The 115,343-nt window shown below is 42.0% G+C and carries 94 protein-coding genes, 1 pseudogene and 1 other annotated feature; of the genes and pseudogenes, 48 read left to right on the forward strand and 47 right to left on the reverse strand.

The window, feature by feature from the left end:
- The first annotated feature begins 178 nt into the window (after positions 1 to 178).
- From LDO73_RS05400 to asmA, 5 genes are all read left to right on the forward strand, one after another.
- On the forward strand, positions 179 to 739 hold the full coding sequence (locus LDO73_RS05400; protein ID WP_224060525.1) for a LemA family protein: 561 nt from the start codon (positions 179 to 181) through the stop codon (positions 737 to 739).
- Between the two features lie 29 nt (positions 740 to 768).
- The gene (htpX, locus tag LDO73_RS05405) at positions 769 to 1,725 is read left to right on the forward strand and encodes a zinc metalloprotease HtpX (RefSeq protein WP_224060526.1); all 957 of its coding nucleotides are present in this window, start codon (positions 769 to 771) and stop codon (positions 1,723 to 1,725) included.
- A gap of 171 nt (positions 1,726 to 1,896) precedes the next feature.
- Positions 1,897 to 2,541, forward strand: coding sequence for a uridine kinase (udk, locus tag LDO73_RS05410; protein WP_006660135.1), 645 nt, complete (start codon positions 1,897 to 1,899; stop codon positions 2,539 to 2,541).
- Positions 2,542 to 2,606: 65 nt separating this feature from the next.
- The gene (gene dcd, locus LDO73_RS05415; protein WP_224060527.1) at positions 2,607 to 3,188 is read left to right on the forward strand and encodes a dCTP deaminase; all 582 of its coding nucleotides are present in this window, start codon (positions 2,607 to 2,609) and stop codon (positions 3,186 to 3,188) included.
- 112 nt (positions 3,189 to 3,300) lie between these two features.
- Positions 3,301 to 5,163: an outer membrane assembly protein AsmA gene (gene asmA, locus LDO73_RS05420; RefSeq protein WP_224060528.1), complete on the forward strand. Its 1,863-nt coding sequence runs from the start codon at positions 3,301 to 3,303 to the stop codon at positions 5,161 to 5,163.
- 62 nt (positions 5,164 to 5,225) lie between these two features.
- Here the strand turns inward: asmA and LDO73_RS05425 are convergent, their stop codons facing one another.
- Complete coding sequence (locus LDO73_RS05425) at positions 5,226 to 5,771, reverse strand: hypothetical protein (protein ID WP_224060529.1); 546 nt, start codon at positions 5,769 to 5,771, stop codon at positions 5,226 to 5,228.
- Between the two features lie 230 nt (positions 5,772 to 6,001).
- Entirely contained in the window at positions 6,002 to 7,585 is a 1,584-nt protein-coding gene (locus LDO73_RS05430; protein WP_224060530.1) for a TerC family protein, read from the reverse strand.
- A gap of 242 nt (positions 7,586 to 7,827) precedes the next feature.
- On the opposite strand from LDO73_RS05430, the gene gndA reads away from it, so the two are divergent.
- From gndA to LDO73_RS05455, 5 genes are all read left to right on the forward strand, one after another.
- Positions 7,828 to 9,234: an NADP-dependent phosphogluconate dehydrogenase gene (gene gndA, locus LDO73_RS05435; protein ID WP_108478980.1), complete on the forward strand. Its 1,407-nt coding sequence runs from the start codon at positions 7,828 to 7,830 to the stop codon at positions 9,232 to 9,234.
- A 172-nt stretch (positions 9,235 to 9,406) separates the two neighbouring features.
- The gene (locus LDO73_RS05440; RefSeq protein ID WP_224060531.1) at positions 9,407 to 10,783 is read left to right on the forward strand and encodes a DKNYY domain-containing protein; all 1,377 of its coding nucleotides are present in this window, start codon (positions 9,407 to 9,409) and stop codon (positions 10,781 to 10,783) included.
- Between the two features lie 87 nt (positions 10,784 to 10,870).
- Positions 10,871 to 12,064: a multidrug effflux MFS transporter gene (locus LDO73_RS05445; RefSeq protein ID WP_224060532.1), complete on the forward strand. Its 1,194-nt coding sequence runs from the start codon at positions 10,871 to 10,873 to the stop codon at positions 12,062 to 12,064.
- A 128-nt stretch (positions 12,065 to 12,192) separates the two neighbouring features.
- Positions 12,193 to 12,828, forward strand: coding sequence for a CatB-related O-acetyltransferase (locus LDO73_RS05450; RefSeq protein WP_224060533.1), 636 nt, complete (start codon positions 12,193 to 12,195; stop codon positions 12,826 to 12,828).
- Between the two features lie 200 nt (positions 12,829 to 13,028).
- Complete coding sequence (locus LDO73_RS05455) at positions 13,029 to 13,451, forward strand: FxLYD domain-containing protein (protein WP_224060534.1); 423 nt, start codon at positions 13,029 to 13,031, stop codon at positions 13,449 to 13,451.
- A gap of 55 nt (positions 13,452 to 13,506) precedes the next feature.
- On the opposite strand, the gene LDO73_RS05460 is transcribed toward LDO73_RS05455, so the two are convergent.
- The 11 genes from LDO73_RS05460 to hisG all read right to left on the reverse strand — a co-directional run bounded on the left by LDO73_RS05460 (position 13,507) and on the right by hisG (position 22,756).
- Positions 13,507 to 13,935, reverse strand: a complete 429-nt coding sequence (locus LDO73_RS05460; RefSeq protein ID WP_224061138.1) for a YbaK/prolyl-tRNA synthetase associated domain-containing protein — start codon at positions 13,933 to 13,935, stop codon at positions 13,507 to 13,509.
- Positions 13,936 to 14,126: 191 nt separating this feature from the next.
- Positions 14,127 to 14,567: a hypothetical protein gene (locus tag LDO73_RS05465; protein ID WP_224060535.1), complete on the reverse strand. Its 441-nt coding sequence runs from the start codon at positions 14,565 to 14,567 to the stop codon at positions 14,127 to 14,129.
- The gene (locus tag LDO73_RS05470) at positions 14,560 to 15,453 is read right to left on the reverse strand and encodes an endonuclease/exonuclease/phosphatase family protein (protein WP_224060536.1); all 894 of its coding nucleotides are present in this window, start codon (positions 15,451 to 15,453) and stop codon (positions 14,560 to 14,562) included. Before LDO73_RS05470 ends, LDO73_RS05465 begins: the two co-directional genes overlap by 8 nt.
- Before the next feature lie 226 nt (positions 15,454 to 15,679).
- Positions 15,680 to 16,291: a bifunctional phosphoribosyl-AMP cyclohydrolase/phosphoribosyl-ATP diphosphatase HisIE gene (gene hisIE, locus LDO73_RS05475; RefSeq protein WP_224060537.1), complete on the reverse strand. Its 612-nt coding sequence runs from the start codon at positions 16,289 to 16,291 to the stop codon at positions 15,680 to 15,682.
- Entirely contained in the window at positions 16,285 to 17,061 is a 777-nt protein-coding gene (hisF, locus tag LDO73_RS05480) for an imidazole glycerol phosphate synthase subunit HisF (protein ID WP_224060538.1), read from the reverse strand. The genes hisIE and hisF overlap by 7 nt, the downstream gene beginning before the upstream one ends.
- The gene (gene hisA, locus LDO73_RS05485) at positions 17,043 to 17,780 is read right to left on the reverse strand and encodes a 1-(5-phosphoribosyl)-5-[(5-phosphoribosylamino)methylideneamino]imidazole-4-carboxamide isomerase (protein ID WP_224060539.1); all 738 of its coding nucleotides are present in this window, start codon (positions 17,778 to 17,780) and stop codon (positions 17,043 to 17,045) included. The genes hisF and hisA overlap by 19 nt, the downstream gene beginning before the upstream one ends.
- Positions 17,781 to 17,785: 5 nt before the next feature.
- Positions 17,786 to 18,379, reverse strand: coding sequence for an imidazole glycerol phosphate synthase subunit HisH (gene hisH, locus LDO73_RS05490; RefSeq protein WP_224060540.1), 594 nt, complete (start codon positions 18,377 to 18,379; stop codon positions 17,786 to 17,788).
- The gene (gene hisB, locus LDO73_RS05495) at positions 18,379 to 19,446 is read right to left on the reverse strand and encodes a bifunctional histidinol-phosphatase/imidazoleglycerol-phosphate dehydratase HisB (protein WP_224060541.1); all 1,068 of its coding nucleotides are present in this window, start codon (positions 19,444 to 19,446) and stop codon (positions 18,379 to 18,381) included. The genes hisH and hisB overlap by 1 nt, the downstream gene beginning before the upstream one ends.
- Positions 19,447 to 19,459: 13 nt before the next feature.
- Positions 19,460 to 20,530 (reverse strand): histidinol-phosphate transaminase, encoded by a 1,071-nt coding sequence (hisC, locus tag LDO73_RS05500; RefSeq protein WP_224060542.1) that lies wholly within the window; start codon positions 20,528 to 20,530, stop codon positions 19,460 to 19,462.
- A gap of 3 nt (positions 20,531 to 20,533) precedes the next feature.
- The gene (gene hisD, locus LDO73_RS05505) at positions 20,534 to 21,850 is read right to left on the reverse strand and encodes a histidinol dehydrogenase (RefSeq protein ID WP_224060543.1); all 1,317 of its coding nucleotides are present in this window, start codon (positions 21,848 to 21,850) and stop codon (positions 20,534 to 20,536) included.
- 6 nt (positions 21,851 to 21,856) lie between these two features.
- Positions 21,857 to 22,756, reverse strand: coding sequence for an ATP phosphoribosyltransferase (gene hisG / locus LDO73_RS05510; RefSeq protein WP_036952018.1), 900 nt, complete (start codon positions 22,754 to 22,756; stop codon positions 21,857 to 21,859).
- A gap of 40 nt (positions 22,757 to 22,796) precedes the next feature.
- Positions 22,797 to 22,924, reverse strand: a sequence feature (His leader region).
- A gap of 252 nt (positions 22,925 to 23,176) precedes the next feature.
- Here hisG and LDO73_RS05515 point away from each other — a divergent pair.
- Positions 23,177 to 24,001, forward strand: a complete 825-nt coding sequence (locus LDO73_RS05515; RefSeq protein ID WP_224060544.1) for an SDR family oxidoreductase — start codon at positions 23,177 to 23,179, stop codon at positions 23,999 to 24,001.
- Between the two features lie 41 nt (positions 24,002 to 24,042).
- On the opposite strand, the gene LDO73_RS05520 is transcribed toward LDO73_RS05515, so the two are convergent.
- Positions 24,043 to 24,666 (reverse strand): glutathione S-transferase family protein, encoded by a 624-nt coding sequence (locus tag LDO73_RS05520; RefSeq protein ID WP_224060545.1) that lies wholly within the window; start codon positions 24,664 to 24,666, stop codon positions 24,043 to 24,045.
- Between the two features lie 278 nt (positions 24,667 to 24,944).
- Here LDO73_RS05520 and LDO73_RS05525 point away from each other — a divergent pair, with 278 nt between their 5' ends.
- Both LDO73_RS05525 and LDO73_RS05530 read left to right on the forward strand, forming a co-directional pair.
- Positions 24,945 to 26,150, forward strand: a complete 1,206-nt coding sequence (locus LDO73_RS05525; protein ID WP_224060546.1) for a serine hydrolase — start codon at positions 24,945 to 24,947, stop codon at positions 26,148 to 26,150.
- 263 nt (positions 26,151 to 26,413) lie between these two features.
- Positions 26,414 to 27,982: a hypothetical protein gene (locus LDO73_RS05530; RefSeq protein ID WP_224060547.1), complete on the forward strand. Its 1,569-nt coding sequence runs from the start codon at positions 26,414 to 26,416 to the stop codon at positions 27,980 to 27,982.
- Positions 27,983 to 28,044: 62 nt separating this feature from the next.
- Here the strand turns inward: LDO73_RS05530 and LDO73_RS05535 are convergent, their stop codons facing one another.
- The 4 genes from LDO73_RS05535 to LDO73_RS05550 all read right to left on the reverse strand — a co-directional run bounded on the left by LDO73_RS05535 (position 28,045) and on the right by LDO73_RS05550 (position 33,078).
- On the reverse strand, positions 28,045 to 29,412 hold the full coding sequence (locus LDO73_RS05535; protein WP_224060548.1) for an L-serine ammonia-lyase: 1,368 nt from the start codon (positions 29,410 to 29,412) through the stop codon (positions 28,045 to 28,047).
- A 154-nt stretch (positions 29,413 to 29,566) separates the two neighbouring features.
- Positions 29,567 to 30,883, reverse strand: coding sequence for a serine/threonine transporter (locus LDO73_RS05540; RefSeq protein ID WP_224060549.1), 1,317 nt, complete (start codon positions 30,881 to 30,883; stop codon positions 29,567 to 29,569).
- Between the two features lie 903 nt (positions 30,884 to 31,786).
- Positions 31,787 to 32,395, reverse strand: coding sequence for an undecaprenyl-diphosphate phosphatase (gene ybjG, locus LDO73_RS05545; protein WP_224060550.1), 609 nt, complete (start codon positions 32,393 to 32,395; stop codon positions 31,787 to 31,789).
- 419 nt (positions 32,396 to 32,814) lie between these two features.
- Positions 32,815 to 33,078 (reverse strand): GrxA family glutaredoxin, encoded by a 264-nt coding sequence (locus tag LDO73_RS05550; protein ID WP_006812644.1) that lies wholly within the window; start codon positions 33,076 to 33,078, stop codon positions 32,815 to 32,817.
- Between the two features lie 192 nt (positions 33,079 to 33,270).
- On the opposite strand from LDO73_RS05550, the gene LDO73_RS05555 reads away from it, so the two are divergent.
- The 3 genes from LDO73_RS05555 (at position 33,271) to rlmC (ending at position 35,440) form a co-directional block, all read left to right on the forward strand.
- Positions 33,271 to 33,627, forward strand: coding sequence for a YbjC family protein (locus LDO73_RS05555; protein ID WP_036951889.1), 357 nt, complete (start codon positions 33,271 to 33,273; stop codon positions 33,625 to 33,627).
- Positions 33,628 to 33,786: 159 nt separating this feature from the next.
- Positions 33,787 to 34,305 carry a YbjN domain-containing protein gene (locus LDO73_RS05560; RefSeq protein ID WP_224060551.1) on the forward strand — a complete coding sequence of 173 codons (519 nt, stop codon included), beginning with the start codon at positions 33,787 to 33,789 and terminating at the stop codon, positions 34,303 to 34,305.
- Positions 34,306 to 34,312: 7 nt separating this feature from the next.
- The gene (gene rlmC, locus LDO73_RS05565; protein ID WP_224060552.1) at positions 34,313 to 35,440 is read left to right on the forward strand and encodes a 23S rRNA (uracil(747)-C(5))-methyltransferase RlmC; all 1,128 of its coding nucleotides are present in this window, start codon (positions 34,313 to 34,315) and stop codon (positions 35,438 to 35,440) included.
- A gap of 24 nt (positions 35,441 to 35,464) precedes the next feature.
- On the opposite strand, the gene LDO73_RS05570 is transcribed toward rlmC, so the two are convergent.
- The 7 genes from LDO73_RS05570 to LDO73_RS05600 form a co-directional block, all read right to left on the reverse strand.
- The gene (locus tag LDO73_RS05570) at positions 35,465 to 36,865 is read right to left on the reverse strand and encodes a hypothetical protein (RefSeq protein ID WP_224060553.1); all 1,401 of its coding nucleotides are present in this window, start codon (positions 36,863 to 36,865) and stop codon (positions 35,465 to 35,467) included.
- 170 nt (positions 36,866 to 37,035) lie between these two features.
- Positions 37,036 to 37,704: an arginine ABC transporter permease ArtM gene (artM, locus tag LDO73_RS05575; protein ID WP_224060554.1), complete on the reverse strand. Its 669-nt coding sequence runs from the start codon at positions 37,702 to 37,704 to the stop codon at positions 37,036 to 37,038.
- On the reverse strand, positions 37,701 to 38,441 hold the full coding sequence (gene artQ / locus LDO73_RS05580) for an arginine ABC transporter permease ArtQ (protein WP_224060555.1): 741 nt from the start codon (positions 38,439 to 38,441) through the stop codon (positions 37,701 to 37,703). The genes artM and artQ overlap by 4 nt, the downstream gene beginning before the upstream one ends.
- Positions 38,442 to 38,453: 12 nt before the next feature.
- A complete protein-coding gene (gene artJ, locus LDO73_RS05585; protein ID WP_036951873.1) occupies positions 38,454 to 39,197 on the reverse strand; it encodes an arginine ABC transporter substrate-binding protein in 744 nt (247 codons plus the stop codon).
- Positions 39,198 to 39,233: 36 nt separating this feature from the next.
- Positions 39,234 to 39,962, reverse strand: coding sequence for an arginine ABC transporter ATP-binding protein ArtP (artP, locus tag LDO73_RS05590; RefSeq protein WP_224060556.1), 729 nt, complete (start codon positions 39,960 to 39,962; stop codon positions 39,234 to 39,236).
- A gap of 99 nt (positions 39,963 to 40,061) precedes the next feature.
- The gene (locus tag LDO73_RS05595) at positions 40,062 to 41,543 is read right to left on the reverse strand and encodes a DUF2867 domain-containing protein (protein ID WP_224060557.1); all 1,482 of its coding nucleotides are present in this window, start codon (positions 41,541 to 41,543) and stop codon (positions 40,062 to 40,064) included.
- Between the two features lie 51 nt (positions 41,544 to 41,594).
- Complete coding sequence (locus LDO73_RS05600; protein ID WP_224060558.1) at positions 41,595 to 42,494, reverse strand: lysine exporter LysO family protein; 900 nt, start codon at positions 42,492 to 42,494, stop codon at positions 41,595 to 41,597.
- A 433-nt stretch (positions 42,495 to 42,927) separates the two neighbouring features.
- Between LDO73_RS05600 and LDO73_RS05605 the strand changes: the two genes are divergently transcribed.
- From LDO73_RS05605 to LDO73_RS05635, 7 genes are all read left to right on the forward strand, one after another.
- The gene (locus LDO73_RS05605) at positions 42,928 to 44,592 is read left to right on the forward strand and encodes an ATP-dependent nuclease (RefSeq protein ID WP_224060559.1); all 1,665 of its coding nucleotides are present in this window, start codon (positions 42,928 to 42,930) and stop codon (positions 44,590 to 44,592) included.
- Between the two features lie 108 nt (positions 44,593 to 44,700).
- Positions 44,701 to 45,810: a macrolide transporter subunit MacA gene (gene macA / locus LDO73_RS05610; protein ID WP_423810876.1), complete on the forward strand. Its 1,110-nt coding sequence runs from the start codon at positions 44,701 to 44,703 to the stop codon at positions 45,808 to 45,810.
- A gap of 2 nt (positions 45,811 to 45,812) precedes the next feature.
- Positions 45,813 to 47,756, forward strand: a complete 1,944-nt coding sequence (macB, locus tag LDO73_RS05615) for a macrolide ABC transporter ATP-binding protein/permease MacB (protein WP_224061140.1) — start codon at positions 45,813 to 45,815, stop codon at positions 47,754 to 47,756.
- Positions 47,757 to 48,219: 463 nt separating this feature from the next.
- On the forward strand, positions 48,220 to 49,566 hold the full coding sequence (locus LDO73_RS05620) for a purine-cytosine permease family protein (protein WP_224060560.1): 1,347 nt from the start codon (positions 48,220 to 48,222) through the stop codon (positions 49,564 to 49,566).
- Positions 49,567 to 49,576: 10 nt separating this feature from the next.
- Positions 49,577 to 50,410 (forward strand): nitrilase-related carbon-nitrogen hydrolase, encoded by an 834-nt coding sequence (locus LDO73_RS05625; protein WP_224060561.1) that lies wholly within the window; start codon positions 49,577 to 49,579, stop codon positions 50,408 to 50,410.
- Complete coding sequence (locus tag LDO73_RS05630; protein ID WP_224060562.1) at positions 50,407 to 51,153, forward strand: IclR family transcriptional regulator; 747 nt, start codon at positions 50,407 to 50,409, stop codon at positions 51,151 to 51,153. The genes LDO73_RS05625 and LDO73_RS05630 overlap by 4 nt, the downstream gene beginning before the upstream one ends.
- 221 nt (positions 51,154 to 51,374) lie before the next feature.
- Positions 51,375 to 52,310, forward strand: a complete 936-nt coding sequence (locus LDO73_RS05635) for a DUF1177 domain-containing protein (RefSeq protein ID WP_224060563.1) — start codon at positions 51,375 to 51,377, stop codon at positions 52,308 to 52,310.
- A 118-nt stretch (positions 52,311 to 52,428) separates the two neighbouring features.
- Here the strand turns inward: LDO73_RS05635 and cspD are convergent, their stop codons facing one another.
- Positions 52,429 to 52,662, reverse strand: coding sequence for a cold shock domain-containing protein CspD (cspD, locus tag LDO73_RS05640; RefSeq protein WP_224060564.1), 234 nt, complete (start codon positions 52,660 to 52,662; stop codon positions 52,429 to 52,431).
- A gap of 409 nt (positions 52,663 to 53,071) precedes the next feature.
- Here cspD and clpS point away from each other — a divergent pair, with 409 nt between their 5' ends.
- Together clpS and clpA are read left to right on the forward strand one after the other, a co-directional pair.
- Positions 53,072 to 53,392, forward strand: a complete 321-nt coding sequence (gene clpS / locus LDO73_RS05645; protein WP_224060565.1) for an ATP-dependent Clp protease adapter ClpS — start codon at positions 53,072 to 53,074, stop codon at positions 53,390 to 53,392.
- Between the two features lie 31 nt (positions 53,393 to 53,423).
- The gene (gene clpA, locus LDO73_RS05650) at positions 53,424 to 55,709 is read left to right on the forward strand and encodes an ATP-dependent Clp protease ATP-binding subunit ClpA (protein WP_224060566.1); all 2,286 of its coding nucleotides are present in this window, start codon (positions 53,424 to 53,426) and stop codon (positions 55,707 to 55,709) included.
- Positions 55,710 to 55,776: 67 nt separating this feature from the next.
- Here the strand turns inward: clpA and infA are convergent, their stop codons facing one another.
- From infA to trxB, 6 genes are all read right to left on the reverse strand, one after another.
- Entirely contained in the window at positions 55,777 to 55,995 is a 219-nt protein-coding gene (gene infA / locus LDO73_RS05655) for a translation initiation factor IF-1 (protein ID WP_004244560.1), read from the reverse strand.
- Between the two features lie 139 nt (positions 55,996 to 56,134).
- Positions 56,135 to 56,857, reverse strand: coding sequence for a leucyl/phenylalanyl-tRNA--protein transferase (aat, locus tag LDO73_RS05660; protein ID WP_224060567.1), 723 nt, complete (start codon positions 56,855 to 56,857; stop codon positions 56,135 to 56,137).
- A gap of 8 nt (positions 56,858 to 56,865) precedes the next feature.
- Positions 56,866 to 58,608, reverse strand: coding sequence for a heme ABC transporter ATP-binding protein/permease CydC (gene cydC, locus LDO73_RS05665; RefSeq protein WP_224060568.1), 1,743 nt, complete (start codon positions 58,606 to 58,608; stop codon positions 56,866 to 56,868).
- A gap of 2 nt (positions 58,609 to 58,610) precedes the next feature.
- Positions 58,611 to 60,377, reverse strand: coding sequence for a heme ABC transporter permease/ATP-binding protein CydD (cydD, locus tag LDO73_RS05670; RefSeq protein WP_224060569.1), 1,767 nt, complete (start codon positions 60,375 to 60,377; stop codon positions 58,611 to 58,613).
- A 321-nt stretch (positions 60,378 to 60,698) separates the two neighbouring features.
- The gene (locus LDO73_RS05675; protein ID WP_224060570.1) at positions 60,699 to 62,372 is read right to left on the reverse strand and encodes a DUF7057 domain-containing protein; all 1,674 of its coding nucleotides are present in this window, start codon (positions 62,370 to 62,372) and stop codon (positions 60,699 to 60,701) included.
- A gap of 220 nt (positions 62,373 to 62,592) precedes the next feature.
- On the reverse strand, positions 62,593 to 63,555 hold the full coding sequence (trxB, locus tag LDO73_RS05680; protein ID WP_224060571.1) for a thioredoxin-disulfide reductase: 963 nt from the start codon (positions 63,553 to 63,555) through the stop codon (positions 62,593 to 62,595).
- Positions 63,556 to 64,108: 553 nt separating this feature from the next.
- Here trxB and lrp point away from each other — a divergent pair.
- From lrp to serS, 5 genes are all read left to right on the forward strand, one after another.
- Entirely contained in the window at positions 64,109 to 64,603 is a 495-nt protein-coding gene (gene lrp / locus LDO73_RS05685; protein WP_004918089.1) for a leucine-responsive transcriptional regulator Lrp, read from the forward strand.
- Positions 64,604 to 65,015: 412 nt separating this feature from the next.
- On the forward strand, positions 65,016 to 68,705 hold the full coding sequence (locus LDO73_RS05690; protein WP_224060572.1) for a DNA translocase FtsK 4TM domain-containing protein: 3,690 nt from the start codon (positions 65,016 to 65,018) through the stop codon (positions 68,703 to 68,705).
- A gap of 86 nt (positions 68,706 to 68,791) precedes the next feature.
- Positions 68,792 to 69,412: an outer membrane lipoprotein chaperone LolA gene (lolA, locus tag LDO73_RS05695; protein ID WP_224060573.1), complete on the forward strand. Its 621-nt coding sequence runs from the start codon at positions 68,792 to 68,794 to the stop codon at positions 69,410 to 69,412.
- A 24-nt stretch (positions 69,413 to 69,436) separates the two neighbouring features.
- A complete protein-coding gene (locus LDO73_RS05700; RefSeq protein ID WP_224060574.1) occupies positions 69,437 to 70,780 on the forward strand; it encodes a replication-associated recombination protein A in 1,344 nt (447 codons plus the stop codon).
- 105 nt (positions 70,781 to 70,885) lie between these two features.
- Positions 70,886 to 72,178 carry a serine--tRNA ligase gene (serS, locus tag LDO73_RS05705; protein WP_224060575.1) on the forward strand — a complete coding sequence of 431 codons (1,293 nt, stop codon included), beginning with the start codon at positions 70,886 to 70,888 and terminating at the stop codon, positions 72,176 to 72,178.
- Positions 72,179 to 72,257: 79 nt separating this feature from the next.
- Here the strand turns inward: serS and LDO73_RS05710 are convergent, their stop codons facing one another.
- The 6 genes from LDO73_RS05710 to ycaO form a co-directional block, all read right to left on the reverse strand.
- The gene (locus LDO73_RS05710) at positions 72,258 to 73,220 is read right to left on the reverse strand and encodes an Rpn family recombination-promoting nuclease/putative transposase (RefSeq protein WP_224060576.1); all 963 of its coding nucleotides are present in this window, start codon (positions 73,218 to 73,220) and stop codon (positions 72,258 to 72,260) included.
- A gap of 259 nt (positions 73,221 to 73,479) precedes the next feature.
- Positions 73,480 to 74,331: a BPSS1780 family membrane protein gene (locus tag LDO73_RS05715; protein ID WP_224060577.1), complete on the reverse strand. Its 852-nt coding sequence runs from the start codon at positions 74,329 to 74,331 to the stop codon at positions 73,480 to 73,482.
- Positions 74,332 to 74,537: 206 nt separating this feature from the next.
- A complete protein-coding gene (gene pflA / locus LDO73_RS05720; protein ID WP_224061141.1) occupies positions 74,538 to 75,305 on the reverse strand; it encodes a pyruvate formate lyase 1-activating protein in 768 nt (255 codons plus the stop codon).
- 139 nt (positions 75,306 to 75,444) lie between these two features.
- Positions 75,445 to 77,727, reverse strand: a complete 2,283-nt coding sequence (gene pflB / locus LDO73_RS05725) for a formate C-acetyltransferase (protein ID WP_224060578.1) — start codon at positions 77,725 to 77,727, stop codon at positions 75,445 to 75,447.
- Positions 77,728 to 77,815: 88 nt separating this feature from the next.
- Entirely contained in the window at positions 77,816 to 78,673 is an 858-nt protein-coding gene (gene focA / locus LDO73_RS05730) for a formate transporter FocA (RefSeq protein ID WP_154604262.1), read from the reverse strand.
- Between the two features lie 331 nt (positions 78,674 to 79,004).
- Positions 79,005 to 80,759, reverse strand: a complete 1,755-nt coding sequence (gene ycaO, locus LDO73_RS05735) for a 30S ribosomal protein S12 methylthiotransferase accessory factor YcaO (RefSeq protein WP_224060579.1) — start codon at positions 80,757 to 80,759, stop codon at positions 79,005 to 79,007.
- A gap of 235 nt (positions 80,760 to 80,994) precedes the next feature.
- Between ycaO and ansB the strand changes: the two genes are divergently transcribed.
- Complete coding sequence (ansB, locus tag LDO73_RS05740; protein ID WP_224060580.1) at positions 80,995 to 82,038, forward strand: L-asparaginase 2; 1,044 nt, start codon at positions 80,995 to 80,997, stop codon at positions 82,036 to 82,038.
- Positions 82,039 to 82,216: 178 nt separating this feature from the next.
- On the opposite strand, the gene LDO73_RS05745 is transcribed toward ansB, so the two are convergent.
- From LDO73_RS05745 to ybfF, 8 genes and pseudogenes are all read right to left on the reverse strand, one after another.
- The gene (locus LDO73_RS05745; RefSeq protein ID WP_224060581.1) at positions 82,217 to 82,738 is read right to left on the reverse strand and encodes a bactofilin family protein; all 522 of its coding nucleotides are present in this window, start codon (positions 82,736 to 82,738) and stop codon (positions 82,217 to 82,219) included.
- Positions 82,739 to 83,171: 433 nt separating this feature from the next.
- Positions 83,172 to 83,618, reverse strand: a complete 447-nt coding sequence (gene fur / locus LDO73_RS05750) for a ferric iron uptake transcriptional regulator (RefSeq protein ID WP_224060582.1) — start codon at positions 83,616 to 83,618, stop codon at positions 83,172 to 83,174.
- Positions 83,619 to 83,847: 229 nt separating this feature from the next.
- Positions 83,848 to 84,375 carry a flavodoxin FldA gene (fldA, locus tag LDO73_RS05755; protein ID WP_036951795.1) on the reverse strand — a complete coding sequence of 176 codons (528 nt, stop codon included), beginning with the start codon at positions 84,373 to 84,375 and terminating at the stop codon, positions 83,848 to 83,850.
- 153 nt (positions 84,376 to 84,528) lie between these two features.
- The gene (gene ybfE, locus LDO73_RS05760; RefSeq protein ID WP_224060583.1) at positions 84,529 to 84,822 is read right to left on the reverse strand and encodes a LexA regulated protein; all 294 of its coding nucleotides are present in this window, start codon (positions 84,820 to 84,822) and stop codon (positions 84,529 to 84,531) included.
- A 173-nt stretch (positions 84,823 to 84,995) separates the two neighbouring features.
- Positions 84,996 to 87,085 (reverse strand): annotated as a pseudogene (locus LDO73_RS05765) (type I secretion system permease/ATPase).
- Between the two features lie 3 nt (positions 87,086 to 87,088).
- A complete protein-coding gene (locus LDO73_RS05770; protein ID WP_224060584.1) occupies positions 87,089 to 88,417 on the reverse strand; it encodes an HlyD family type I secretion periplasmic adaptor subunit in 1,329 nt (442 codons plus the stop codon).
- Positions 88,418 to 88,434: 17 nt separating this feature from the next.
- On the reverse strand, positions 88,435 to 90,522 hold the full coding sequence (locus LDO73_RS05775) for a peptidase domain-containing ABC transporter (protein WP_224060585.1): 2,088 nt from the start codon (positions 90,520 to 90,522) through the stop codon (positions 88,435 to 88,437).
- Positions 90,523 to 90,742: 220 nt separating this feature from the next.
- Positions 90,743 to 91,519, reverse strand: a complete 777-nt coding sequence (ybfF, locus tag LDO73_RS05780; RefSeq protein WP_224060586.1) for an esterase — start codon at positions 91,517 to 91,519, stop codon at positions 90,743 to 90,745.
- A gap of 222 nt (positions 91,520 to 91,741) precedes the next feature.
- Here ybfF and seqA point away from each other — a divergent pair, with 222 nt between their 5' ends.
- From seqA to kdsB, 13 genes are all read left to right on the forward strand, one after another.
- On the forward strand, positions 91,742 to 92,290 hold the full coding sequence (gene seqA, locus LDO73_RS05785; protein ID WP_224060587.1) for a replication initiation negative regulator SeqA: 549 nt from the start codon (positions 91,742 to 91,744) through the stop codon (positions 92,288 to 92,290).
- 92 nt (positions 92,291 to 92,382) lie between these two features.
- The gene (gene pgm / locus LDO73_RS05790) at positions 92,383 to 94,017 is read left to right on the forward strand and encodes a phosphoglucomutase (alpha-D-glucose-1,6-bisphosphate-dependent) (RefSeq protein ID WP_224060588.1); all 1,635 of its coding nucleotides are present in this window, start codon (positions 92,383 to 92,385) and stop codon (positions 94,015 to 94,017) included.
- Between the two features lie 292 nt (positions 94,018 to 94,309).
- Positions 94,310 to 95,398: a 3-phosphoserine/phosphohydroxythreonine transaminase gene (serC, locus tag LDO73_RS05795; RefSeq protein WP_224060589.1), complete on the forward strand. Its 1,089-nt coding sequence runs from the start codon at positions 94,310 to 94,312 to the stop codon at positions 95,396 to 95,398.
- 108 nt (positions 95,399 to 95,506) lie between these two features.
- The gene (aroA, locus tag LDO73_RS05800; protein WP_224060590.1) at positions 95,507 to 96,784 is read left to right on the forward strand and encodes a 3-phosphoshikimate 1-carboxyvinyltransferase; all 1,278 of its coding nucleotides are present in this window, start codon (positions 95,507 to 95,509) and stop codon (positions 96,782 to 96,784) included.
- Between the two features lie 190 nt (positions 96,785 to 96,974).
- A complete protein-coding gene (gene cmk / locus LDO73_RS05805) occupies positions 96,975 to 97,658 on the forward strand; it encodes a (d)CMP kinase (RefSeq protein ID WP_036951769.1) in 684 nt (227 codons plus the stop codon).
- 173 nt (positions 97,659 to 97,831) lie between these two features.
- The gene (gene rpsA / locus LDO73_RS05810; RefSeq protein WP_224060591.1) at positions 97,832 to 99,505 is read left to right on the forward strand and encodes a 30S ribosomal protein S1; all 1,674 of its coding nucleotides are present in this window, start codon (positions 97,832 to 97,834) and stop codon (positions 99,503 to 99,505) included.
- Between the two features lie 54 nt (positions 99,506 to 99,559).
- Complete coding sequence (gene ihfB / locus LDO73_RS05815) at positions 99,560 to 99,847, forward strand: integration host factor subunit beta (RefSeq protein WP_006657810.1); 288 nt, start codon at positions 99,560 to 99,562, stop codon at positions 99,845 to 99,847.
- A gap of 292 nt (positions 99,848 to 100,139) precedes the next feature.
- Positions 100,140 to 102,452: a DNA internalization-related competence protein ComEC/Rec2 gene (locus tag LDO73_RS05820; protein WP_224060592.1), complete on the forward strand. Its 2,313-nt coding sequence runs from the start codon at positions 100,140 to 100,142 to the stop codon at positions 102,450 to 102,452.
- 35 nt (positions 102,453 to 102,487) lie between these two features.
- Positions 102,488 to 104,236, forward strand: a complete 1,749-nt coding sequence (msbA, locus tag LDO73_RS05825; RefSeq protein ID WP_224060593.1) for a lipid A ABC transporter ATP-binding protein/permease MsbA — start codon at positions 102,488 to 102,490, stop codon at positions 104,234 to 104,236.
- Positions 104,229 to 105,203, forward strand: a complete 975-nt coding sequence (gene lpxK / locus LDO73_RS05830; RefSeq protein WP_224060594.1) for a tetraacyldisaccharide 4'-kinase — start codon at positions 104,229 to 104,231, stop codon at positions 105,201 to 105,203. Before msbA ends, lpxK begins: the two co-directional genes overlap by 8 nt.
- Positions 105,204 to 105,659: 456 nt before the next feature.
- Positions 105,660 to 105,875, forward strand: a complete 216-nt coding sequence (locus LDO73_RS05835) for a cold-shock protein (RefSeq protein WP_036951758.1) — start codon at positions 105,660 to 105,662, stop codon at positions 105,873 to 105,875.
- Positions 105,876 to 106,017: 142 nt separating this feature from the next.
- Positions 106,018 to 106,197 (forward strand): Trm112 family protein, encoded by a 180-nt coding sequence (locus tag LDO73_RS05840; protein ID WP_224060595.1) that lies wholly within the window; start codon positions 106,018 to 106,020, stop codon positions 106,195 to 106,197.
- Positions 106,198 to 106,201: 4 nt separating this feature from the next.
- Positions 106,202 to 106,948 (forward strand): 3-deoxy-manno-octulosonate cytidylyltransferase, encoded by a 747-nt coding sequence (gene kdsB / locus LDO73_RS05845; protein ID WP_224060596.1) that lies wholly within the window; start codon positions 106,202 to 106,204, stop codon positions 106,946 to 106,948.
- 79 nt (positions 106,949 to 107,027) lie between these two features.
- Here the strand turns inward: kdsB and elyC are convergent, their stop codons facing one another.
- Positions 107,028 to 107,834: an envelope biogenesis factor ElyC gene (gene elyC, locus LDO73_RS05850; protein WP_224060597.1), complete on the reverse strand. Its 807-nt coding sequence runs from the start codon at positions 107,832 to 107,834 to the stop codon at positions 107,028 to 107,030.
- Between the two features lie 183 nt (positions 107,835 to 108,017).
- On the opposite strand from elyC, the gene cmoM reads away from it, so the two are divergent.
- Genes cmoM through mukB form a run of 4 tightly spaced genes read left to right on the forward strand, consistent with a single transcriptional unit; the run spans position 108,018 to position 115,273 of the window.
- Positions 108,018 to 108,806, forward strand: a complete 789-nt coding sequence (cmoM, locus tag LDO73_RS05855) for a tRNA uridine 5-oxyacetic acid(34) methyltransferase CmoM (RefSeq protein WP_224060598.1) — start codon at positions 108,018 to 108,020, stop codon at positions 108,804 to 108,806.
- Positions 108,803 to 110,128 (forward strand): chromosome partition protein MukF, encoded by a 1,326-nt coding sequence (mukF, locus tag LDO73_RS05860; RefSeq protein WP_132494492.1) that lies wholly within the window; start codon positions 108,803 to 108,805, stop codon positions 110,126 to 110,128. The genes cmoM and mukF overlap by 4 nt, the downstream gene beginning before the upstream one ends.
- Entirely contained in the window at positions 110,109 to 110,837 is a 729-nt protein-coding gene (gene mukE, locus LDO73_RS05865; RefSeq protein ID WP_224060599.1) for a chromosome partition protein MukE, read from the forward strand. The genes mukF and mukE overlap by 20 nt, the downstream gene beginning before the upstream one ends.
- Complete coding sequence (gene mukB / locus LDO73_RS05870; protein WP_224060600.1) at positions 110,834 to 115,273, forward strand: chromosome partition protein MukB; 4,440 nt, start codon at positions 110,834 to 110,836, stop codon at positions 115,271 to 115,273. The genes mukE and mukB overlap by 4 nt, the downstream gene beginning before the upstream one ends.
- Positions 115,274 to 115,343: the final 70 nt, after the last annotated feature.

Here is a 115,343-nt window from a genome sequence, read left to right on the forward strand (position 1 = left end):
AAGTAGCCTTTTTTATTGGCATAAAATCCGATTCTTTGATTGTTCTGATTTATTCTCAAACTGTTCCTTTATTGTTGCAGGCTGCGTAGAATGTCGCATAAGTGAATTTCCTAGCCTGAAAATTAACGATATAGAAAATTCAGTCTTTATTCCGTTGGCGAATGCCTAAAAGGTGATTATGAAATTTTTAATTTTTATTGTCGTATTAGTGCTGATTGTTATTTATTTTTATAACCGCATCGTTGCACTACGCGAAGCTGTCGTTTCTAGCGAAACTGAGATCTCTGTTCAATTAGATCGCCGCGGTAAAGTGTTTGATAGCTTACTGGCGACGGTCAAAAAATATTTAAGCCATGAAACAGAAGTCTTCACTAAAATTACCGAGCTTAGAAGCCAAGCACAAAATGCGACAGGGGATAAAGCCCGTGAAGCGGAAGATGCACTGTCTAAAATGGTCAGTAGCGGTGCCATCAATGTGGCAGTTGAAGCGTATCCAGAGTTAAAATCTGATGCGATCATGGCAAATTTACAAGAAGAAATCGTCTCTTCTGAAAACAAACTCTCTTTTGCTAAACGTGGTTATAACCGTTCATTAGAAACTTATAACGCGTATATCGCTTCTATGCCTGCGGCATTAATTGTCGGCATTATTCCTAGCCTGAAAATCAAAAAAGAATATTGGCGTTTAGAAGAAGCGGATATTAAAGCGGAAGAGTCTCGCCGTATTAACTTCGATTAAATGGATGTTGCCACTGGCAGGGTTTTATTATGGATTTTAGAAACGTTATACGTAAAAACAATATCCGTACTCGGTTAGTTGTGTTGAGTTATATTGTGCTGATGCTAGTAATTGGTTTGCTGGCGGATACCGCAACCCATCCAGATGAGAGAATGGATTTTGCTTCGAACCTGATAGCATTTGCGACATTACAACAACTGCCTGTGGCAACTTTTATTATTCTAGGGCTGACATTTTTAGGCCTACTTTATATTCATTTCTTTGGGCATAAATTGATGCTTGCAGGAATGAATGCGAAGGAAATAACCCAAGAAGGGGCTTCAACCCCGGAAGAAAGACAGCTATTCAATATTTTAGAAGAGCTGAGTTTAAGCGCGACATTACGTTATGTGCCGCGCCTCTATATTTTGGATACTGACGAACCCAATGCATTTGCGGCTGGCTGGAATTCTCGTAATGCTTTAGTCGGCGTCACGCGTGGTTTATTACAAACGCTAAATCGCCAAGAAGTTCAAGCGGTAATGGCTCATGAAGTCGGGCATATTATCCACGGTGATTCTAAATTAACGTTGTATGTGGGTATTTTAGCCAATGTTATTTTGACGGTAACGAACGTTTTTGCTCAAGTGTTTATTCGTTCAGCAGGGCGTAGCCGCAATAATTCAGCGAATAAAGCACAAACCATTTTATTATTGATGAATATCGTGTTGCCAATCATTACCAAAGTTCTCTATTTTTATTTATCGCGTACCCGCGAATATATGGCGGATGCGGCAGCAGTGGACTTAACCTCTGATAACCAAGCGATGATCAGCGCTTTGAAGAAAATTTCAGGGGATCATCAGCAGCATGATTATGATGCTGAAAGTACCGGACAGGCGTACAGGCAGGCGGCATATATTTTTAATAAGGGTGATTCTGTATTTTCAACGCATCCTTCTATAGAGAACCGAATTGAGGCTTTAGAAGGGCGTAAACAGTTTTAAGTTTAGTGCTAAGCTTGCGCTTTGAAGAATAAAAAATTGGGTGCGTTTTTTTATCAGTCTTTGACGAGATAGACTGGTACAGCGCACCATTACACCCTATAATTCCCGCCAACCATAACACTATGATGTTATGCACTTCATTTCTAAAATTTTTAACCAGGTTACCATTTTATGACTGACACATCGCATCACTGTACCATTGTAGGTATATCGGGCGCTTCTGCATCTGGCAAAAGCCTAATTGCAAGCACCTTATATCGGGAGTTAAGAGAAAAGGTTGGTGATCATAATATCGGTGTTATTCCAGAAGACTGTTACTATAAAGATCAAACAGATATTCCGATGGAAGAGCGACTCAAAGTGAATTATGACCATCCAAATTCAATGGATCACAGTTTACTTTATGAACACCTCAAATCACTGAAAAGTGGTCAAGCCGTCGAAATTCCTCAGTATGACTATGTCGCTCATACTCGCAAACAGCAAACCGTCAGTTTTAAACCAAAAAAGGTCATTATTATTGAAGGTATCCTATTATTAACAGACAAGCGTTTACGTGAAGAGATGGATTTCTCTATTTTTGTGGATACGCCACTGGATATCTGTTTAATGCGCCGTATTAAACGTGATGTTAATGAAAGAGGAAGAACATTAGACTCAGTTATTGAACAGTACAATAAAACAGTTCGTCCAATGTTCTTACAATTTATTGAACCATCGAAACAATATGCCGATATTATCGTACCTCGTGGCGGTAAAAACCGTGTGGCGATTGATATTTTGAAAGCGAAAATTGGTGAGTTCTGTCAGGACTGACAGCATCAAATATCATCAGCGATAAGCTGCCATGAATATATAAATAATGAAGGGGGAAAGTGATCATGCGTCTTTGTGACCGCGATATAATTCAGTGGATGGATGAAGGTCGACTTGTTATTAGCCCGCGCCCACCGATTGAACGGATCAACGGTGCGACTGCGGATGTTCGTCTTGGGAACCAATTTCGTGTTTTTTGTGGACATACTGCGGCATTTATCGATCTAAGTGGACCAAAAGATGAAGTCAATGCGGCGTTAGACCGTGTGATGAGCGATGAAATTGTTCTTAAAGATGACGAGCCTTTCTTCCTTCACCCTGGTGAGTTGGCTCTGGCGGTTACGCTAGAATCCGTCACGCTACCCGATAATTTAGTTGGTTGGTTAGATGGCCGTTCTTCACTAGCAAGACTTGGATTAATGGTTCACGTCACAGCCCACCGGATTGATCCAGGTTGGCGCGGCCAAATTGTGTTAGAGTTTTATAACTCAGGTAAGCTACCTTTAGCATTACGTCCAGGCATGGTGATTGGCGCACTGAGCTTTGAACCGCTATCAGGCAGTGCAGACAGACCTTATAACAGCCGACAAGATGCAAAATATAAAAACCAACAAGGTGCTGTTGGTAGCCGTATTAGTCAAGACTAATATAGCAAGATAGCGAGCGGCCTCTTCTATGGAGTTTGAAGAGGTCAGCAATCGCTAGCGTCAAGGAATGACAGGCGAAAGGTGTGACAAATAAAGTAAAAGAGAGGGATGCATGAAACGGTTTTTAACGACGCTGATTATTTTACTTGTGGTGGTAGTAGCGGGGCTAACAGCTTTAGTGATGTTAGTGAACCCGAATGATTTTAGAGGCTACCTCGTTCAACAAGTTGAGAAAAAAAGTGGTTACCAACTTGAGTTCAAAGGTGATATGCGTTGGCATGTATGGCCAACACTGAGCATCATTACCGGCCCCGTCTCAGTCACTGCACCTAACGCCAGCCAGCCTGTTTTAAGTGCTGAAAATATGCGCTTAGATGTGGATTTATGGCCGTTAATATCCCATCGACTGTCTGTCGAACAAATTGTCATTGATGGTGCGGTAATTCGCAAAACACCTGAAAGTGAACCGATTACGACGGTTAGCACGCCAGTTGCCCCTGGTGGCAGCCAAGTACCTACTGACACTACAGATAAAAGCCAATGGTTACTCGATATCAGTAAAATTGATATCACTAACAGCTTAGTGATCTGGCAAACATCAAAAGATGAATACAACCTACGCAATATTAATCTGTCACTGAAAAAAAGTGATGATAAACAAGTTGCGATGAAATTCAGCGGTAATTTAAATAAAAACCAACAAGAATTTAATTTTGATATTAAATCCGATATTGATTTATCTAAATTATCTCAGCAAGTAAGTGGAAAAATTACGCAGTTTGATTATCAACTTAGTGGTGTTGATTTACCTGAAAATGGTATTAATGGGAAAATGACCTCAGATTTCCTGTATACAAAAGCCAACTCAGGGACGGTTAGTCTTGAAAATCTCGCCATTCAGGCAAATGACAGTCAATTAGCAGGGATAATCAGTATCAATTTAACCGATATTCCAGATGTGACGGTCAATTTATCCTCGCCTTCTTTGAATCTCGATACGTTAATTGGGCAGGCACCCGCTGCGGGTAAATCAAATACAGTCAGTGCAGCCTCTGAAAATACGGCCAGTAATAATGAGCGTGTTGGTGTGAAGCCTGTGATTTCTGGTTCCAACATGCAGAAGTATGATTTAACGGGGCTGAAAGGGTTTACCGCTCAATTTAATGTCTCGATGGATACACTGATTTATCGCGGTATGTCGATGACCGGGGTAAAAATTAAGGGTGATAACCAAACGCCACGTTTAACGATTTCTCAGTTAGAGGGTAATGCGTTCGGTGGGCAATTCTCACTACCCGTGACCATTAACTACAGCGCTATTCCTGCGCAGGTTTCGGCAAAACCTGTATTTAATAATATTAATCTTACCCCAGTATTAAAGGCATTTAGTATGCCTGAAAAACTAAGCGGGATTATCTCGCTAAATGCTTCGTTATCAGGTATTGGCTATGACGATTATGCGGTTAAAAATCAGTGGCAAGGACCGGTTAATTTTGAACTGCGCAGTGCTAAATTGGCGGATTTAAACATTCCGCAATTGATCCAACAATCGGTATCCCGTTTCACTAATAAAATCAATATGCCAACAGATACCAACAGCTTCACTGAAGTGGATCTATTCACCGTGTCGGGATATCTCAACAAAGGCAATATGAATATTTCCTCTCTTAAAGCGACGTCTTCACTGCTGAATATTACTGGACAGGGACGCGTGAATATTCCAAAAGAAACCATTGATGTAAATTTAAGCGTGAATATTCTAGGTGGCTGGGCAGGAGATTCTCGATTAGTACAACAGCTGCGTAGTATGAGTATTCCACTGCGTATTTACGGTGGTTGGAATAACTTACAGTACCAATTGGATGTGGAAAAATTACTGCGTAATGAGCTACGAACTCAAGCTAAAGAAGCTATTGGTAGCTTCTTGAAAAAAGAAGAAAATAAAGGGCTAAATGATTTATTGAATGCGTTGTAATTTGGATGATATAGAGCCGCTCGAAAATGAGCGGTTCTATATTTATAGACGTAATAATAGAATTATTTATGTCCGTACTCTTCGTAATCTTTCGCTCTGATTACCGTGATATCTCTATCTATTTTAGTATTGTTACTGCGATGTTCGTTATGAGATACATCCTTGTGCAATACTTCACTTTCAATGGTATTAATTTTATTTTTACTTACTGAAATTGCATCATTCAGTTTTGTGAGCGTTTCTTGTTTTGAATGATGATGCTTATATGAAGAGCTATCTAATTTGTCTTGATATGCTTGGATTGAACTTGCAAGTTTTGTTAGCTGTTTTTTGATGCTTGCAGGGTCTTTTTTCCATGATGGCGTACGGCTATCCATCAAGTTATCAACTTGTGACTTAATAGATGTTAAAGCGTTTGAAATATTACTCTTCAGGATTTTAATGTCTTTCAGATGAACGGTTTTTTTGTCCGTAGTTACCTGTGGATGTTGGGTTGAATCATTATTGACGCTCTTAGTTGAACGTGCAAATTCAGTGACATTGCCTTTATGGTCAGTCGTACTCATACGGCGAAGTTGGACTGATGGGGTATTATTAATTGTATTCATAGGTAGAGTCTCATTAAAGATTGATTATTAAACAATTTGAATTATTCAACACGCAAATAATTATTTCTTTAAAAAAACGCTACTACTTTTTATTAATGGTTATACGGCTGTAATTCCTTCGACAAAAAAATACCGGCTCAATATTAAGATAAAAGCCGGTATTTAGATTGCATTAATCGTGACTTGTCTTAGACACACATTGTCTTAATCACACATTGCATTAATCCAGATTAGTCATCCACATAATCGTAGCCATCACCCGTAGGTGCTGGTGGTGTAATCAAGACTTTATTAACGCGATGGCTATTGACTTCAATAGGTTGGAAAATACAGCCATTAATTTCGACTTGCTCACCCACTTCAGGAACGCGTTGTAAATGTTCCATTAAAAGACCGGCAATAGTTTCATACTCACGCTTATCATCCAGCTCCATTGGGATATACATAATTAAATCTTCCAGTGGCATAAAGCCATTGGCAATCCATGTACCATCTTCCAATTTTTGAATGTCATGGCGGGAGTCATTTTCTTCATCGCCAACTGGTAAATTACCTGCGATAGTTTCCATCACGTCAGTTAATGTCACGATACCTTCGACTGAGCCAAATTCATCCACAACAAATGCAAAGTGTGTATGGGCTTTTCGGAACTGTTCTAACGCTTTTAACAATGATAAACCTTCAGGGAAAATAAGTGGCTGAGTGACCAGCGCGCGTAAATTCAGCTGTTCACCACTAAGTTGCTGTTTGACGAGATCTAAGACATACACGACACCAATCGGGTCATCGCTGATGGTTTCATCAACAACAACAAAACGTGAATGTGGATTTTTTTCCATTAACTCAATTAGTTCTGCTGAGGATTTATTAATATCCAAATAATCCACATCATGGCGGGACGTCATAATACTTTCGACGTTACGCTGCGCCATGCCCAACACGCGCGCAATCATTAAGCGCTCTTGTGGGTCAAAAACAGATTGGTTATCGGAAATCAAATCAGACGTCCTTGCGTCTAATTCGCCGCGTTCATTTTTACCACTTAAAATACGCAACACCGCTTCCGCAGTACGTTCGCGCAGAGGACGAGTCCCTTTTAGGAACTTCCGGCGGTTAAATTGTGCGAATTGGTTGAGCATCTCTATCATGATAGAGAAACCAATTGCCGCATACAGATAACCTTTTGGAATGGCGTAACCAAAACCTTCAGCGACAAGGCTGAAACCAATCATCAGTAAGAAGCTTAAACATAAAATGACGATGGTTGGGTGCGCATTAACGAAGCTGGTCAGTGGTTTACTCGCCCAGATCATTAACATCATGGCGATAGTGACCGCAGCAACCATGACGCCGATATGGTCAACCATACCGACCGCAGTAATTACGGAGTCTAATGAAAACACCGCATCTAATACGATAATTTGCGCGACAACCGCCCAGAAATTGGAGGTTTTACGTTGGTTGTTGGTATGCTCGTCCTTTCCTTCTAACCGCTCGTTTAGCTCCATGGTGGCTTTAAACAAGAGGAATATCCCCCCGATAAGCATTATCAGGTCTCTGGCGCTAAATGGATGCTCAAATAGAGTTAGAATAGGTTGGGTCAGCGTGATCAACCATGAAAGGCTGAATAATAGAATGACACGCATTACTAGGGCACAAGTTAACCCTGTGATACGAGCTTTATCACGCAGTTTAGCTGGGAGTTTATCGGCCAGAATGGCGATAAAAACGAGGTTATCAATACCAAGAACGATTTCAAGAACGATTAGGGTAGCTAAGCCTGCCCAAATCGAAGGATCTGCGATCCATTCCATACAGTTTGTTTTGCCTTCTGATATGACGGCTTATACCGACTGGTGAATAATGAGGTTTGTTGGCTTAAATATCAATAAAAATTAATTCAAGTGGCATGATATTTGGCAAAAAATGATTCGATTAGTTTATCGATTGCATCAATAACTACCATGGAGCAGCATCCTGAGTTAACATGTGATCCCGTTAACAGAATGTCAGCACAATCGAGGCTGACTTGGTCCTAATCAGACAGGAGTTTTTCATGTCAAAGCAGCAGATTGGTGTTGTCGGAATGGCGGTCATGGGTCGCAACTTAGCCCTGAACATCGAAAGTCGCGGTTATTCAGTGTCTATTTTTAACCGTTCAAAAGATAAAACTGATGAAGTCATTGCCGAAAATCCAGGGAAAAAATTAGTTCCCAACTACACGATTGAAGAGTTTGTCGACTCTCTGGAAAAACCACGCCGCATCCTGTTGATGGTTAAAGCGGGTGAAGCAACGGACAAAACCATTGCTGCATTAACGCCACATTTAGACAAGGGCGACATTTTAATCGATGGTGGTAACACTCTGTACAAAGACACTATCCGTCGTAATCGCGAACTGTCAGAACAAGGATTCAACTTCATCGGTACAGGTGTTTCCGGTGGTGAAGAAGGTGCACTGAAAGGCCCTTCAATCATGCCTGGTGGGCAAAAAGAAGCTTACGAATTAGTTGCCCCAATCTTAAAAGAGATTGCAGCGAAAGCGGAAGGCGAGCCGTGTGTGACTTATATTGGTCCAGACGGAGCAGGTCATTATGTGAAAATGGTTCACAACGGTATCGAATACGGTGACATGCAATTAATCGCTGAAGCTTACTCTTTATTAAAAGGTTCTCTGAACCTGAGTAATGAAGAGCTAGCGGAAACATTCTCTGAGTGGAACCAAGGCGAGCTAAGCAGCTACCTGATTGAAATTACAGCGGATATCTTCAAGAAAAAAGATGAAGAAGGTAAATATCTGGTTGATGTAATTTTAGATGAAGCGGCTAACAAAGGTACGGGTAAATGGACTAGCCAAAGCGCTTTAGATCTTGGCATCCCACTGACTTTGATCACTGAATCTGTATTTGCGCGTTATATTTCTTTCCTGAAAGACCAACGTGTTGCTGCATCTAAAGTTTTAACCGGTCCAGTACTGAAAACGGTTGAAGGCGATAAAAAAGTCTTTATCGAGAAAGTACGCCGTGCACTTTACTTAGGCAAAATCGTTTCTTACGCTCAGGGCTTCCAGCAATTGAAAGCAGCGTCAGATGAGTACAACTGGGATCTGAACTACGGCGAAATCGCAAAAATCTTCCGTGCTGGCTGTATCATCCGTGCACAGTTCCTGCAAAAAATCACTGATGCATACAATGACAACGCGCAGATCGCAAACTTACTGTTAGCACCTTACTTCAAGCAAATCGCAGATGAGTACCAACAAGCTCTGCGTGATGTTGTCTGCTACGGCGTTCAAAACGGTATCCCAACACCAACATTCTCAGCGGCTATCTCTTACTACGATAGCTACCGCTCAGCGGTACTGCCTGCGAACTTAATTCAAGCACAGCGTGACTACTTTGGTGCTCATACTTATAAACGTACTGATAAAGAAGGCGTTTTCCACACTGAGTGGATGGAATAAGGATAAACCGTTAGGTTATCTTCCGTAAGTGAAAAAAGGTGCTCAACTGAGCGCCTTTTTTATTTCTAACTTTTTATACACTTTCAGACTTCGAGTATTTCTTTCCTCACGCTTTTCCCGTTGAATACCCTGACAAAAAATAGGCTAAAAAACAAAGTAGGTATTCCACAGCATGAAAGCCAAAATAATTATTTTTACAGTATTCAGCATTATTTTTATTTTATCTTGTGCCTTTATATCTGGCATCGTGCTTTCTATGAACAAAGAACCTAGTTCTGAACTCCGCCATAAAGGCGAGAAACTCGGCTACAGTATTTACACTATTTATAATGATAAAGTATATGCGAGTGTTCCAAGTAATGGCGATTATCTGATAGAGAATGCAGATTCTTCCAGCTTTAGGTTATTACCTGAAAGTTCGCGTTATGAACAGCAAGTGGCGATAGATAAAAATCATGTTTATTGTGGAAACTTGGCAATCCCTGCATTTAATCCGAACAGTGTGAAATCGCTGGGAAATAGCTATTTTACCGATGGAAATCAGACCGTATATTGCTCAATGGGCTCAGTAAGGAATTATGAGCTTTCAACAATGGATGAATTATTTCAGTCTTGGTTATATGGCTGGGATTTAGGGAATAAACCGCAAACCTATATTTACCCGATGAAACCACTTCCTGCATCATCGACGCCGTATCAATCATTATTGTCACGTTATTTGGCAACTGACGGGCAGCGCATTTTTTATAAAGGCGAATATATGCCAGATGCGGATCCTGCAACCCTACAAGATATTGGCTCCCTTCAGGATGATGGTTCCGTGAGAGATAGCCTTCATTTTTATCGTGATAATCTTAACGTCTATTATGACCAATATAAATTACCAATAAAGAGTCATTCTGATTTATACAGCTTGATATTGGATGGGTTATTTCAAGAGGGTTATTTGATTGACCCGCAATCTGGCAATGTGGCAATGAATGATATTTTATTTCCTGAGCAATACGCGCCTTATCAGCTAATAAGCCGTAATAGCCAGCATGTGAATCAAGCGCTATTTCTCTCTAAAGATGGCGTATTTTTCTATCATAGAGAAAAAGAAATTATTGTTCGGGCGGGGGATAACACATTTATTGACGGTGAATTAAAGGAAATAGCTCCCTTAGTATTCACTTATAATAACCAAACGTATTATCTACAGGATTCTGAGATTTGGGGAACCAATAAAAATCCGGGGTTAATTTCACGGAGTACAAAAATTTATCGTTTCAATGAGACGAATAGCGCACCTTGGGAAAAGGTGGGGGATTTAGATCATCGCAGGTTTGGTCAGGTATGGAAAAAAGGGAATGAATATTATTATTTTGATAATTTAGGTTCTACTCAATTAATTCGATATACCATTTATCGAATCGATAACCAGCGTACCGTGAACCGTTTGTTAAATGAACCGTTATTACCAAAAGATATTCGCGTCTTGATTGATAATGATGATTTGCAGCCGATAAGGGGCACCGAAGTGGTTCATGCTATTACCAAGTATCGATAAGATTCGATATCTATACAGAAATTCTGATATTATCGATAGCCATTTTCGAAATCGCTATCGATAACTCACCTGTTCAGAATCGGTCATATGCATAAATTTCTCGCTTTATTATTACTTTTAGTCCTATTGGGCCCTCTTGGGATAGACCTGTATTTACCGACTATTCCTGCTATCGCTAAAGATTTAGGGAGTAGCGAGTCCATAATTCAATCGACCATTGGATTATTTATTTTAGTCTTAGGGATTGGGCAGCTAATTTCAGGGCCATTAGTCGATAGATTTGGTCGTAAGCCTATCGCTATCATTGGGTTAGCTATTTATCTGGCGGGCTCAATTGTCGCCGCATTCTCAACGACGGCTGGGTTATTTATTGCTTCCCGACTGTTACAAGGGGTGGCTGTATGCTGCACTTCTGTGGTGGCATTTAGCTGTGTCCGCGACCGTATGAATGGCACTGAAGCTGCACGAGCATTTGGTTTTTTAAATGGAACACTCAATATTGTGCCTGCCTTGGCTCCCTTATTAGGGGGATTGCTGGCGGAGGCTTGGGGATGGCGAGCGCCATTTTGGTTTTTGGCGATTTACGCTGTGGCAATTTTCTTGCTGATTCTATTTTTCCTACCAGAAACACGCCCAGCCAGTTTACAGCAGGTTAAAAAGCTTCAGTTTAAGAGCTATTTTCGAATTTTAACCAGCGAGCATTTTTTGATTTTCGCGTTAGTCAATGCTGGCGCAATGGGTATGGCACTGACGTATGTCTCTCTAGCCCCTAGCGTATTAATGGGGGATGCTAAGCTATCGCCTCTCGCATTTTCGATTGTCTTTGGTGTTAATGGTTTCTGGATCATGCTGGCGAGTTATATCGCGAATTACTGCATTCGAAAAATGGGGCGTCCAGCGTGTTTATCTATCGGTAGTGTCATGATGGCACTCGGTTGTATCGGATTATTATTCGGTTTGATGGTGCTTTCACCTGAAATACAAACTCATTGGTCAGTGTATATGTTGCCAGTTGCCTGCGCGTGTACAGGGCTTGCTTTTATGATGGGTACGGCGACCAGCTATGCGTTAGAGCCATTTGGCAATGAAGCAGGGGCGGCATCAGCCCTCGTGGGGTTTGTGCAAATGGCGGGTGGCGCAGTATTAGGGTTATGTGCAATTGCGTTACCAATAGCACCGAAATTGTCTCTTGCGCTAGTGATGCTAGCGGGATGTATTTTCGGGTTAGTTGCAAGAAAAACCAGTATAAAACGCGCCGCCGTAATAGAAAAAATAGAGTAATCGATATGATTAATAATCCATTATTAAAGCAGCCGAGGATCGGTTAGCGGTGATGTAGTGTGAACGCAATTACATCACCATAGAATGCGTTCTATGGTAATTAAATACGGATTTAAAGGTTATTTACCATGAAAAATAAACATTGGTCGAAAACGCAGTTATTACATGAAGTTGTTCAAAATCCCAATATCCATATTAAAGGATGCCACAGTTATTATAGTGATTGTTGGGATGAGGGTTTTGAACCGTCCGTAGTGCGTTATTTACAAGGCGATGAACAGAGCCGAGATTGGCAGTTAGCTTGGAATGTAGACCAACTCTATATTGGCGATTATGTGTGTATTGGGGCTGAAGCCGTTATTTTGATGGGGGGAAATCATACCCATCGACTAGATTGGTTCTGTTTGTACCCTTTTCTTGAACATATTGAAGAAGCCTATATTGGTAAAGGCGATACCACTATTGGTGACGGCGCTTGGATTGGGATGCGGGCATTTATCATGCCAGGCGTTCAAATAGGCGAAGGCGCGGTGATAGCGGCAAACAGTGTCGTGGTTAAAGATGTGGCACCTTACACCATTGTTGGTGGTAACCCTGCAAAGCCAATTAATACTCGTTTTTCCCCTGATGTAATAGAGCAATTATTAGCGTTGAAGATCTATGAATGGCATGAAGATAAGTTCGATGCGTTAAAAATGTTTATTTGCAGTTCGGATTTTCTGGCCTTAAAAGAGGCTAGCGAACAGTATGACCAAACTCATTAATGGGTCATAGTACTTAAAATTTATTTTTTCAATTTGAAGGGTTATCACTAGATAGCCCTTTTTTAGGATTAATCACTCATCATTTTGTGATTACCTTGGCTTATTTATTACCATAATACGAGTATGTTAATTAGGCAGTCAGGTGTTAGGTTTACTCATGCAGTATCAAACTCATGCAGTTTTAATTTGAGTCAACGCCTATGAAAAAATTAACTTGTCGTATTTTTCATTTATTGGCTTATTATCGTTGTATTTTGTTGCTTCCCATTATTAGTAGCTGTTTTCCCTCTTTTCTTTATGCCTCATCTGAAAAAGCAGTCGCATATCCCGCACCGATTAATATCAGTCAGATTGAAATCAAATATAACGATCAACTGGATTACCCTGAGATAATTGGCAACATTACGAATGTTTCAAATGTTGTTTTATATCAGACCTATATTAGATTTGAGTTACTGAAGGATGGCGTGTTTATTGGGGAAACAAACTATAGGGTGACGAGCTCAATTAAACCAAAACAAACGGTAAATTTCATTGTTACTATTCCAGATTATGATGTTGTACCCAATGAGCAGATTGTTGTTGAAACCATCGCAGCCTATTATTTGGATAAACCACGTTAAGTGTCATTTAGGAGCCAGCTGATGATGGTGGCTCCTAATCAATCAGTATGATGAGTTATTCATCATTTGTGCGAATAAACTCGACTAAAGTGGGTGAAGCGATACGCTGGTAATCTTGGGTATTGAGAATAATTGAGCGTTCTAGGCTTCCCGCATTAAACGCGAGTTCATCAAATCGGGCAAACAGGTAGGGGTCAGCGATAAGCTTCAGTGATGGATGAAAGCTAAATGGCGGGATAGCGCCGAAAACACAGTGGGTGAGTTCATCGACCTCTTTCGGGCTAGCTAATGAGGCACGAGTACCGCCAATGGCTTTGGCAATTTTACCTAAATCCGCTTGTTGATCAGCAGGTAAGATGGCTAAAACATGTTGGCGAATACTATTTCCTTTCACATGACAGACTAACCCTTTGGCACCTTGACCTAGCTGCGTTCCGCGGATTTTTGCCACTTCCTCAGACTTTCCCGCCGTTGGGTGTTCCATCACGCGATATTTTGCATTTTGGCTATTCAGTAATTGGGTTAATTGTGTAAAAACGTCATTGTCAGACACAACGAGCTCCTTCAAAAGTCCACATCAAATGAGGGGAATGATAGCAAGTTTATCCTGTTGGAACTAGGCGCACTCTGGATGTTAAATGGAACCATACTTCGATTTTTAGATGAATATGTGTATCAATAGCATGCATCTCGACCTTTAAATATATTGGCAATCATCATGGATGACTTAGGGTGAGTAATGATATTTTTAAGCGTTATTTTTAGTGCACTGATGTCATTACATGAAAACTCTTCATCATCATATTTTATTAAAACAGGAAATCCTAACTCCCTATTGATGGTGTAAGCGCATAACGTATTTTTGATGGAATCATTTTCGCTGTTATTCAATATGACAGCTTTATCATAGCTAGAGACTGAATTGCTTAACCGTGAAAGCGCATCTGCTTTTGGTTGATTTTTAATCTTAATACAAACAATATTATTTGTTGATTTTTCTATTAGTTTAAAAATGGAAATAATTTCACTCTCAATATTTTCTTTTAACACGATAACATTAAGTGATTTCTCTAGGGCTGTTTTTAATAGTGCCAAAATATCATCATGGTTATTCATAATTTAATCCGCAAAAAATAGGGTAGTGATCGAAATGATTTAAATAAATATTATCTATGGTTTTATTATTAATATCATTAATTGTTCTGTGACAGTCAATACTATCAATGTCAAGTTTAATTCCAGTTGACTCTGTTGAAACAAAGGTAGAAGAAAAAAGCATTTGGTCGAAGACATACCAGCGATTTAATGAAGGGCTGCTATGAAGGTAGGTACCTATGTTATTATATCGCCCATTAGCTAGTATTTTCCAAAATGGATTGAATAGTAACCTCTTTTTTTTATTAATGATGTGAAAATCTCTTGTGGCAAAGAGTTTTTTTCTTAATGCAACGGAGTAAGGCTGAGTATTGTAGTCACCCATACAAATAATTTTAGTATTAATATCCAAACTTAACATATTATCGATATCTTGGCGTATATAAGTAGCAATATTCTCACGGATAGACTCATTATTTCTTAGTTTTGATGGCCAATGAGATAAATAAAAGATAATAATATCATCATTTTTTACTTCTTTAAAAATAGCTTTAACACCAGCTCTTAATGATTTTCCATCAGGTTGTGTTGTTGTCAAATAACTGCGATTAATATAATCTAATTTCTCTAAATTATAAATAATGGCAATGTCAATAATAACGTTGTTGACTTTACTGCTTAAATTAATAAACATGCGATTTGTCTTTTTTGCAATATTAGACAGAAAAATGGATTCATTTTCTGAAACTTCGCATAATGCAAAAAAATCTAAGTCTCGTTGATTTAAAAATTGAGAAATATAATTTTCTGCTAACGTAATGACACCATTTATTTTTTCATTTCTCTGTTTGATAGGCGGGGAAATACCAATGTTCCACCATCCCAAGTTAAGCGTTTTTATATCCATGTTGAATAATCACCATTAATCCAATGTGAGCTCATATTTAAATGAGTAATGTATTGATATTAAATGAATTTAAACTTAGCAGTGATGGATGATATTCAATACAACGCTATGGTCAATGCGGTTTTCATAAGGTAGTGGTGAGGGAGGATCGAAAAGAAAGGTTTTACTTTATATTTCAGTGATTAAAAAATAAAAGGCGCTTAATACTCTCAGCGCCTTAAACAAATTACTGATGACGTTCTTTCAAACGTTTGATAATGGCGGTTAAATCAAGGTCTTGATCTTGCAGTAAAACCATTAAGTGGTACATCAAATCAGCGGCTTCGTTAGTTAGCTCTTCGCGGTCATTCACAGTTGCGGCGAGTGCGGTTTCAACGCCTTCCTCACCCACTTTCTGTGCAATACGCTTGGTGCCGCTAGCATACAGGCGGGCAGTATATGAACTTTCTGGCGAGGCATTTTTGCGCTCTTTCAGTATGGTTTCTAATTCATATAAAAAGCCCCACTCGCTTTGAGCTGGCGCAAAGCAGCTGGTGGTACCGTTATGGCAGGTAGGGCCGTCAGGCAGAGCCATAGCAAGCAGCGTATCGTTATCGCAGTCAGCAACAATATCCACCAAATTCAGAAAATTGTTGGAGGTTTCCCCTTTGGTCCACAAACGTTGTTTGGTGCGAGAGAAAAAGGTGACTTTACGGCATTCTAAGGTGACTTTCAGCGCTTCTTGGTTCATATAACCCAACATCAGAACATCACCAGAAATAGCGTGCTGAACGATGACGGGCATCAGGTTATCGACTTTTTGCCATGCAAGCTGATTACATTGTTCTGTGGTTAACATACTCTAATTTGAACTCCATTTTCTGCTAAATACTGCTTTAAGTCACCGATGTTAATAATCTGCTTGTGGAACACCGAAGCGGCTAAAGCGCCATCGACACCTGCGTCAGTAAAGGCGTCTAGGAAGTGAATTTTTTCCCCTGCACCACCGGAGGCGATCAGTGGAACTTGGCACACTTCACGAACTTTTTTCAGTTGTACCAGATCGTAACCTTGGCGTACACCGTCTTGGTTCATCATATTGAGAACAATTTCTCCGGCACCACGCCGCTGAACTTCTTTCACCCAATCAAGGGTTTTCCAGTGGGTTTGGGTTGTGCGTTTTTCATCGCCAGTGAATTGATAAACCAAATATTCGTTTGTTTGGGCATCAAACCATGTGTCTATACCGACCACAATACACTGGACGCCAAAGCGGTCAGCCAGACGGCTAATTAGAGTCGGGTCGGACAGTGCAGGGGAGTTGATAGAAATTTTATCGGCACCAAAAGAGAGGATTTGTACAGCGTCTTCGACGCTTTTGATCCCGCCCGCAACGCAGAATGGAATATCAATCACTTCAGCCACTTTGGCGACCCAGCTTTTATCGACAACACGTCCGTCAGACGAGGCGGTAATATCATAGAAAACTAACTCATCAGCACCTTCTTGGGCATAGCGTTGAGCCAGTGGGACAATATCACCGATGATTTCATGGTTGCGAAATTGCACCCCTTTAACCACTTGTCCGTCACGGACATCCAAACAAGGAATTATGCGTTTTGCCAGCATTGGATTGCCTCCGTTACGGTAAATTTGCCTTCTAATAATGCACGACCAACAATCACACCTGCTGCGCCAGAGGCTGGCAGTGCGGCGATATCGTTTAAATTACCAATTCCGCCAGAGGCTTGTACTTCGATATCAGGGAATTTTTGGCTAATTTCGCGGTATAAATCTACATTGGAACCCGCCAGCGTGCCATCTTTGGAAATATCGGTACACAGCACATGTTTTAAGCCATAAGGGCGATACATTTCAATCGCTTGCTCAAGGGATAAGTTTGAGTTTTCTTGCCAACCACTAATGGCAATTCCTTTGATGCCTTGAGCGTTAATGCGCACATCCAGCGCCAGCACGATAGCGTCGCCACCATAACGTAGGAACCATGTTTTGACTAACTCTGGTTGGGTCACTGCCGTTGAGCCAATCACCACGCGAGTTGCACCTGCATCTAACAGTGCTTTGACATCTTCCTCAGTACGGATTCCACCCCCAACTTGTACAGGAACGGTCACGCCTGCCAACAGTTTTTTCAGCAAAGGAATTTGGCGTTTCTGTGGATCTTTAGCGCCAGTTAAATCCACTAAGTGCAGCAATTTTGCCCCTTGCTTTTCATAATCTTGTAAGCGAGGGAGTGGGTCAGTGCCATAGTCTGTTTGTTTGGCGTAATCCCCTTGATGTAAACGCACCACGGTGCCATCAATTAAGTCTAAAGCGGGAATAATCATGGTTTTTACATCTCCAAGAAGTTTTGGATCAAGCGAGCACCCGCAGCACCCGAACGTTCTGGGTGGAACTGCACGCCATAGAAATTATCTTTATTCACGGCACTACTAAACAGGTTGCCATATTGTGTTTGCGCGATGGTGTTGGCGGAAATAGGCATTGAATAGCTGTGTACGAAATAAAAATAGGCATCGTCGCTTATCCCCTTAAACAGAGGATTGCCCGCGAGTGCTTTCACTTGATTCCAGCCACTGTGAGGGACAGGTAAGCCGTTTGCATCCATTTTGCGAACGGGGCTGTCGATCAATCCTAACAATGGAATTTCTGTTTGACCTTCTTCACTGATACTGCCGAGTAATTGCATTCCAAGGCAGATACCTAAAACGGGTTGGGTTAGCGCTTTAATTAACGGAATGAGTTCACGCTCTGCCAGTTTTTCCATCGCGGCGCTGGCGGTGCCAACACCCGGTAGAAAGACTTTGTCTGCTTGTAAAATGGTGTTGGTGTCGCGGCTCACTATCGGGTCATAACCTAGGCGCTTAACGGCATAGGCGACGGACGCTAAGTTTGCGCAGCCAGTATCGAGGATCACAACCTTCATCACAGAACTCCTTTCGAACTTGGCAAGGTATCCCCTTCAACACGGATAGCTTGGCGTAAGGTACGACCAAAGACTTTAAACAGACTTTCCGCTTTGTGGTGATCGTTTTTCCCTTTCGTTTTCAGGTGTAGCGTGCAGCCCATCGCATAGGATAACGAACTGAAAAAGTGTTCGATCATCTCGGTACTCAGGTCGCCAACGCGCTGATATTTAAATTCTGCTTTATATTCAAGGTGCGGACGTCCAGAAATATCTAGCGCACAGCGTGCTTGGCACTCATCCATCGGTAAGACGAAACCAAAACGGGCAATGCCGCGTTTATCACCAAGCGCGATGCGCAGTGCTTCGCCTAATGCCAAACCGGTATCTTCGACGCTGTGGTGATCGTCAATAAACAGGTCACCATTAACTTCAATGCGTAAGCGGAAACCGCCGTGGGTGGCGATTTGGTCTAGCATGTGGTCAAAGAAACCAACGCCAGTGCTGATTTTGCTACCGCCTTCTTGGTCAAGCCACACTTCCACTTGGATATTGGTTTCTTTGGTGACGCGTTCGACTAAGGCATAGCGGTTACGTTTAGTGAGTTGATTGGTGATGGTATTCCAATCCAGCTCTTTGGCACTATAGCGTAGCCCTTTAATCCCCATATTTTGGGCCAGTTGAATATCTGTCTCGCGGTCGCCAATGACATAGCTGTTTTCGATATCGAGAACGCCGTCGTTGAGGTAGCTTTCCACCAGCTTAGTTTTTGGTTTGCGACAGTCGCAATTGTCCGCAGGCATGTGTGGACAAATCAGCACATCATCAAAACGGATACCTTGAGATTCAAATACCTGCATCATTAAATTGTGTGGCGGATCGAAATCTTCCGTGGGGAAGCTCTTGGTGCCTAAACCGTCTTGGTTGGTAATCATCACTAAGCGATAATTGGCTTTTTGCAGTGCTAATAGGCTTGGAATGACATCATTTTCAAAGGCGAGCTTACTGAGGCTATCCACTTGATAATCTGTCGGTGGTTCGGTAATTAATGTTCCATCACGGTCGATAAAAAGAATTTTCTGGCTCATGACTATTTCCTAATTAGCAAAGTGCTTTAATCGCTTCAATAACACGGACGTTTTCAATTTCGGTACCAATGGTGATACGCAGGCAGTTGATTAGCCCCGGTTGCTTGCTTTGGTCGCGTAAAATAATGCCTTGATCCCACAGAGCTTTAAACACTTTAGCGCCATCGGTAAAACGCACCAGAATATAGTTTGTTTCACTTGGGTAGACAGTTTCAACGACAGACAATTCACGCAAAGCCTCTGAAAGCGCAATACGATTCTCGCGAATTTCTAACACGCGTTTTTTCATGGTGGCGATGCCATCCGTGTTTAGGGCTTTTTCTGCTATCAGCGCCACTGGGGTAGAGAGCGGATAAGGGGCGATAACTTTTAATAAAACGTCAATCACTTCAGGGGATGCCAAGGTAAATCCACACCGTAAGCCGGCCAGTGCAAAAGCCTTTGATAAGGTTCTTAAAATCACTAAGTTTGGGTATTTGGCAAGCCAGCTAGTGACGCTGAACTCAGGGCAAAACTCAATGTAAGCTTCATCGACTACCACCAGTGCACGATCTGCCACCATTTCTAATACTTCCAGCAGCGCTTTATTATCGATAATGTTGCCCGTTGGGTTATTTGGGCTACAGATGTAAATCAGTTTGGTATTCGATAAGTTTTCGCGGATAGCGGCGACATTCAGTGACCAATCGGGTAACGATAGGATTTTTTTCTGTTCTACGCCAAAGGTTTCCGCACTGACACTGTACATTCCATAGGTTGGTGGGCAGAACATCACTGCGTCTTTACCGGGTTCGCAAAATGCACGGATCAGTAATTCGATAGATTCATCAGCGCCACGGCACACTAATACTTGCTCAGGAGATAACCCAGCGTAAGCCGCATAATTGTTAATCACGCCAGCAGGTTGTGCTTCTGGGTAACGGTTAAGATTACGCTCAATAAATTGGTAATCTGGCGCTGTTGGGTATTCGTTGGCATTGAGCCATACATCTCCATTCCCCCCAAGGCGACGAGCGGACATATACGGGGTCATCACTTTTACATTTTCGCGTGCAAGGCTGGCTGCGTTAAACGTCTGGCTCATGGTTCACTCCTGATTTTGTTTTTTTAGTTCGGTGACTCGTAAGGTAACGGCGTTTTTGTGGGCAGTCAGCTGCTCCGCTTGTGCCAAAGTTTCTATGGTGTTGGCTAATCCTAATAACCCTTGCGCTGAGAGTTTTTGTACTGTCATTCGCTTCATAAAGTCAGCTAAGCCAAGGCTTGAGTAGGTTGATGTGTAACCATAAGTCGGTAATACGTGGTTGGTACCAGAAGCGTAATCCCCTGCGGATTCTGGCGACCAATCTCCCACAAACACCGATCCTGCACTGGTGATGGATTCCACCAAATCATCGGCATTACGAGTTTGTAGGATTAAGTGTTCAGGCCCGTAGCGGTTACTGATCTCAACACATTGGTTGATTGAGTCCGCGATGATCACTCGGCTTGCACTGAGTGCTTCACGCGCAATAGATGCGCGAGATAACACGGCTAGTTGCTTTTCGGTCTCTTCAATAACGCGCTGTGCAAAATTCGCGTTGTCGGTGAGTAAAATCACCTGAGAATCCGGCCCGTGTTCTGCTTGGGAAAGTAAATCCGATGCCGTAAATGCAGGGTTTGCCTGGCTATCCGCAATCACTAATACTTCGGATGGTCCCGCTGGCATATCAATGGCTGCACCTTGGTAGCTTTGGCTAACTTGGCGTTTGGCTTCCGTCACATAGGCATTGCCCGGTCCAAAAATTTTATCAACACTCGGAATGCTTTGGGTACCAAATGCCATCGCAGCAATGGCTTGGGCTCCACCGACTTGGAAAATGTCAGTAATACCACACAGTTTGGCTGCATATAAAATTTCGTCTGCAATTGGTGGCGGCGAGCAGAGAATAATTTTGCGGCATCCGGCGATATTCGCAGGCGTTCCCAGCATCATGACAGTCGATAGCAACGGTGCGGAGCCACCCGGAATATACAGCCCGACAGAATCAATCGGGCGGGTCACTTGTTGGCAAACCACGCCCGCTTGAGTTTCAACGGTGATCGGCGCAGGTTTTTGGGCTTCATGGAAACGGCGAATATTGCCAATCGCCGTGTTCATTGCCGCTTTAATGTCATCGCCAAGGCGAGCTTGGGCTTCATCAACGGCTTCTTGTGAAACACGAACAGAGGTAATGTCTGTTTTATCAAAACGTTGGCTCAGGGCGATGAGGGCAGCATCTCCCTCTGTACGCACTTGGTCAATAATTTGACTGACTGCGGCGCTAATGTTGCCAGAGGCGGCAATAGCGGGGCGCATCAGTAAAGCTTCTTTCTGCTCTTCAAGGCAGTCTGACCAGCGAATTGGTTGATTGAATCCCAGTTCCATGGCGAATTACTCCATCATTTTTTCAATTGGTAAAACAAGAATTGAACTTGCGCCCAAGGATTTCAGTTTTTCCATGGTTTCCCAGAATAGAGTTTCTGAGCTGACCATGTGCATTGCAACACGACTTTGATCGCCTGCTAATGGCAAAATTGTTGGACGTTCAGCTCCCGGTAACAGTGCGATGATCTCTTCGAGTTTTTCACCTGGAGCATGCAACATAATGTATTTTGATTCGCGCGCTTGAATAACCCCTTGAATACGCGTCATCATGCGGTCAATTAACTGTTGCTTATCGGCTGACATTTCGCCATCACGCTGGATTAAGCACGCTTTTGAGCGGTAGATGACTTCCACTTCTTTTAAGCCGTTTGCTTCAAGAGTAGCGCCTGTAGAAACGAGGTCACAAATGGCATCGGCTAAACCAGCGCGTGGCGCGACTTCGACTGAACCATTCAGTAAGCAAGATTTAAATGTCACGCCTTTTTCATCAAAATAGCGTTTCAGTAAGTATGGGTAAGAGGTCGCAACGCGGGATCCATTCAAGCATTCTGCGCCCGTATAGTTGAAGTCTAATGGCGCAGCTAAAGAGAGTCGGCAACCACCAAAATCAAGGCGACGTAATGTTGTAAATTGTGGGTTTTCACCGCGAGCTTGGCGGCTTAATACTTCTTCCTCCAGTACGTTTTCGCCAATAATACCGAGGTCAACCACACCGTCCATTACCAGCCCCGGGATATCGTCATCACGTACACGAAGTAAATCAATAGGCATATTTTCTGCATAAGCAATCAGTCGCTGCTGTTGTAAATTGATTTTAATGCCGCAGCGAGCTAGTAGCTCTCGTGATTCTTCGCTTAGACGTCCTGATTTCTGTATTGCGATACGTAAACGTGATTTGTCTAACATAATTTTGCTCCACATCCCTAAAATATCTTTTTGATTAATAATAAAAAAACCCTCGGAAGATAATCTTCCGAGGGTTTTCTCAATTCGCATTTCAGCCACCGGAAGAGTCGTTGATCGTCTTCCAGCACACATCGCCCAAAAGACTAATCAGGATGATGGTGATGATGATGGTTGCGTGAAATACGAGTCATAATAGCTTCCGTTTAGTTATTTGGATAATTGCTTAAACATTCAATACTAATCAAGCTATCCGATTTCATACTATGAATGCAACCCTTTTTTTCAAAATAACTCATAATAATTAGTTCCCGGTTTTTTATAGTGATTAATCCCTTGGAAAATAGCTTCGGAAGTTGAATGATTTTCAGCTAATCTATGAGGTAATGATGTAATCACTTTCTCAGTATGCGGGACAGTAATATGAAAAAAATCGCCATTATTGGTTTAGGTTGGTTAGGTGTTCCTTTAGCGAGTCGCTTGATGGCACAGGGAATGACGGTCGCGGGAACGAAAACGAGTTTGGATGGTGTTGGAGCTGCCAAAAGGATTGGTATTGACTGTTATCAACTGCAACTGACGCCAGAATTACAATGTGATACCGATGATTTGAGTGAATTAATGGAGGAAGCGGATGTGATGGTGATTTTATTACCACCATCGAAAGTCAGCCTTTCTGAGTATATTGTGGCGATTGAGCAATTGGTTGATAGCGCAATTAGCTATCAAATTCCGCGAGTCATCTTTACATCATCAACTTCTGTCTATGGTGATGTGGATGGTGTTATTGATGAAGATGCGCCATTACTTGGCGAAACCGCCTCAGCACAAGCGTTAATCGCTGTTGAGCAATGGCTGCATGACTTACCCAATATTCAAGTAGACGTGTTGCGATTAGCTGGTTTAGTGGGTGAAAAGCGTCATGCAGGGCGCTTCTTAGCAGGAAAACAGCAAGTCAAAGGGGCTAATCAGCCAGTTAATATGGTGCATCAAGATGATGTCATTGCCGCAATTCTGCTGTTGATCCAGCAATCCAATGGTGGACATACCTATAATTTATGTGCACCTGACCACCCGACTCGTCAGCAGTTTTATGCCCAATCTGCAACGACTTTAGGCTTAATTCCACCTGAGTTTGCGGTTGAAGAGCATGAAGCCGCGGGAAAAACAATCGATGGAAATCGAATTTGCCAAGAAATGGGGTTTGAGTATGAGTTTACCCACCCGCTTTATATGCCGATGAGTTAAATGAAAACCGTGGCGCTCAATACGAACGCCACGCTAAATGCTTATTTGATAGGTAACATCACAATTTCTTGGAATGCAGGGCGTTTGGTCAGTGTTTGATACCAGCGCTCTAAATGAGGAAATTCAGGGCGTTCTGTCACAATTTCATGCCATGGGTAGAACAGTGGCGCAATGGCGATATCCGCAATACCAAATTTATCCCCGCTAAAATAAGCTTGAGTCGCTAGAGCATCATCCGCAATTTTCAGCAGTTTTTCGATATTTTGATAAATGATTTTGGCTTGGGCTGGGTCTCTATCCGCTTCAGGAACGCGAACGATTTTGTTCATCATCTGCTTGATATGGTCAAATAAATTAGCACTGCTCCAATCCATCCATTTATCGGCAGCGGCTTTTTCTTGCAGATCAGTCGCTAATAATAGGTGAGAATGATCATACTTTTCCGTAAGGTAACGTAAAATTGCATTGGATTCCCACAGGGTAAAGCTTTCATCCTGTAAAGTTGGAATTGTACTGTTTGGATTCATTTTCTTATATTCAGGTGTATCAACACCACCGAATGGGCCACCAACATCTTTTTGATTATAAGGAATATTCAGCTCTTTCAAGCACCACAGTACTTTTTTGACGTTTGAAGAGTTAGTGCGTCCCCAGACAGTTAACATTGGAATCTCCCATGACTATGTTTTAACTTAAAGACAGTATTTTTGACCTAAATAAGATAGATGAAATTAATGAATTGAGAAACTTTATTATTTATTAATTGCGGGTGGTCATCATTACTTATTTTGTTTAGGGTATGGGGGTATTTTAATAAGCGTAATATTTTGCAGTATCTCGATGAATTTGACTGCATTTTTGGTTTCTAGTGAATTTTTTATTAAAAATGGTTTGATTGTGATGAACGCTTTGAATGGTAATACTAATAGTAAAGGAGTAACCAATGAATAAAACAACATTGTCCTCAGCGATTCGAGGAACAAGTATCGGGTTCAGCCTATTCGTTGTGATGAGCGCAAGTAGTTATGCGACTCAGACACCAGTTGCTCCACAAGTTGACGCAAAAGCGTTTGTATTGATGGATTATAACAGCGGTAAAATTTTAGCTTCGGGTAACCCTGATGAGCGTTTGGACCCTGCAAGCTTAACTAAGATCATGACCAGCTATGTGGTCGGGCAAGCGGTCAAAGCGGGAAAAATTACGCCGCAAGATATGGTGACCGTCAGTGAAGCCGCATGGGCAACCGGAAACCCAATTTTAAAAGGCTCTTCCTTGATGTTCTTGAAACCGAAAGACCGCGTTTCGGTGTTGGATTTAAATAAAGGCGTGGTAATTCAATCTGGGAATGATGCCAGTATCGCCTTGGCGGAACACGTTGCAGGAAGCCAAGAATCTTTTGTTGACCTGATGAATGGCTACGTCCAAAAAATTGGCTTAACCAATACCCATTTTAAAACCGTACACGGTTTAGATTCACAAGGGCAATACAGTACCGCTCGAGATATGGCGGTATTAGCGCAAGCGCTGATCCGCGATGTGCCAGATGAATATGTATTGCACAAAGAGAAAGAGTTTACGTTCAATAATATCCGTCAACCTAACCGTAACCGTCTATTGTGGAGCCAAAATCTCCATGTTGATGGCGTGAAAACAGGGCATACTAGCGGTGCTGGTCATAACCTAGTCGCATCAGCAACCGACGGTCCTATGCGCTTGATTTCGGTCGTTTTGGGCGCGCCAAGTGACCGCGTTCGTTTTTCTGAAAGCGAAAAATTGCTCACTTGGGGCTTCCGTTTCTTCGAAACAGTGACACCGATTAAAGGGGATGCAGTTTTACAGAAACAACGTGTTTGGTTTGGTGACATTTCAGAAGTACCTTTAGGGGTTGAAAAAGATGTGGCAGTGACTATTCCAAAAGGTCAGTTACAGAATCTGAAAGTGGATATCAAATTGGATAATGACTCCCTTGAAGCGCCTTTAGCATTGAACCAAAAGGTGGGCACGATTAACTTTATTCTGAATGGTGAAGTGATTGAGCAGCACCCATTAGTCGCCAAGCAAGCGGTTGAAGAAGCAGGATTCATTGGCCGAATTTGGGATTTCATTATGAAAACCATTACTGGCTGGTGGAATGCTATTTTTGGATGATTAAAACTTAAATATAAAATTAATATATGGAGACCTCTTTATGAGGTCTCTTTTTTTTGTAATGAATAACATTAAATAAACTTACAGATAAACTTCAATTGAAATATTTCCAATTCAATTTAATAATCAAGCTAATCGTTTGATGAGTAACTATTATTTTTTTATTTTCGTTTTGATTGGTTTGGTTGCTCTGATTCGATTTGTGAATTTATAAATCAATTTATTTAAATTATTTTAATGGAGAATTATCAATGGGCATTTCCATGGACGAAAGAATGCATCAATTATCCCTGCAAAAAAATACCCAAGGAATTGGGGAAAACAGTGTTAATGGCGGGCGTGCGGATAACCGTGGTGAAAATAGTGGTGTGATGAAATCTGGCGATGCAACGGATTCAGGTAAAGGCGGTGGTTCTGTGGCAGGGGGAAATACCTTAAACCTACATACCAATAACCATATTATGCAAGGTGGTGCGGCGCGTAATGACGGTACTAATAACGGTGGTATTGAGGGAGGACATAGTACCAATTTTGGTTTAAATAATAATGAACTCAATGGTGGTTCTGCAACCAACGAACTAGGTTCAGTGAATCATGAAAACTTCTTTATTAAAGGGGGTAATGCAATTCGTGAATTACAAAGTGGTATTGAAAAATATCAAGGAATGCAAAAGCAATTGGCGGATGCAAATAAAGAAATTATTCGCAAGAATGATGAATTATTAAACTTACAAAAGGAAACTGAATCTCAAAAAATAGAATTAAAAAAACAGCAACAAGTGTTAGCGGAACAAGCACTTGCATCAAAAGATGCTCAAGAAAAACTAAATGCAGCTCAACAACGTCTTGCACAGAATGAAAAAGAAAAACAGTTATTAAACGATGAGTTGATCCAGGCGAAAGGGAATGTGCGTCAATTACGCTCAGATATGAACACACAGCGTGGTGAAATTGAAAAACTCAAAGTACAAGTAGATGCTGGACAACTAGAAGTTCAAGAGCTTGATGCTAAGCTAAATCAAGCGAATGGCGATAAAGAAAAGCTCGAAGAACGCTTAAAAATTCAGCAAGTTCGTAATAAAAAACAAGAGGAAAAAATTACTGAAACTAAAGGCAAGATTGAGGGCAAGCAAAAAGAAATTGATGTTTTAAATAACAAGCTTGCAGATGAAGGAAAAAATAAAGCGGATTTAAATACCAAAATCCAGCGTTTAGAAAATGACATCAAAAAACTAAACAGCATTTTAAACGAAAAAGTTGAAAAAGAGTCTAAGAGCAGCTCTAAAGTCTCTGAACTGCAAGAAAAAATTGGCGTCTTAGAAATGGAGAAAAAAGCGCTAGATTCCTTGTTGCAGCAAGAACTTCAATCTTATACCAAACTGGCTGAAGAATATCGTCTCTATAAGCTGTCTGTTAAAACAGACATGGCAACATTTAAGCAGCTCAAGCCAATGCTTTCTCAAATTGGTGATTTAGCGAATCAAGGTGAAGAGATTTTAAATGAACCATCTAAGACCACGACAGCAACACTGACAATAACCTCTCATTCTAGTGAGACAGAAACACCAATCGGTAATGTGTCTGCTGGATTTGCACAAAACTCAGGGGATAACTCAGGTACTATTCGTGGCGGAGATAGCATCAGTAATTCTTTGGTTGTCAATGGGATGGTGATTGATGATGAACAAGCGGCCAATAAATTGGCGGAAGGTATGAATAGTTTGGCACAAACAGCAGAGAGTGTTGCTAAAAATGCTGACAATTCAGTGAAAGGCACAGTTGGCACAGTGGGCGTATTTGTTCAAACACAAACACCTTATCAAGTTTGGTAATCACATATTTATGAATAACAAAAGGCCTGCATTTGCAGGCCTTTCACATGATAGAGATTAAATTATTCGCAATGACCTAATTTAATTGCCAAACCACCTTGAGAGGTTTCACGATATTTTGCGTTGATATCTTTACCTGTTTCATACATGGTCTCGATCACTTTATCGAGACATACGCTTGGCGCACTCACGCGGCGCAATGCCATACGAGCGGCGTTTACTGCCTTAACAGACGCAATGGCGTTACGTTCGATACAAGGTACTTGGACTTGCCCTCCAACAGGGTCACAGGTTAAGCCTAAGTTATGCTCCATGGCGATTTCCGCCGCAACGCACACTTGCTCTGGGCTACCACCCATTAATTCTGCCAAACCAGCAGCAGCCATTGAGCAGGCTACGCCGACTTCACCTTGGCAACCGACTTCCGCACCCGAGATAGACGCATTCATTTTGTACAGTGTACCAATCACTCCTGAAACTAAGAAATAGCGGGTATAAGAGTTTTCGTTGACTGGGCGAATAAACTTATCGTAGTAAGCCAATACCGCAGGAATAATTCCGCAGGCACCGTTAGTTGGTGCTGTGACAACACGACCACCGGCAGCGTTCTCTTCGTTGACGGCAAGGGCGTACATATTGATCCAGTCAATCACCGCCATTGGGTCAATATTGTTATTGTCAGAAGTGACTAATTGGCGACGTAGCGCTGCGGCACGGCGAGGAACACGCAGTGGACCGGGTAATAAACCTTCAGTGCTCACACCGCGTTCAATACCGGCTTTCATGACATCCCACACCGCAGAAAGATATGCAGAAATTTCTGCTTTGCTGTGTAGGGCTAACTCGTTTTGCATCACTAATGCAGATAAAGATAATCCCGTTTCTTTACAGTGTTTTTGTAAATCAGCCGCATATTTGTATGGATAAGGGACTTGAACCGCATTTTCAGTTTGTTGACCGAAATGTTCTTCATCGACGATAAAACCACCGCCAATGGAGTAATAATTCTTGGTATACAGAACGTTATCGCCATCAAATGCGGTAATTGTCATTCCGTTTTCGTGTAATGGTAGGTTGGTTGAATGGAAATTCATCCCACCTTCCGTTGGGAAATCGACTTCATGTTGACCATTTGCCAGCAGTAGTTTGCCAGTTTGCTCAACATTGCGCATAAATGCTGGGATAGCATCAATATCAATTGTATCAGGCAGATTACCCGCTAACCCCATAATAATCGCCATATCTGTGGCGTGACCTTTACCTGTTAGTGATAAAGAGCCATAAACATCAACAGAAATGCGTGTGGTTTTAGTGAGAAGATTTTGCTGGATAAGGTCATCGACAAACTGCTTACCGGCTTTCATAGGGCCGACAGTGTGTGAGCTGGATGGTCCGATACCGATTTTAAAAATGTCGAATACGCTAATCATATTCTGTCTTCCTATATTGAAGGATCCCCATCAAACTGCCAATTACAGGGTATTTGTTGTCAGTAGGATGATTATAGAACATCCCTCAACTAACCCGATTGATATAGGTTAATTGAGGGCTTAAATTGACTGAATTATTTGCTGGTTTTTTTAATTAGAAGAATAACTTGTAGACTGCTGCGGAGATAGCGACCAGTCCCATGATAACGATGAAGATATTGCTGAGTTTACCAGAGTATTTACGCATTGCAGGTACTTTGCTAATTGCATACATTGGCATTAAGAACAGCAGGATTGCGATAACTGGGCCACCCAGACTTTCAATGATATCCAGTACACCAGGGTTTAATGTTGCGACAATCCAAGTTGTCACTAACATGAACAGTGCAGTACCACGATTTAATTTTTTGACATCAACCGTTTTGCCTTTTGCACGATATGCACGCTCAACTAAACCATTGAAACCTTCACGAGCACCTAAGTAGTGGCCTAAGAATGATTTGATGATAGCGATAAAGGCGATAATAGCGGCTGCATACTTGATGAATGGCTGATCAAAGTAGCCAGACAGGTAGTCAAGGATACTGATGTTTTGCGCTTTAGCTGCAGCAAGGTCTGCTGAAGACAGTGTGAATACACAGCTGATGACGAAGAACATGACAGTCAGAACCATCAGAATGTGTGCAGAAGCGAGAATGCGTGAACATTTTTTCTCAGCTGCTTCATCATACTCTTCACGTTTTGCAACAGAGAATGCAGAGATGATTGGTGAGTGGTTAAACGCGAACACCATGACTGGGATTGTTAACCAGATAGTGATCCAAATGCTTTGTCCACCCGATGCTTTAGCCGCTTCAGTTACGCTATCTAAAGATAATGTGCTCAGAACATCGGTGCTCCAATGTGGAACCATGTACAGAGAGAAAGCGACCAGTACGGCGATGAATGGGAACACCAGCATACTCATGACTTTAACAATGTATTTTTCACCGAATGCAACAATGGCCATGACGCCACCGACTAAAATCAGTGCTAGCAACCAACGAGGTGGTGCACCAACGCCTAATAGTTCAGTCAGGAATTTGTTGACGTTGTTGGTAATAGAAACGCCATAAACTAACAGAATAGGATAAATTGCAAAGAAATAGAGCAGAGTGATCCAGTTACCTGCTGTGCGACCAAAGTGTTCTTCTACAACTTCAGTGATATCACCATCTTTCTTTGAACCAGAAAGTACGAAACGGGTTAAACCACGGTGTGCGAAGAAGGTCATTGGGAAGGCAAGTACTAACATCAGTAATACTGGCAGTAATCCACTCATACCCGCATTGATAGGTAAGAATAAAACACCAGCGCCGATGGCGGTCCCATAAAGACCGAGCATCCACACGGTATCTGTTTTACGCCAAGCGGTAGCATTCCCTGTTTGCGAGGCTGTTTTGTTGATGGAACCAACTTTTGTTGTATCCATAATAGTCTCCAAAAATAAAAGTCAAAAATAAAAATTGGGTGCCTATTTCACTAGGCTCTTAATCTTTTTGTACGATTAATCGACGGTTTAATCAGTGGTTAGTAAATAAACAATCGGTTAATACACTGTCTAGCCATTAATAATGGTTTTATACGTAACAATCTGATTGGAAATAAAACTAAGATGAATATGAAATTCATTTTCAATCAGTTTTGTAATTTTATAAGTAATTTTTAAAAGTGGATTTTGAGTGTGAGAATCTACATTTTAGCAGAACAAAATGCCGTGATCATTATCTCAAAAGAGAAATATCCCCCATGTTTATCAGCTTACAGTGAATTTTGTAAAATTGTTAATGAAATTTAACTTAATGCTGGTTTTTATTGGTTTTCGACAATGTTCATAAAATGATTATTCGACAAATTCATTTATATAAAAATACAAAACATTAAAACCGTTATCATGTTAATAAAAAATTTAACGTCAATCAGATGATCAATGACTTGAAAATACAGATGGAAAAACCACTTTATTCGTTGGAGACATCTCAACTTTGAATCTGCTTAACTTGTTGATATTAATTGTTTTTTTACCTTTACATTAATTGATTAATAACGTGATTAATTTTTTTGATTAATTAATGCTCTTGAGGAATATGTTAATTGTTTTAGGGAATTTAAGATTAGAAATAGAATACTTATTTTTCGTCGCAAAAAATAATAAGAAATCGTTACAAAATATTTGTTAATTAATTGTTCTAATGTTTATTTGATAAATTCAAATAAAGTTATTGACGCTAAAAATAAATGAAAACAAACTTTGATTTAGCTCAATATTTAATGATGGGAGAAATGAAGGGGAAAGTACTGACACTAATAATAGGTCAGTACTTTAAATCACCAATTAAGGTTGCATCCATCCTTTACGAATGAGAGAACCAAAGGCTAGTTGGTAAAGGCGAGTGATTGGCTGCTGAATAACGCTGCCGCCCATAGCCCAAATCAGCCGAGATAAGCCGCAAGAAATAGCACCTAAGATAAATGCACCAATCATGTCTAACGGCCAGTGAACGCCAAGATAAATACGAGACCATGCAATAACGATGGCAGGAACCATAAAGACGAAGCCAACCCACGTTCTTAGCCAGAATAAGAAAGCAAAAACAAAGGTGAAAACGATAGTTCCATGGTTACTCGGGAAAGATGGCGTTGCATCGTGATCTAAGAAATTAGAACCAATTCCCATCACAAAAGGGCGCTCATGTGGTGCAAAATAACCAATCAACCAAGAAATCACTAAGCCAATGACAATGGCGTAAGCCGTTTTACAGGCAAAGGCACGTTGGCGAGTCATATTTGACTGTGCACCCCAAAACCAACATGCAACAGTAAATAGCGGGAAAATAAGGATCAAGCGTTTGGCGATCACGGTGGCTAACGCAATAGTACCACTTGCGGACTCAGGCGTTGCGTTGATCAGATTAAAAAGATCCAGATTTAGTTGTTCCAGCACGATCAGAGTACCTCGGACATTAGTTCTCAAGAAGACGGGACATAGCAATGGGAAGGGGGTGAATCAAGACACGCTCTAGACCTTGCTACTCAAGCTGATAAATTTACTTTTTGTTAAACATTAACTCAATCAATATTTGCTCAATAACAGTGATTTATCAGGGCAATGCAAAAGTTCCAGACACAAAAAACCCGATAGCATGAAAGAATCAAATGGCTATCGGGCTCCTCAATATGGGGACATCAAAGAAAAGCAGTGGCACTAATTAAGACTACAGCAAAGGAGGAAAGTTCTCTCGGTGATCAGAAAAAGTGCAATTTTTGATGAAAATATTTTTGCATAGCACAAAAAGAAAAAATAAAGCCCCAAATGAAAGGTTCATCTGGAGCTTTATAAAAGAAAATGTTTTGAAATGGTGATTATTTATACAGGTTCAGATTTTCTTTAGCGTATGCTTCAAAATCAGTGCAACCACCGATGTGTTTTTCATCGATAAAGATTTGAGGAACGGTTTCTACAGTTTTACCAACGGTTTTGGACAGGTCTTCTTTAGAGATACCTTCCGCTTGGATATCAACATAGCGATAATCGAAGTCGTCACGTTCATTCTTCAGTTTTTCTGCAAGTTCTTTAGCACGAACACAGTATGGGCAACCAGGGCGACCAAAAATAACAGTGTACATAATATCTCCTTAAATTTAGAACTCAGATTCTAATGACTATTCAGATACGAAATAATAATGCCCAATACTATGCCAACATCAGCTTTGAAATAAAAGTTGAATTTTCCTTTCATAGCTATAGGCAGTATATATAATTTGCTAGTGGTGGTGACGATACTGTCAGTGTAAGGCAATAAAACGAAGGAAAACATCATGGAACAACAGCAAAAACCCACAAAAGAGACTAAAGGGACGATGCGCTCATTAGCGGATATGCCAAAACCAGTTCTTTTTCTTGAAGGTATCGGAATATTATTACTCATCACCGTATTACTTGCCACTAATGACTATATTACGCTGCCGGAATGGTTAGCCAGCTCTGGCGCAATTGTTTCTATGGTGCTGGTCGGGATGGGCTGTTTAATTCCGGCAATGATTAATATTATCTGGCGAGCCGTGCATGGCCTTACTTTTTTGGGTATTGACAATAAATCAGGGGGCGCAAGTCGTGACCGCCGTAATCAGCCAAAAGAGACGACGCGAGATGATGATAAACCAGACGAAAAGTAGAGCAGGTCATGGTTTTACTGGTGTTTAGACTGGCTATGTGTGAAAATTATCCGCTTTCTATTTGTTAGAATGAATGATTTGTTAGTATGAATGCTTGCTTGGCATGAATATGGTTATTTTTGGTATATCGCTATTTTGAGTTGAAGAAGGTTATTGATCATGGATTCTATTTGTTACCCAGATATCTCACAACTACGTGAGTGGCTCGACCAACTCAAAACGTCTTATTTCGAGTGTGATTCTTGTGCGGCTTTGCATCTCCCTCATATGCAAAATATTGATGGGATTTTTGATGCTAAATTAGACATTATGAATAATGTGTTAGTACTCTCAGCATTGGCGGAACTTAAACCTACTGCGATTATTACGCTAGTGGCAAATATTAGCCAAATTAACGCCAGTTCATTAACGGCAAAAGTTTTTCTCGAAATTAATAATGAAAATCTACCTAAATTGGTGGTAAGCCAATCATTTTCGTTAGAAGCTGGGATTACCTATCGCCAATTTAGCCATTTCTTACAGCAAGCTGAAGAGCAAATTTCCGGTATTGTGTTTGAAATTTTCAGTAATAATCTGCTGTACGCTAACCAAGATGAATATGAAGAGTTAGCGTCGGATGATAATGATGACGACACTGAATCCGACCTTGATGATAAACCTTCCGTAATTATTCACTAAATACCCTATGCATTGTGAAAAATATTTGGCAGGAGAATGTCGCTCCTGTCAGTGGCTAGAATTATCGCCAGAACAGCAAGTTTCCCGTAAACAAGATAATCTGCAATCTTTATTGCCTTCTTTGGCGTCATCTTTATTTTTGGTGCCAGTGACGGGGCCATTTGAAGGATTTCGCAATAAAGCCAAAATGGTTGTCAGTGGTAGCGTTGAAAAACCGATTCTGGGTATTGTTAACCGTGATGGTGATGCTGTCAGTTTAACGGAGTGCCCGTTATATCCCGCTGAATTTTCGCAAATCTTCGCGCAGCTTATTCCTTTTATCGCGAGAGCTGGGTTAACCCCCTATAGCATTGAACGTAAGCGCGGTGAGCTAAAATATATTTTGCTGACTCAAAGCTGGCATACCAAACAATTTATGTTGCGCTTTGTCTTGCGCTCCGATAAAAAAATCGAGCAATTACAAAAAGCATTACCTTGGTTACAAGAAAAATTGCCGCAATTAGCCGTGATCACCGCCAATATTCAACCCGTACATATGGCTATTTTAGAAGGTGAACAGGAAATTATGTTCACTGAACAACATGTGCTGCGGGATGAATTTAACCAAGTTCCTCTGTTTATTCGTCCGCAAAGTTTTTTCCAAACTAACCCTATCGTGGCATCTCAGTTATATCAAACTGCTCGAGAGTGGGTAAAAGAATTGAATATCACTAGCTTATGGGATCTATTTTGCGGTGTGGGTGGCTTTGGTTTGCATTGCGCGGATAAGACGACCAAGCTAACGGGGATTGAAATTAGTGCGCCAGCTATTGAGTGTGCTCGTCAGTCTGCCCAAGAGCTGGGTTTGCAGCACGTTGAGTTCCAAGCATTAGATTCAACAAATTTTGCAACCAGTCGCCAAGATATTCCCGATTTAGTGCTGGTGAATCCACCTCGCCGTGGTATCGGTAAGAATTTATGCAACTATTTATCTGATATGCATCCTGAGTATATTCTTTATTCCAGCTGTAATGCTCAAACCATGGCGAAAGATTTTGAGTTATTATCAGGGTATGAAGTTTGCAAAGTTCAACTGTTTGATATGTTCCCGCATACCGCACACTATGAAGTATTGAGCTTATTGAAACGAAAATAGTGACTAAAATAGATAGGTTTACGCCTATCTATTATGGATTTCTCCATATTTATCAATAGACAAATTGCCTTTTTTGTTTTTTATTAATGGGAGCTTCTCAGCAACGGTTAATATCATCTTTTCAACATCCGTTTCAGTTGAGTAGATGTTCCATTTCCTCTTTAATCCCACAATCGACAATTGAGTTTCACTGTTTATTGAGTCATGTTTTTTTAGCTTCATTTTGAAATTTTCTGATAATGCTATTTCTATTTTATTCTTTATTAGAGATTTTTTTATATTATCTTGGATTTCATTATTGGTAAGTGAGAATAATTTTATTCTATTGTGACTATCAGTTTTTTTCTGCATAGATCTGACATTAAGGAGAATTTGACCAGCATAAGAGCGCTCGGTTTCCCTATTGATATTAAACTCATTAAAAATTTGGGATAACTGATTGAAAAAGATGTAGCTATCTTTAGAAATTAAAATTCCTTCATTGGGATCAAAAAATTTATATGTCACTTTTTGGTCACAACGATGCGCTGATATGGCCATACAGTGATTTAGGCTAGCAAGAAGGCAGTAATAATAGTCGTTTTTTTCTATTGAATTATTAATATCCAGTTCAATTTGAGAGAGTGTTTTTAATTCTCCATCTTGGTTAGTATTATGTCTATCTTCTAGTGTATAGCTATTATCATTGATTAACCCGAAACGCACTTTTCTAGCCGCTGATGTAAGGGTGATTTTTTCTACTTCATATCGAATAAATGAGGCTAGAATTAGCTTGGCATCATTGATGGTTAATGGTTTATTGTTTGCTAATTGTTTTTGGACTTTAGCCATGTTTTCTTTGGATAAATATAAATTTTCAGTGTTATTTTTATTAAGTACTTTATTTATGTAAAAATCTATATTGGCAGGGAAATCATAATCACTGAGAAACGTATTGGGTTCATTCAATCTTTGAGCGATTTCAGGTGCTTGAAGTAAGTTAATTAGATACGCAATATTTTTCTCCTCAGTATTTATTTCTCTCAGCGTAAAATCATTTATATCTAATAATAGATTATTCAATTCGGTGGCATTTCCATGATCTATTTGTTCATTGATGGCTTGATGAATTAACACGTTAAATTCTGCGAATCTGATCTGCTTAGTTAAATTTAAAAGATACTCATCGAGTGTATCTTGAGGTTCTTCATAATGGATTAGAGTGTCCAAGGACTCATTTATCTTCTCTATATATTGAGTGCCACGGTTATTGTTCTCATGCATCAGAAAACAAGTGGAAAGGCCACGGCAAATACCCACTTGAATAGGACTAATATTTGAGACTTTGACAAGTTTATTTTCAAATAGATTGGGAATATTAGTGGCAATGTAATCAACAATAGGTGCTTGCTGAAAAGGAATGGAAAATTTAACTTGTGTAATCATCTAGATAACCTTATTTAATCGGTATAATGTTGCAATGATTCATGCTACCAATATAAAAAAGGTCTATCTTTCAAAAAGCAATATATAGAAATGATTAGCTATGTATGTTTTTAATACAAAAAAGCTTGGCATAAGACCAAGCTTTTTCATTTAAATACAATCTGTTAATTTTAACTACGATGTTCAAAAGCCAGCGCTTTACGCTCAATCAGACGCATAATTAACGTCAGAATCGCATTCACCACAAGATAGATAATACCTGCTGCGACAAACGCCATGACATCCCATGTTTGCCCAAATACTTGGCTACTGTAGCCCATAATATCTAGCATCGTAATGGTACTGGCGAGAGAGGTACTTTTGAAAATCAGCACCACTTCGTTGGAATAGGATGAAAGCGAACGTTTAAACGCATAAGGGAGAATAATTCGCATGGTTTGCAGCTTATTCATACCCAACGCTTGGCAAGATTGCCACTGACCCGATGGAATAGCTTTTACCGCACCATGGAATAACAGCGTGGAGTAGGCTGCACTGTTTAATGCTAATGCCACCATCGCACAAATCCATGGCGTCGAAATAAATTCCCACAGCATTGGGTAATCTTGCAGTGACTTAAATTGGCTCGGGCCATTATAAATCAAGAAGAATTGCACCAATAACGGCGTACCAGTGAATAGGGTGATGTACACCTTAACGGCTTGCGAAACGACAGGAGTTTTGAGGGATAAGATCAGCGTAAAGAAGATGGCTAAGATAAAAGCCACCAATAATGCACTGAAGGTCAGTGACAAGCTGGTCGGTAATCCCGGTAATATTTGCAGAATTAGATCGATCATTTCGCATCACTCCGTTCAAAACGAGTGGTGCGCAGTTCAATACGTTTTAGCACCAATTGGCTTAATAGGGTGATAGCGAGGTAAATCAGTCCCACAATAGCGTACCAAGTAAACGGTTCATGGGTACGGTTCACGATGGTTTTGGTCTGCAGCATTAAGTCGTTGACGCTAATTAAGGAGACTAACGCGGTATCTTTGAGTAACACTAACCACTGGTTACCTAAACCCGGAAGGGCATGACGCCACATTTGCGGCATGATATAGCGAAAGAAAATGGTACGTTTGCTTAATCCAAGCGCTAATCCCGCTTCCCATTGACCATAAGGCACGGCTTTCAATGCACCACGCAAGGTCTGTGAGGCGTAAGACGCATATAACAGTGCGAGCGCAACCACACCACAGAAGAATGGTGTGTAGTCAAATTCACCGCTGTCAGCAAAGAAAATGCTCGGGTCAATTTGGAGTGTGCCTTGCCAGAAACCTAAGTTAATGGCGATACCATCACCTAACAGGTTAATAAGCTGGAGCGTTCCAAAATAGACAAACAGCACCACCAGTAGTTCAGGTAAACCACGGATCAGCGTGACCCAGCAGGTACCTAAAAAGGCGAGAGGTTTGAACCGAACAGATTCCCATGCGGTAAATAGCATCGCGAGAACCAATCCAAGGACTAGTGCTAAAACGGCAAGGCCGACGGTAATACCGGCGGCACTTGCTAAAAAGAATAAATCATTCATTAATTATATCGACTACTGTTGAAACCATTTTTTATGGATAGCATCGTAGGTGCCATCGGCTTTAACTTCAGATAAGGCTTTGTTCATTTTATCCAGCAACTCTTTGTTGCCTTTACGAACAGCGATACCTAAACCAATACCAAAGTATTGTGGATCGGTCACTTTGTCGCCCACTGCCGCTAAGTTTTCATTACCTTTCGCTTTTAACCACTCATCAGCAACGGCAGTGTCACCGAAGACCGCATTAATACGACCGTTTTGCAGATCTAAAATGGCAGATTGGTAGTTATCATAAGGGACAACAGTCATATCTTTATGTTGTTCCAGAATGTATTTTTGGTGTGTGGTACCGTTTTGTACCCCGATTTTTTTACCTTTTAACTGATCAACGGCAGTAATCTTATCTTTTACTGCAATAAATTCAGCGGAGTTCGGATAGTAAGTTTCGGTGAAATCTACTTGTTGTTGACGCTCAGGGGTAATGTCAATACCTGCCATTAACGCTTCAAAGCGACGGAATTTCAGGCTTGGGATTAAGCTATCAAAAGATTGGTGTGTGAATGTGCAGGTTGCATTCATTTTTTCACACATTGCATTTGCCAGATCCACGTCAAAACCTACGATTTGGTTGTTTTTATCAAACATTTCAAACGGAGCGTAAGTGGCTTCAGTTGCAAAACGGATGGTCTCTTTTTCCGCCGCCGCCGCAGATAGGGTTACAGCGCCTAATAATGTAGCTAATAATAATTTTTTCATTGCTTAATCCTATATCTATTAGTGGGACAGAATCTATTAATGGGATAGATAGTTCGCAAATGCTTCGGTTTGAGGTGCAGCGAAGTGGCTAGCATCTCCTTGCTCTACAATATGACCGTTTTCCATATAGACCACACGGCTGGCGGTTTTACGGGCAATTTCAACTTCATGGGTCACGATAACTTGGGTGATCCCTGTTGCTGAAAGTTCACGAATAATGTCCACCACTTGCGCTGTAATTTCAGGGTCAAGTGCGGCTGTTGGCTCATCAAATAACAGAATTTGTGGTTCCATCATCAAAGCGCGTGCAATCGCGACACGTTGTTGTTGGCCGCCGGATAAATGCAGGGGATAGCGGTCAGCAAATTGCGATAAACGTAAACGCTCTAATAGCTTAGCGGCTTTTTCTTGAGCTTGCTGTTTGGATTGTTTCAAAACGCGGCATGGCGCTTCAATCAGGTTATCCATCACACTTAAGTGAGGCCAGAGATTATATTGTTGGAAAACCATACCTACATTTTGGCGCAGATCGCGAATGGCTTTCGCATCTGGTGCTTTGGCAAAATCAAAAGTATGGTTGGCAACATTGAGTTGACCTGAACGTGGCATTTCTAGCAGGTTCAGTACGCGCAATAAGGAGCTTTTACCTGCGCCGCTTGGCCCGAGTAATACCATAGTTTCACCAGCAGAGCACTCTAAGTTGATATCAAAGAGTGCCTGATGGTTACCGTAGAAACAGTTTATGTTTTTTAATTGAATGCTCATGCTTACCAATAATATCTAAATTAACTACCCGCGATATTAATCCTGTAAGCATATTTATGCAATGTTTTATGCATAAAAATTTGGTTTTTTACGCTAAATTTATTCCGGCTTATTGGAGCTATCTTCCGCTATCGGCGCAGTCACAAGCTTTTTGTCCCGTTGAATAGCCAATTCACTAATACGCTTAGCCATGCCTTTAAAGATGAACAGATGAGCTGGCATCATCGCAAACCAATAGAGCAATCCGCTGAAACCCGCTGGATGCCACCATGCACGAACATCAATTGAGCGTAGGTTTCCACTATCATGGATGGTGAAAGTCAGTCGACCTAAACCTGGCGCTTTCATACCAAAAAGTAAGCTAAGTTGCTTATTCGGCTCCATATTAATAACTCGCCAACCGTCAACTTCATCACCGACTTGTAAGGTTTCACGATCAGGTCTGCCATATTTGACTTTATTCAACATCATATCGTCCATAATGGCGCGTGTTTTCCAAAGAATGTTGGCGTAAAAATAACCTTCTTTTCCACCAATTTGCTGTACGGTATGCCAGAGAGATTCTGTGGATGCGGTAGTGCTAAAAGTAAAACCGGCTTGTTTAGGGTAGTAGCCGTAACCCGGTCGCCAGCGTTTTTTCACCTCAGGATCGTAACCCCAATCTGAGTTATCAATGGCACTGGCTTCTTCCGCTAATGTGGTTCTGACTGCATCATCAAATGAAATCAGTGTTTGCGGAATAAGCTCGCGAATGAGTTTATCGTCCGCAGGCAGGTCGTGTTGTAAGCCTTGGATCAATTCTTTGGCAATAGTTGGCGGTACTGAAGTTATCAAGCTAATAAAGTGCACGGAGATCATGCTGACAGGGATCGGAATTGGAATTAACAATCGACGCTTTCCAGAGACTTTAATAAAGCGCTTGAAGAGCTCTTGGTAGCTTATATATTCAGGGCCACCGGCATCTAACACTCGACTTTCTGTCACGGGAAGTTGGGCTAATTGCGTGAGGTAATACAGAATATTTTCAAGGGCAATCGGGGATGACTTTGAGCGTACCCAACGAGGCGGCGTCAAAATGGCGAGGTTATACACCATATCACGCATAATTTCGAAGGCTGCAGAGCCTGAACCAACGATAATGGATGCGCGGATTTCAGTCACCGGAATACCACTTTCGCACAGAATTTCTCCTGTTAAGCGTCTGGCAATTAAATGCGGGGAATAAGTATGCCCATGTTGCAGTGCGCTGAGGTAAATCACCTGCTTGACGTTGGAGCCTTGCAGCGCATTTTGTACATTGCGCGCCGCTTCACGTTCACGTTCAATAAGATTGGCTTGATCCGCCATGCTATGAACGAGAAAGTAAACAATATCCACCTCGTCCATAATATTTTTCAGGGTTTCAGGCTGGTGTAAATCTACATAGATACAGCGAGTATCTGACCAACCTTGGGATAGCATCCAATCTACACGTCGGGCGGCAGCAGTGACTTCATGACCTTCTTCCAACAATTTAGGAATTAAATTTTGCCCAATATAGCCACTGGCACCTAGTACTAAAACTCGTTGTTTACCCGTCATGTTAATTTCCTGTGATACCTAAATTAACGGCTATTGTGACTGAAATTCTACTTATGTAAAGAAGGCCATAAGGATTGGCGTAATTAGACTTAAAACGAAGCCGTGAACGATAGCGGCAGGGACAATCGACACGCCACCACTACGCTGCAATACAGGCAAAGTAAAGTCCATAGATGTAGAGCCACAAATTCCCAACGCAGTAGAGCGATAGCGGTTAATGATTAACGGAATCAACATGATGGCAGTCAATTCCCGCAATAGGTCATTAAAAAATGCGGCGCTGCCCATCACGGGGCCATAGGCATCGGTAATTAATATACCGGTGAGTGAATACCAACCGAATCCAGAGGCGATAGCTAATCCCATTTTGAGAGGAAGTCCAAGGAAAAAAGCCGCGGCTGCACCACCGATAAGGGCGCTAACTCCCATCACTAAGGCAATAGTGGTTCCTCGGCGGTTAATTAAAATCTGCCGAATATGCATTCCACTATTACGCAGCTGTACCCCAACCAGTAACAGCAACAACATTAGTGCCACTTGGCTGCCTTTATCTGCGTAATGTAAGAATTTAAACCCGGTTAATCCCACCAAAAAGCCAACGAGTAAAACACCACACAGTTGTAAGGATTCAAATACCATTTTGATACGTGAAGGGGGTTTTTCTTGCTTGTGCTGTGGGACTTTCCATGGGTCGAGCTTATCCAGAAGAATTAAAGAAAGCACATTGAAGCCAAAAATGCAGGCAAAGAAGGTCAGGGCATAAATTAAGATGGACACTAAATGTGCGCTGAGGTTTTCAAGCAAAGCAAGGGTAATACCCATTAAAAATAAAATGACGTACACCATCGAATTTAAAGACTGATGAACTCGATGGAGAACATTTTTATTTTTTATAGGTATCAAGTAACCCAGAAACAGAGGTAAAAGAATAATCAGCAAGCCAGAATACATGTTAGTGCCCTTTTATTTTATTTCATTTTGTTTTACTGCATTAACTACACTAATTTATGCCAATATAAACTTATGCCAATATAAACAACAGATTATATTTAAACATTCATGAACATTGCTATCGAAACATGAATAAATTTAGCCTGTGATGCTAAATATCACGCAGGTGATAAATATTTTTCAATGGCTGATTAACTAAAAATAGGAGAAAAATGCTGGAAAATAAAGCATAAACATCCTATATCACCAAATAAATAAGCTCAATACAGGAACATGTATCGTAACGTGTTTTTTTTGTACTATGTTGACTCGTATAGTAATTAATCGGCTTAATGAGTAAGCTTTTATTTGCGATAGTTCAGGTTGTTTCACGGATCCTTGAGCGGTCAAGATGTTACAATCAAACTCAGTTTTCGATAGCAAGGAGAGAGATATGTATCTGGAACGTGTGGAAATATACGGATTTAGAGGGATCAACCGACTTTCTTTAGAACTCAATAATAATACCGTTCTCATCGGGGAAAACTCATGGGGTAAATCAAGTTTACTCGATGCCTTAGATATTTTGCTCTCTCCCGAACATCGCGAATACCAATTCACTGCGAATGATTTTCACCATCCTACTGGGGATGATGAAACGCGTTTTCGTACTTTGCAGATTGTCTTAAAGTTCTGCGAGAGTCGTCCTGGACGCCATCAATCTTATCGTTTCCAAAATCTTGCTTCTGTTTGGGTTGATAATGGGGATGATCTAAAACATATTCTATTGCGAGTGAGTGCGGAGTTAAAAGACGATAACAGCGTTGCGGTAGATAAATGCTTCTTAAATTCTGGGGGAAATAAATTGTCCCTAGATAATGTCGGTAAGTATATTAAAGAAATTGTCCGTTTATATCCTGTGATCCGCTTACGAGATGCGCGTTTCTTGAGTAGCATTAACCCCGAAACGATTGTCAGCGGAAGCAACAATTTCCGTGAAAACTTTAATCATCAGATTAAAGAATTGACAATGGCGCTGGTGAATAATCCTGAACGCTTAAGTGATAATGACCTTGAAGATGGGGTGGACGCGATGCAGCAATTGCTGAGCCACTACTTTTCAGGGAAAAGTGGTCATATGGTGAAAGCGGATAATCCAATGATTAGTATAGAGCCTCGTAAGCGAGGTTGGCAGGCATTGGATAATATTAACCGGTTAATTGCGAAGCCGAATCAACGTAATATTCGCCTGATTATCCTAGGGATGTTTTCGTCATTACTGCAATCTAAAGGGAATATAGAGCTGGATAAACATGCTCGCCCAATTATTATTGTGGAAGATCCTGAAACACGGCTACATCCTATTATGTTATCTATTGCGTGGGGGCTGTTTAGTTTGTTCTCCTTACAGCGGATCACCACAACCAATTCTGGCGACTTACTTTCCCAAGCGCCAATTGACAGCTTATGCCGCCTCGTTCGTGATACTAATAAAGTGTCTACATATCGTTTGAACCCGCAGGATTTAAGTGCCGAAGAGTTACGTAAAATATCTTTCCATATTCGTTTTAATAGACCTTCCGCATTATTTGCTCGTTGTTGGCTACTGGTTGAAGGTGAAACGGAAATTTGGCTAATGAGCGAATTTGCGAGGCAATGTAATTATTTCTTCGAAACAGAAGGTATTAAGGTGATTGCTTTTGCACAAAGTGGCTTAAAACCGTTATTAAAATTTGCCAATAAAATGGGCATTGAATGGCATGTATTAACTGATGGGGATGAAGCGGGGCGAAAATATGCTGCAACGGCGACGCATTACGCTAACAAAATTAATTCGCCAGATAGAGACCGGTTAACAATGTTACCTGCACCGGATATGGAACATTTTCTGTATCGCGAAGGGTTTCAAGGTTTGTACCATGAAATTGCAGAAATTCCTGAAAATGCCCGAGTATCAACTCGCCGTGTGATTTTAAAAGCGATTGCACGGACATCAAAACCAGATTTAGCACTAGCGACCGTAAACCGTGCCGCTGAATTAGGTCCTGAAGCCGTACCATTGGCTCTGAGAAATATGTTCTCAAGAGTCGCATGGTTGGCGCGCGGTAAGGCGTATTAATATAAATTGCAGTTAATCTTAAATCTGTTTAGTGAAGTGTGATAATTATTCAGCTATCTTATTTTCAATAGAGGGAAGGCCCTCCGATTGAAAATAGGAATAGAGTTAATGAAGGCAGTCCCAAGAAAAAAATGGATTTATGGCATACTTGTTCTACTCGCGGCGCTGGTGACCTCATGGTTTTTTCTTGGTAACCAGCAGCCAGAGAGCTACCAAACTGTTGATGTGACTCGTGGTGACCTCGATAAGCGGGTTATGGCGACGGGTAAATTAGATGCTGTACGTAAAGTGGATGTCGGGGCGCAGGTTAGCGGTCAACTGCAAACACTGTATGTCAAAGAAGGTGATACCGTTAAAAAAGGCGATCTGCTAGCTGTTATTGATCCGCAAAAAGCGCAAAACGAAGTCACTGAATCCCAAGAAACTATCCATGAATTAGAATCCAACTTGGCATTGGCTCAGGCTGAATTAAAGCTTGCGCAAGTGACTTACCAACGCTATTTAAGCTTATCTAAAGTGCAAGCAGTGGCTCAGCAAGAGCTGGATAAAACCAGAACTGATGTGGAAGTGAATAAAGCGAAAGTGGCCACGTATCAGTCGCAAATTAAACGTAATCGCGCCTCTTTAGATACCGCAAAAACCAATCTGAAATACACCCAAATTACTGCGCCGATGGATGGTATTGTAACGTTTATCAAGACATTACAAGGGCAAACGGTGATTGCCGCCCAAGAAGCGCCAACGATTTTGACATTAGCTGATTTGGATACGATGCTGGTCAAAGCTGAAGTTTCTGAAGCGGATGTTATCTACCTTGAGCCTGGTCAAAGTGCGTCTTTTACCGTGTTAGGCGCACCGGATAAAAAATTTGCAGGAAAGCTAAAAGATATCCTACCAACGCCTGAAAAAATCAATGATGCGATTTTCTACTATGCACGTTTTGAAGTGCCAAACCCTCAACATCTTTTAAAACTACAAATGACCGCGCAAGTGGTGATTGAGCTTGAGTCCCATAAAAATGTGCTGCTCCTTCCATTATTGGCGTTAGGAAATGAAGTCACTCCACAAGTCTATGAAGTGGAAGTTTTGAATGACGGAATACCGCAAAAGAGAAACATTGAAATTGGCAGCCGCAATGATGTCTCTGTGGAAGTGATTAAAGGTTTGCAAGAAGGGGATAAGGTCATCGTCGGTCGCAGCAGCGATACGGAATTGTAATGATGACGACTTTACTTGAGCTGCATAACATTACGCGGCGCTATCCTGCGGGTGAACAGGAGATCACGGTACTCAAAGATGTCTCGCTGAAAATAAATGCCGGTGAAATGGTGGCGATTATTGGAGCGTCAGGGTCGGGAAAATCGACGTTGATGAATATTTTGGGATGCTTGGATAAACCTTCATCAGGGGAGTATTTCGTTGCAGGGCAAAATATTGCGACATTGGATAATGACCAATTGGCACAATTACGACGTGAACATTTTGGCTTTATTTTCCAGCGTTACCATTTACTGAGCCATTTGAGTGCTGAGCAAAATGTCGAGATCCCCGCTATTTATGCCGGAGTAGGCAAGTCTCAGCGACAGGAACGAGCAGAACAATTACTTCAGCGTTTAGGCTTAGGTGAACGAGTCAATTATCGCCCAAGCCAATTATCGGGTGGACAGCAACAAAGGGTCAGTATTGCTCGCGCTCTGATGAATGGCGGACAGGTTATTTTGGCAGATGAGCCGACAGGGGCGCTAGATAGCCATTCGGGGGAAGAGGTCATGAAGATCTTAAAAGATCTTTGCGCCCAAGGGCATACGGTGATCATCGTTACCCATGACCCAAAAGTCGCGCAACAAGCGGAGCGGATCGTTGAAATCAAAGATGGTGAAATCATCAATGATTCTGGTGTGTTAGCGACGAAGAATGTTGAGTTTCCTGCAAAAGTTGCGATGAAGAAAGGTCCATTAGGACAATGGATTAGCCGATTCAGTGAAGCCTTATTAATGGCGTGGCGTGCGATGGTAGTGAATAAAATGCGCACCTTGCTGACCATGCTGGGAATTGTCATTGGGATTGCCTCAGTGGTATCCATCATGGTGATTGGCGATGCGGCCAAAGGGATGGTATTGAATGATATTAAGTCGATTGGCACCAATACGATTTCGGTATATCCCGGTAAGGATTTTGGCAGCGATGACCCGGAAAATCGGCAAGCTTTAAAAGCCTCTGATATTTCTGCTATTGCTCAGCAGCCCTATGTTCAATCGGTGACGGGTTCCATTGATACTTCCGCTAGATTACGTAAAGGGAATTTAGACGCGGTGGCTCGGGTCACTGGCGTGGGGATAGATTACTTCCAAGTTTTCGGAAATAAATTTGCAGAAGGTATGGGATTTACTCAGGACATGCTTACACGGCGTGCACCTGTGGTGGTGATTGACGGTAATACTAAACGACGTTTTTTCCCGAACAAACAGAATGTTGTGGGTGAGACATTGCTCATCGGAAATATGCCCGCCACAGTGATTGGCGTATTGGGGGAGCAAAAGTCAATTTTTGGTTCCAGCAAAAGCCTAGAAGTGTTTTTACCCGATACAACCATTAACAGTAAGCTGATTAACCGTTCTTACTATGACAGCATTGTGGTTAGAGTGAAGGATGGCATTGATGCGAAAGTCGCTGAGCAGCAACTGGTTCGTTTGCTCACATTACGTCACGGTAAGAAGGATATTTTTACCTATAATATTGATACGTTAGTCAAAACAGCGGAAAAGACCACCCAAACTATGCAGCTCTTTTTGACTTTAGTCGCTGTCATTTCCCTTGTGGTTGGGGGAATTGGTGTGATGAATATTATGCTAGTGTCTGTCACGGAAAGAACCCGTGAAATCGGTATTCGTATGGCGGTTGGCGGTCGTACGACGGATGTGATGCAGCAATTTCTGATTGAGGCGGTGTTAGTGTGTCTTATTGGGGGCTTAATGGGTATTGGCTTATCTTATGGGGTCAGTTTGATGGCTCAAATGGCGCTTCCGGGTTGGACATTTGCCTTTGATCCTATTGCACTTGTCAGCGCATTTGCGTGTTCAACAGCGATTGGGATTATTTTTGGTTTCCTGCCAGCAAGAAATGCGGCGAGATTAAATCCGATTGATGCATTAGCAAGAGAGTAATTTATCAATTAGTGATTATTTGAAAAGTTGTAGAGGAGATAGCTACAACTTTTTTCTCACAATATAAGTAATTTATTAAATAAAATAATCGGTGAATGGCTGTTTAGGTCGAATATTTTGTGAGATTAACTGAAATGAAAAGACAATTTACTCCATATCGGTGTGTCTAAATTAGAATTATCTATGGGTAATCACTCATTTTATGAAATTTCTCTAATTAAATGTTGAGTTTTTAACCTATTAATTTACAGCTTATTTCGTTTTCACCCCCTCCTATTTCTCCTCCTATTTAAATAACCGATAATAAAAAAGCTATCAAAAAGGTAAATTCTACTTGCGATTTGGTATCGATCATGGATATTATTCGTCTTGTAGAATAAATGAAACCTAGTTCCATTAAATGGAACTTTAGCAAAAAGCCAAAAAACCACAAGTAAAGACTCATACACAGCAGGCATAAAAAATGGCAAATAAAGCAGGTGAAGATTATTCTCTGGCGCGGGTACCGCAAAGTGCTCGTCGACCGTTTTATGAAGTGTTGATCCTCCGTATCGGTTCACTCGCTTGCGTTTCGCAAGTGATGCTAGGTGCAGCGCTTGGTTATGGATTAACGTTTTGGCAGGCGTTTTGGGCAACAATGCTCGGCTCTGTAATTTTACAGGTCGTCAGTTGGGGTCTCGGAGCGGCAGCTTGTCGTGAAGGAATGTCAATCAGTCTACTGTCTCGGTGGGCTGGTTTTGGAAAACTAGGATCAGCATTAATTGGAGGAGCCATTGCTATCTCCTTAATGGGTTGGTTTGGTGTCCAAAATGGTTTCTTCGCGGATGGTATGTATAAAGCGACTAACGTGCTAACACCAGGGACCTGGTCGCTTATTACAGGCATTGCGGTGACAATTATTACGGTATATGGGTATCGATTTTTATCCATTACTGCAAATATTTCAACACCGCTATTTTTATTCGCACTAGGTTGGGCAACTTATAATTTATTATCGGGACAGGACATTAGTTCACTAATTAATGCCACTGAACCTGCCGGGCCTTTAATGACAATGCCAGCTGCAATTACGATGGTTGCGGGTGGTTTTATCATCTCTGCTGTAACAACACCAGACATCAGCCGCTTTATGCATAAGCCGAAAGATGTGTTCTGGATGACATTGATTGGTACATTCTGTGGCGAACTGTTCGTCAACATGATTGCGGTATTAATGGCTTTAGCATTACGTACAAGCCAAGTTTTTGATTTGATGATGGCGTTAACTGGGTTGCTAGGTGCATCGATTGTTATCTTCTCAACAATTAAAATGAATGATATCAATCTCTACTCTTCATCACTCGGCTTCTCCACATTGTTGAACGCAATTTTTAATAAGCGTTTTGACCGCCGTTATTTAACCTGGATCATTGGTATTTTTGGTACCGTGGCTTCCATGTTAGGTATCTTAGATAACTTTATTAGTTTCTTAATTTATCTTGGTATCTCGATTCCACCTGTCGCGGGTATTATGGTTGTCGATTATTACTTGTTAAAACGTGATAGAAAAGAGCTGGATATCACCCGAGAACAAGGCATTTTACCAACCCGCTGTGAAGTGTATAACCCAGTGACTTTAGTTGCATGGTGTTGTGCGGTTGTCGTCGGTTGGGGTACCTCTGCTCTGGGGCCTTTTGGTGCAGATATTGGCGTTCCAGCATTGAACTCTTTACTGGTCGGTGCGGTGGCTTATTGGGTAGGTATGCGCTTATTAGCGGCCTTCCGGGGCGAAAAAGGCACTCACTTCCGCCAAGTTTCTCATTTAGATTGAGGACAGATAGATGACCGATAACCAAGTGAAAGTAGCTCTGGCTCAGTTTGATTCTGAACTAGGTAATAAAATAGGTAACTTGCAGCGTATGGCGCAACTGTGCGAGCAGGCGGCATCTCAAGGCGCTAAGTTAATCTGTTTCCCAGAGCTGTCAACAACGGGTTATCGGGGTGATCTACTCTCCACTCAGTTATGGGATCTTAGTGATTTTGATGGCAGTGAAACATACTGCCTATTTAGCCAATTAGCTTCCCGCCTAAGTATCACGATTGTGGCGGGATTTGCTGAGCGCGGTGAGCGTCTTGGTGAAGTGTATAATTCAGTGGGCGTTTGGAATCCGGGCTGTGAAAATATCAGCGGCGTATTTCGTAAAGTACATGCGTTTGGTATTGAAAAGCAGTGGTTCAAAAGCGGGGATACTTTCCCTGTGTTTGATACGCCAATCGGTAAAATCGGTGTGATGATTTGCTACGACATGGGCTTTCCTGAAGTGGCGCGGATCCTCACTCTGCAAGGTGCTGAATTGTTAATAGCGCCTTCTGCGTGGTGTATTCAAGACCGAGATATGTGGGATATCAATACTGCATGTCGTGCTTTAGAGAATGGCACGCATCTTCTCGCGGTGAATCGCTGGGGGCACGAAGAAGATTTACACCTATTTGGTGGCAGTAAAATTATGGGCCCGCGTGGGCAAGTTTTGTGTGAGGCATCTTGCGAACAAGAACAGTTGTTAGTTGGTGAGATTGATTTTCGTCTTCAGGCGCATACGCGTTTAAATGTGCCTTATTTAAGAGATAGAAAGCCTCTGGATTATGGCTTGCTAGTGCAGGAAACTCAGGTATGAGTATTTTAACAAGTGTTGTCGACGTGTATCGCCTATTTTTACGCTCAGGTAATGAGTTAACGGTAACCACGTTGGTCAATGAATTATCGATGCCGAAAAGCTCTGCCTCACGTTTGTTAAAGCAGATGGCAGAACTTGGGTTGCTCGAAAAGAAAAATAACGCACCGATTTATCGTCCAGGTTTGTTGATTATGGAGATTGCCCACCGAGCTCGTGGCATGAACCATTTAATAGATATGGCGTTAGAAGCGTTAGACAGTCTGACGAAAGATACTGGGTTTACCAGTTATGTCTCTGCGTTAGATGAAGACAAAGTCCGTGTTGTTCATGCTCGAATTGGTAACAGTATGCTGCAAGTGATTACGCAGCCTGGAACGCGTTTACCTATTGGCGGTACATCGACGGGGCGCGCATTATTAGCACGATTGCCGATAAATGAGCGCATAAACTTAATTAATTTAGAGCCTGAAGAGTCTCGAGCCCGTTTAAATGAGCGCATTAGTGTGATCAATGAACGAGGTTGGGAGTTTTCAGTTAATGAGTCAGTTGCCGGTGTCGCCTCTGTATCCAGTACAGTATATGACCCTTCACAAAATACGTTATATGCGTTGTGTTTGAGTCTCCCAGAGTCGCAAATGACCGATGAGATTATCGTGCAGTTGTCCCAAGATCTTTACCGTAAGGCTTCTTACCTAGGATGTATGGTTGGGGATCCTTACTGGTTAGAGCGTAGCACCAAGTAGTCAAAAAACCTTGTGATATAAAGCAGTATCAGCAGTAAAAGTTCAGTAATGAGTAGTTGCAGTAAATAATAATTAAATACCATTCAAAGTGCGTGAATACGCCTTCATCAGGAAATATACCCTTTGTCTTTAGTTAAGGGGTATTCAGAGTAAGCGGGTGCTCCTTTGGTGCCCGTTTACTCTAAAACTCGAAAAAAATAATTAGAATTAAAGGAAGTACAATGACTCTAAAGCAAACTTTGTGCGTTTATGAGCTACTCGATTGTGCGAATGTTAGTGGGCATGATGTTGTTCAGTTGTTCCAAGATTTCCCCGCAGTTCAAGTCATTTCAACGACTGTAGTCGATCAAAAAGGCCAAAGCGATTTCGTCAGAATCACCATTCCGGGTTTACAAGGTAAATCTCAAGGTAAGAATACACCAACGCTAGGTATTATCGGGCGTTTAGGTGGATTGGGTGCAAGGCCTTCGCGCATTGGGGTTGTTTCTGATGCGGATGGTGCAATTGCTGCCATCGCAACGGGATTAAAATTGGCTCAAATGCAGCAAAGAGGGGACGCATTACAAGGGGATGTGATCATTACAACGCATATCTGTCCAAATGCACCAACTCGCCCGCATACGCCAGTCGATTTTATGGACTCACCCCTTGAAGATGCCACGATGAATCTTCATGAAGGGATCCCAGAGGCCGATGCAATTTTATCGGTAGATACCACCAAAGGAAATCGCTTAATTAACCATAAAGGTTATGCGCTATCACCGACGGTTAAATCGGGATATATCCTACCTGTTTCTGAGGATTTATTGCGTTTAATGGAGTGGAGTAGCGGACAAAATGCGGTGACTTTCCCGCTATCTATCCAAGATATCACGCCATATGGCAATGGGCTTCATCATCTCAACAGTATTATGCAACCAGCTGTTTCAACGACGGTTCCGGTTGTTGGTGTTGCAATTTGCACTGAAACTGTTGTGCCGGGTTGTTCAACGGGAGCCAGTCATGAAGTGGACATTGCCTCGACGGTGAAATTCATGATTGAAGTAGCAAAAGCTTTCGGCGAAGGTCAGTGCTCATTCTATGATGAAGAGCAATATCAGCTATTAACTGAATTATATGGTGATATGCATCATTTGCAGGCAACGGATGAGCAATAATATTTGTTGCAGACTGTCTTAATTTAGAACGTTGTTAATTAAAATATCGTTAATTTGAAATAGCCACAGTTAATTATTTACCCCTTAAAAATAATTAACTGTGCTCTATTACCCTAACTTATTCTGCGTTCCCTTCACCACTTTCGATAATTGGGATAATGGCGGTAGCATGCGCGCCTTTGGGCCCATCAATCATAAGTGTGTAGCTGACCTTTTGACCCGCTTTGAGTGTCCGGTAACCATCCATTTGGATTGTGGAATAATGTGCAAATACATCATCTCCGCCATTTTCTGGGCAAATAAAACCAAAACCTTTGGCATTATTGAACCACTTAACCGTACCTGTATTCATATTTCTGTCCTTCAAGTTTGCTACTGACTGTTTATATACATGCATAAAATACACATGCAAACTAGGTATAAATACGAATTTAATCGCTCGCATTTCATACTGTATTGAATAGGGATATTTGGTCAAGAGTCGGATTTTGGCTTTTTGAATAAACTGAAAATAATCCGATGAGCGTTTTTCGTGAATTTTTAAATTTTTTGACATACGTCACAAAATTTAGATGCTATAAGTTAGTTATCTGCCCGTGGTACACTGGGATAAATTGAGAATTCAGCACCAAAATGAAGATTAAATATTTTTAATGGCTTAGCTTTATTGAATTGCTATTTAGTGAATAGATATCATTGATAATAAAGGCTATGCTTAATTTGAATTTCCACACTGGGTAATACGACTGAGCACGAAAGTAATGAGTGATTTTCTGAGTACATTTAAAACTGACACAATTTTTAAAGATGAAGTTGAAAAGACTCTGCAACCGCCATCGATGTATAAAGTACTGCTAAATAATGATGATTATACTCCGATGGATTTTGTTGTTGAGGTGTTACAAAAATACTTTTCTTTTGATGAAGAACGCGCTACACAGATAATGTTAGATGTACATTTTCAAGGTAAAGGTATTTGCGGTGTTTATACTGCTGAAGTCGCAGAAACTAAAGCCGCTCAAGTCAATGCTTTTGCAAGGGAACATGAATATCCTTTATTGTGTACTATAGAGAAAGTCTGAAGAGTCTTAATATCAATTTTGGGAGGTGCTTATGCTCAATCAAGAATTGGAGCTTAGTCTAAATGTTGCTTTTACCAGAGCGAAAGACAATCGCCATGAATTTATGACTGTGGAGCACCTATTGCTGGCATTATTGAGCAATATCTCTGCGCGTGAAGCTTTAGAGGCTTGTAAGGTCGACTTGGTTGCCCTGAGACAAGAGCTCGAACATTTTATTGCCCAAACCACGCCGCTGTTGCCTGAGAATGATACGCGAGACACTCAGCCAACTTTGAGTTTCCAGCGCGTACTGCAACGTGCTGTTTTTCATGTTCAATCATCAGGCCGCAGCGAAGTGACTGGCGCGAATGTGCTAGTGGCGATTTTTAGCGAACAAGAATCCCAAGCGGCTTATTTATTACGTAAGCATGATGTTAGCCGCCTAGATGTGGTTAATTACATTTCCCACGGTACCATTAAAGGTGAAGATTCTTCTTCATCGGAGGATGATGCCGCAAACAATACACCACCAAGTGAAGAGCAACCGGTCTCTGAAGACCATATGGACAACTTCACCACCAATCTGAACCAACAGGCTAAGAAAGGCAATATCGACCCGCTGGTGGGACGTCAGGCTGAATTAGAGCGTACTATTCAAGTGTTGTGCCGTCGCCGTAAGAATAACCCATTATTGGTTGGGGAATCTGGCGTAGGTAAAACGGCGATCGCTGAGGGCTTAGCGTGGCGTATTGAGCAAAATGATGTGCCTGAGGTGATGAAAGATTGCACAATCTACTCACTGGATATCGGTTCATTGTTAGCAGGCACTAAATATCGCGGTGATTTTGAGAAACGTTTTAAAGCGCTGCTGAAAATGTTGGAAAAAGATCCGAAAAGCATTCTGTTTATCGATGAAATTCACACGATCATTGGTGCCGGTGCGGCATCGGGTGGACAAGTGGATGCCGCAAACTTAATCAAGCCATTATTATCAAGTGGGCGTATCCGCGTGATTGGCTCTACTACCTATCAAGAATTTAGTAATATTTTTGAGAAAGATAGAGCGCTAGCTCGTCGTTTCCAAAAAATTGATATTGTGGAACCAACCCCTGAAGAAACCGTGCGTATCATTAATGGATTGAAACCGAAATATGAGTCTCACCATGATGTGCGCTACACCGCGAAAGCCATTCAGGCGGCAGTAGATTTATCAGTGAAATACATTACTGATCGCCATCTACCGGATAAAGCTATTGATGTTATCGATGAAGCGGGAGCAAGAACGCGTTTAGTGGCACCAAGCAAACGTAAAAAAACCATCGGTGTGCCTGAAATCGAAACAGTGGTGGCGCGTATTGCGCGTATTCCAGAAAAAACCGTTTCCTCTAGCGATAAAGATCGTTTGAGAACCTTAGACGCTCGACTGAAGATGTTAGTCTTTGGACAAGATAAAGCGATTGAGGCGCTGTCTGAAGCGATTAAAATGAATCGTGCGGGATTAGGGTTAGATCATAAGCCCGTAGGCTCATTCTTGTTTGCAGGACCAACAGGCGTGGGTAAAACGGAAGTCACCGTACAATTGGCGAAAGCGTTGGATGTGAAGCTGCTACGCTTTGATATGTCTGAATATATGGAACGCCATACGGTTAGCCGACTGATTGGTGCACCTCCGGGGTATGTTGGCTTTGACCAAGGTGGTTTGCTGACCGATGCTGTGATTAAACATCCACATTCCGTCGTGTTATTGGACGAAATTGAAAAAGCGCACCCGGATGTGTTTAATATCCTTCTGCAAGTGATGGATCACGGTACGCTGACGGATAATAACGGCCGTAAAGCAGACTTCCGTAATGTGATTGTGGTCATGACCACCAACGCAGGGGTACAAGAAATTCAGCGCCGTTCGATTGGTTTTGCAGAGCAAGATAATAGTACGGATGCGATGTCTGAAATTAAAAAGACATTTTCACCAGAATTCCGTAACCGTCTTGATGGCATTATTTGGTTTAATGCGCTGTCGATGGATATCATCACACAAGTGGTTGATAAATTCATTGTTGAACTGCAAGCACAGTTGGATGAGAAGGGCGTCTCGATTGAGGTAAGCCAAGCGGCTCGTCGTTGGTTGTGTGAGAAGGGGTATGACAAAGCAATGGGTGCCCGACCTATGGCGCGTGTCATTCAGGATAACCTGAAGAAACCATTAGCGAATGAACTGTTATTTGGTTCGTTAACGAATGGCGGCTCGGTGAGTATCGGGCTTGATGAAAAGAGTCACACACTGACATACAGTTTCAGTAGCGTACACAAGGCCTCTCCAGAGGATGCTGTAATCTGACAATAACTAGTACCACAGGTGTCTTAGGCACCTGTGGTCTTGTCAGGCCTTGCCTGAAAATCGAAAATCAGCGGCTACGGAAAATGATGCGGCCTTTGCTCAGGTCGTAAGGAGTTAACTCTACAGTTACCTTGTCGCCTGTCAGAATGCGGATGTAGTTTTTACGCATTTTACCAGAGATGTGCGCAGTCACAACGTGACCGTTTTCCAGTTCAACGCGGAACATTGTATTTGGCAGGGTATCCAAAACCGTTCCCTGCATTTCAATATTATCTTCTTTGGCCATCTAATCCTCTAAGTCTAATAACCGTGATTTTTTACGGGCAAGATAATGCCCAAAAACCCACACTAAGTAAAGAAGTGTCGCATTTTAAAGCGATCTTTCTTTAAAATAGTTGGGGATAAAATTACTGTATTGCCACTTTCTATCGTTTAAAAAGTGGTGATTTTTCAAATGATTGAGGTAAAACAATTGACTGTGGTAACCAGCATGCTGGGTCAATCCGCAGGTCACGCCACCGATAAAGAATATGCAGAAAATCCCTGCGGGAGATCTCCGTCGCGCCAAGTGAAGCGGTGTGGTGGTTAAGTACCTGACAATCAAAAAGTTGCCCATTATAGCGCAAAAAATGAAAATAGAATGTAATAAAAGCACATTTGGACGCATCATTCATTCTACTGAACATCGACTCCCCACAAAATAGGTGTCCCATGCTCACACCATACAAACCGCCCACCAGCTGATCATCATGCCATGCCTCAATAGAGTGGGCGAGTCCTTCTTGATGAAGCGCTAGGTAACCAGCCTGTACGGAAGGAAGGATCCACGTTCCTTCTGCACGAACTGCACAAGCCGCAATCACTTCTTTGAATGCGTGGTTTATGGTGATGCGATAAGGGGATTTTTTTAATGTTTTGATCATGGAACGGCTGATATGCAGGTCGCCCACTTTCAAGACTGCTCGCGGATCAGGAGACCACCACAATGGGACTTCACCAGGGTTAAACCACGGGAAAATACCATCATAGTAAGCTGCTTGTAAGCGGCGAGATGATAAATCACCGCCGATCGCCAGTAATCCATTAGGTTCCCGCATCGCTTCAGACACGGGGGGAAACAGGTATGAATCATCGTCTAATTGGTACATGGTGCACCTCAGCCAGTTTGCTGAACCAAATGACGTTGACGGAACTGATAATAACGACCTTGCTCAGCTAACAATTGCGGGTGTGAGCCTTGTTCGATAATTTCGCCATTATCCATCACACAAATGGTGTCCATTTGCTCTAAACCTTGCATACGATGGGTGATCACCAGCAGCGTTTTATCAGCACATTTTTGCTTGAGCAAGCTAAGAATTTGCTGCTCAGTATGGGCATCTAACCCTTCTGTTGGCTCATCCATTAAGACGAGTGGCGTATTGTGCAGAAGGGCGCGAGCAATACCTAAGCGGCGTTGTTCCCCCCCTGATAATTGACGACCGCCTTCACCCATCCATGCGTTTAATTTTAGCTGATTATCCAACAAATTATCTAAGCCCACTTGGGTGAGTACATCACAAAGTTGCTCGTCTGAGGCTTGCTCGTTGGCTAATAATAAGTTATTGCGCAGGGTATCACTGAAGACATGAACACGCTGAGGAACCACGGACATCACGCCACGTAGTGCTTCTTCGCTGTAAGATTGAATTGGCTGACCATTAATCGATATTACGCCACTGTCCACATCCCAAGCGCGGGTGAGCAATTGCAGCAGCGTTGATTTACCGCAGCCCGTTTTTCCTAATAACGCAATGTGCTGGCCTTGTTTAACCGACAAGGAGACATTTTTCAATACGGCGAAAGGCTGTTCTGGATAAGTGAACGTAATGTTATCGATAGTCAGGCTTTCAAGTGAATCGAGCGTATTGCCTTGGCTAACAAAATTCACTTCCGGTTTTGCATGCATTAACTGAGAAACGCGGGTAGCTGATGCAATCACTTGCCCCATATGTTGGAATGCGACGGCAACTGGTCCTAAGGCTTCAAACGAGGCCAATGCACAGAAAACAAATAAGGCAATCAGCGCACCGGGTTGAGTATTTCCACCAACATGTTCGGCTGCCATCCATAAAAGCAAGGTTGCGGTTAGTCCTGATGCACACAGAATAATGGCTTGAGATAAACCTGTCAGTGCAGCTTGTTGCTGCTGGCGACCTTGCCATGAATTTTCGATGCTTGATAAGTGTTGACGAAAACGAGCAGTCGCGCCAAACAAGGCTAATTCGGCTTGGCCTTGTAATGCGGAAGTTAATACTGTGCGGTAATTTCCGCGCAGTTCAGTCAGTTCGCGTCCAATCGGCTTACCAGCGCGATAAAATACAAATGGCATCGTAAACAGCAAGAACAGCATAACACCGCCTAATGTCCATGCTAGGCGAGGATCAAGGAAGCTTAAACCAATGATCAGGACAAAGGTGACAAAGAAAGCACTGACAATTGGGGAGAGAACGCGCAAGTAAAGGTGGTCTAGGGTTTCGACATCCGCAACCAGTCGGTTTAATAAATCCCCTTGACGGAAACGGCTGATCCCACCGGGAGAGAGCGGTAATACCTTACTGAAGGCGAAAACGCGCAGATGGGCTAAGACTTTGAATGTTGCATCGTGGCTGACTAAACGCTCAGCATAACGACCTGCGGTACGGAAAATAGCCGCACCACGAACCCCAGCCGCAGGGAGCATATAGTTAAAGAAAAAGATCCCCGGCGCACCGACGATAGCGGCTCCGGCTAAGAACCATCCTGATAACGTGAGAAGGCCAATACTGGAAAGCAGCGTGACAATCGCCAGAATGATCCCTAAGGAAATCAAAAACCAATGACGGCGATAGAGGGCTAAGAAGGGGAGTAATACTTTCATTTTCAAAGCTCCTCTTGGCGGTGAGCGAGTAATTGGGCAAAAGCACCTTCAGACTGGCTCAGTTGTTGGTAGTCACCACGCTGGATAATTTTCCCGTTAGACATGACCCAAATTTGGTCGTAATCCAGGGTTTCTTCAAGTAAATGGGTCACTAATAACGTGGTTTGCTGCTCAGATAATTGGTTCAATGTTTCCATCACACGCTGTTCACTATGTGCATCTAAGCTGGCTGCTGGCTCATCTAATAGTAATAAGCGAGAAGGTTTTAAGAGTACACGAGCAACAGCGACACGCTGCGCTTGCCCAACAGAAAGGCGTGCGGCGAAATCACCTAAGCGAGTATTTAACCCATCCGGTAAGTTTGGCAGAAATTCCGCGACATAGGCTTTTTCGATCGCAGATTGAATTTCTGACTCAGTCGCATTGGGTTTCCCTAGGCAAATATTTTCCTGCAACGTTTGTTCAGGTAAATGCGGGTTTTGCCCAACCCAGCCTACTAAAGCACGCCATTGTTCTGAGCATAATTGATTGAGTTCATTACCATTAATAGTGATGGAACCACGGTAAGGCAGGAAGCCAAGTAATAAGTTTAATAGGGAACTTTTACCCGCACCACTTTGGCCCACTAAGGCGATGCGTTGCTGCGGCTCAATGGTAAAATCGAGAGGGCCCGCGAGGATAGTGCCATCATGGGAGAGAACTTCCAGCTGTTTGGCTTCAATGCGAATAGGTTGCTCATCAATCACCTTGTCGCCTTGTGGTAATTGTTCGTCACCTTGGCTTTCGAGTAAGGTCACCAGCGACTCTGCGGCACCTACAGCTTGGGCTTTTGCGTGATAGTAAGTGCCTAGGTCACGCAGAGGTTGGAAAAATTCAGGGGATAAAATCAGTGCAAGGAAACCTGCAAATAGTGTGACAGGCAGGCCATAACTACCGAAACTTAACTCTCCAAGATAAGAGAACCCGAAATAAACGGCGACTACCGCAATGGAGATTGACGCGAAAAACTCCAAGACTCCCGACGATAAAAATGCCATACGCAGGACTTCCATGGTGCGAGAACGGAAGTCTTCGGTGGATTCACGAATTTGGTTGACTTCCGCTTTGCCACGGAAGAATAGGCGTAGGGTGTCTAATCCACGTAAACGGTCGAGGAAACTGCCACTCAAACGGCTTAAGGCAAGGAAGTTACGGCGGTTAGCATCGGCAGCACCGAGTCCTACCAGCGCCATAAAAATCGGAATTAACGGGGCAGTTGCAAATAAAATCAGCGCGGCAGCCCAGTTAAACGGGAAGATAGCAATCAAGATCATGATTGGGATGATGGTGGCTAAATACATTTGCGGAAGATAGCGAGAATAGTAATCTTGCATGTCTTCAATCTGCTCAAGAATAATCGTTGCCCAGCTTCCTGCGGGCTTACCTTTGACCCAGACAGGGCCTAACTCTTGCAGTTTATCTAACACCATGCCGCGGACTTGCTGCCTAACGACTTGTCCACAGCGGTAGCCAGCGCGTTCACGAAGATAATGAACAACACCGCGTAAAATGAAGACACTAATTAATAACGCAAAGTCAGTGAGGAGCTGCTCTCGTGGAATATGGTCCATCATGAGCGCTTGTAGGATCACCGCGAGGAACCAAGCCTGCGCAATAATTAATAAACCGCTGACTATGCCTAAGAGCATAGAAATTCGGAGCCAACGCTTAGCAGGAGCGCTGTGTTGCTTTAACCAACGCACCAATTCAGTCTGTCTTGATTTATCCATAATGATTTAGTTAGCAGGTGTAGTTTTCATGTTATTGAGTGCAGTTAAGATAGTTGACTTTGTCATCAAATCTAACCGAATTTTTGCCTATCATAACAGCTTCCATCAGATATGTTACATAATAAAAGCCAGTTATTTGAATAGAACAATTTTTGTTATCGATATGTTTTATAAAGGTAAATCATATTGGGCGTAATATAATTAAATTTGAGCGAACAGAGGATGTTACCGTTATTACAAAGAAAAAATAAGGTGGCTTAATTTATAATTGTTAAGCCACCTGCATTTTAGGTTGAAATAATTTTTGGGGAATTTCGTGGGTTATTCAGGAACAATTTGCAACCAGGTTTTTGGTTTCAATATAAACTGGTTGTTGAGTAGCTTATCCCATGCCGTTTTCTTGGATGGCATATCGTCGAATACCTCTCTTTGTGTATCGACTAATTTCCATGTGTTATCCATGGATTGCCAAATAGTACATTCATAATCAAGGGACTCGGGGATGGAGTAGCACATCACCACTTCGTTTGTTCCATCGTTGTTTGCATCAGCCATAAATCCAAGACATTCATAATTGCTGTAATAATTGGTGCAATTCCATGCGTCTCGGATCCCATCTTCCATATCAAACCAGCTTTGTGGCAATGGTTGACTGCCTTTGGCGATGATAAGAACGTCTTTAAGTGGTTTAGGGACATCAGAGTAAGCGCCAACTTTGAGCTGTGTTTTCGTATCAGGGTCTTGTTCCAGTTTCGTTAACGCTTCTTTTCCTCGGACTCCTAACTTCTCTAAGTCATAAGATAAATCGTAGTTAATTTTAATTTTTCCTTTCTCAACGGCCGCCATAATGCTGTTCACCGCGATGCGTTGGAAATTACCAATAGGGCTATTAATGATTAAGATAGTGGCAATTAAACCAAGAATAGCGACCTTATTTATCGCACCGAGGGAGAATGCCCAGCGGTGTCGTTTTACAATGATTGTGATGCTGTAAGCTAAAATAATCAGGGCTAAGAATAGCGCAATAGTAAATGCATATAGCCTACTCACACTCCAGCTATATTGGCTGACACGAATGAAAATACCGTACAGAGAAAGTGCAGAAAATGCATTTAGTAGAACGATGCTGATAAGTACAAAGCCATTGATAATAGATTTAAACTGGAATTGGGTTGTGCCATCACCATAAAGGGCATTAATAAAGATAATATTTAAAATCACAAAACAGAGCATGGTACCAGAACCTAACTCTGAAGCTGTGTAATGTACGCCAGTTAATATGGAAACAACTAAGCCGGCTAAGAAAATTACGGCGATTAAACTGAGTAAAGGTAGGAAAAATTGAGAAAAATATTTGGCGATATTATTCAGTTGCATCACCAATTTGGAGCGTAAAAAGAGCAAGCTAGTATTAAAACCAACTAAAAACGCCACCCAAAGGACAATGTAGTGACCAAGAAATTGGCTGAGTGTTGACAGATTGACAATGCCAAATAAAAAGCTGGCTTGTTTGACGATCAGAGCTAATAAGCCCCCAATAGCACAGGCGAAAAGGCCGAATAAGGTATTGCGGAAATAGTGCCCGACTAAGCAGCTGTAATTAGCTTTCCAGGTGCCTGTGGTTTGGCGATTTTGCATCCAAGGCAATATGAAAAAAATCAGGACAGTGAGTGTCGTAATAGAAAGGAAAGCGTCATTGTTATCAGAAATACCAATATCAAGGCTTTGCCAAGTATTGATCCAAAAAACAAGCACAACGGTTAGGATAATATTGAGATAAAACACCGCTTGTTTGGCATTGGTAATAAGAAAACTGATAACGGAAGGAACAAAAATAGCCAACATCATGGGTAAATAAGCCCATGTAGGGCTTAATGGAATTTCTATGGAATAATCAAGCGTGGCGGTAATGACAATTCCTTGAATAACCGATAGCAAGATAATGATGAAATACGCCAGCTTATTAATGGGCTCTTTTTGCGTTTGAGGCTCCATGTCACTTCCTTATTTGAATGAACAAGATAATTAAATTGAGTATAGGCATGGGGTAAAAAGAGGAAAATAAACTTGCTCCTAATTCAAGATGGAATGGCGCTTTATTTTTGAAGCAAGAATAAACAAAAAGCCCCATTTCATTTCGCTGCGAACTTAATGAACGACAACGTAAAAATGGGGCTTCAAGGAATTTAAGATTAGTTATTTTTAGATTAAAAAACTATTTCTTGTCTGCTAACCCGTCTAGGTAACGTTCTGCATCTAATGCAGCCATACAGCCAGTACCGGCTGAAGTAATTGCTTGACGGTAGATGTGATCCATAACATCGCCAGCAGCAAAGATCCCTTCAACGGATGTTTGAGTGGCGTTACCGTTGGTGCCAGATTGCACTTTAATATAGCCATTATTTAAGGCTAACTGACCGTCAAAAATTGCGGTGTTAGGGCTATGACCGATAGCGATAAAGGCACCCATGACAGCAACATCTTCCGTTTTATCGGTTTTGGTGCAACGTAAACGAACGCCTGTAACGCCCATATCATCGCCCAGAACTTCGTCTAATGTGTTGTCGGTATGCAGAACGATGTTCCCATTTTCAACTTTATCCATCAGGCGATTAACCAGAATTTTTTCTGCTCTAAAGCTATCGCGACGGTGAATTAAATGCACTTCAGACGCGATATTAGAAAGATACAGGGCTTCTTCAACGGCAGTATTACCACCACCGACGACCGCAACTTTCTGGTTACGATAGAAGAAACCGTCACAAGTTGCACAAGCAGAAACACCGCGACCTTTAAATGCTTCTTCTGACGGTAGACCGATGTAACGAGCAGATGCGCCTGTCGCAATGATCAATGCGTCACAAGTGTATTCTGTATCATCACCAAACAGGCGGAAAGGATGCTGCTGGAAATCTACTTTTGTAATGTGGTCGTTGATGATTTCAGTTTCGAATTTTTCTGCATGGGCATGCATACGTTCCATGAGTCCCGGGCCTGTTAAACCTTCAGGATCACCCGGCCAGTTTTCAACTTCCGTGGTTGTGGTTAATTGACCGCCTTTTTCCACCCCAGTAATCAGTGCAGGGTGTAAATTTGCGCGAGCTGCGTAAACGGCTGCGGTATAACCTGCTGGGCCTGAACCTAAAATGATTAACTTGCGATGTGTGGTTGTGCTCATGAATTCCTCTTTTTAGTCTCAAAAAAGCATAAGGACGATTGTAGGAGAAATAGGGGGGTAACAAAAGTGATTTAACCATTCATTGATGTGGAGGGTACAAATTTTTCTGATAGGCAATACCAATTAAGAGTTAAAAAATGAGAGGGAAAGTGCTTTAATCACGAAACGGTAATTTTAGGAATTATCTTGAATTACGTCTGCGAAACGTTTTACTGAAAAAAAAACCGAAATCTTGTACTGATTTTTATTCATTTACTTTGACAATCGGCTGCGCATTTGCGAAAACATCTATCTAAGAGTTAATTATCTAGCAGGTCAATGGAAATGGCGCATTTTTGTTCTTACTGGAAAATTAACTTTACGTCACACATTCTTGCAATGTCGCGACGATTGTAAGCCGCGCCAAAGGTAAATATGTTTCGGTTTATGAGAACTTCAGTTATTACGAATAGAATAGGTTCCACACCCGCTAGTCCGCTTAGGAAGACTGACGAATAGATGGTACCGTTTTATAAGATGTAGAAAATAACAATTAAAGAAAGAGAGATAAGAGATGATTGACAATAAAAAGCGTCCTGGCAAAGACCTTGACCGTATTGACAGGAATATACTGAACGAATTACAAAAAGACGGGCGTATCTCTAACGTTGAACTATCTAAGCGTGTTGGTTTATCTCCAACGCCATGTTTAGAGCGTGTTCGTCGTCTTGAAAGACAGGGTTTCATTTCTGGCTATACCGCACTGTTAAATCCACACTATTTAGATGCATCGCTGCTGGTTTTCGTTGAAATCACCTTAAACCGTGGAGCGCCAGATGTGTTCGAACAATTCAACACAGCAGTTCAAAAACTTGAAGAAATTCAAGAATGTCATCTCGTTTCCGGTGACTTTGACTATCTGTTGAAAACGCGTGTGCCAGATATGTCCGCATATCGTAAACTGCTAGGTGAAACTTTATTACGCCTTCCGGGTGTAAACGATACTCGTACCTACGTAGTTATGGAAGAAGTGAAACAAAGCAACCGCTTAGTGATTAAAACTCGCTAATTGTACTTTGTGTTCATTATTCCTGCACAGCAATCTGCATTGTTGTCGCACTGCTGTTTCAACGCTGGGTTTACTCAGCGTTGTTCCGTTTTTAAGCGCTATAATTTTTCTCTTCAATTATCCCGATGGTTCTTTTTCGAACATTCTCTTGTCATTGTCCACGATAGACTCAAAATTAGTCAGAAATTTTCATTTCAATTTATTGATTTTAAAGCTATAAACAATTAAGAATTTTGACCTTAAATAGAGTTTGAAACCCTATTCGTAAGATGAAATACTGAGTCTTATGGTCCCTATGGTGTGATAATTTGTCTTAATCTCCTTAAAGCAGGCGCGTTTAGGGGATTAGTGTTAGAATAATCATAGGATAATCACGTATTAAGCAAGAACATCAGTCAGTAAAGAAATAATAATGAGCCAAGAATATACCGAAGATAAGTACATCAAATTTAAAAAGCTCAGTAGCGGCAGACGGCTATTAGAGGTGATTTTGTTGGCAATCTGCCTCTGTGCGATCTTTCTTATGGTCGCGCTATGGAGCTTTAATCCTTCTGACCCGAGTTGGTCGCAAACTAACTGGGATGCCCCCGTCAAAAATTTAGGGGGAAGTATTGGCTCATGGAGTGCGGATATCCTATTTTCCGCATTTGGTATTCTCGCGTTTGCGATCCCGCCATTATTGTTACTCGGGTGTTGGGCCATTTATCACTATGAGAGCCAGCGTCGTTATATTGATTTTTTCTCGCTCTCTTTACGCCTAATTGGCGGGTTAGCACTGATCCTTTCATCTTGTGGGTTAGCCGCGCTCAACTTTGATGATTTACCGAACTTCGCTTCTGGCGGGGTTATTGGCAGTGTATTCAGTAATGCAATTATGCCGTGGTTTAACTCATTGGGCGCTACATTGGCGCTGTTATTCCTCTGGGCAATCAGTTTTACCCTCTTCACAGGGTGGTCTTGGCTAACCATTGCAGAAAAAATTGGGGCAGGGATATTACTTCCTATCACCTTGCTAACAAATCGCGCCCGTGGTGATGAACTTGATGACTACGATTATGATGTTGAAGAAACGGAAGAAGCGCTACAGCGTGCTCAAATCGCTGAACATCAAGCAAATGATGAAAACCAACAGTTTGATGCGGATGATGTACTGTTTTCCGCGCCAACAGTCTCTGAGCTCGTTTCTGAGGATGTGCAGCCAGCGGTTGAACCACAGGTTATGGTGGATCCTCTATTAACGGCTGCGCCGCAATCCGTTATTGAGCAAACCCAGCCAAGCGCTTCTTTGGCAGAGCAGCCTACCTTTACTGCTCAACCAACAGATAATACAATCTTACCGACATTTTCCGCGACAGAAGAGCCTTCAGCGACCAAAGAGCCGCAAACTTACCATTTTGAAGTGCCTAATGATTATCAGCCTCAAGTGGCGGCAACGCAGGCGTTTTCTCCTGCGCCTGTTATGCCTCAAGAACCGACATTTACACCTGAGCCTGTTTTTGCTCCAGAACCTGTTTTTGAGTCTAGACTGGCAACTCCAGTATTTACAGCGCCACAGTTTGCACCAGTAGAACCCACCATTGATATGGGAAGCCCCGATGTGGGTGAATCATCGGTAACTAGCCGTGTTGCCGATCCTGCGGCACTAGCAGCAGCAGGTATTTCGATTGCAGCGATGGAACGCCACGCGCAAGTGAAAAAGAATTTGGAGCCAGAATTACCTCGTCCAAATCCAGTTCGCTTGCCGACTCGCCGTGAGCTGTATGGTATTCATATTCCATCTCAGCGTGATGCGGAGCTTCAGCGTCGTCAAGAAGAGGCATCTCAGCGTGAACAGGCTTATCAGCAATGGCCTGCTACTGAAGAACCTGAAAATGAAGTGAAAACTGACGATGAGCTAGAGCAAGAACGGTTGCTGCGCGTTCAGTTCTTAGAGCAGCAACGTCAACGTTACGGTGAGCCAGAAACAGATACGCAGGATTTTGACGCTGCATTCCAAGTTAACCAGCCTGCAGTTGATTCTGTTCCAGATTCAGGAATTGCACCAGAGCTAGAAACTCAGCAGGATTCTATGCCTGCGAGTACGTTTACTCAGCCAGAAATTGAACATCGTTGGGCTTCTGCACCAGCATTTACGCCAGCTTTTGAGCCAACAGAACAAATAGCGCCAACAGAGCCAACTTCACCTTCCGATATCCACCGCTTTACTGCCCATGCAGATGATGAGCATGAGCTTGATAATGACGTGGATGATTTTGAACCTAAAATTGATTTAAGTACGCCATTATCGGCATTTGAGCGTTTCTCGCCGGTGGATGATTTAGTTGATGATGAGCCAGCAGCGCCGCTGTTTATGCCGTCATTTACCGAACCGCCAGTGGAAGCTCGTTCGATAACACAACAACAGCCGATAACGCCTGCATATAATGACAATGAATTTGTTGCTCATTCTGTGGGACAGACTCAAACTGCTCCACAGCAGCCACAGCAGCCACAGCAGCCACAGCAGCCACAGCAGCCACAGCAGCCACAGCAGCCACAGCAGCCACAGCAGCCACAGCAGGATAGCTTATTCCACCCATTCTTGGTTCGTAACGACCAACCGTTACCAAAACCGACCACGCCAATGCCGTCACTTGATCTACTGGCAAGTCCACCAGAACAAGAAGAACCCGTGGACATGTTCAAGTTAGAGCAAACAGCACGGTTAATTGAAGCACGTTTGAATGATTATAGGGTTAAAGCTGAAGTTGTTGGTTTCTCTCCGGGTCCGGTAATCACTCGCTTTGAGTTGGATCTTGCGCCGGGAGTGAAGGCGGCTCGAATCTCCACATTATCCCGCGATCTTGCGCGTTCATTATCGACGACAGCGGTCCGTGTTGTTGAGGTGATCCCGGGTAAACCGTATGTTGGTCTAGAATTACCGAACGAAAAACGTCAAACCGTTTATTTGAGTGAAGTTTTAGACTGTGATGATTTTAGAAAAAATCCATCACCGCTGACGATTGTTTTAGGGAAAGATATCGAAGGTGATCCTGTTGTTGCCGACTTGGCAAAAATGCCGCACTTATTAGTGGCGGGTACAACGGGGTCGGGTAAGTCAGTTGGGGTCAACGCGATGATCCTCAGTATCTTATATAAAGCGAAGCCTGAAGATGTTCGGTTTATTATGATAGACCCGAAAATGCTAGAACTTTCTATCTATGAAGGGATCCCGCACCTGTTAACTGAAGTCGTCACTGACATGAAAGATGCGGCAAATGCGCTGCGTTGGTGTGTCAATGAAATGGAACGTCGTTATAAACTGATGTCAGCTTTAGGCGTACGTAATCTCGCGGGTTACAACGATAAAATTAAAGCTGCGGCGGATATGAATCGCCCAATTCCTGACCCATTCTGGAAACCGGGTGACAGTATGGATATGGAACATCCAATGCTGAAAAAAGAGCCTTATATTGTGGTTATGGTGGATGAATTTGCGGATTTAATGATGACCGCAGGGAAAAAAGTGGAAGAGCTGATTGCACGCTTGGCTCAAAAAGCGCGTGCAGCGGGTATCCACCTCGTTTTAGCTACCCAGCGTCCATCAGTCGATATCATTACTGGGTTAATTAAAGCTAATATTCCAACACGTATTGCCTTTACGGTATCGAGTAAAATTGACTCGCGCACCATTCTTGATCAAAGTGGCGCAGAATCACTCTTGGGTATGGGGGATATGCTGTATCTGCCGCCAAACTCATCGATTCCTGTACGTGTTCACGGTGCGTTTGTCCGTGACCAAGAAGTTCATGCTGTCGTAAATGATTGGAAAGCGCGTGGAAAACCACAATACATTGATAGCATCACAACGTGTAGTGATGATAGCGAAGGTGGTGGAAGTTCAGATAATGGTGATGAAGATCTCGACCCGTTATTTGACCAAGCTGTCGAATTTGTTGTTGAAAAACAAAGGGTATCTATCTCCGGTGTACAACGTCAATTCCGTATCGGTTACAACCGTGCGGCTCGAATTGTTGAGCAAATGGAAGATCAAGGCATTGTCAGTGAACCGGGGCATAATGGTAACCGAGAAGTATTAGCTCCGCCATCAATGGGATATTAATATTTCATGTGCTAATTGCTGGTTTAATTCAAGGGGTGTATAAAGACATACGCCCCTTGTAGTATTAATTTTAAGGTCTTTTCTCGATGAAAAAAATGATGTTGTTAGGTGCATTAGCCCTGAGTTTAAACGTAGGTCAAGTATTGGCAGATGCGAGTCAAGACCTTCAAGATAGACTGAGTAAAGTGAATAGCTTCCAAGCGAGCTTCTCTCAGAAAGTGACGAGCCCAGAAGGTGATCTTATCCAAGAGGGTGTTGGTGACTTGTGGATTGAGCGCCCTAACTTATTTAACTGGAATATGACTTCGCCGGATGAAAGTGTTCTGGTATCAGACGGTAAAAACCTGTGGTTTTACAACCCATTTGTTGAGCAAGTGACGGTGACAAACTTAGCCGATGCTACCCAAGATACACCATTCTTGCTATTAACTCGCAACAATCCGCAGGATTGGAAACAGTATTCTATTGTTCAACAAGGCAATACGTTTGATCTCAAACCAAAACAGTCTAATGGAACATTAAAAAGTTTCTCTATTACAGTTAACCCGCAAGGGACGATTGAGAAATTTGCTGCGGTTGAACAAGACGGACAAACCAGCGCATATCAATTAAAACAGCAAAAAAATGGCTCAGTTGACCCAAGTAAATTCAAATTTACGGTACCAAAAGGGGTCACTTTGGATGACCAGCGTTCTCGCGCTCACTAATATCTAGGGGGTAAAGAGGGTCTCGTGGGTAACTTATCTCTCGATTTTTCACAAAATGAATTCCAACCTCTGGCTGCGCGTATGCGGCCAGAAACGCTTGAACAATATATCGGTCAAACTCATTTACTTGCCGAAGGTAAACCATTACCACGAGCGATTAAGGCGGGTCATTTACACTCAATGATCTTGTGGGGACCTCCGGGAACGGGGAAAACCACCTTGGCTGAAATTATTGGTCACTACGCACAAGCAGATATCGAGCGTATTTCGGCGGTAACTTCGGGGATCAAAGAAATCCGCGAATCTATCGAAAAAGCGCGCCAAAACCGCAGTGCGGGGCGAAGAACCATTTTGTTTGTGGATGAAGTTCACCGCTTTAATAAAAGCCAGCAAGATGCTTTTTTACCTCATATTGAAGACGGTACCATCACTTTTATTGGTGCGACTACCGAAAATCCATCATTTGAACTTAACTCGGCACTGCTTTCTCGCGCAAGAGTCTATCTATTAAAATCCTTAGAAAGTAATGAGATTGAAGAGGTACTATTGCAAGCATTGGGCGATAGCGCCCGGGGTTTAGGAGGGCAAAATATCGTTCTTCCAGATAGTACCCGAAAAATGATTGCCGACTTAGTTAATGGGGATGCAAGGCGCTCATTGAACCTGTTGGAAATGATGTCGGATATGGCTGAGGCGGATAACCAAGGTCAACGAGTGTTAACCGCCGAGTTACTCAAAGAAGTGAGTGGCGAACGCGCGGCACGCTTCGACAATAAGGGCGATCGTTACTATGATTTGATTTCTGCACTGCATAAATCAGTTCGTGGTTCAGCGCCAGATGCTGCGCTTTATTGGTATGCACGAATTATTACTGCTGGCGGCGATCCTCTGTATGTGGCTCGTCGTTTATTAGCGATTGCCTCTGAAGATGTCGGAAATGCCGATCCTCGAGCCATGCAGGTGGCGATTTCAGCATGGGATTGTTTTACTCGTGTAGGCCCGGCAGAAGGGGAGCGAGCAATTGCTCAGGCCATTGTTTATCTTGCATGTGCACCGAAAAGCAATGCAGTTTACACCGCATATAAGGCTGCAATTAAAGATGCTCAAATGCAGCCAGATTATGATGTTCCTGAACATTTAAGAAACGCCCCTACTAAATTAATGAAAGAGTTAGGTGTCGGTAAAGAGTATCGCTATGCTCACGATGAACCGAATGCTTACGCGGCGGGTGAAAACTATTTCCCTGAACCGATGAAAGCGACGCAATACTATTATCCAACCGCGCGCGGGTTAGAAGGTAAAATTGCTGAAAAACTCGACTGGTTAGCCCAACAAGATCAAATTAGCACAACAAAACGCTATCGCTAATCGGGTCAATGCGGTAAGGTTATAAAGCAATAAAATATTCTAAATATAACGCCGGAGCGCGTTATATTCGCTCTCACAATTGACTAACAAAATCACAGGACTAGCATGCTCGATCCAAATTTACTGCGTACGGAGCTAGACGCGGTTGCTACAAAACTGGCTCGCAGGGGTTTTACCCTTAATGTGGAAAAGCTGCGTGAATTAGAAGAACGCCGCAAAGTTTTACAAGTTGAAACTGAAACCCTGCAAGCAGACCGTAACTCGCGATCGAAAACAATTGGTGCAGCGAAAGCGCGTGGTGAAGACATTGAGCCATTACGCCTGGAAGTGAACCAATTAGGCGAAAAATTGGATGCTGCTAAAGCAGAGTTAGATAAACTGCAACAAGAAATCCGTGATATTGCATTAAGTATCCCGAATATTCCTGATGATGAAGTGCCTGACGGTAAAGATGACTCTGAAAACTTAGAAGTCACTCGTTGGGGAACTCCTCGCCAATATGATTTTGAAGTCAAAGATCATGTGAGCCTAGGTGAACTGGCTGGTGGTTTAGATTTTCCAGCAGCAGTGAAATTGACAGGTGCTCGTTTTGTGGTGATGAAGGGTCAAATCGCGCGTATGCACCGTGCATTAGCGCAATTTATGCTGGATTTACACACTGAACAACATGGCTATCAAGAGCTATATGTTCCTTATTTAGTTAACCATGACACGCTGTATGGTACTGGTCAGCTGCCGAAATTTGGTGAAGATTTATTCCACACTAAACCGCTAGAAGAAGAAGCGGATAGCAGTACTTATGCACTGATCCCAACTGCAGAAGTGCCAGTAACTAACTTAGTACGTGATGAAATTTTAGATGAAGATTCACTTCCTCTGAAAATGACGGCTCACACACCATGTTTCCGTTCAGAAGCGGGCTCTTATGGTCGTGATACTCGTGGCCTTATCCGTATGCACCAATTTGATAAAGTTGAATTAGTGCAAATCGTGCACCCTGAGAAATCAATGGCGGCACTGGAAGAGTTAACCGGTCATGCGGAAAAAGTTCTACAATTACTGGAACTTCCATACCGTAAAGTGCTGCTGTGTACTGGGGATATCGGCTTTGGTTCACGTAAAACTTACGATTTAGAAGTTTGGCTGCCAGCGCAAAATACATACCGTGAGATTTCTTCTTGCTCAAATATGTGGGACTTCCAAGCTCGCCGTATGCAAGCTCGTTTCCGTGGTAAGAGCGACAAGAAAACCCAACTGGTTCATACATTGAATGGTTCTGGTTTAGCAGTTGGTCGTACTCTGGTTGCTGTGTTAGAAAACTACCAGCAAGCGGATGGACGCATTGAAGTACCAGCAGTCTTACGTCCATATATGAAAGGCTTAGAATATATCGGCTAATGGATATATTTGATGTTGAAGGCTGAGCTTGGTTTTAGACTGGGCTCAGCCTTTTTTATTGTAAAAATTAATGGTTAAGTTACAAGCTCAACACTTGAATTTCTGGATGGGACAATCCCGATATTTGGCTAATAACATCAATACTGAGTCCCAGGCTTAAACTTGTTATGACCAGTGACCTCATGCGTTGACGAGTATTAACAATTTCTTCTTTTCTCGCCTGCTTAATACCTTGTTCTATGCCTTGTTCTATACCTTTTTCTATGCCTTTTTGCATTCCTTCATCCCTGAGTCTCTGTGCAATATTCATAATAGTTTCCTCATATTTTTCAGTTTGATTGATTAAAGTCTGTACTATTTGAGTGTAATCAGCGGAATCCATCACACTAAATAGATAGTTAATAATTAGAATCACATCATCTTGATGATTTTCATTTTCTTTAATCACATGTGCTAAGCGTTTAGATAGCAGAACAATGTCCCCCTGTCGGGTTGAATACTTGAAAGCTAACTCCATTGCTGCCACCTTCCGGTGGGTAAGAATGTCATCATCGCTGACAGCATTCACGTCAATTAGGGGGAGAGGGTTACAATAAAGGTCATGGGCTAAATCTGACCATCGAAAGCAGTCAGTCCATGATCGTGAATAGGGATAAGGCGACGGCTCACCATGATAAAACTGAACAGGGACGACAAGGGGTAAAGCATGATGACCTTGTTGTAGATGCTGATTCATTGCGGAAAAAGCGTAATGCATCAAACGCCAGCCCATTAGCTTATCAGGGGTAGACTGATGCTCAACCAATAAATAGAAATAATCAGAACCTTGTTTTGTTTCGACTCTATAGAGCAAATCAGACAAGCGTGAGCTCAGTGTTTTATCTATAAATGAAGCGCTCGTTAGCATTAAGGTATCGAAATTACAGTATTGTGTAATACGACTTGGTAAATGAGCCTCAAAGAAATCCCTTGCATTACCAAGCTTAGTCATAAAGCCTTTGAATGCAGAATCATGAGGTTTAGACATTGAGCGAGTAGACATGTCGATCCTTATCCCGATGAATTGATGACGAGATACTAACCAATATTATTCAAGGAATGGAAAAAAGTTAGTCCTAATTTCATAGAGTGAGTTGACTGGGTAACTGATTGTTATAAATGGTTTTATTAACTTGATTCGATAATAAAAAAACACCCCAAAGCGTTAATTTAGCATTGAGGTGTTAGTGTTATTATTCAGCAAATCTCAGGTATTTGTCGCAAAATTTTCAAAGAAAAAAATCGTGCCATATCTGTCTTACTTACATAATCAATGAACTGGTCTGTGACTGTTTAGTATCAGTAAAAAAGATACTGCGGTACGTGCTGTAGTAAGTTGCGTACATAATTGGCATTGAGATAAATAGCCCTAAGCCGAATGGGATAATAGAAACAAACATTAGCACCATGGCAATCAGGAAGAATAAGAAACCGGGTAAGAGGTTTTTCTTCACTGCCTGTAAGCTGGCGGAGATAGAGGTGCCAATTTTGAAATCATGATTCATGATAAGTGCAGGGGCAAACCACGTTAGTGCTGTGCCAAATAAGCTGGCTAATGCCATGACAATGCCTGCAAATACAAAGGTTCCCGTTGATGCAAACAAGGCTGCGTCTGAAATACCATCGTATTGGTCAGCTTGCATCAATAAGCTAAAAATGGCCGAGCCAGCAATAAGAAATGCAATTAACATTCCGACCATATTGGCTGCAAAGTTTATGGCACCGATAGCAAATAGCTCACCAAATTTCTTTTGGAACCCTGAGAAAAGTAAGCCGATATCCGCTTCGCCAGTTTTGCGTTGGTTTTCACAAATCGCAATGATCCCCCCTACGAAAACCGGGGTAACAAAACTCACAAACATGCTGACCAGTGGCAGAAAAGCCATGGCAAAGATAATCAGGAAAAAGACAACGTTAATCAGGATCCACATACCTAATTTTTCTTTGACCAGTGCCCACGCTTGGCTGATCCATTCAACGCCTTCTCCAGCTTGAACGGCGCGAGGTTCTGGCGTAAATACAAAACTATCGACGGGCTCTTGAGGTGATGGTGTTTCAGGTGCTGGCGTTACAGGTGATATGTCGTTATCGACATGACCGTGTTCATTATTCATGGTGAATGACCTATTCGTAGAGATGAATTAGCAATGTTTATTATAGTGTTATGCTGCTATTGATTTATAAATTAAATTTAACTTGGGGATTATGCCTAAAAACTCAGCATTATCAAAGCAGAGTAATCTGGTTGCGTAGGAATAGGTTAGATGGTGTAGAAGAGGGGATAATAAAAGAGGCTCCCCGAAGGAAGCCTCATGTTAAATTAGTACATGACTTTTTTGCCGTAGCTTTCGAGGATACTTTTTACTCTTTCCATTACTTCTTTTGACGGTGGCCTTACGCCATCAAGTTTGTATTCTTCACCCATGGTTTCCCATTTGTGTTTACCCAGCTCATGGTAAGGAAGCAGCTCAATTTTTTCGATATTATCCATATCTTTCACAAACTCACCGAGCATATGGACTGAGTGGTCATCGTCACTCCAACCTGGGACGACAACATAGCGGATCCACGTTTTTTGATTACGTTTTGCGAGGTAGCGAGCAAATTCTAAGGTGCGATGATTGGAAACGCCCACGAGTTTTTGGTGGATCTCATCATCAAGCTGTTTTAAGTCAAGCATGACAAGATCAGTGACTTCCATCAGCTCATCAATGACTGGATCATAACGACGAACAAATCCGTTAGTGTCTAAACAGGTATGGATGTTTTCTTTTTTACAAGCGCGGAACCAATCACGAACAAAATCAGCTTGTAAAATAGCTTCACCACCGGATGCGGTCACACCACCACCTGTTGCGTTCATAAAGTGGCGATAAGTGACGGCTTCTTTCATTAGCTCATCAACGGTGACCATGTTTCCTGTATGGGTATCCCACGTATCACGGTTATGGCAATACAGGCAGCGCATTAAGCAGCCTTGGAAGAAGACAATAAAGCGGATCCCAGGTCCATCGACGGTACCGCAGGATTCGAAGGAATGAATTCGTCCAAACATCGCAGGTGGCGAGGTGGTCGAAATTTCCGTCATTGGAATAGTCTTTTGCGTTGTTGACATAGCAGGAACTCACAGAATGTAGAATTATAATTTGTTATCTTTGACTAAGATAGAAAGGCCCCAATGGGAGGGGCCTTTTATTTATTTTACGTTATAGAATCTTAGCAAAGTCTTACAGAGTACTGGTGAAAGTACGAGTAATAACGTCTTGCTGCTGTTCTTTAGTCAGAGAGTTAAAGCGTACTGCGTATCCTGATACACGGATAGTCAGCTGCGGATACTTCTCTGGGTTTTCCATCGCGTCTAACAGCATTTCACGGTTCATGACGTTCACGTTTAAGTGTTGGCCACCTTCGATAGAAGATTCATGGTGGAAGTAACCATCCATCAGACCCGCTAAGTTAGTTTTACGTACTTCGTCGTCTTTACCTAATGCATTTGGAACGATAGAGAAGGTATAAGAAATACCATCTTTCGCGTAAGCAAACGGCAGTTTAGCCACTGAAGTCAGTGATGCAACCGCACCTTTTTGGTCACGACCGTGCATTGGGTTAGCACCTGGTCCGAATGGAGCGCCAGCGCGACGACCATCTGGGGTGTTACCTGTTTTCTTACCATACACAACGTTAGAAGTGATGGTCAGAACTGACTGAGTTGGCACCGCGTTGCGGTAAGTAGGCAGTTTCTGGATTTTCTTCATGAAACGTTCTACTAAGTCGCAAGCGATGTCATCAACGCGTGGGTCGTTGTTACCGAATTGTGGGTATTCACCTTCGATTTCGAAGTCGATAGCAATGCCATCTTCGTCACGAATTGGTTTAACTTTTGCGTATTTGATAGCAGACAGTGAGTCAGCCGCAACAGATAGACCTGCGATACCACACGCCATTGTACGGTAAACATCACGGTCATGAAGTGCCATCAGTGCTGCTTCATAGCTGTATTTATCGTGCATGAAGTGGATGCAGTTCAGCGCAGTGACGTACTGAGTTGCTAACCAATCCATGAAGTGGTCCATTTGGTTCATCACGGTATCGAAATCAAGAACTTCGTCCATGATTGGTGAATGTTTAGGACCTACTTGCATTTTCAGTTTTTCGTCCACACCACCGTTGATGGTGTACAGCATAGTTTTCGCTAAGTTTGCACGAGCACCGAAGAATTGCATTTGTTTACCAACAATCATTGGGCTCACGCAACATGCGATTGCGTAGTCATCATTGTTGAAGTCAGGACGCATTAAGTCATCGTTTTCATACTGTACTGATGAAGTATCAATAGACACTTTTGCTGCGAACTTTTTGAAGTTCATTGGCAGTTTTTCTGACCACAGGATAGTCATGTTAGGCTCTGGAGATGGGCCCATGGTATACAGTGTATTCAGGAAACGGAAGGTGTTTTTAGTCACCATAGTACGGCCATCAAGACCCATACCAGCCAGCGATTCTGTTGCCCAGATTGGGTCACCAGAGAACAGCTCATCGTATTCAGGTGTACGTAAGAAACGTACCATACGCAGTTTCATGACCAAGTGGTCAATCAGCTCTTGCGCTTGTTCTTCTGTAATTTTACCTGCTTCTAAGTCACGTTGGATGTACACGTCTAAGAACGTAGATACACGACCAAATGACATCGCTGCACCGTTTTGAGATTTAACAGCGGCTAAGTAACCGAAGTAAGTCCATTGAACCGCTTCTTGTGCGTTAGTTGCAGGACCTGAGATGTCGTAGCCATATTTAGCAGCCATCTCTTTGATTTGACCCAGTGCACGGTGCTGTTCAGCAATTTCTTCGCGCAGTTGGATAGTCATTTGCAGGTCTTCACCTTTCTCTAATCTTTCTTGCAGAGAGGTGAATTGGTTGAACTTGTCTTTCATCAGGAAATCAATACCGTACAGCGCAACGCGACGGTAGTCACCGATGATACGACCACGACCATAAGCATCTGGTAAACCGGTTAAGATACCTGATTTACGGCATTTTAAGATGTCTGGAGTATAAACATCGAAAACACCTTGGTTGTGAGTTTTACGGTAGTCAGTGAAGATTTGTTTCAGGCTTGGATCTAAAGTACGATCGTAAGCTTTACATGAACTTTCAACCATTTTGATACCACCGAACGGGATAAGACCACGTTTCAGAGGTGCATCAGTTTGTAAACCAACAACCGTTTCTAATTCTTTGCTAATGTAACCAGCATCATGGGAAGTGATGGTAGAAGCCAGATCTGTATCAAAATCAACTGGCGCGTGAGTGCGGTTTTCGATTTTGATCCCTTCCATGACTTTTTCCCACAGCTTATCAGTCGCTGGAGTAGAGCCTGCTAAGAAAGATTCATCACCTTCATACGGAGTATAGTTTTTCTGAATAAAGTCACGGACGTTGACGTTATTCTGCCAGTCACCTTGGCTAAAACCTTGCCATGCTAAAGCGAATTTTTCATTTAATTCGGACATGATACTTTTACCTTTTAACAATGGATCTTTGAGGGATCTTAATAAATCTTTGTGTACTTGTAATAACGAGCATATTAACCAATCTCAATTAATGTTTTTCGCTATTACGTAGATGCATTAACCAGTAAATCAGGCCGACTAACACTGCGCCGCCAATAATATTTCCGATAGTTACCGGTATTAAATTTTCGGTAATAAAGTTTCCAACTGTTAAGTTAGAAAATTGTTCTGGTGCCATGTTGATATTTGACCAAAATTCAACAGGAGCGAATTCTTTAATCATGATAGCTAGAGGGATCATAAACATATTTGCAATACTATGTTCAAAGCCACTTGCGACAAACATTGCGATTGGCAGAACTAATACTACCAGTTTGTCAGTTAGGCTACGACCTGCATAGCTCATCCAAACGGCTAAGCAAACCATTAAGTTAGCTAAAATACCTAAAAAGACAGCTTCAACAAAAGTATGGTGCAATTTGTAGTTAGCCGTTTGGAGAACATTTAACCCCCATTGTCCATTCGCCGCAGCATATTGGCCTGCAAACCAAATAATAGCGACAAAAAACAGTGCGCCAATTAAGTTGCCAATATAAACGTTGAACCAATTGAGGAACATTTTTCCCCAAGTAATTTTGCCCGTTGCTTTAGATACGATGGTAAGGACAGTGGATGTAAATAAGTCAGCACCGCATACAACAACTAACATCAATCCAAGGGAGAAGCAGATACCGCCAATCAGTTTAGTAAAACCGTAAGGAGCACTTGCTGCACCTGTCGTTGCAGTGATATAGAAAACGAAAGCGATAGAGATAAAGATACCAGCAGTGAATGCTGACAAGTAGGTAATAGCTGGGTGTTTGTTCGTTTTATAAACACCTACATCATCAGCAACTTGCGCCATGACAGCAGGAGATAATAAATTAAAAGGGTTGTCAGCTTTCATACTAACACTCTCTTACAAAGTTGATTAATTATAGCACGCAATTATAGTAACAAACGGGCGTTCTGATAAATTTGATGTGGATCATGAAGTGTTAAGAGAATGGGGTCAAAATAGCGCAAAAAACGTCAAAATTCAACACAAATACTTGATTTCATTCAAAAAAATATTTTTTAAATTTTATAAAAAAATTTTATAAAACAGCTAGAAACAGTCTCGATAAGTAAAATGTTACAGATGATTGTTAATGAATTTCGATAATTATTATGTGATTGAAATTAAATATTGCTTAAGTAAAGATAAAGGCCCGAAGGCCAATATCGTATTTAGATAATTATGCGTTAGCTCGTTTAGCTTTTTGCAGCTTTTCGTAAGCCGCTAAAAGTCCTTGATGAGCAGGTAATGCTTTGAGCTCTTCATCAATAGACCATAATCCGTAGAAGCTTGACTCACCCGCAATTGCTGCCGATGCAGCATCTACCGCCTCTTGCCCATACATACGAATAAATGCTTGATAATACTGAGCAGGTTTTCTCTCGTCTTCTTGGGAAAGCAGTAGCAGGGTATGTAAGCAGCGGTAGTAGTTCGCGCGTTCTGGCGTGAAGATGGAACTGTTGAAGTCTTGTGTCCATTCAACCCAAGCCAGTGCTTGTTCAAGATCCCCACCCGCTAAGGCTAACATTGATTTCAATTCGCCAATACGCAGGTTGCTCCAGCCATTATCTTTACCAACAGCCAGACCTAACAGTTCGCGAACACGAGTAAAGTCATCTAATCCATCGTCATCTAACTGTTCAATGAGAGCAAGATAATCTTCTTTTTCCCACTGGCTATCAGGGAGGGACATAATGGTGTCGCGTAGGTAAGCGCCCATCGCATTATTGGCAATGTGCAAATCTTCCACAGGATAGATATCTGACATACCTGGCACTAAAATACGACAGGCATATACGCCTAAATGGCTGTAATCTGCGATATAGACTTCTGCGTCAAGTTTGTTGAAGATAGCCATTAACGTTGCAAACTCTTCAGTCGTGGTGCCTTTAAAGCTCCAATCTGCAAATGGATAATCTGCATCGTCTTTAAACATATCCCAGCTAATTAAACCGCTCGAATCGATAAAGTGGGTTTCTAAGTTTGTGTGCTCACCGACTTCTTCATCGTCAAAGGTTGGGGCGTTAAATACGTCCAAATCTTTCAGTCCACGACCTTGCAGTAATTCAGTGACTGTACGCTCTAAGGCAACACCAAAATCAGGGTGCGCACCGAAAGAGGCAAAACAAGTCCCGTTCTGTGGGTTAAACAGCACAACACAGATGACTGGGAATTGGCCACCCAAAGAGGCGTCGTAACAGAAGATAGGGAAGCCTTCGTTTTCCAGCGTTTCAATAGCAGCAACGACACCAGGGTAGCGAGCCATCACTTCTGTAGGAATCGTTGGCAGACTGATACTTTCGGCAATGATTTTATTTTTTACAAAGCGCTCGAACACTTCGGATAATCCTTGTACACGAGCTTCGTTTGCTGTGTTTCCTGCAGACATCCCATTAGACACATACAAGTTACCGACGATATTCATTGGAATATAGACGGTGCTGTTATCAGATTGACGTGTAAATGGCAGGGCGCAAATACCGCGTTCTTCATTACCTGATTGCAGGTCAATCAGTTGGCTTCCCGCGAGTGCATTGTCGGGATCATAAAAAGCAATCAAGCGCTCATCCAGCAAACCGGTTGGCAGGCTATCATCTTCAGTTAACGGGAACCATTTTTCATTAGGATAATGAACGAAATCCCCCTCAGCAATGGATTTACCTAAATAGAAATCCGCGAAGAAATAGTTGGTGGATAAACGCTCAAAATATTCACCGAGCGCTGAGGCTAAAGCCGCTTTTTTACTTGCGCCTTTACCGTTGGTAAAGCACAGCGGGCACTCTTTGTCACGAATATGAACGGACCAAACATTTGGAACTGGATTCAGCCAAGAGGCTTCTTCGATATCGAACCCTAAATTTTTCAGTTTGGTTTGGAATGCATCAATGGAGTCTTCGAGTGCGGCATCTTTGCCGGGAATAAATGTTTGGCTCATTGTCAGTCACTTGTAAATGGCTTGTTTCAGATAGCCGCTATGATACGGACTTTTTGCCTAGTGCTCACGCTTTTTATGCTGAGCTCACGCTTTTTATTCAAGACAGAAAAACAGTGAAAAATTAAAATTTACTAAAATGGCAAAGTCGATCACAAAACTCTCAGATTAAATCCACATAATAACGTGAGTTTATTTTTAATATCATGCTCGTTAATTTTAGTTAAAGGAAAATAGGATGAAAAACCGAAATAAAGCGCTTTTAGCCACACTGGTTTCACTGTTTGCTGCATCCGCATTAGCACAACCGAATATTACGGTGTTGGCAACAGGCGGTACCATTGCGGGAGGTGGAGAATCAGCAACCGGTTCAAGCTACCAAGCTGGGAAAGTCGGAATTGACTCTTTACTTAATGCGGTACCAGAGACTAAAAAAATTGCTAACCTGAGTGGTGAGCAGCTGGTGAATATCGGTTCTCAAGATATGAATGACCAAGTTTGGTTAACTCTTGCTAAAAAAATCAATCAAGATTGTAATAAAACCGATGGCTTTGTTATCACTCATGGTACTGACACCATGGAGGAAACCGCCTTTTTCCTTGATTTAACCACTGCCTGTAAAAAGCCGATTGTGATGGTGGGGGCGATGCGTCCTTCCACTGCATTGGGCGCAGACGGTTCATTGAACTTATACAATGCCGTCGTATTAGCATCTGATAAATCAGCTGGAGAGCGCGGTGTGCTGATGGCGATGAATGACAAAGTGATCCAAGGTCGCAATGTGATGAAAATGAGCACAACAGAAGTTCAAGCCTTTGATGCCGTGAATGCGGGTGCAGAAGGCTATATTCATGATGGTAAAGTCACCTATTATCAAGCACCTCAGCCTCGTGGTGATAAACCTGTTTTTGATGTCAGCAAATTAGATAAATTACCGGAAGTGGGCATTGTGTATAACTATGCGAATGCATCTTCAGCACCAGTAAAAGCACTACGCGAAGAAGGCGTTAAAGGTATTGTAAGTGCTGGTGTTGGTAACGGGAATATGTATAAAACTATTTTTGATGCATTAGCCAATGCAGCGAAAGAGGATGTTGTCGTGGTGCGTTCTAGTCGTGTACCGACAGGCTATACAACGCGAAATGCGGAAGTGAATGATAATGAATATGGGTTTGTGGCATCTGAAAGATTGAACCCACAAAAATCTCGTGTATTACTGCAATTAGCATTAACACAAACGAAGGACCCGAAAAAAATCCAAGAGATGTTTGAGCAATACTAAGGCTTAATGGAAGGCGACAGCAATGTCGCCTTTATGATCTATTTTTATTACGTATAAAATATGCACTTTTAGTGATAAGCGAATTTATATAATCAAAATAACTCGACAATAAATGCCTATAAATAGGGTAATAAAGTTATTATCGAGCAATTCTATATCATCTGTTTAACAAATTTAATTACAAGGCACCGACTTCAGGTGTGTGTGGGTCTGAATTTTCTTGTTTGGTTTTTTCTTTAAATACCGTTACGTTTCCCGTCGATTTCGTAGCAGATTTAACCTCAGCATGGCCAGAAAATATTCCGCCTTTTTTAATGGATAGACTGGAATAGCGGATGGTGCCATAAATCTCACCATTGATATCAATGCTAATAGTTTCGGTGATACATTCACCTTCCACTTTACCGTTTACCCATAGCTCATTACTGGTAATATTGCCGGTAACATTACCATTTTGCATGATTTTGACGGTATTATTTTTGCCGGTAATGTTGCCAATCACAGTACCATAAATATGTACTTGTTCATTGGAGGTAATATTGCCTTCAAACACGACATCTTTGGCAATAATGGTATTGGTTTTTTCTTCGCTAGCCACTGCTGTAGATGTTTGCATTTTTTCCTCAGCAATTTTTTGAGTGATTTCTTCTTTATTGATAGTGGGAGTGGGCTCTGGTTTGTTTTGTTTTTTATTGAACATGCGACTAACCTTTTTGTAATTGAAGTATAGAACCAAACAAATGATTGAAGATATAAAGGCAACGGATGCCACGACGGTATATCTAAAAAACCACGCTATCAAAGTAAGAAACCAGAAGAAAAAACTTATATTCAAAAACAGATATGTTTTTTTCATCCTTTAATCTCTTACGCATAAATTTGATCATAAGTATAAATTAAAATAACGCATAGCAAATTAAAGAATAGAGGATAGTTTTAGTTTTATCTGAAGAAATAAAGCTATGTATTTTTTAAAAATAGTCGCTAATTTTCAGCTAAAGAGTAAAAATGGGGAAATGTTAAGAATATATAAATAAAAATACCCACTAATAAACATTAAGTGGGTATCATCAACACGAAATCACTGATTAATTAAGTTGCCTCATTTTTAGTGAGGCGACTTATGAATGCAATTATTTTGCTTCGTGGATGTTTTCATTTTCACGACAGTCACCTTCAGCACAGTGACCATATAGATATAAACTGTGGTTAGACAGCTTAATGCCGTGGCGTTTAGCGATATCATGCTGACGTTCTTCGATTGATTCGTCTGTAAATTCGATGACTTTGCCACAATCTAAACAGATTAAGTGGTCATGGTGATGCTGTTGAGTCAGTTCAAATACGGATTTTCCACCTTCGAAATTGTGACGAGTCACAATACCAGCATCATCAAATTGGTTTAATACGCGGTAGACAGTGGCTAACCCGATTTCTTCACCAATATCAATCAGCTTTTTGTAGAGATCTTCCGCACTGACGTGATGGCACTCAGGCTCCTGAAGTACTTCCAAAATCTTCAATCTTGGAAGAGTGACTTTGAGTCCTGCATTTTTCAATGCTTTATTATTGTCTGTCATGCGGGCTTGTCCTGTATTTTAAATCATAAATTTAACAATAATGAGACGTTTTTAACAAAAATCCAGTTGTCTTCTAAACTGATTTACAATTATAGGCATGGAAAATAAAAATAGAAACCATGCATTGTCTCATTATTTTGATTCGTTCTTAAAAGCGAGTCCATTAGATGGAAGGAATAACCCATCATATCGAATGGTCCCCGCTTTTAATTGACAATCTATGTCATTATTAGCCAAGGATTTCAGCCAGAGACATCTCTTCAGAGATTTGTTTAACCCAAGCGTCAACACGCTCTTCGGTCAGTTCTGGTTGACGATCTTCATCGATAGCAAGGCCGATAAAGTGATTATCGTCCGCCATACCTTTAGAAACTTCAAAGTGGTAGCCTTCAGTTGGCCAATGACCTACGATCACTGCACCACGAGGCTCAATGATGTCGCGGATAGTTCCCATCGCATCACAGAAATACTCTGCGTAGTCTTCTTGGTCTCCACAACCAAACAGTGCGACAAGTTTACCGTCAAAATCAATTTCTTCTAATGTTGGGAAAAAATCATCCCAATCACACTGAGCTTCACCGTAGTACCACGTAGGGATACCAAGAAGTAGGATGTCAAACGCTTCGATATCTTCTTTGCTGCATTTAGCAATATCGTGAACTTCTGCAACATCTTTGCCTAATCTTTCTTGGATCATTTTGGCAATATTTTCTGTGTTACCTGTGTCACTTCCGAAGAAAATGCCTATAACTGCCATAAAGTGATTAACCTCTTGTTTTTCTAGTAGAGAGTATAAATTACCAATTCTGCTAGAACTAAAAATAGAACGAAAATAGGTAAAATTTTGCGCCTTATTTTGGCGAAAAAAACAGTGTTAGTCTGTCAAATTTGTGTGATTTACCAGATACAGCTAGCGATCAATTACTTCACTAACCTGCTCAAGTTGAGCCATCAAAATTTCTTCAATTAGCTCACTTCGGCTTATGTTTTTCTCTTCAGCTAATTGGTTTAAGACCGCGACAGCGTCTTCATTTAATTTCAGCTCAACTCGACGTAGCCCTTTGACTTTGTCTCGTTTTAGCTGATTTCGCTTATTGATTCGTAATTGTTCATCCCGCGACAACGGGCTAGTTTTTGGTCGCCCAGGCCTGCGTTCTTCTGCGAACAAATCCAGTGTGGTGCGGTCAGTTTGTTCTTTTGCCATATCTACTATTGCTAACGGAAGGGGTGTGCCAGTAATTCAGCGGGCAATGATACCCTAGCTGAACCCCTAGTACCATAGGTGCATACCCCGCTAATTCATCTAATAGATTAAAAAAAAAGCACTTTTAAGAAAAAAGCATCACTCAAAGAGTAAGCGATGCTTTTTTATTCAGGTTAACGGGTCTGTTGCTGCCATAAATTGGCATAAAGACCTTTCAGTTTTAGAAGGTTCTGATGAGTTTCCGCTTCGGCGACTTCACCATTTCGTATTACGTAAATTTTATCGGCGCTCATAATGGTATTGAGGCGATGGGCAATGCTAATCACTGTTCTACCTTGTGTGATTAACGGCATATTTTTCATGATGGCGGATTCTGATTCGTAATCCAGTGCAGAGGTGGCCTCATCGAGAATTAAAATATCAGGTTCAGTAATCAAGGCTCGAGCAAGGGCAATACGCTGGCGTTGACCGCCAGAGAGATTTAATCCTTTTTCAGATAAATGATAATTAAAGTTTTCAGGCAGAGACATAATAAATTCATAGGCTCCCGCCAGTTTTGCAGCATGGATTAATTGTTGTTCGCTCGCTTGTGGGTAACTTAATCGGATATTTTCTGCAATTGTTCCGACAAAGAGTGTGCTTTCTTGAAGGACGACACTCATTCGGCGGCGTAACGCGACAGTATCTGTCACCGCTAAATCCATACCATCGACAATAACTTGCCCATGTTGAGGGATATATAGTCGTTGTAACAATTTAGTGAGGGTACTTTTCCCTGAACCAGATGGCCCTGTGATACCAATAAACTCTCCGGCTTTGATGGATAAAGTTAGGTTACTTAGCACCTCAGGGGTTTCAGGTTGATAACGAAAGCGGATATTTTGAAACTCAATTTCCCCTTGAATGGTGCTTGAGCTGGCAATGCCTTGGCGTTCATTTTCAATGGGTTTATCAAGAATGTCGCCAACGCGACGCAAAGAAATAATGGTATGTTGGAAGTCTTGCCAAATTTGAGCAAATCGTAGAACAGGTTGAGTAACATGGGCGCTTAGCATATTGAAAGCGACAAGTTCCCCTGGCGTGATATTTCCTTCCAAAACTTCATTAACACCAAGCCAAAGTAGAACAGCGGTAGTGACTTTACTGACTAACGTCATTAACTGTGTTGCCACCACACTACGCATGGAAACTTTGAAGCCTTGACTCAATTGTTGGCTGAGTAATTTTTGCCAACGTTGGAAAAAATATTTCTCTGTGGCGGTGGTTTTTACGGTTTCGATACCAGTTATTGATTCAGTTAAAAATGTGAGTCCGTTTTCATCGGCTTGGTAGGATTTTTCCGTCTGCTGGCGAATGATTGGACCTAAAATCATCCATAGAATAAAAAGATCCCCAATGAGCCTACCAGTGTCCAAGTCATTACCTTGCTGTAAGAAAATAATATTGCGATGAATAAGATCACAAAGATAAAATCAATAAACAGCATCAGTGTTGAGCCAGTCAAAAACTGGCGGATATGAGCTAATTCACGGACACGCGCAATGATTTTCCCTGTGGGTCTTAATTTAAAGTAATTAAGCGGCAGCGCCATTAAATGGCGATAAATTTTTCCCGAAAGTTCAGCGCTAATTTGTGTGCTGGTATGACTGAAAATTTTATCACGAATAAAACTGTAAACAGGTTCTGCAATAGCAATGGCTAATATTCCTAAGGCAATAACATGTAAATTAGGCAAGCTGCGCCCGACAAGCACTTTATCAATTAAGTTTTGAAATAGTAGAGGGCTTACGAGTGCAAAAAATTGCACAATTGCGGCAAGAATAAAGACATTTTTGAGTTTAAAACGTTGACGAATAATGGATGGAATAAACCAACTGATGCCAAATGCTCTTTTTTGTTCTTTCTCCAACTGCTCTTTAATTAAAATGACGGAGTAATTGTAATCGGAGGATTCATTCCATGGTTCCTCATCGTCCCCTTTTGGTGAGATCGCAGTTAGTGGTGAATTTTGGGTGATAACATGCCAGCGTTGATTAATTAACACCAAAGCAGGTAATGGGATATCCTGCATCTGTTGCCGAGTGAGAGAGATGAGCTCTGTTTCATAACCAATAATCTGTGCACATTGTCTGATTTCAACATCTGTGGGGGAATCATTCTGCATACCAATGGCATGCATTAATTGCCCTTGAGTGACATTTTTTTGAAAATGATGAGCAATCCATATTAAGGCTTCCAAGCCATTATTATTTTGCTGTTCCATCGATTACTTCTCTCTCATGGCTGTGGCGGTATATTCGTTAATTGGGCTTAATAGATAATCAATTAATCGTCGTTTATCTGTTTTTATTTCAGCAACAATCGATAAGCCTGGCGTCAGTTCAACTTGCTCGCCTTCCACTAATAGCTGTTTGTTGCTTAAACCAATTTGCGCTAAATAGACGAGACCTAGATTGTCATCTTGAGTGCTATCGCGGGAAATAGACAATACTTCACCTTCAATAGTCCCGTAGCGGGTATAAGGGAAGGCGTCAATTTTGACATCCGCTTTTAAACCTTCTTGGATAAAGCCGATATCTTTATTGAGTATTTTGACTTCAGCTAATTGCACATGATTATTAGGTACAATAACCATCAATTGCTGTGCTGGTTGTAATACAGCCCCAAGGGTATAAACTGCAATTTGTTGCACGGTTCCATCTACTGGCGCGCGAATAATTTCAAGCTGATTTCTTTCTTGGTTTTTAATCAATTCCTGTTCAAGAGAAACAAATTTGAATTTAGCTTGCTGATATTTCTCATGCCATTCTTGGTGTTTTTGCGCATTAATCCTATCTTGCTTTTCGAGCAAAGCATGATGTTGGCTATTTAATATAGAGAGTTCGGATTGTTTGGTGGTTTTTTCTTTTCTTGCGAGTAGTAATTCACGCTCCTGTTCTAAAAATTCTTTTTGACTGATTAACTGTTTTTGACTCAGGGTGGTATGTGCATCGAGCCGTTTTTTAATGTTATTCATCAAGATATTGATGTCTTTTAACTCTCGTTCTCTCGCTTGAAAGTTAACGCGATTAATCTGAATTTCATTGGTTATTTCGTTGAGTAAGGTTTCATACTCTTTTTTAATAGTTTGATAGCTGAGTTGTGCTTGAGTTTGCTCCGTAGCTGATAGTTGGCTGTAATAAGCAGAAATTTCAATGGATTGCTGGTTGAGTAGGGCATGGTGAATCATTTCTTCACTGGCGTGAAAGTTTTTTTGGTAGTGTTGGCTAAGGATATCCTGGTCTACGCCTAATACTTTAACACTGAGCAATGGATCCCCTTGCTTTACCTGTTGCCCATCTTCAACGTGAATTTGCTGTAAACGACTTAATTCAAAAGCTTGAATGGTTTGGGTGCGCCCTGAAACGATAAGTTTTCCTTGGGTGGTGGCTTGAACATCTAATTTGCCAAAATAAGACCAAGCAATAGCGATAAAAATACCAATACTAATACTGATGGCTATGGTAAATGCCAAATAAGAAGGCGGCGTTTTTAAAATAGCCAAATGGGCAGGTAGAAAACTGTTATAGCGAGAGAGCGCTGATTTTTTTTTCATGGTTAACATCCGTGTCATTATTTAAGAGACTGCTGAAGCGTCCATAAATGTGTATAAAATTGATTGTTCTCGATTAATTGTTGATGGCTACCTTGCTCAACAATTTGCCCTTGCTGCATCACGATAATTCTCTGGTGGTTACGGATCGTTGAAAGGCGGTGGGCAATCGTAATTACGGTGCGTCCTTTGGCTATTTCTTGCATATTTTCTTGAATGATTGCTTGGGATTCATCATCTAAGGCGCTGGTGGCCTCATCGAAAATAATGATCTTCGGATCAGACAAAAGTGTTCTGGCAATGGCGATGCGTTGGCGTTGTCCTCCTGAAAGAGAGGAGCCGCCTTCGGCTAAAATTGTGTCATAGCCCATCGGCAATTTAAGTATGAAATCGTGGGCTCCCGCCATTTTTGCAGCATTCACAACCTCATCCATCGAGGCATTAGGGTGAGTTTGAGCAATATTGTCGAAAACAGATTGATGAAATAAGAAATTTTCTTGCAAAACAATACCAATCTGCTGCCTTAGAGAAGCAAGGCTAAGTGCTGTAATCGGTGATCCATCAAGATAGATTCCTCCTTGTTCTGGGGTGTATAAACGCAAAATTAACCGAGCTAGAGTGCTTTTTCCTGAACCCGATGTGCCTACAATCCCAATGGTTTCCCCAGCTTTTATTGAAAGATTAAAGTTATTGAGGACGGTCGGCATATTAGGTTGATAACGGAAGCTAATGTTATGTAATTGAATATTGCCACTAAGCCGAGCATCGTTTCCTTTCTTGCTCTGTTCTTGTGGAAGATTAATGATTTGTGACATCTTTTCTACCGCCACTTTGGTTCGAATATAATCTCCCCATAATTTGACCAGTTTTACGAGAGGCTGATTTGCATGATTGACCATCATATGAAAGGCAATAAATTGCCCAATAGTCAATTGCAGAGCCAGAACTTCAGATGCGCCAACCCATAGAATGATGGCGCTCGTCACCTTTTCAATGACCATGACAATATGTTCAGAGCGTGAGCTGATTTGCCCAGATACAAAATTGGTTTGGCTCATATCTGCCGTTTGCTTATCCCAACGACGGGTAAAGCTCGGTTCAATGGATAAGCTCTTGGCGGTTTCAATCCCATTAACGCTTTCCGTCAAGAATGAGGTATTCACCGCAATATTGGCAAACTGTTGTTGAGCGGCGGCTTCAATTTTCGGCGTGAGCCACCAAGCAACCAATAAATAACAGGGAATAGAACAGAGAAAAAGTAAGGTAAGGGTGGTGGAAAGTAAGTTCATCACATAGATGAAGACGAATAAGAACAGAACATCGACACACAGAGTGAAAAAGCTACTGGTCAAGAATTCTCGGATAGTTTCCAATTCTTTAACTCGAGTCACAATGGCACCAATTTGTCGATTTTTAAAAAATGAAATAGGCAGGTGCAATAAGTGATTAACTAACTTTAATCCTAACGTCATATCAATTCGATTGACGGTATGATTATAAATATATTCTCGTAGTCCTTTTAATATGACTTCAACAATCGCCGCGACGATTAAACCGAAAATTAAAACATCCAAGGTCGATAAACTATTATGAATAAGCACCTTATCCATAATAACCTGCATCACAATGGGGGAGGCTAGTGCTAATATTTGTAAAATAAAAGAGAAAACCAATACCCAAGTGATGATTTTACGGTACTTCATAAATTCCGTTTGAAACCATGAAATATCGAATTTTCCTTGCTTAACTTTGACGTGAAGCCAGTCCCCATTCCAATTGTTTTGTAGCTCTTCATGGCTCCATATTTCAGGTGTAGGATGACCAAAACGCTGAATGAGCACTTGTTCTTGATTATGATTAGCCAACAGAAAAGCGTAACCATCATTATCATAAAGAATGGTGGGGGATGGTAGTTTAGCGACGCTTTTATCGCGCTGATGCTTGTTCTTGCATTTAATCTGATAATTATCTTTTATTGTTTTAATATAATCTTGAAATTGATTTATATTCTCTGTTTTCTGTTTGAAATCATCATAATCAATTTCGCCAGAAAGTTTCGCAATAACGCCAATAAAATATAATGTTGATTGTGTTTTGACACTTTCCATTGTGTATATTCATCATCCTGTATATTTAATAATGTCTGTGTATATATCGATTTGAAAAATATGATTATTTAATCAAGGTAGATAATACCGTCATCATAATTACAAGTGTATTGAAGTTCGTCTTATTATTGAGTGTGAATATATTTAATGGATATGTTTCATCCTGATATTGAAGAATTGAATATTCAATATCAGGATTGCGGGAGTCAAAGTGGTTAGATCAGTCAGGAATAGCTAAAAAGCGGTGAATAGCTCGTAGTACATGCTCCGGCTTTTCGGCATGAACCCAATGTCCGGCATCGGCAACTACCCAAGCTTTGGCTTGCGGAAACTGAGCGGCAATACTGTCGCGGTATTCGGCTTGCACATAGGGCGAGTTCCCACCGGGGATCAGTAACACGGGTTTATCCCATGCAGGCACCGTTTTCCACCCGATGATCTTTTCATAGTTAGCTTTGATTGCCGAAAGATTGAATTTCCACTCACCTTGTTTAAAGGATTTAAGTAAGAATTGAATGACACCTTCTTCGGGAATGAATTCGCGCATAATGCCGCTAGCCTCTTGGCGGGTTTTAGCGTGTGCTTGAGTTGTTGCTTTTAGCGCTGCAATAATTTCGTCATGGCGGCGAACGTTGTAAGCGACAGGTGCGATATCGATAGCCACAATTTTTTCGATGAAATCAGGCGCGATCTCACTGGCAGCCATGGCAATTTTTCCACCCATAGAGTGTCCGATAAGAATAGCATTGTGGTAACCAAGGGATTTTACGAGCGCAATCACATCTTCGGCCATCTGTTGGTATTCCATTTCGTCAGAACGAAATGAATCACCATGATTGCGCACATCGACTTGAATAGTATCGAAATAATTTTGTAAGTCACGACCTAAAACGCCTAAATTATTCAGGTCACCAAAGAGCCCATGGATCAAAACGACGGGGATGACGGTGATCGGATTTTCAGGTTTATGGATTGTATAATTGAGTAATTCGGTCATATTTGGACTAGGATTGATGTTGTTTATCAAATTGAAGGCTTATCATGGCACGGTGATGCCAAAAAACCAAATCTGTATAATCAGAACAAGGTAACCCACTGAAATCACATAAAACTTAACTCGTTGTTTGTTTTAAGTTATTGAAATTTTAATTGTTTTGTTTTTTTTAAATCTGGCTTATAATCTGGCGCGAATTTTAGATTAAGAAAGTACTGGGAAAAAATGAAAACGATAGAAGTTGATGAAGAGCTTTACCGCTATATTGCAAGTCACACACAGCATATCGGTGAAAGTGCATCGGATATTTTACGCCGTATGCTAAATTTCAAATCCGCGCAGCAGCCAGTACCCGCAACAGAAGTGAGTGTAGCACCGTTAGCGCCACAAGATGCGCCGGTGATGAATACCAAGGTGGTTGCTCAAAACCCTGTGAGAGTGATCAGAGAATTATTATTATCTGATGCTTATGCAGAAAAAAATAAGGCGATTGATCGCTTTATGCTAATTCTTTCAACGCTATATAGCTTAGATGCGAAAAGTTTTGAGAGCGCAACAGAGTCCATGCATGGCCGTACCCGTGTTTATTTTGCTGGTGATGAGCAAACGCTACTGGCTGCGGGCAAGCAATCAAAACCTCGCCATATACCGGGCACGCCGTATTGGGTGATCACTAACACCAACACCAATCGCAAGCGCAGTATGATTGATGCGATTATGCAAGAGATGAACTTCCCAGCGAATGTCATCGAAAAAGTCGGCAATACGATTTAACTTTGGTAAATACTATCTAACCTTGATAGTCATCTAAACATTGTAAGTCACTGGTGTTTCACGCTAAGCATCAGTGCTTTGGGAGATAACAAGTGGCAATTCATGAACGAGCAGGGCAGCTTCCATTTCAAAGTGATTTGATTAACGTTGCTCAGTTAACGGCTCAATATTATACCCAACAGCCAGATCCCGATGTGTCTTCTCAGGCCGTCAAGTTTGGGACTTCTGGGCATCGTGGTAGTTCGCTGCGTAAAAACTTTAATGAAAATCACATTCTGGCAATCGCTCAAGCGATAGCGGATCTGCGTAAGCAGCAAGGGGTAACAGGACCTTGTTATGTGGGTAAAGATACCCATGCGCTGTCAGAAGCGGCTTTTATGTCGGTGATCGAAGTATTAGCAGCTAACCAAGTTCATGTTATTGTTCAAGAAGATAACGGTTTTACCCCAACTCCGGCTATCTCCCACGCGATTTTAAGTTATAACAATGCACATCAAGATGTTGCCGACGGCATCGTAATTACTCCATCCCATAATCCACCGGAAGATGGCGGGATTAAATATAATCCTGCAAACGGTGGTCCTGCAGATACCGATTTAACATCTGTTATTGAACAGAATGCTAATCAATTACTCTCAGAAGACCTTGATGGTGTGAAGTGCTTAGATTTTGCCGATGCAATGGCCAGTGGTTTTGTGGCAGAGCAAGATCTGGTGATGCCATACGTTCGCTCACTCGGCGAAGTTGTGGATATGCAAGCTATCCAAAAATCAGGATTAAAAATCGGCGTCGATCCTCTGGGTGGTTCTGGTATTGAATACTGGAAAAAAATTGCAGAGTATTATCAATTAGATATTGAAATTGTTAATGACCAGCTTGACCAAACATTCCGCTTTATGCCATTAGACCACGATGGTGTGATCCGCATGGACTGTTCATCCCGTTGGGCGATGGCTGGCTTGCTGGGAATGAAAGAAAATTTTGATTTAGCGTTTGCGAACGATCCTGATTATGACCGCCACGGTATTGTTACCCCAAGTGGGTTAATGAATCCTAACCACTATCTTGCTGTTGCAATTGACTACCTATTCCAACATCGCCCTCAATGGGGCAAAGAAGTTGCTGTAGGTAAAACGTTAGTTTCCAGCGCCATGATTGACCGCGTTGTTAATGATATTGGTCGTGAACTCATTGAAGTGCCTGTTGGCTTTAAATGGTTTGTGGATGGCTTATATAATGGCAGCCTTGGTTTTGGTGGCGAAGAGAGTGCTGGCGCTTCATTTTTGAAATTTGATGGCACGCCGTGGTCGACGGATAAAGACGGAATTATTTTATGCCTGCTCGCTGCAGAAATTACAGCAGTAACAGGAGAAAACCCTCAGCAGCGTTATAATAAACTCGCTGAAAAATTTGGTGCACCAATCTACAGTCGTATCCAAGCGAAAGCGACCCATGAGCAGAAAGCTAAGTTAAGCAAGTTGTCGCCAGAAATGGTTTCAGCGGACACATTAGCGGGCGATAAAATTACTCAGCGTTTAACGGCAGCTCCGGGCAATGGCGCATCAATTGGCGGGTTAAAAATCATGACTGACTATGGTTGGTTTGCTGCTCGTCCATCAGGCACTGAAGAAGCTTACAAAATTTACTGTGAAAGTTTCCGTGGTGAAGAACATCTTCACTTGATTGAGAAAGAAGCGATTGAAATCGTCAGTAAGGTGATTAGCTAGTTTTTGTCTTTAAAGCGGGTGGTTATCGCCCGCTTTTCACCATTAAATCCTCGACTGTAAAATAAAGCAGATTCGAGATTTTATACCCTTTTTAGCGCTCATTACTTCATAAAATTGTGATAGCGGATTCTGTGACGCTATTAACAAAATTGTTTTCTTTTTTTGCCCTTCGAATCTGACCTTTTGTTTTTGCCATCGATACGTAATAACCGTTGCAGCTAGTGGCACGGAATGATACAACTTTAGATATCTGAGTGATGTTAACTAACAATATTTAAGGTAGGTAAGGTCAATGAGTCAGGTTTATAATTTCAGCGCAGGTCCAGCAATGTTACCTATTGAAGTCATGCGCCGTGCAGAGCAAGAATTTTGTAATTGGAAAGGTTTAGGGGTTTCTGTGATGGAAGTGAGTCATCGCGGGAAAGATTTTATTGAGGTTGCGAAAGAAGCAGAACAAGATTTACGCGACTTATTGAATATCCCTGATAACTATAAAGTTTTATTCTGTCATGGCGGTGCTCGTGCTCATTTTGCCACACTGCCAATGAACCTGTTAGGCGATAAAACGACAGCAGACTACATTGTCAGTGGCTATTGGTCTGAATCAGCAGCTAAAGAAGCTCAAAAATATTGCACCCCGAACGTGATTGATGTCGTTCAAGAAAATAACGGCGTTATCAGCATCAAACCAATGAGCGAGTGGCCATTAAGTAAAGATGCTGCCTATGTTCATTATTGCCCGAATGAAACCATTGGTGGCTTGGCTATCCATGAAGAACCTGATTTCCCTGCAGACAAAATTATTGTAGCTGATTATTCATCTGCGATTTTATCCAAGCCTATTGATGTTACCCGCTATGGTGTGATTTATGCCGGTGCACAAAAAAATATTGGTCCGGCAGGCTTAACGTTAGTTATTATTCGTGAGGATTTATTAGGTAAAGCTTCACCTCAGACACCATCTGTTTTCGATTACACGGTGTTAGCGCAATATGAGTCCATGTTCAATACTCCACCAACTTTTGCTTGGTATTTAGCGGGTATGGTTTTCAAATGGTTAAAAGAGCAAGGTGGATTGCAGGAAATAGCAAAACGTAACTATGAAAAATCACAGTTACTGTATAGCACAATCGATGACAGTGAATTTTATATTAACCGTGTGGCGGTGGAAAATCGCTCTTGGATGAACGTACCATTCCAAATGCAAAACCCTGCATTGGATGCAACATTTATTGAAGATGCTAAAAACCAAGGGTTATTAGCACTAAAAGGTCACAAGGTTTCTGGCGGAATGCGTGCATCTATTTACAATGCAATGCCGCTGGCGGGTGTTCAGGCGTTAGTTGACTTTATGGCTGATTTTGAACGCCATCATGCATAATTTATGATGTACTAGTTGTCAGGCCGATTTGCTCAGGAAGAACGAGTCGGCTCATTCATTTAAATAACGATAAAAAAGTAGCAAATCACATCGGAGAAATCACTTTTCATGCAATCCCTGACATTACAACCAATTTCTTCAATTAATGGGACCATTAATCTGCCGGGGTCAAAAAGTGTCTCCAACCGCGCACTTCTATTAGCCGCTATGGCAAAAGGCACCACAGTACTGACCAACTTATTAGACAGCGATGATATTCGCCATATGCTGAATGCATTAAGCCAACTAGGTGTTAAATATCAATTATCTGAAGATAAAACTCGTTGCCAAGTTGAAGGGATAAATGGCTGTTTATCTCATCAAGGTGAGCTTGAGATCTTTTTAGGTAATGCGGGCACCGCGATGCGTCCATTAACGGCAGCATTGTCATTATGTGCAAATAATATTGTGCTGACAGGCGAGCCTCGAATGAAAGAACGCCCAATTGGCCACTTGGTTGATGCCTTAAGAGAAGGCGGTGCTGATATTGATTATCTTGAACAAGAAAATTACCCTCCGATGCGCTTAAACGGCGGTTTTGTTGGTGGGAATATTTCCGTAGATGGTTCGGTTTCTAGCCAATTTTTAACTGCATTATTAATGGCGGCTCCTTTGGCTTCTCAGGACACTGTAATTACTATTGCAGGCGATCTGGTTTCCAAACCTTATATCGACATTACGCTGGCATTAATGAAGACCTTCGGTGTGGATGTTGAAAATCATCAATACCAAAAATTTGTGATTGAAGGCCAGCAGCAGTATGTATCGCCAGGTGAATACCTTGTTGAAGGGGATGCGTCTTCCGCTTCCTATTTCCTTGCCGCAGCAGCGATTAAAGGCGGTGTAGTCCGAGTCACTGGGATCGGCCGTAATAGCTTACAGGGTGATACTAAATTTGCTAACGTTTTGGAAAAAATGGGCGCAATTATCCGCTGGGGGGATGATTACGTTGAATGTGAACGTGGAACTCTGAACGGTATTGATATGGATATGAACGCTATTCCTGATGCAGCGATGACTATCGGAACGGTCGCTCTGTTTGCAAAAGGCGAGACAGTCATTCGTAATATCTATAACTGGCGAGTGAAAGAAACGGACCGCTTATTTGCGATGGCAACCGAGCTACGTAAAGTGGGCGCGGAAGTAGAAGAAGGGTATGACTTTATCCGAGTCATGCCACCAGCACAGCTAAAACATGCTGAAATCGAAACCTATAACGACCATCGTATTGCAATGTGCTTCTCGTTGGTGGCACTCTCCAATACCCCAGTGACGATTTTAGATCCGGGTTGTACAGCAAAAACTTTCCCTGATTATTTCCAACAACTAGCACGATTAAGCCACTAACCGAATTGGATTGGTTGATTAACATCAATGTGTTATCAACCAATCTTTTCCTTTCATTTTCGTTATTTTCACCTATTTTTATTCCTGACAAATCCACCTGCGTATTTCACAAAATCGATGAGTAGGTATAATACTCCCACAGATTTTAATTGCGGGTAGCTGAGGCTATTTGCAGAAAAGGAGATTTTTTATGGTGGCTATCGCCCCTGTAATCACCGTTGATGGACCAAGCGGAGCGGGTAAAGGTACTCTTTGCCAAGCATTAGCAAATGAATTTGGATGGCAATTATTAGACTCTGGTGCAATTTACCGCGTATTAGCGTTAGCGGCTCTGCATCACCACGTTGATATTCAATCTGAAGATGCTTTAGTGCCTTTAGCTGCAAATTTAGATGTGCGTTTTGTACCTGAAGAAAATCGTTTGAAAGTTATTCTCGAAGGTGAAGATGTGTCTAATGAAATTAGGCAAGAAACCGTCGGGAATACAGCATCTCAAACAGCCACGTTCCCGCGAGTGCGAGAAGCTCTGTTAAGACGCCAGCGCGCATTTAGAATGATGCCCGGCTTAATCGCAGATGGCCGTGATATGGGGACGGTAGTTTTTCCTGATGCACCAGTGAAAATTTTTCTGGATGCCTCCGCCGAGGAGCGTGCCCATCGCCGGATGAAGCAGTTGCAGGAGAAAGGGTTTGATGTTAACTTTGAGCGACTTTTGACCGAAATTCAAGAGCGCGATTATCGGGATCGTAACCGTCCGGTTGCTCCTCTTATTGCCGCTAAAGATGCGTTAGTGCTGGATTCCACAAGTATGTCTATTGAGGAAGTTATTGAAAAAGCACGCACCTACGCGAAAAAAATTCTACAATTATCGTGATAATAGGCTTTATTTTAGCTTATAATTAGATAATATACGCAATTACCTCCATGCTGGTTATTTTCTAGCATGGTTAAAACCTTGCGACAAGGAATGTTGTGGGGTATGTGAAACAACCCCATTTGGCGGGATGCTAGATGGACGTTAATATAAGACACTTGAAGATCATTAATATGACTGAATCTTTTGCTCAACTCTTTGAAGAATCCCTGCAGAATATTGAAACTCGTCCTGGTTCTATTGTACGCGGTACAGTAGTTGCTATCGATAAAGACGTAGTACTGGTAGACGCAGGTCTTAAATCAGAATCTGCTATCCCAGTAGAACAGTTCAAAAATGCTCAGGGTGAGCTGGAAATCCAAGTTGGCGACGAAGTCGATGTAGCTCTGGATGCAGTAGAAGATGGTTTCGGTGAAACTATCCTTTCTCGTGAGAAAGCGAAACGTCATGAAGCATGGCTGACGCTGGAAAAAGCTTACGAAGAAGCTGAAACTGTAACTGGTGTTATCAACGGTAAAGTTAAAGGTGGTTTCACTGTAGAACTGAACGGCATTCGTGCGTTCTTACCAGGTTCACTGGTAGATGTACGCCCAGTTCGTGATACTACTCACTTGGAAGGCAAAGATCTTGAGTTCAAAGTAATCAAGCTGGATCAGAAACGCAACAACGTTGTTGTTTCTCGTCGTGCTGTAATTGAATCTGAAAGCAGCGCTGAGCGCGATCAACTGCTGGAAAATCTGCAAGAAGGCATGGAAGTTAAAGGTATCGTTAAGAACCTTACTGACTACGGTGCATTCGTTGATCTGGGCGGTGTTGACGGCCTGCTGCACATCACTGACATGGCTTGGAAACGTGTTAAACACCCAAGCGAAATCGTCAACGTTGGTGATGAAATCAATGTTAAAGTTCTGAAATTCGACCGTGAGCGCACTCGTGTTTCTCTGGGTCTGAAACAACTGGGCGAAGATCCTTGGGTCGCAATCGCTAAACGTTACCCAGAAGGTACTAAACTGACTGGTCGCGTTACTAACCTGACTGACTACGGTTGCTTTGTAGAAATCGAAGAAGGCGTTGAAGGTCTGGTTCACGTTTCAGAAATGGATTGGACTAACAAAAACATCCACCCATCTAAAGTTGTTAACGTTGGTGATGTTGTTGAAGTTATGGTTCTGGATATCGATGAAGAACGTCGTCGTATCTCCTTAGGCCTGAAACAGTGTAAATCTAACCCATGGCAGCAATTCGCTGAGACTCACAACAAAGGCGACCGTGTTGAAGGCAAGATCAAGTCAATCACTGACTTCGGTATCTTCATTGGTCTGGACGGCGGCATCGATGGCCTGGTTCACCTGTCTGACATCTCCTGGAACGTTGCAGGCGAAGAAGCAGTTCGTGACTACAAAAAAGGCGACGAAATCGCAGCTGTTGTTCTGCAAGTCGACGCAGAACGTGAGCGTATCTCTCTGGGCGTTAAACAGTTAGCTGAAGATCCATTCAACAACTACCTGGCAGCAACTAAGAAAGGCGCAATCGTTACTGGTAAAGTAATCGCAGTTGATGCTAAAGGTGCAACTGTAGAGCTGACTCTGGGCGTTGAAGGTTACCTGCGTGCATCAGAAGCTTCACGTGACCGTGTTGAAGATGCAACTCTGGTTCTGAACGTTGGTGATGATGTTGAAGCTAAATACACTGGTGTTGACCGTAAAAACCGTGTAATCAACCTGTCTGTTCGCGCTAAAGACGAAGCTGATGAGAAAGACGCTGTCGCAGCTGTGAACAAGCAAGAAGATACTGCATTCGGCAACAATGCAATGGCTGAAGCTTTCAAAGCAGCTAAAGGCGAATAATTAAGTGGGGGTAACTTCGGTTACCCCTTTGTATCGGTAGTTTAGGGAGGTACTATGACCAAGTCTGAATTAATTGAAAGACTGGCTAGCCAGCAGTCTCATCTTTCAGCGAAAACCGTTGAGGAAGCTGTAAAGGAAATACTTGAGCATATGGCTGATACGTTAGCTGAAGGCGAGCGTATTGAAGTCCGTGGATTCGGCAGTTTTTCTCTTCACTACCGTGCTCCACGCGTTGGCCGTAACCCAAAAACAGGTGATAAAGTGGAACTGGAAGGTAAATACGTTCCCCACTTCAAACCAGGTAAAGAGTTACGCGACCGTGTAAATATTTACGGTCAATAATCGACTGTAAATCTTAATTATTACTATAAAACAGCGCTTATATTGATATAGCGCTGTTTTTTTATGTCTGCAATTTACCCTTCAGCTTTCCCTAAATTACCTTTAAATATCTTATTAAATAAATTACTTAAGACTATTTTTGCGAAGCGCTTCGCAGCTCAACTTTTAATTCTTTTGCATTACACATAGTTTTGGAATAACGCGTTAAATTCTCTAATTATAAGGTTATGGAATCACTTTGGATGCTTTTAACTTATCTACACAGGAATAATTGTAGGTAGGTTTTAGGACGATGGGAAAATTTAGCCGTCACTATCAAGATAGACTCTCTTATACAGAAGCTGCTATTGCACTGACTATCGGTACGCTTCCGCTACTTTTCTTGCCAAATCTTCCTGATGATAGTCACTATTTAGTGGCAGGTATTATTCTGCTAGCCGCGCTGGTTATTATTTGGCGTAATAAGTGCGTTCTATTTTTGGCATTAGTGGGAATGGGATTTCTTTGGGCTTGCTGGCATGGTGTTGAAGTACGGAAAAAAATCGATTTTCTAAGTAGTTCTCATCGGCAATGGGATATTACGATTGTTAGTATTCCACTCAATCAAGATGATGCTAAAAAGAGAGTAAGGATAGACAGAGTCGATGGAGCACGAATTTTTCCTCCGCTTTATGCATCATGGAATTTAAAACAAAATAAGCATGAAAAAATGTGTGCAGGGCAGCAATGGCGGGTCGTTGGCAAGCTAAATCCAGTTCATGCTTCTCTGAATGAGGGCGGATTTGATCTGCAAAGGCATTTCATTGCTCAACGAGTCATCGGTACACTAAAAGTCAAACAAGCAGTACAAGTAGGCCAGCAATGTTCTCTACGGCAAAAAATTATCGACCAGTTCAGCGAAACACTTTTGACACGGCAAAATCATGGAATTATTTATGCATTAATGTTTGGGGAAAGAGGAAGGCTTTCTATCGAACATACTCAGTTATTGCAATCAACAGGGCTGACACACTTGATCGCAATTTCTGGATTACACATTGGAATCGCTTATCTAATTGGTTACTTATGCGCTCGCTTATTGCAATTTTTTCTACCCGTCAAATGGATAGGCGAGAATTTACCGTTATTTTTAGGCGTTATATTTGCCTTACTCTATGCTTGGTTGTCGAATTTTGCGATCCCTGCAACTCGAGCTGTATTTGCATTGCTACTCTGGATTTATGTTCGTAAGCAGCCATTTTTCTGTTTCCCGTGGCAATGGGCGTTATGGAGTATTGCTGGGATTTTATTGTTTGATCCGCTTGCCATCCTTTCTGATAGCTTTTGGTTATCAAGCTTTGCTGTATTAGCTATCTTGTATTGGTTTCGTGTTTTTCCCATTTCATCTAGATTGAGCTGCCATCCAATCATGGGAAAAATAGTGCCACTAATTCACCTGCAAATTGGTTTATTGATTTTACTAATACCTATTCAAGTATTGCTGTTTAACGGTATTAATGTGATGAGCGTATTTGCAAATTTATGGTTTGTGCCTCTTATTACTTGGGGAGTAGTGCCCGTTATTTTTAGCGCGCTATTGTTGCCTCTGAGCTCTTGGCATAATGTCGCTTTCGGGCTAATTGATAATATTCTCGAGTTTGGGCTAAGACCGCTGACATATTTAAGCGGGTTTTGGACTGAAATTAACACAATGTCTATTTACACCGTGTTTTTTTGTTGGGTATTTGTTTTTATTATCTTATTTGGTTGGTATAAAAATTATCTTGGTTTATTAAGTTGCATTGGTTTTTTATTATTTTTCACTAAGAGTCAAAGCCAGCACGAAGAGCATGATTGGTGCTTAACCATGTTGGATATCGGTCATGGGCTTGCCGTGGTTATGATGCAAAATCAACAAGCGGTTTTATATGACACGGGGAACCGTTGGAATAATGAAAGCAACGCTAAACGGCAAATCACTCCTTTTTTAAGGCATCATCAAATCACGCCTATCGACGCAATTTTAAGCCATAATCACCTTGACCATACTGGTGGTATCTCTGATTTAATTGAAGCATATCCATGGTTAAGTCTACGTAGCAGCTTTGGTCAACCCAAGCATCTTCCTTGTTATCAAGGGCAGCGTTGGCAATGGGGGATGTTGAGGTTCGAAGTATTGTGGCCAGAGAAATTAGCTGAGATATCGCACAATAATGATTCTTGCGTGATTCAGGTCAGTGATGGGTATCGACGACTATTACTCACGGGCGATTTGGAAAAGCAAGGTGAGAAAAGGTTAGCATTACAAATTGATGGGCAGCTCAAAGCAGATATTTTATTTGTTCCTCATCATGGGAGTAATACATCTTCAACACCGTTATTTATACGAAAAGTACAGCCAACGTTGGCATTAGTTTCCTCTGCGAGGTATAGCCCATGGAAAATACCATCGGATAAAGTCTATTTGCGCTATGCTAAAAAGAATATTCAGTGGTTAAATACGGCGAAGGAAGGTCAGGTAACAATATGTTTTAAAAAAGAAAGAATGGAAATTTTGCGTTACAGAAAAGAAATTAATCCACGTTGGTATCATCTGTGGTTTGGTGATCGCCAATTTCCCTTGTAGAATAGTGCGCTTACATTAAGTCTGGTAATAAAAGCATGAATGATCAAGACCTATCGACAAAGCAAACATTTAAGCGCCTATGGCCAACCATTGCGCCTTTTAAAATTGGGTTAATTGTTGCAGCAATTGCTCTTATCATCAACGCCGCAGGTGATGCGTTTATGATTTCTTTACTTAAACCATTATTAGATGACGGTTTTGGTAAGGCGGATAATGACACATTGAAGTGGCTACCGCTGGCAATTTTGGGCTTGATGGTCGTGCGTGGATCTTCAAGTTTCGTCTCCACATACTGCGTTTCTTGGGTGTCAGGAAAAGTAGTGATGAGTATACGCCGCAAATTATTTGGTCATATGATGGGAATGCCGGTGAGTTATTTTGACCAGCAATCTACCGGGACTTTATTATCGCGTATTACCTATGATTCAGAGCAGGTCGCATCTTCGGCTTCCGGTGCTCTGATTACCATTATTCGCGAAGGCACTTATATCATCGCATTATTTGGTATTATGTTTTATAACAGTTGGCAATTGTCTTTGATTTTGATTGCCATTGCGCCCGTCGTCTCTATCACCATTCGTATGGTTTCTAAGCGTTTTCGTAAAATTAGTAAAAATATGCAAACGGGTATGGGGCATGTGACGACGAGTGCTGAGCAGATGCTTAAAGGGCATAAAGAAGTGCTCATTTTTGGTGGGCAGAAAGTCGAAACTGAACGCTTTGATAAAGTCAGCAATAATATGCGCCGTCAAAATATGAAGATGGTTAGCGCCTCAGCTATTTCTGATCCTATTGTTCAGATGATTGCATCTTTTGCATTAGCGTTTGTCTTGTACGCAGCAAGTTTCCCTGAAATCAAAGAGCAATTATCACCAGGTACGATTGGTGTTGTTTTCTCGTCTATGTTTGCGTTAATGCGTCCACTTAAGTCTCTAACTAACGTGAATGCGCAATTCCAACGTGGAATGGCAGCATGCCAAACGTTATTTGCGATTTTAGATACTGAAAAAGAGAAAGATGAAGGAACGAAAGTTCTGGCTCAAGTGAAGGGTGATATTGAATTTGATTCTGTCACATTTACTTATCAAACCAAAGAGCACCCTGCACTAGAGGATGTTTCTTTTACGCTGCCAGCAGGCAAATCAGTTGCTTTAGTTGGGCGCTCGGGTTCAGGTAAATCTACGATCGCTAACTTAATTACCCGCTTCTATGACATTGATAAGGGTAGTATTCGTATTGATGGGCATGATATTCGTGATTACACCCTAGAATCTTTACGCAGCCAAGTTGCTCTCGTATCTCAGCATGTCTATTTATTCAATGATACTGTTGCAAATAATATTGCCTATGCCACAGATGGGCGATATAGCCGAGCAGAAATTGAAAAAGCAGCAGAAATGGCATACGCCATGGACTTTATCCAAAAATTGGATAAAGGCTTAGATACTATGATTGGTGAAAACGGTGTGATGCTTTCAGGTGGTCAGCGCCAACGTATTGCGATTGCTCGTGCATTATTACGTGATGCACCAATCTTGATTTTAGATGAAGCGACATCAGCTTTAGATACGGAATCAGAACGAGCAATTCAAGCCGCGTTAGATGAATTACAGAAGAACAGAACTTCGCTTGTGATTGCTCACCGTTTATCTACTATTGAGAATGCGGATCAAATTTTGGTTGTACAAGATGGGCATATCATTGAGCGTGGTGACCACTCAACCCTATTAGCCCAAAATGGGGCATACGCACAATTACATAGGATCCAATTTAAGAATGATTGAGCGAATTTGGTCCGGTAAATCATGGCTCTATATTTTGTTGCTTCCGTTATCTTTTCTGTATGGAGTGATAACGCTAGTACGCCATATCGGCTATAAAACCGGGTTACTTCGCTCATGGAAAGCTCCTGTACCTGTTGTGGTAGTGGGGAATTTAACTGCAGGGGGAAATGGAAAAACCCCTGTGGTTATTTGGTTAGTTGAATCGCTGATTAAACAAGGTGTTCGTGTTGGGGTTGTATCCCGAGGATATGGTGGCCAGTCTGACCACTATCCGCTAGTTCTCGATCAAAATACAACGACGGAAGTTGCAGGAGATGAGCCTGTTTTGATTTATCATCGTACGCATGTGCCTGTTGCAGTAGCCCCAAAACGCAGTGATGCAATTAAAGCATTACTCGATAATTTTCAATTAGATATTATTGTGACAGACGATGGTTTACAGCATTATGCATTGCAACGTGACTATGAAATCGTTGTCATTGATGGGCAGCGTCGTTTTGGTAATGGCTGGTGGTTACCTGCGGGGCCAATGCGTGAACGTGCAGGGCGATTAAAAACAGTGAATGCTTTGATTGTAAATGGTGGTGTTCCTAACTCAAATGAAACACTGATGTCCCTAAAAGGGGATATGGCAGTGAACCTCATTACAGGTGAAAAATGCTCACTCACTGAGCTTAATAATGTGGTTGCGATGGCGGGAATTGGTCATCCACCTCGTTTTTTCTCTTCTTTAGAAAGTAAAGGATTAACGCTCATTAATACCCATGCGTTTTCCGATCATCAAGCCTATAGCCAGCAGCAACTCGCTCCTTTAGCAGAAAAAAATCAAAATTTACTGATGACTGAAAAGGATGCTGTCAAATGTCATTCCTTCGCACAGACCAATTGGTGGTATCTTCCTGTGGAAGCGCATTTTGATAAAATAGGTGAAGAACGAATCTTAAGTGAAATAAAATCGCTTATCTGAAATAAAACTGCTTGCTTTTAGGATTAATTTCAGATAATAATACCCGCAATGTGATGCAGATCTACTTATTATGTACCAAGTTGCAATACATTAATAAGTGGATTATTTGCTAGCTTTAATTTTACGACCCGTTCTTGAGTTAGTCACTTATCCTCGCAAGACACTACTTACTCTACTATTTCGTGTTGTCATCATAATGTCAAAATAGACTGTTAAGTTCACGGTAAATGTGTGGTGCCTGAAACCTACACTTGGGTCGTTATAAGATATGCATAAACATTTGATGCATAAATTGGTTAAGTTAATTACTCTTAATTATGTTAATAGATTGGATTGAATAAATAGGTCAGAATAAACTGATCGAAATAAATAGTTCAGCAAAATAAATGGAATAACGTGTAGAGAGTAATGATACAAATATAAAAAATTGTTCTCGGAACAAGAAGGAGTTTTAATATGAATTTTCAATTACATATGGGCCAAGTTAAATGGTTTGACGCAAAAGAAGGTTACGGCTTTATTTCACCTCGTAATGGTGGCGATGATATCTTCGTAACAACCAAATCAATTGCGAATAAAAAAATCAAATCTTTATCTGAAGGTCAAAACGTCGAGTTCTCTGTTACTCGTAATTCAGATGGCATAACGGCAAGAGACGTTATCGCTTACTAATTGAATTCTTAACAGAAATATTTCTCCTGCACTATCCTCTCATTCTTCGCAGGAGATCTTAATAAGCAAGAATAGAGTTAACGGTGATACCTGCATGTGATATCCTGACGCCAAGTGAGTTTAAATCCATTTGGGAGAAAACATGGATCACCGTTTACTTGAAATTGTTGCTTGTCCATCCTGCCACGGCAAACTAAGTTACAACAAAGAAAACCTCGAATTAATCTGCAAATATGACCACCTCGCATATCCTGTTCGCGACGGTATTCCTGTTTTACTTGAAAACGAAGCTCGTAAGATTGCGTTAGACGAAGGACAATAACCTTATGTTTACCGTTATTATTCCTGCGCGTTACGCTTCAACACGATTACCAGGTAAGCCTTTAGCAGATATTCACGGTAAACCGATGGTTGTTCGTGTTATGGAGCAAGCGATTAAATCAGGTGCTAGCCGAGTCATTATTGCAACTGACCATCCAGATGTCGCTGCAGCGGTCATCGCAGCGGGTGGGGAAGCTTGTATGACTAATCCTGATCATCAATCTGGCACGGAACGTTTGGCTGAAGTGATTGATACTTACGGCTTCTCGGATGACGAAATTATTGTCAATGTGCAGGGTGATGAACCACTGATCCCACCTGAGATCATTCGCCAAGTCGCTCATAATTTGCGAGGTAGTCAGGCAAATATGGGAACACTCGCCGTCCCCATTCATAGTGCACAAGAAGCCTTTAATCCGAATGCGGTGAAAGTCGTGATGGATAAAGACGGTTACGCGCTCTATTTTTCTCGAGCAACAATTCCGTGGGATAGAGACCAATTTGCAAAGAGCAAAGAGACCATCGGTGATACTTTCTTGCGTCACATTGGAATCTACGCTTATCGCGCTGGTTTTATTCGTCGTTATATCGCTTGGGATGCTAGCCCATTAGAAAAAATCGAGATGCTAGAGCAGCTTCGCGTGCTTTGGTATGGTGAGAAAATTCATGTGGCGGTTGCTGAAAAAGCACCGGGCGCAGGGGTGGATACACCAGAAGATCTCGAATTGGTAAGACAAGAATTTCAGCCATAATTTCCGGTGTGAACATTGATCTGATAAAACAATGGCCTGATAAAACAAGGGGAAACTAAATAAGTTTCCCCTTTGTATTTTATTCCGCCTGATTATCTTCAATTGGCTGGGTATTATCGGGTTTTAAGTGCCACCAAATTGAACCAATGAGCTCATACCATGCCCGTTCACTGTGGCTAAAATAGAACGCAGAAGGAATGTAACGCTCCCAAGGGTTCAGGTCGCTGGTGATCACCAATTGATTAGCTGGGGCTGGATAAGGCTGCATTCCACGACTCGTAAACATTTTCAATGCGCGGGGTAAATGGTTTGCTGAGGTCACTAACAAGAACGGCTGCTTGCCAATAATTTTTTCCACTTCATAGGCTTCTTCTTGCGTATCTTTCGGTTCGGTTAGCGGGATTGTATCTGTCGCTGGAACCCCTAAAGATTGAGCGACCATGGATGCAACTTCGGCGCTACTTATTGGGCTACTGGCTTTACCGCCAGTAAATATCAATTTGCTACCCGGATGTTGCAGATAAAGGCGTACCCCTTCAGTGACTCGGGGCAAGCTGTTACTGAGCAAATTCGAGCTCGGACTCCAATCTGGGTTATAGGTAAATCCGCCGCCCAAAACCACAATATACTTTATCTCTTTAGGCGGATTCGTGGTGATGAGCTCATAACGTTTATCATATTGGCCTTCAACGGGCGCTAGTAAGCTATCAGAAATAGGTTGTAGCCCTAATAGCGCGATGATAACAAGGCTTAATGTCACTAAGGATTTTCCACTTTTTTGCCAGCGGGTAAACCATAATAAAATCAGCCCAATTCCCCCAATAATCAATAATAAGGGCAGCGGCATTAACAGTGAGCCAAGGTATTTTTTTAGCAGAAATAACATAGAAAGCCTGTCGTGAAGATAATGTAAGCGAATAGGGTCAAATGTAGCTGCATCAGCAATAAAATGCCATGTAAAATAAATCGGATACAAAATAAAGTACTATGCAAAAACAGCTAGATTATCTGTTATAATTCTTGGTTTTGATATGCTGTAAATAACTCATGATAGGTAACTGGAACGCAGATGGCAGACCGCAACTTTGATGATATTGTCGATAAATTTGCAAAAAATATTTATGGAACGACAAAAGGAAAAATTCGCGAAGCGGTAGTTTGGCAAGATCTTACCCAGTTACTGGAAACGCATTTTCAAGGCCAAACATTACGTATATTAGATGCGGGCGGTGGAGAAGGGCATTTTTCTCGTCAATTAGCCGCGATGGGTCATCAGGTTATTCTTTGCGATTTATCCGAAGAAATGTTAGAACGGGCATCGGTGCTTGCTGATGAACAAGGAATTAGCGAGAATATCAGCTTTGTTCACTGCGCCGTTCAAAATGTTGCTCAACACCTTGATGAGCCAGTTGATTTTGTCTTGTTTCATGCGGTACTTGAATGGATTAGCGACCAAAAATATGCATTAGAGCAACTGGCAGAGATCATCAGACCGGAAGGCATATTTTCTGTCATGTTCTATAATGCAAATGGCTTGGTGATGCGTAATGCAATTTTAGGTAATTTTCATCTCGCAACTCCTCACATCCAGCGTCGTCGCAAACGTTCATTATCGCCACAGAACCCGCTTTTCCCTCAACAGGTTGATGAGTGGCTTATTGGTTGTGGTATGGATATTTTAGGCAAAAGTGGCGTTAGAGTGTTCCATGATTATTTGCAAAGTAGACAATTACAACAAAAAGACTTTCCAGCGTTATTGGCGCTTGAACAACAATATTGTCGTGAAGAACCCTATATCAGTATGGGGCGATATATTCATGTCATGGCACGCAAACAAACCCAAAAGGACGATTTATGAGTGATTTTTCCCAGACCGTCCCTGAACTCGTGTCTTGGGCACGAAAAAATGATTTTGCGATTTCCCTACCCGCAGAGCGCTTAGCATTTTTGCTGGCGGTGGCAGTGCTGAACAGTGAGCGGGTTAACGGTGAAATGAGTGAAGGGGAGCTGGTGGATGCGTTTCGAGAAGTGTGCAAAGGCTTCGAACAAACCACCGAATCACTGGCAGTTAGAGCGAACAACGCCATCAACGACATGGTTCGCCAAAAAATATTTAACCGCTTTGCCAGCGACATTGTCGAAGGAAATGCGATTTATCGCCTAACACCACTCGGTATTGGCATTAGTGATTACTATATTCGTCAACGCGAATTTTCGACATTACGATTGTCGATGCAGTTATCGATTGTGGCGGGAGAGCTACAACGTGCAGCGGAATCAGCCGAAGAAGGTGGTGATGAGTTTTATTGGCATCGCCATGTTTTTGCACCATTAAAATATTCAGTCGCTGAAATTTTTGACAGTATTGACCTGTCACAGCGAATTATGGATGAGCAACAAAACAGCGTTAAAGATGATATTGCTGCACTCTTAAACCAAGACTGGCAGGCAGCGATTGCCAACTGTGAGCAGCTACTTTCTGAAACGTCAGGCACATTAAGAGAATTGCAAGATACGTTAGAAGCGGCTGGCGATAAGCTACAGGCAAACTTACTGCGTATCCAAGAAGCGAATATGAACGCGCCGCAGTTCTCGGAAATGGTTGACCGACTGATTTTTGATTTACAAAACAAGCTAGACCGTATTGTGAGCTGGGGGCAGCAGTCCATTGATTTATGGATTGGTTATGACCGACATGTTCACAAATTTATCCGTACAGCGATTGATATGGATAAAAACCGTATATTTTCTCAACGTTTACGTCAATCTGTACAGCAGTACCTCGATAGCCCTTGGGCACTCACCTATGCCAATGCGGATAGGCTTTTTGATATGCGTGATGAGGAGCTGGCACTTCATGATCAAGAAGTTATGGGGGAACTCCCACCTGACTTGGAATTTGAAGAGTTCAGTGAACTTAATGACCAATTAGCGGCGTTAATCGAAGCGCAACTTGCTTTCTATAAAACGGATAACAAACCGCTGGATGTCGGTCACGTATTACAGAGTTATCTGACGCAATACCCGCAGAAACGCCATTTTGACGTCGCGCGTATTATTATCGATCAGGCTGTAAAACTAGGTATCGCAGAGGCTGATCTGGCGGGATTACCGGCAGAATGGCGCGCTATTAATGATCACGGAGCCAAGGTACAGGCACATGTCATCGACAAATATTGAACAATTTATGCCAGTTAAACTGGCTCAAGCACTAGCTAACCCTATTTTTCCTGAGCTCGACAGCCAACTGCGTGCAGGTCGCCATATTAGTATTGATGACCTTGATAATCATGCATTTTTAATGGATTTTCAGGAATCGTTAGAGCAATTTTATGCTCGCTATAATGTTGAACTGATCCGGGCTCCAGAAGGCTTCTTCTATTTACGTCCCCGTTCTAGCACCTTAATTCCTCGTTCTGTTTTGTCTGAATTGGACATGATGGTGGGTAAAATTCTGTGTTACCTCTATTTGAGTCCTGAGCGTCTAACTAACCAAGGGGTCTTTACCTCTCAAGAGCTGTTTGAAGAATTATTGTCGCTGGCCGATGAAAGCAAATTACTGAAATTTGTTAACCAACGCTCCACAGGCTCAGACCTTGATAAGCAAAAATTACAGGAAAAACTGAGAACCTCCTTAAACCGTTTACGTCGTTTAGGTATGGTCTATTTCCTGCAAAATGACTCCAGCAAATTTATTATTAATGAATCTGTATTCCGCTTTGGTGCGGATGTGCGTAGTGGCGATAATCCACAAGAAGCACAATTACGCATGATCCGTGATGGTGAAGCGGTCTCTCTTGAAGGGGAATTATCGCTAAGAGACAGCGATGAAGACGAAGCGGATGAGAGTCAAGATCTGGCTGACAGTGAAGAGGATGAACAAGAATGATTGAACGCGGAAAATTTCGCTCACTGACGCTGGTGAACTGGAACGGCTTTTTTGCTCGTACTTTTGACCTTGATGAATTAGTCACCACCCTGTCAGGGGGAAATGGTGCGGGTAAATCCACCACCATGGCAGCCTTTATTACCGCCATGATCCCTGACTTAACGTTACTGCATTTCCGTAATACCACAGAAGCAGGAGCTACTTCAGGTTCCCGTGATAAAGGCCTACACGGAAAACTGCGTCCAGGAGTCTGTTATGCGGTGCTGGATGTTTTAAACTCTAAACATCAACGGGTTATGGTCGGTGTTCGCTTACAGCAAGTAGCGGGACGCGATAAAAAAGTTGATATCAAACCGTTTATGATCCAAGGCGTGCCATTAGCCACAGTGCCTACGGAAGTGTTAACGGAAGTGTTTGAAGAGCGCCAAGCTAAAGTTATTCCATTGAATGACCTGAAAGAGCGCGTAGAAAAACAAGAAGGCATTCAATTTAAGCAATTTAACTCGATCACAGACTACCACTCAGTATTATTCGAATTGGGTGTACTGCCAAAACGTCTGCGTTCAGCGGGGGATCGTAGTAAATATTACCGTTTGATTGAAGCCTCCTTATATGGCGGTATTTCCAGTGCAATCACTCGCTCACTGCGTGATTATTTATTACCGGAAAACAGCGGCGTACGTAAAGCATTCCAAGATATGGAATCGGCATTACGTGAAAACCGTTTAACGCTGGAAGCCATCCGCGTTACACAATCTGACCGTGATTTATTCAAACATTTGATCAGCGAAGCCACAGACTATGTATCTGCGGACTATATGCGTCACTCGAATGAACGTCGAATTCACTTAGATGCAGCATTAGCCGCTCGTAACGAACTGTATAGCAACCGCAAACAACTGCGCGTTGAACAAATTCGTAGTGTGGAAATGGCGCGTGAATTAAATGAACAAAATGAAGCGTCGACGGAAATCGAAGCCGACTACCAAGCGGCAAGTGACCACTTAAATCTGGTGCAAGCTGCGTTACGCCATCAAGAAAAAATTGACCGCTACCAAGCCGATATTGAAGAGCTGACTTATCGCCTTGAAGAACAAAGCGAAGTTGTCGCTGAAGCCACAGAGAAACACGAAGAGCTTGATTCTCGTGCACAAGCCGCTGAAATTGAAGTGGATGAGCTGAAAAACCAGCTTGCAGATTACCAGCAAGCGCTTGATGTACAGCAAACTCGTGCGATTCAATATCAGCAAGCACTTCATGCCTTAAACCGTGCTCGTGAACTCTGCCAGCTGCCTGATCTTACCATTGAGAACGTGGATGAATGGCTGGAAACCTTTGAAGCCAAAGAGCAGCAAGCTACAGAAGCCTTGCTTACCTTAGAGCAAAAAATGAGCGTGGCGGATGCGGCTCATAGCCAGTTTGAGCAGGCGTATCAGCTGGTGAAAATCATGTTAGGTGATGTGAGCCGTGGGGATGCGTATACACAAGCGCGTTCATTACTGCGTGACTGGTCATCGCAACAACATTTAGCAGAGCGTGTTCAGCCGCTGCGTATGCAATTATCTGAACTGCAACAGCGTTTAGATAGCCAGCGTAGTGCCGAAAAATTACTGAGCGAATTCTGTAAACGTTATGGCCAAAGTGTCGAGCCGGATGAGCTTGATGCCTTGATGACAGAGTTAGAAATTCTGCAAGAAGAGTTAAGTACAGGCGTTAGTGAAAGCGGCGAAAAACGCATGCAAATGCGCCAAGAACTGGAGCAGATCCGCCAGCGTATCAGCCAGCTTTCCGCTAAAGCGCCTGCGTGGATTATGGCGCAAGAAGCACTGACTCAACTCAATGAACAATCGGGTGAAACTTTCGAAAATAGCACTGAAGTGACTGAATTTATGCAGCAACTTCTTGAGCAAGAAAGGGAAATTACGGTTGAACGTGATGAAGTTGCAGCGCAGCGTCGTGATCTCGATAAGCAAATCGAACGTTTAAGCCAGCCAAGTGGTGCCGAAGATGGGCGTATGCTGGCACTGGCAGAGCGCTTTAATGGCGTGCTGTTATCTGAAATCTACGACGATATTACCATCGAAGATGCGGCTTACTTCTCCGCACTTTATGGACCGGCTCGTCATGGTATCGTGGTACAAGATTTGGCCGTGGTTCGTGAACAGCTAGAAAATTTACAAGATTGCCCTGATGATGTGTATTTTATCGAGGGGGATCCATCTTCATTTGATGACAGCGTTTTTGATGCTCAAGAGTTTGAAAATGCAGTATTAGTCCGTTCATCAGAGCGTCAGTGGCGTTATTCTCGCTATCCAGAATTACCGTTATTTGGTCGAGCTGCCCGTGAGAGTCATTTAGAGTCACTGAGTGCCGAGCGTGATGAATTAGCGGAGCGTTATGCGACCTTGTCGTTTGATGTGCAAAAAATTCAGCGTGCTCACCAAGCATTTAGCCGTTTTATCGGTCAGCATATTTCAGTTGCGTTTGAAGCGGATCCTGAAGCTGAAATTCGTACATTAAATCAAAAACGTACTGAATTAGAGCGTGGATTGAACCAATTTGAAGAGCAAACCCAGCAACAACGCCAACAGTTTGCTCAAGGCAAAGAAAACTTACTGGCATTAAACCGTCTATTACCTCAAGTGAATTTGTTGATGGATGAAACGCTGGTGGATCGCGTTGAAGAGATCCGCGAAGAGCTTTCAGAAGCTGAAGAAGCGGCACATTTCATCAATAAACATGGTAATAATCTGGCGAAATTAGAGCCGATTGTGACGGTGTTACTCAGCGATCCTGAGCAACATGATCAACTGCGTAAAGATTATGAATTGGCGAAACATACCCAGCAAAATGCGAAGCAACAAGCATTTTCCTTGGTGGAAGTGGCACAGCGTCGCGCGCACTTTAGTTACAGTGATTCGACGGGAATGGTCAATGAAAATGCGGACTTGAATGAAAAACTGCGCAAGCGTTTAGAACATGCAGAAGCAGATAGAACTCGTGCCCGTGAGCTATTACGTCAGCAACAAGCGCAAAGCACTCAATATCATCAAGTTCTGGCATCGCTGCGCAGTTCATTCGACACCAAACAAGAAATGTTGAAAGAACTTGAAGCAGAAATGCAAGAAATGGGCGTGAAAGCGGATCCAGATGCGCAAGAGCGAGCCAGCATTCGCCGTGATGAATTACATCAATCTGTTATGGCAAACCGTAGCCGCATCAACCAGTTAGAAAAACAACTGACGTTATGTGAAGCGGAAATGGATAACCTGCAAAAACGCCTGCGTAAGCTGGAAAAAGATTATTACCAAATCCGTGAGCAAGTCGTGATGGCGAAAGCGGGCTGGTGTGCGGTGATGCGCTTGGTGAAAGATAATGGCGTTGAGCGTCGTCTGCATCGCCGCGAATTGGCTTATACCGAGGGTGATAGTTTACGTTCGATGTCGGATAAGGCGTTAGGGGCACTGCGTTTAGCGGTGGCGGATAACGAACATCTGCGCGATGTGCTGCGCATGTCCGAAGATCCTAAGCATCCTGAACGTAAAATTCAGTTCTTTATTGCTGTTTACCAACATCTACGTGAGCGTATTCGCCAAGATATTATTCGTACCGATGACCCAATCGATGCGATTGAGCAGATGGAAATTGAGTTAGCGCGTCTGACCGAAGAATTGACTGCCCGTGAGCAAAAACTGGCAATTAGCTCGAAAAGCGTGGCGAATATCATCCGTAAAACTATCCAGCGTGAGCAAAACCGTATTCGTATGCTGAACCAAGGCTTACAGGCGGTGGCATTTGGTCAGGTTAAAGGGGTTAGACTGAATGTGAATATTCGCGAAAGCCACGCCTTACTGTTGAGCGTGCTATCAGAAGAGAGCGAATTGCACCAAGACTTGTTTACTAGCCAACGTTTAACCTTCTCTGAAGCGATGGCGAAACTGTATCAACGCTTGAACCCGCAGATGGATATGGGGCAGCGTTTGCCGCAAACTATTGGTGAAGAACTGTTAGATTACCGTAACTACTTAGAGTTAGATGTTGAGGTTAACCGTGGTTCTGATGGTTGGTTAAAAGCGGAAAGCGGTGCGTTATCAACCGGTGAAGCGATCGGTACGGGGATGTCTATCTTAGTGATGGTCGTTCAGAGTTGGGAAGAAGAAGCCCGCAGACTGCGTGCGAAAGATATCATTCCATGTCGTTTACTGTTCTTGGATGAAGCGGCGCGTTTGGATGCCAAATCTATCGCGACTCTGTTCGAATTATGTGACCGACTGGAAATGCAGCTAATCATTGCAGCGCCGGAAAACATTAGCCCAGAGAAAGGAACGACATATAAACTGGTGCGTAAAGTGACCGGTAATACAGAACATGTTCACGTCGTTGGGTTGAAAGGTTTTGGTCAGGATAATCCTGCTCCGCAAGCATTACCTCAATAATTGATTTTTGTTTTTAGATAATAAAACCGACATAGGAAACTGTGTCGGTTTTTTTATTATCTTTATATTT

Origin of the sequence: Providencia alcalifaciens (assembly GCF_915403165.1) — a bacterium.
In the GTDB taxonomy this organism is placed as follows: Bacteria; Pseudomonadota; Gammaproteobacteria; order Enterobacterales; family Enterobacteriaceae; genus Providencia; species Providencia alcalifaciens_C.

Excerpts from the sequence above, each read along its gene's own strand:
- LDO73_RS05820 (WP_224060592.1), top strand. The coding sequence starts at position 100,140 with ATGGGAAAATTTAGCCGTCACTATCAAGATAGACTCTCTTATACAGAA.
- htpX (WP_224060526.1), top strand. The coding sequence starts at position 769 with ATGGATTTTAGAAACGTTATACGTAAAAACAATATCCGTACTCGGTTA.
- lrp (WP_004918089.1), top strand. The coding sequence starts at position 64,109 with ATGATTGACAATAAAAAGCGTCCTGGCAAAGACCTTGACCGTATTGAC.
- cspD (WP_224060564.1), bottom strand. The coding sequence starts at position 52,662 with ATGAATACAGGTACGGTTAAGTGGTTCAATAATGCCAAAGGTTTTGGT.
- LDO73_RS05635 (WP_224060563.1), top strand. The coding sequence starts at position 51,375 with ATGACTCTAAAGCAAACTTTGTGCGTTTATGAGCTACTCGATTGTGCG.
- LDO73_RS05625 (WP_224060561.1), top strand. The coding sequence starts at position 49,577 with ATGACCGATAACCAAGTGAAAGTAGCTCTGGCTCAGTTTGATTCTGAA.
- LDO73_RS05515 (WP_224060544.1), top strand. The coding sequence starts at position 23,177 with ATGAAAAAAATCGCCATTATTGGTTTAGGTTGGTTAGGTGTTCCTTTA.
- artQ (WP_224060555.1), bottom strand. The coding sequence starts at position 38,441 with ATGAATGATTTATTCTTTTTAGCAAGTGCCGCCGGTATTACCGTCGGC.
- hisH (WP_224060540.1), bottom strand. The coding sequence starts at position 18,379 with ATGAAGGTTGTGATCCTCGATACTGGCTGCGCAAACTTAGCGTCCGTC.
- LDO73_RS05675 (WP_224060570.1), bottom strand. The coding sequence starts at position 62,372 with ATGGAGCCTCAAACGCAAAAAGAGCCCATTAATAAGCTGGCGTATTTC.
- hisG (WP_036952018.1), bottom strand. The coding sequence starts at position 22,756 with ATGTTAGACAAATCACGTTTACGTATCGCAATACAGAAATCAGGACGT.
- LDO73_RS05530 (WP_224060547.1), top strand. The coding sequence starts at position 26,414 with ATGGACGAAAGAATGCATCAATTATCCCTGCAAAAAAATACCCAAGGA.
- artP (WP_224060556.1), bottom strand. The coding sequence starts at position 39,962 with ATGAGCATTCAATTAAAAAACATAAACTGTTTCTACGGTAACCATCAG.
- dcd (WP_224060527.1), top strand. The coding sequence starts at position 2,607 with ATGCGTCTTTGTGACCGCGATATAATTCAGTGGATGGATGAAGGTCGA.
- LDO73_RS05715 (WP_224060577.1), bottom strand. The coding sequence starts at position 74,331 with ATGAATAATGAACACGGTCATGTCGATAACGACATATCACCTGTAACG.
- LDO73_RS05470 (WP_224060536.1), bottom strand. The coding sequence starts at position 15,453 with ATGGATATAAAAACGCTTAACTTGGGATGGTGGAACATTGGTATTTCC.
- cydC (WP_224060568.1), bottom strand. The coding sequence starts at position 58,608 with ATGAAAGTATTACTCCCCTTCTTAGCCCTCTATCGCCGTCATTGGTTT.
- LDO73_RS05690 (WP_224060572.1), top strand. The coding sequence starts at position 65,016 with ATGAGCCAAGAATATACCGAAGATAAGTACATCAAATTTAAAAAGCTC.
- macB (WP_224061140.1), top strand. The coding sequence starts at position 45,813 with ATGACGACTTTACTTGAGCTGCATAACATTACGCGGCGCTATCCTGCG.
- macA (WP_423810876.1), top strand. The coding sequence starts at position 44,701 with ATGAAGGCAGTCCCAAGAAAAAAATGGATTTATGGCATACTTGTTCTA.
- clpS (WP_224060565.1), top strand. The coding sequence starts at position 53,072 with ATGAGTGATTTTCTGAGTACATTTAAAACTGACACAATTTTTAAAGAT.
- lolA (WP_224060573.1), top strand. The coding sequence starts at position 68,792 with ATGAAAAAAATGATGTTGTTAGGTGCATTAGCCCTGAGTTTAAACGTA.
- fldA (WP_036951795.1), bottom strand. The coding sequence starts at position 84,375 with ATGGCAGTTATAGGCATTTTCTTCGGAAGTGACACAGGTAACACAGAA.
- LDO73_RS05400 (WP_224060525.1), top strand. The coding sequence starts at position 179 with ATGAAATTTTTAATTTTTATTGTCGTATTAGTGCTGATTGTTATTTAT.
- hisIE (WP_224060537.1), bottom strand. The coding sequence starts at position 16,291 with ATGTTAACCACAGAACAATGTAATCAGCTTGCATGGCAAAAAGTCGAT.
- aat (WP_224060567.1), bottom strand. The coding sequence starts at position 56,857 with ATGTACCAATTAGACGATGATTCATACCTGTTTCCCCCCGTGTCTGAA.
- gndA (WP_108478980.1), top strand. The coding sequence starts at position 7,828 with ATGTCAAAGCAGCAGATTGGTGTTGTCGGAATGGCGGTCATGGGTCGC.
- LDO73_RS05525 (WP_224060546.1), top strand. The coding sequence starts at position 24,945 with ATGAATAAAACAACATTGTCCTCAGCGATTCGAGGAACAAGTATCGGG.
- lpxK (WP_224060594.1), top strand. The coding sequence starts at position 104,229 with ATGATTGAGCGAATTTGGTCCGGTAAATCATGGCTCTATATTTTGTTG.
- LDO73_RS05520 (WP_224060545.1), bottom strand. The coding sequence starts at position 24,666 with ATGTTAACTGTCTGGGGACGCACTAACTCTTCAAACGTCAAAAAAGTA.
- elyC (WP_224060597.1), bottom strand. The coding sequence starts at position 107,834 with ATGTTATTTCTGCTAAAAAAATACCTTGGCTCACTGTTAATGCCGCTG.
- msbA (WP_224060593.1), top strand. The coding sequence starts at position 102,488 with ATGAATGATCAAGACCTATCGACAAAGCAAACATTTAAGCGCCTATGG.
- LDO73_RS05605 (WP_224060559.1), top strand. The coding sequence starts at position 42,928 with ATGTATCTGGAACGTGTGGAAATATACGGATTTAGAGGGATCAACCGA.
- LDO73_RS05745 (WP_224060581.1), bottom strand. The coding sequence starts at position 82,738 with ATGTTCAATAAAAAACAAAACAAACCAGAGCCCACTCCCACTATCAAT.
- trxB (WP_224060571.1), bottom strand. The coding sequence starts at position 63,555 with ATGAGCACAACCACACATCGCAAGTTAATCATTTTAGGTTCAGGCCCA.
- hisD (WP_224060543.1), bottom strand. The coding sequence starts at position 21,850 with ATGGAACTGGGATTCAATCAACCAATTCGCTGGTCAGACTGCCTTGAA.
- rpsA (WP_224060591.1), top strand. The coding sequence starts at position 97,832 with ATGACTGAATCTTTTGCTCAACTCTTTGAAGAATCCCTGCAGAATATT.
- asmA (WP_224060528.1), top strand. The coding sequence starts at position 3,301 with ATGAAACGGTTTTTAACGACGCTGATTATTTTACTTGTGGTGGTAGTA.
- ihfB (WP_006657810.1), top strand. The coding sequence starts at position 99,560 with ATGACCAAGTCTGAATTAATTGAAAGACTGGCTAGCCAGCAGTCTCAT.
- ybfF (WP_224060586.1), bottom strand. The coding sequence starts at position 91,519 with ATGACCGAATTACTCAATTATACAATCCATAAACCTGAAAATCCGATC.
- LDO73_RS05455 (WP_224060534.1), top strand. The coding sequence starts at position 13,029 with ATGAAAAAATTAACTTGTCGTATTTTTCATTTATTGGCTTATTATCGT.
- serS (WP_224060575.1), top strand. The coding sequence starts at position 70,886 with ATGCTCGATCCAAATTTACTGCGTACGGAGCTAGACGCGGTTGCTACA.
- serC (WP_224060589.1), top strand. The coding sequence starts at position 94,310 with ATGAGTCAGGTTTATAATTTCAGCGCAGGTCCAGCAATGTTACCTATT.
- LDO73_RS05570 (WP_224060553.1), bottom strand. The coding sequence starts at position 36,865 with ATGATTACACAAGTTAAATTTTCCATTCCTTTTCAGCAAGCACCTATT.
- LDO73_RS05840 (WP_224060595.1), top strand. The coding sequence starts at position 106,018 with ATGGATCACCGTTTACTTGAAATTGTTGCTTGTCCATCCTGCCACGGC.
- kdsB (WP_224060596.1), top strand. The coding sequence starts at position 106,202 with ATGTTTACCGTTATTATTCCTGCGCGTTACGCTTCAACACGATTACCA.
- LDO73_RS05440 (WP_224060531.1), top strand. The coding sequence starts at position 9,407 with ATGAAAGCCAAAATAATTATTTTTACAGTATTCAGCATTATTTTTATT.
- LDO73_RS05770 (WP_224060584.1), bottom strand. The coding sequence starts at position 88,417 with ATGAAAAAAAAATCAGCGCTCTCTCGCTATAACAGTTTTCTACCTGCC.
- mukB (WP_224060600.1), top strand. The coding sequence starts at position 110,834 with ATGATTGAACGCGGAAAATTTCGCTCACTGACGCTGGTGAACTGGAAC.
- artJ (WP_036951873.1), bottom strand. The coding sequence starts at position 39,197 with ATGAAAAAATTATTATTAGCTACATTATTAGGCGCTGTAACCCTATCT.
- seqA (WP_224060587.1), top strand. The coding sequence starts at position 91,742 with ATGAAAACGATAGAAGTTGATGAAGAGCTTTACCGCTATATTGCAAGT.
- infA (WP_004244560.1), bottom strand. The coding sequence starts at position 55,995 with ATGGCCAAAGAAGATAATATTGAAATGCAGGGAACGGTTTTGGATACC.
- LDO73_RS05445 (WP_224060532.1), top strand. The coding sequence starts at position 10,871 with ATGCATAAATTTCTCGCTTTATTATTACTTTTAGTCCTATTGGGCCCT.
- LDO73_RS05630 (WP_224060562.1), top strand. The coding sequence starts at position 50,407 with ATGAGTATTTTAACAAGTGTTGTCGACGTGTATCGCCTATTTTTACGC.
- LDO73_RS05775 (WP_224060585.1), bottom strand. The coding sequence starts at position 90,522 with ATGGAAAGTGTCAAAACACAATCAACATTATATTTTATTGGCGTTATT.
- ansB (WP_224060580.1), top strand. The coding sequence starts at position 80,995 with ATGAAAAACCGAAATAAAGCGCTTTTAGCCACACTGGTTTCACTGTTT.
- LDO73_RS05550 (WP_006812644.1), bottom strand. The coding sequence starts at position 33,078 with ATGTACACTGTTATTTTTGGTCGCCCTGGTTGCCCATACTGTGTTCGT.
- LDO73_RS05595 (WP_224060557.1), bottom strand. The coding sequence starts at position 41,543 with ATGACGGGTAAACAACGAGTTTTAGTACTAGGTGCCAGTGGCTATATT.
- hisC (WP_224060542.1), bottom strand. The coding sequence starts at position 20,530 with ATGAGCCAGACGTTTAACGCAGCCAGCCTTGCACGCGAAAATGTAAAA.
- hisB (WP_224060541.1), bottom strand. The coding sequence starts at position 19,446 with ATGAGCCAGAAAATTCTTTTTATCGACCGTGATGGAACATTAATTACC.
- LDO73_RS05450 (WP_224060533.1), top strand. The coding sequence starts at position 12,193 with ATGAAAAATAAACATTGGTCGAAAACGCAGTTATTACATGAAGTTGTT.
- focA (WP_154604262.1), bottom strand. The coding sequence starts at position 78,673 with ATGAAAGCTGACAACCCTTTTAATTTATTATCTCCTGCTGTCATGGCG.
- LDO73_RS05620 (WP_224060560.1), top strand. The coding sequence starts at position 48,220 with ATGGCAAATAAAGCAGGTGAAGATTATTCTCTGGCGCGGGTACCGCAA.
- LDO73_RS05710 (WP_224060576.1), bottom strand. The coding sequence starts at position 73,220 with ATGTCTACTCGCTCAATGTCTAAACCTCATGATTCTGCATTCAAAGGC.
- cmk (WP_036951769.1), top strand. The coding sequence starts at position 96,975 with ATGGTGGCTATCGCCCCTGTAATCACCGTTGATGGACCAAGCGGAGCG.
- clpA (WP_224060566.1), top strand. The coding sequence starts at position 53,424 with ATGCTCAATCAAGAATTGGAGCTTAGTCTAAATGTTGCTTTTACCAGA.
- cydD (WP_224060569.1), bottom strand. The coding sequence starts at position 60,377 with ATGGATAAATCAAGACAGACTGAATTGGTGCGTTGGTTAAAGCAACAC.
- LDO73_RS05460 (WP_224061138.1), bottom strand. The coding sequence starts at position 13,935 with ATGGAACACCCAACGGCGGGAAAGTCTGAGGAAGTGGCAAAAATCCGC.
- LDO73_RS05600 (WP_224060558.1), bottom strand. The coding sequence starts at position 42,494 with ATGTATTCTGGCTTGCTGATTATTCTTTTACCTCTGTTTCTGGGTTAC.
- LDO73_RS05535 (WP_224060548.1), bottom strand. The coding sequence starts at position 29,412 with ATGATTAGCGTATTCGACATTTTTAAAATCGGTATCGGACCATCCAGC.
- pflB (WP_224060578.1), bottom strand. The coding sequence starts at position 77,727 with ATGTCCGAATTAAATGAAAAATTCGCTTTAGCATGGCAAGGTTTTAGC.
- udk (WP_006660135.1), top strand. The coding sequence starts at position 1,897 with ATGACTGACACATCGCATCACTGTACCATTGTAGGTATATCGGGCGCT.
- pflA (WP_224061141.1), bottom strand. The coding sequence starts at position 75,305 with ATGACGGAAATTTCGACCACCTCGCCACCTGCGATGTTTGGACGAATT.
- aroA (WP_224060590.1), top strand. The coding sequence starts at position 95,507 with ATGCAATCCCTGACATTACAACCAATTTCTTCAATTAATGGGACCATT.
- mukE (WP_224060599.1), top strand. The coding sequence starts at position 110,109 with ATGTCATCGACAAATATTGAACAATTTATGCCAGTTAAACTGGCTCAA.
- LDO73_RS05560 (WP_224060551.1), top strand. The coding sequence starts at position 33,787 with ATGGATTCTATTTGTTACCCAGATATCTCACAACTACGTGAGTGGCTC.
- hisF (WP_224060538.1), bottom strand. The coding sequence starts at position 17,061 with ATGCTGGCAAAACGCATAATTCCTTGTTTGGATGTCCGTGACGGACAA.
- LDO73_RS05555 (WP_036951889.1), top strand. The coding sequence starts at position 33,271 with ATGGAACAACAGCAAAAACCCACAAAAGAGACTAAAGGGACGATGCGC.
- ycaO (WP_224060579.1), bottom strand. The coding sequence starts at position 80,759 with ATGAGCCAAACATTTATTCCCGGCAAAGATGCCGCACTCGAAGACTCC.
- LDO73_RS05465 (WP_224060535.1), bottom strand. The coding sequence starts at position 14,567 with ATGAATAACCATGATGATATTTTGGCACTATTAAAAACAGCCCTAGAG.
- cmoM (WP_224060598.1), top strand. The coding sequence starts at position 108,018 with ATGGCAGACCGCAACTTTGATGATATTGTCGATAAATTTGCAAAAAAT.
- LDO73_RS05430 (WP_224060530.1), bottom strand. The coding sequence starts at position 7,585 with ATGGAATGGATCGCAGATCCTTCGATTTGGGCAGGCTTAGCTACCCTA.
- ybfE (WP_224060583.1), bottom strand. The coding sequence starts at position 84,822 with ATGGCAAAAGAACAAACTGACCGCACCACACTGGATTTGTTCGCAGAA.
- fur (WP_224060582.1), bottom strand. The coding sequence starts at position 83,618 with ATGACAGACAATAATAAAGCATTGAAAAATGCAGGACTCAAAGTCACT.
- rlmC (WP_224060552.1), top strand. The coding sequence starts at position 34,313 with ATGCATTGTGAAAAATATTTGGCAGGAGAATGTCGCTCCTGTCAGTGG.
- LDO73_RS05425 (WP_224060529.1), bottom strand. The coding sequence starts at position 5,771 with ATGAATACAATTAATAATACCCCATCAGTCCAACTTCGCCGTATGAGT.
- LDO73_RS05835 (WP_036951758.1), top strand. The coding sequence starts at position 105,660 with ATGAATTTTCAATTACATATGGGCCAAGTTAAATGGTTTGACGCAAAA.
- LDO73_RS05540 (WP_224060549.1), bottom strand. The coding sequence starts at position 30,883 with ATGGATACAACAAAAGTTGGTTCCATCAACAAAACAGCCTCGCAAACA.
- mukF (WP_132494492.1), top strand. The coding sequence starts at position 108,803 with ATGAGTGATTTTTCCCAGACCGTCCCTGAACTCGTGTCTTGGGCACGA.
- hisA (WP_224060539.1), bottom strand. The coding sequence starts at position 17,780 with ATGATTATTCCCGCTTTAGACTTAATTGATGGCACCGTGGTGCGTTTA.
- artM (WP_224060554.1), bottom strand. The coding sequence starts at position 37,704 with ATGATCGATCTAATTCTGCAAATATTACCGGGATTACCGACCAGCTTG.